Source organism: Crocinitomicaceae bacterium, assembly GCA_016708105.1.
Lineage (GTDB): Bacteria > Bacteroidota > Bacteroidia > Flavobacteriales_D > Crocinitomicaceae > JADJGJ01.
On sequence record JADJGJ010000001.1, the window covers coordinates 115,343 to 230,685 of the forward strand.

At 37.7% G+C, this 115,343-nt stretch carries 94 protein-coding genes (2 of these 94 running past the window's edge); 53 read left to right on the forward strand and 41 right to left on the reverse strand.

Translation table 11 applies throughout. From position 1 onward, the window contains the following. Positions 1-1,271, forward strand: partial view of a TonB-dependent receptor gene (locus IPH66_00435; GenBank protein MBK7127818.1) — the 3' portion only. The gene continues 994 nt to the left of window position 1, outside the view; only the last 1,271 of its 2,265 coding nucleotides appear in the window; its start codon lies beyond the left edge, outside the window; the stop codon is at positions 1,269-1,271. A gap of 1 nt (position 1,272) precedes the next feature. Continuing rightward, the gene (locus tag IPH66_00440; GenBank protein MBK7127819.1) at positions 1,273-1,482 is read left to right on the forward strand and encodes a hypothetical protein; all 210 of its coding nucleotides are present in this window, start codon (positions 1,273-1,275) and stop codon (positions 1,480-1,482) included. A 19-nt stretch (positions 1,483-1,501) separates the two neighbouring features. Here the strand turns inward: IPH66_00440 and purQ are convergent, their stop codons facing one another. Together purQ and IPH66_00450 are read right to left on the reverse strand one after the other, a co-directional pair. Further along, positions 1,502-2,191: a phosphoribosylformylglycinamidine synthase I gene (purQ, locus tag IPH66_00445; protein ID MBK7127820.1), complete on the reverse strand. Its 690-nt coding sequence runs from the start codon at positions 2,189-2,191 to the stop codon at positions 1,502-1,504. 155 nt (positions 2,192-2,346) lie between these two features. Then, a complete protein-coding gene (locus tag IPH66_00450) occupies positions 2,347-3,306 on the reverse strand; it encodes a hypothetical protein (protein MBK7127821.1) in 960 nt (319 codons plus the stop codon). Between the two features lie 56 nt (positions 3,307-3,362). On the opposite strand from IPH66_00450, the gene IPH66_00455 reads away from it, so the two are divergent. Continuing rightward, complete coding sequence (locus IPH66_00455) at positions 3,363-3,554, forward strand: hypothetical protein (protein ID MBK7127822.1); 192 nt, start codon at positions 3,363-3,365, stop codon at positions 3,552-3,554. A 52-nt stretch (positions 3,555-3,606) separates the two neighbouring features. Here the strand turns inward: IPH66_00455 and IPH66_00460 are convergent, their stop codons facing one another. Continuing rightward, positions 3,607-3,849 carry a hypothetical protein gene (locus IPH66_00460; protein MBK7127823.1) on the reverse strand — a complete coding sequence of 81 codons (243 nt, stop codon included), beginning with the start codon at positions 3,847-3,849 and terminating at the stop codon, positions 3,607-3,609. A gap of 112 nt (positions 3,850-3,961) precedes the next feature. Between IPH66_00460 and fbp the strand changes: the two genes are divergently transcribed. After that, the gene (gene fbp / locus IPH66_00465) at positions 3,962-4,960 is read left to right on the forward strand and encodes a class 1 fructose-bisphosphatase (protein MBK7127824.1); all 999 of its coding nucleotides are present in this window, start codon (positions 3,962-3,964) and stop codon (positions 4,958-4,960) included. Between the two features lie 100 nt (positions 4,961-5,060). Here the strand turns inward: fbp and IPH66_00470 are convergent, their stop codons facing one another. Both IPH66_00470 and IPH66_00475 read right to left on the reverse strand, forming a co-directional pair. Continuing rightward, positions 5,061-5,867, reverse strand: coding sequence for an outer membrane beta-barrel protein (locus tag IPH66_00470; protein ID MBK7127825.1), 807 nt, complete (start codon positions 5,865-5,867; stop codon positions 5,061-5,063). A 307-nt stretch (positions 5,868-6,174) separates the two neighbouring features. After that, entirely contained in the window at positions 6,175-7,491 is a 1,317-nt protein-coding gene (locus IPH66_00475) for a hypothetical protein (protein MBK7127826.1), read from the reverse strand. 152 nt (positions 7,492-7,643) lie between these two features. Here IPH66_00475 and IPH66_00480 point away from each other — a divergent pair, with 152 nt between their 5' ends. From IPH66_00480 to IPH66_00490, 3 genes are all read left to right on the forward strand, one after another. Continuing rightward, complete coding sequence (locus IPH66_00480) at positions 7,644-8,267, forward strand: hypothetical protein (GenBank protein ID MBK7127827.1); 624 nt, start codon at positions 7,644-7,646, stop codon at positions 8,265-8,267. A gap of 88 nt (positions 8,268-8,355) precedes the next feature. Then, positions 8,356-9,684, forward strand: a complete 1,329-nt coding sequence (locus IPH66_00485) for a hypothetical protein (GenBank protein ID MBK7127828.1) — start codon at positions 8,356-8,358, stop codon at positions 9,682-9,684. Positions 9,685-9,713: 29 nt separating this feature from the next. Beyond that, a complete protein-coding gene (locus IPH66_00490; GenBank protein ID MBK7127829.1) occupies positions 9,714-11,282 on the forward strand; it encodes a hypothetical protein in 1,569 nt (522 codons plus the stop codon). Between the two features lie 27 nt (positions 11,283-11,309). Here IPH66_00490 and can read toward each other — a convergent pair whose 3' ends face one another. Both can and IPH66_00500 read right to left on the reverse strand, forming a co-directional pair. After that, complete coding sequence (can, locus tag IPH66_00495; protein ID MBK7127830.1) at positions 11,310-11,966, reverse strand: carbonate dehydratase; 657 nt, start codon at positions 11,964-11,966, stop codon at positions 11,310-11,312. 194 nt (positions 11,967-12,160) lie between these two features. Continuing rightward, positions 12,161-13,195: an FAD-binding oxidoreductase gene (locus IPH66_00500; GenBank protein ID MBK7127831.1), complete on the reverse strand. Its 1,035-nt coding sequence runs from the start codon at positions 13,193-13,195 to the stop codon at positions 12,161-12,163. 66 nt (positions 13,196-13,261) lie between these two features. On the opposite strand from IPH66_00500, the gene IPH66_00505 reads away from it, so the two are divergent. The 9 genes from IPH66_00505 (at position 13,262) to IPH66_00545 (ending at position 24,341) form a co-directional block, all read left to right on the forward strand. Then, the gene (locus IPH66_00505) at positions 13,262-16,495 is read left to right on the forward strand and encodes a tetratricopeptide repeat protein (protein MBK7127832.1); all 3,234 of its coding nucleotides are present in this window, start codon (positions 13,262-13,264) and stop codon (positions 16,493-16,495) included. Next, a complete protein-coding gene (locus IPH66_00510; protein ID MBK7127833.1) occupies positions 16,485-18,200 on the forward strand; it encodes a TonB-dependent receptor in 1,716 nt (571 codons plus the stop codon). The genes IPH66_00505 and IPH66_00510 overlap by 11 nt, the downstream gene beginning before the upstream one ends. A 225-nt stretch (positions 18,201-18,425) precedes the next feature. Further along, positions 18,426-18,896 carry a hypothetical protein gene (locus tag IPH66_00515; protein MBK7127834.1) on the forward strand — a complete coding sequence of 157 codons (471 nt, stop codon included), beginning with the start codon at positions 18,426-18,428 and terminating at the stop codon, positions 18,894-18,896. A 297-nt stretch (positions 18,897-19,193) separates the two neighbouring features. Next, the gene (locus IPH66_00520) at positions 19,194-19,859 is read left to right on the forward strand and encodes a hypothetical protein (GenBank protein ID MBK7127835.1); all 666 of its coding nucleotides are present in this window, start codon (positions 19,194-19,196) and stop codon (positions 19,857-19,859) included. Between the two features lie 359 nt (positions 19,860-20,218). After that, on the forward strand, positions 20,219-20,593 hold the full coding sequence (locus tag IPH66_00525) for a type II toxin-antitoxin system RelE/ParE family toxin (protein MBK7127836.1): 375 nt from the start codon (positions 20,219-20,221) through the stop codon (positions 20,591-20,593). 5 nt (positions 20,594-20,598) lie between these two features. Continuing rightward, on the forward strand, positions 20,599-20,898 hold the full coding sequence (locus IPH66_00530) for a helix-turn-helix transcriptional regulator (protein MBK7127837.1): 300 nt from the start codon (positions 20,599-20,601) through the stop codon (positions 20,896-20,898). A gap of 303 nt (positions 20,899-21,201) precedes the next feature. After that, a complete protein-coding gene (locus IPH66_00535) occupies positions 21,202-21,624 on the forward strand; it encodes a hypothetical protein (GenBank protein ID MBK7127838.1) in 423 nt (140 codons plus the stop codon). A 519-nt stretch (positions 21,625-22,143) separates the two neighbouring features. Next, positions 22,144-23,382, forward strand: a complete 1,239-nt coding sequence (locus tag IPH66_00540; GenBank protein MBK7127839.1) for an imidazolonepropionase — start codon at positions 22,144-22,146, stop codon at positions 23,380-23,382. A gap of 50 nt (positions 23,383-23,432) precedes the next feature. Further along, positions 23,433-24,341 carry a TIGR01777 family protein gene (locus tag IPH66_00545; protein ID MBK7127840.1) on the forward strand — a complete coding sequence of 303 codons (909 nt, stop codon included), beginning with the start codon at positions 23,433-23,435 and terminating at the stop codon, positions 24,339-24,341. Between the two features lie 62 nt (positions 24,342-24,403). On the opposite strand, the gene rpmA is transcribed toward IPH66_00545, so the two are convergent. From rpmA to IPH66_00560, 3 genes are all read right to left on the reverse strand, one after another. Further along, positions 24,404-24,673 carry a 50S ribosomal protein L27 gene (gene rpmA / locus IPH66_00550; GenBank protein MBK7127841.1) on the reverse strand — a complete coding sequence of 90 codons (270 nt, stop codon included), beginning with the start codon at positions 24,671-24,673 and terminating at the stop codon, positions 24,404-24,406. A 12-nt stretch (positions 24,674-24,685) separates the two neighbouring features. Then, positions 24,686-25,000: a 50S ribosomal protein L21 gene (gene rplU, locus IPH66_00555; GenBank protein ID MBK7127842.1), complete on the reverse strand. Its 315-nt coding sequence runs from the start codon at positions 24,998-25,000 to the stop codon at positions 24,686-24,688. A 69-nt stretch (positions 25,001-25,069) separates the two neighbouring features. Next, on the reverse strand, positions 25,070-25,972 hold the full coding sequence (locus tag IPH66_00560) for a DMT family transporter (GenBank protein ID MBK7127843.1): 903 nt from the start codon (positions 25,970-25,972) through the stop codon (positions 25,070-25,072). A gap of 137 nt (positions 25,973-26,109) precedes the next feature. Between IPH66_00560 and IPH66_00565 the strand changes: the two genes are divergently transcribed. The 12 genes from IPH66_00565 to IPH66_00620 all read left to right on the forward strand — a co-directional run bounded on the left by IPH66_00565 (position 26,110) and on the right by IPH66_00620 (position 41,511). Then, a complete protein-coding gene (locus IPH66_00565) occupies positions 26,110-26,985 on the forward strand; it encodes a RimK family alpha-L-glutamate ligase (protein MBK7127844.1) in 876 nt (291 codons plus the stop codon). After that, complete coding sequence (locus IPH66_00570; protein ID MBK7127845.1) at positions 26,982-27,917, forward strand: succinylglutamate desuccinylase/aspartoacylase family protein; 936 nt, start codon at positions 26,982-26,984, stop codon at positions 27,915-27,917. Before IPH66_00565 ends, IPH66_00570 begins: the two co-directional genes overlap by 4 nt. A gap of 33 nt (positions 27,918-27,950) precedes the next feature. After that, a complete protein-coding gene (locus tag IPH66_00575; GenBank protein MBK7127846.1) occupies positions 27,951-28,946 on the forward strand; it encodes an NAD-dependent epimerase/dehydratase family protein in 996 nt (331 codons plus the stop codon). A 349-nt stretch (positions 28,947-29,295) separates the two neighbouring features. After that, positions 29,296-30,198, forward strand: coding sequence for a gliding motility-associated ABC transporter ATP-binding subunit GldA (gldA, locus tag IPH66_00580; GenBank protein MBK7127847.1), 903 nt, complete (start codon positions 29,296-29,298; stop codon positions 30,196-30,198). A gap of 264 nt (positions 30,199-30,462) precedes the next feature. After that, on the forward strand, positions 30,463-31,245 hold the full coding sequence (locus tag IPH66_00585) for a PASTA domain-containing protein (protein ID MBK7127848.1): 783 nt from the start codon (positions 30,463-30,465) through the stop codon (positions 31,243-31,245). A gap of 15 nt (positions 31,246-31,260) precedes the next feature. Then, a complete protein-coding gene (locus IPH66_00590) occupies positions 31,261-33,519 on the forward strand; it encodes a T9SS type A sorting domain-containing protein (GenBank protein MBK7127849.1) in 2,259 nt (752 codons plus the stop codon). Continuing rightward, positions 33,519-34,580, forward strand: coding sequence for an RluA family pseudouridine synthase (locus IPH66_00595; protein MBK7127850.1), 1,062 nt, complete (start codon positions 33,519-33,521; stop codon positions 34,578-34,580). The genes IPH66_00590 and IPH66_00595 overlap by 1 nt, the downstream gene beginning before the upstream one ends. 95 nt (positions 34,581-34,675) lie before the next feature. Beyond that, positions 34,676-36,796 (forward strand): OmpA family protein, encoded by a 2,121-nt coding sequence (locus IPH66_00600; protein MBK7127851.1) that lies wholly within the window; start codon positions 34,676-34,678, stop codon positions 36,794-36,796. A gap of 69 nt (positions 36,797-36,865) precedes the next feature. Next, positions 36,866-38,035, forward strand: a complete 1,170-nt coding sequence (locus IPH66_00605; GenBank protein ID MBK7127852.1) for a phosphoribosylformylglycinamidine cyclo-ligase — start codon at positions 36,866-36,868, stop codon at positions 38,033-38,035. A gap of 10 nt (positions 38,036-38,045) precedes the next feature. Beyond that, the gene (prfA, locus tag IPH66_00610) at positions 38,046-39,128 is read left to right on the forward strand and encodes a peptide chain release factor 1 (protein ID MBK7127853.1); all 1,083 of its coding nucleotides are present in this window, start codon (positions 38,046-38,048) and stop codon (positions 39,126-39,128) included. 86 nt (positions 39,129-39,214) lie between these two features. After that, positions 39,215-40,021 (forward strand): orotidine-5'-phosphate decarboxylase, encoded by an 807-nt coding sequence (gene pyrF / locus IPH66_00615; protein MBK7127854.1) that lies wholly within the window; start codon positions 39,215-39,217, stop codon positions 40,019-40,021. 371 nt (positions 40,022-40,392) lie between these two features. After that, positions 40,393-41,511, forward strand: a complete 1,119-nt coding sequence (locus tag IPH66_00620) for an ATP-binding protein (GenBank protein MBK7127855.1) — start codon at positions 40,393-40,395, stop codon at positions 41,509-41,511. A gap of 51 nt (positions 41,512-41,562) precedes the next feature. Here the strand turns inward: IPH66_00620 and IPH66_00625 are convergent, their stop codons facing one another. Further along, complete coding sequence (locus IPH66_00625; protein ID MBK7127856.1) at positions 41,563-42,327, reverse strand: DUF1295 domain-containing protein; 765 nt, start codon at positions 42,325-42,327, stop codon at positions 41,563-41,565. A gap of 277 nt (positions 42,328-42,604) precedes the next feature. On the opposite strand from IPH66_00625, the gene IPH66_00630 reads away from it, so the two are divergent. The 14 genes from IPH66_00630 to IPH66_00695 all read left to right on the forward strand — a co-directional run bounded on the left by IPH66_00630 (position 42,605) and on the right by IPH66_00695 (position 53,723). Beyond that, complete coding sequence (locus tag IPH66_00630; protein MBK7127857.1) at positions 42,605-43,198, forward strand: TetR family transcriptional regulator; 594 nt, start codon at positions 42,605-42,607, stop codon at positions 43,196-43,198. 65 nt (positions 43,199-43,263) lie between these two features. Continuing rightward, the gene (locus tag IPH66_00635) at positions 43,264-43,617 is read left to right on the forward strand and encodes a hypothetical protein (protein MBK7127858.1); all 354 of its coding nucleotides are present in this window, start codon (positions 43,264-43,266) and stop codon (positions 43,615-43,617) included. A 2-nt stretch (positions 43,618-43,619) separates the two neighbouring features. Beyond that, positions 43,620-44,096: a hypothetical protein gene (locus IPH66_00640; GenBank protein ID MBK7127859.1), complete on the forward strand. Its 477-nt coding sequence runs from the start codon at positions 43,620-43,622 to the stop codon at positions 44,094-44,096. A gap of 5 nt (positions 44,097-44,101) precedes the next feature. Continuing rightward, positions 44,102-44,491, forward strand: a complete 390-nt coding sequence (locus IPH66_00645; GenBank protein ID MBK7127860.1) for a DUF302 domain-containing protein — start codon at positions 44,102-44,104, stop codon at positions 44,489-44,491. Positions 44,492-44,496: 5 nt separating this feature from the next. After that, a complete protein-coding gene (locus IPH66_00650; protein MBK7127861.1) occupies positions 44,497-44,928 on the forward strand; it encodes an OsmC family protein in 432 nt (143 codons plus the stop codon). Between the two features lie 29 nt (positions 44,929-44,957). Further along, positions 44,958-46,277, forward strand: a complete 1,320-nt coding sequence (locus IPH66_00655) for a TolC family protein (GenBank protein MBK7127862.1) — start codon at positions 44,958-44,960, stop codon at positions 46,275-46,277. A 3-nt stretch (positions 46,278-46,280) separates the two neighbouring features. Next, a complete protein-coding gene (locus tag IPH66_00660; GenBank protein ID MBK7127863.1) occupies positions 46,281-47,351 on the forward strand; it encodes an efflux RND transporter periplasmic adaptor subunit in 1,071 nt (356 codons plus the stop codon). A gap of 3 nt (positions 47,352-47,354) precedes the next feature. Further along, the gene (locus tag IPH66_00665; protein MBK7127864.1) at positions 47,355-50,465 is read left to right on the forward strand and encodes an efflux RND transporter permease subunit; all 3,111 of its coding nucleotides are present in this window, start codon (positions 47,355-47,357) and stop codon (positions 50,463-50,465) included. Positions 50,466-50,550: 85 nt separating this feature from the next. Beyond that, complete coding sequence (locus IPH66_00670; GenBank protein ID MBK7127865.1) at positions 50,551-50,919, forward strand: hypothetical protein; 369 nt, start codon at positions 50,551-50,553, stop codon at positions 50,917-50,919. A 184-nt stretch (positions 50,920-51,103) separates the two neighbouring features. Further along, the gene (locus IPH66_00675; protein ID MBK7127866.1) at positions 51,104-51,484 is read left to right on the forward strand and encodes a cytochrome c; all 381 of its coding nucleotides are present in this window, start codon (positions 51,104-51,106) and stop codon (positions 51,482-51,484) included. Between the two features lie 8 nt (positions 51,485-51,492). Beyond that, positions 51,493-52,413: a hypothetical protein gene (locus tag IPH66_00680; GenBank protein MBK7127867.1), complete on the forward strand. Its 921-nt coding sequence runs from the start codon at positions 51,493-51,495 to the stop codon at positions 52,411-52,413. Then, positions 52,410-52,862: a hypothetical protein gene (locus tag IPH66_00685; GenBank protein MBK7127868.1), complete on the forward strand. Its 453-nt coding sequence runs from the start codon at positions 52,410-52,412 to the stop codon at positions 52,860-52,862. The genes IPH66_00680 and IPH66_00685 overlap by 4 nt, the downstream gene beginning before the upstream one ends. Before the next feature lie 5 nt (positions 52,863-52,867). Beyond that, positions 52,868-53,272, forward strand: a complete 405-nt coding sequence (locus IPH66_00690) for a c-type cytochrome (protein ID MBK7127869.1) — start codon at positions 52,868-52,870, stop codon at positions 53,270-53,272. Positions 53,273-53,297: 25 nt separating this feature from the next. After that, positions 53,298-53,723: a hypothetical protein gene (locus IPH66_00695; protein MBK7127870.1), complete on the forward strand. Its 426-nt coding sequence runs from the start codon at positions 53,298-53,300 to the stop codon at positions 53,721-53,723. Between the two features lie 95 nt (positions 53,724-53,818). Here IPH66_00695 and IPH66_00700 read toward each other — a convergent pair whose 3' ends face one another. From IPH66_00700 to IPH66_00735, 8 genes are all read right to left on the reverse strand, one after another. Then, on the reverse strand, positions 53,819-54,220 hold the full coding sequence (locus tag IPH66_00700; protein MBK7127871.1) for a hypothetical protein: 402 nt from the start codon (positions 54,218-54,220) through the stop codon (positions 53,819-53,821). Between the two features lie 80 nt (positions 54,221-54,300). Beyond that, positions 54,301-54,642 (reverse strand): DUF86 domain-containing protein, encoded by a 342-nt coding sequence (locus tag IPH66_00705; GenBank protein MBK7127872.1) that lies wholly within the window; start codon positions 54,640-54,642, stop codon positions 54,301-54,303. Continuing rightward, positions 54,632-54,943 carry a nucleotidyltransferase domain-containing protein gene (locus tag IPH66_00710; protein ID MBK7127873.1) on the reverse strand — a complete coding sequence of 104 codons (312 nt, stop codon included), beginning with the start codon at positions 54,941-54,943 and terminating at the stop codon, positions 54,632-54,634. The genes IPH66_00705 and IPH66_00710 overlap by 11 nt, the downstream gene beginning before the upstream one ends. A 143-nt stretch (positions 54,944-55,086) precedes the next feature. Further along, positions 55,087-57,144 carry a S9 family peptidase gene (locus IPH66_00715; protein MBK7127874.1) on the reverse strand — a complete coding sequence of 686 codons (2,058 nt, stop codon included), beginning with the start codon at positions 57,142-57,144 and terminating at the stop codon, positions 55,087-55,089. Between the two features lie 151 nt (positions 57,145-57,295). Beyond that, a complete protein-coding gene (locus IPH66_00720; protein ID MBK7127875.1) occupies positions 57,296-58,510 on the reverse strand; it encodes an ABC transporter permease in 1,215 nt (404 codons plus the stop codon). Continuing rightward, a complete protein-coding gene (gene rbfA / locus IPH66_00725; GenBank protein ID MBK7127876.1) occupies positions 58,507-58,848 on the reverse strand; it encodes a 30S ribosome-binding factor RbfA in 342 nt (113 codons plus the stop codon). Before rbfA ends, IPH66_00720 begins: the two co-directional genes overlap by 4 nt. A 290-nt stretch (positions 58,849-59,138) precedes the next feature. Further along, positions 59,139-59,549, reverse strand: a complete 411-nt coding sequence (locus tag IPH66_00730; GenBank protein ID MBK7127877.1) for a hypothetical protein — start codon at positions 59,547-59,549, stop codon at positions 59,139-59,141. Between the two features lie 52 nt (positions 59,550-59,601). Next, entirely contained in the window at positions 59,602-60,378 is a 777-nt protein-coding gene (locus IPH66_00735) for a hypothetical protein (GenBank protein MBK7127878.1), read from the reverse strand. A gap of 209 nt (positions 60,379-60,587) precedes the next feature. On the opposite strand from IPH66_00735, the gene IPH66_00740 reads away from it, so the two are divergent. Both IPH66_00740 and IPH66_00745 read left to right on the forward strand, forming a co-directional pair. After that, positions 60,588-62,447 (forward strand): ABC transporter ATP-binding protein, encoded by a 1,860-nt coding sequence (locus tag IPH66_00740; protein MBK7127879.1) that lies wholly within the window; start codon positions 60,588-60,590, stop codon positions 62,445-62,447. Between the two features lie 336 nt (positions 62,448-62,783). Then, the gene (locus IPH66_00745; GenBank protein ID MBK7127880.1) at positions 62,784-71,840 is read left to right on the forward strand and encodes a hypothetical protein; all 9,057 of its coding nucleotides are present in this window, start codon (positions 62,784-62,786) and stop codon (positions 71,838-71,840) included. Between the two features lie 66 nt (positions 71,841-71,906). On the opposite strand, the gene IPH66_00750 is transcribed toward IPH66_00745, so the two are convergent. Genes IPH66_00750 through IPH66_00765 form a run of 4 tightly spaced genes read right to left on the reverse strand, consistent with a single transcriptional unit; the run spans position 71,907 to position 75,128 of the window. After that, positions 71,907-72,527: a DUF1684 domain-containing protein gene (locus tag IPH66_00750; GenBank protein ID MBK7127881.1), complete on the reverse strand. Its 621-nt coding sequence runs from the start codon at positions 72,525-72,527 to the stop codon at positions 71,907-71,909. Between the two features lie 45 nt (positions 72,528-72,572). Further along, entirely contained in the window at positions 72,573-73,604 is a 1,032-nt protein-coding gene (locus IPH66_00755; protein ID MBK7127882.1) for a hypothetical protein, read from the reverse strand. An 11-nt stretch (positions 73,605-73,615) separates the two neighbouring features. Beyond that, positions 73,616-74,377, reverse strand: coding sequence for an ATP-binding cassette domain-containing protein (locus IPH66_00760; GenBank protein ID MBK7127883.1), 762 nt, complete (start codon positions 74,375-74,377; stop codon positions 73,616-73,618). Between the two features lie 4 nt (positions 74,378-74,381). After that, positions 74,382-75,128, reverse strand: coding sequence for an ABC transporter permease (locus IPH66_00765; protein ID MBK7127884.1), 747 nt, complete (start codon positions 75,126-75,128; stop codon positions 74,382-74,384). 901 nt (positions 75,129-76,029) lie between these two features. Here IPH66_00765 and IPH66_00770 point away from each other — a divergent pair. From IPH66_00770 to IPH66_00785, 4 genes are all read left to right on the forward strand, one after another. Continuing rightward, complete coding sequence (locus IPH66_00770; GenBank protein MBK7127885.1) at positions 76,030-76,479, forward strand: four helix bundle protein; 450 nt, start codon at positions 76,030-76,032, stop codon at positions 76,477-76,479. A 756-nt stretch (positions 76,480-77,235) separates the two neighbouring features. Continuing rightward, complete coding sequence (locus IPH66_00775) at positions 77,236-77,475, forward strand: CopG family transcriptional regulator (GenBank protein MBK7127886.1); 240 nt, start codon at positions 77,236-77,238, stop codon at positions 77,473-77,475. Between the two features lie 629 nt (positions 77,476-78,104). Continuing rightward, complete coding sequence (locus tag IPH66_00780) at positions 78,105-78,842, forward strand: Fic family protein (protein ID MBK7127887.1); 738 nt, start codon at positions 78,105-78,107, stop codon at positions 78,840-78,842. A 157-nt stretch (positions 78,843-78,999) separates the two neighbouring features. After that, positions 79,000-79,791: a DUF2797 domain-containing protein gene (locus IPH66_00785; protein ID MBK7127888.1), complete on the forward strand. Its 792-nt coding sequence runs from the start codon at positions 79,000-79,002 to the stop codon at positions 79,789-79,791. Positions 79,792-79,832: 41 nt separating this feature from the next. On the opposite strand, the gene IPH66_00790 is transcribed toward IPH66_00785, so the two are convergent. Together IPH66_00790 and IPH66_00795 are read right to left on the reverse strand one after the other, a co-directional pair. After that, positions 79,833-80,957, reverse strand: a complete 1,125-nt coding sequence (locus tag IPH66_00790) for an ankyrin repeat domain-containing protein (GenBank protein MBK7127889.1) — start codon at positions 80,955-80,957, stop codon at positions 79,833-79,835. Between the two features lie 197 nt (positions 80,958-81,154). Beyond that, positions 81,155-83,737 carry an adenosylcobalamin-dependent ribonucleoside-diphosphate reductase gene (locus IPH66_00795; protein ID MBK7127890.1) on the reverse strand — a complete coding sequence of 861 codons (2,583 nt, stop codon included), beginning with the start codon at positions 83,735-83,737 and terminating at the stop codon, positions 81,155-81,157. A gap of 478 nt (positions 83,738-84,215) precedes the next feature. Here IPH66_00795 and IPH66_00800 point away from each other — a divergent pair, with 478 nt between their 5' ends. Continuing rightward, on the forward strand, positions 84,216-85,169 hold the full coding sequence (locus IPH66_00800; GenBank protein ID MBK7127891.1) for a hypothetical protein: 954 nt from the start codon (positions 84,216-84,218) through the stop codon (positions 85,167-85,169). Positions 85,170-85,265: 96 nt separating this feature from the next. Here the strand turns inward: IPH66_00800 and IPH66_00805 are convergent, their stop codons facing one another. The 8 genes from IPH66_00805 to IPH66_00840 all read right to left on the reverse strand — a co-directional run bounded on the left by IPH66_00805 (position 85,266) and on the right by IPH66_00840 (position 97,383). Continuing rightward, positions 85,266-86,417, reverse strand: coding sequence for a hypothetical protein (locus tag IPH66_00805; protein ID MBK7127892.1), 1,152 nt, complete (start codon positions 86,415-86,417; stop codon positions 85,266-85,268). A gap of 166 nt (positions 86,418-86,583) precedes the next feature. Next, complete coding sequence (locus IPH66_00810) at positions 86,584-90,069, reverse strand: caspase family protein (protein ID MBK7127893.1); 3,486 nt, start codon at positions 90,067-90,069, stop codon at positions 86,584-86,586. A 217-nt stretch (positions 90,070-90,286) separates the two neighbouring features. After that, entirely contained in the window at positions 90,287-91,924 is a 1,638-nt protein-coding gene (locus IPH66_00815) for a hypothetical protein (GenBank protein ID MBK7127894.1), read from the reverse strand. Continuing rightward, positions 91,921-93,351 (reverse strand): FAD-dependent oxidoreductase, encoded by a 1,431-nt coding sequence (locus tag IPH66_00820; protein MBK7127895.1) that lies wholly within the window; start codon positions 93,349-93,351, stop codon positions 91,921-91,923. Before IPH66_00820 ends, IPH66_00815 begins: the two co-directional genes overlap by 4 nt. Positions 93,352-93,356: 5 nt before the next feature. Next, a complete protein-coding gene (locus IPH66_00825) occupies positions 93,357-94,013 on the reverse strand; it encodes a CoA transferase subunit B (GenBank protein MBK7127896.1) in 657 nt (218 codons plus the stop codon). A 1-nt stretch (position 94,014) separates the two neighbouring features. Next, positions 94,015-94,266: a hypothetical protein gene (locus IPH66_00830; protein ID MBK7127897.1), complete on the reverse strand. Its 252-nt coding sequence runs from the start codon at positions 94,264-94,266 to the stop codon at positions 94,015-94,017. A gap of 6 nt (positions 94,267-94,272) precedes the next feature. After that, positions 94,273-94,968: a CoA transferase subunit A gene (locus IPH66_00835; GenBank protein ID MBK7127898.1), complete on the reverse strand. Its 696-nt coding sequence runs from the start codon at positions 94,966-94,968 to the stop codon at positions 94,273-94,275. Positions 94,969-94,986: 18 nt separating this feature from the next. Continuing rightward, entirely contained in the window at positions 94,987-97,383 is a 2,397-nt protein-coding gene (locus tag IPH66_00840) for a transglycosylase domain-containing protein (GenBank protein ID MBK7127899.1), read from the reverse strand. A gap of 155 nt (positions 97,384-97,538) precedes the next feature. Here IPH66_00840 and IPH66_00845 point away from each other — a divergent pair, with 155 nt between their 5' ends. Next, a complete protein-coding gene (locus tag IPH66_00845) occupies positions 97,539-100,547 on the forward strand; it encodes a CotH kinase family protein (GenBank protein MBK7127900.1) in 3,009 nt (1,002 codons plus the stop codon). Here the strand turns inward: IPH66_00845 and IPH66_00850 are convergent, their stop codons facing one another. Both IPH66_00850 and IPH66_00855 read right to left on the reverse strand, forming a co-directional pair. Then, on the reverse strand, positions 100,548-101,297 hold the full coding sequence (locus tag IPH66_00850) for a uroporphyrinogen-III synthase (protein ID MBK7127901.1): 750 nt from the start codon (positions 101,295-101,297) through the stop codon (positions 100,548-100,550). A 32-nt stretch (positions 101,298-101,329) separates the two neighbouring features. Beyond that, on the reverse strand, positions 101,330-102,007 hold the full coding sequence (locus IPH66_00855; protein MBK7127902.1) for a DUF4271 domain-containing protein: 678 nt from the start codon (positions 102,005-102,007) through the stop codon (positions 101,330-101,332). 116 nt (positions 102,008-102,123) lie between these two features. Between IPH66_00855 and IPH66_00860 the strand changes: the two genes are divergently transcribed. Together IPH66_00860 and IPH66_00865 are read left to right on the forward strand one after the other, a co-directional pair. Continuing rightward, positions 102,124-103,311 (forward strand): acyl-CoA dehydrogenase family protein, encoded by a 1,188-nt coding sequence (locus IPH66_00860; protein MBK7127903.1) that lies wholly within the window; start codon positions 102,124-102,126, stop codon positions 103,309-103,311. A gap of 102 nt (positions 103,312-103,413) precedes the next feature. After that, a complete protein-coding gene (locus IPH66_00865) occupies positions 103,414-105,861 on the forward strand; it encodes a carbohydrate binding family 9 domain-containing protein (GenBank protein ID MBK7127904.1) in 2,448 nt (815 codons plus the stop codon). A gap of 4 nt (positions 105,862-105,865) precedes the next feature. On the opposite strand, the gene IPH66_00870 is transcribed toward IPH66_00865, so the two are convergent. The 6 genes from IPH66_00870 to IPH66_00895 all read right to left on the reverse strand — a co-directional run bounded on the left by IPH66_00870 (position 105,866) and on the right by IPH66_00895 (position 114,907). Continuing rightward, a complete protein-coding gene (locus tag IPH66_00870; protein ID MBK7127905.1) occupies positions 105,866-107,305 on the reverse strand; it encodes a glycosyltransferase family 39 protein in 1,440 nt (479 codons plus the stop codon). Positions 107,306-107,397: 92 nt separating this feature from the next. Beyond that, on the reverse strand, positions 107,398-108,258 hold the full coding sequence (locus tag IPH66_00875) for a hypothetical protein (GenBank protein ID MBK7127906.1): 861 nt from the start codon (positions 108,256-108,258) through the stop codon (positions 107,398-107,400). Between the two features lie 119 nt (positions 108,259-108,377). Continuing rightward, positions 108,378-109,088: a glycosyltransferase family 2 protein gene (locus IPH66_00880; protein ID MBK7127907.1), complete on the reverse strand. Its 711-nt coding sequence runs from the start codon at positions 109,086-109,088 to the stop codon at positions 108,378-108,380. Between the two features lie 20 nt (positions 109,089-109,108). After that, positions 109,109-110,017 carry a HAMP domain-containing histidine kinase gene (locus IPH66_00885; protein ID MBK7127908.1) on the reverse strand — a complete coding sequence of 303 codons (909 nt, stop codon included), beginning with the start codon at positions 110,015-110,017 and terminating at the stop codon, positions 109,109-109,111. 102 nt (positions 110,018-110,119) lie between these two features. Continuing rightward, positions 110,120-111,604, reverse strand: a complete 1,485-nt coding sequence (locus IPH66_00890) for a T9SS type A sorting domain-containing protein (GenBank protein ID MBK7127909.1) — start codon at positions 111,602-111,604, stop codon at positions 110,120-110,122. A 60-nt stretch (positions 111,605-111,664) separates the two neighbouring features. Continuing rightward, complete coding sequence (locus IPH66_00895) at positions 111,665-114,907, reverse strand: gliding motility-associated C-terminal domain-containing protein (protein MBK7127910.1); 3,243 nt, start codon at positions 114,905-114,907, stop codon at positions 111,665-111,667. Positions 114,908-115,018: 111 nt separating this feature from the next. Here IPH66_00895 and IPH66_00900 point away from each other — a divergent pair, with 111 nt between their 5' ends. Beyond that, positions 115,019-115,343, forward strand: the 5' portion of a protein-coding gene (locus tag IPH66_00900) for an arsenate reductase (glutaredoxin) (GenBank protein MBK7127911.1). The gene runs 20 nt beyond the window's last position; the window shows 325 of its 345 coding nt (coding positions 1-325); its start codon is at positions 115,019-115,021; its stop codon lies beyond the right edge, outside the window.

The window sequence follows — 115,343 nt, forward strand, 5'->3', positions numbered from 1 at the left end:
ATGCTGAACTTTTCTACAGCACTGAACCGGCCTGGCTAAAAACGCTGCCACACCAGTTTATTACCAATCATTTTATATCGGCAGAAAATAAATTCTATTTTGAAAATAGCACGCTTGAAATTTTGTTGGGATATACCATGAATCATCTGCGAGAGTTTGAAGAAAAATATACTATTCCCGGAATGGATTTGCGATTAACCAATAGTGTAGGTACTATCAAATGGAAAAAAGAATTAGGTAAAAAATTTGAATTTATTCTTGGCGGTCAAGGCATGTATCAAATCAATCACAACAACCCAAAAGCTGAAGAGACGCTGATTCCGGATAATACCAGTTTTGATGCAGGACTTTTCAGCTTGCTTTTATTTGAGCACAAAAATCTGACTTTTCAAGGCGGTTTGCGATTTGATTTGCGTAACGTTGAAACGAAAGAACCGTTCAATGGTTTTGACGCATTTAACAAACAATATCAAAGTTTTAATTACTCAGCCGGTCTTGCTTATCAAGCTGATTCATTAAGTTTCAGAGTAAACGTTTCCAGCGGTTATCGTGCGCCGCACACATCAGAACTATTGGCTAACGGCATACATCATGGGACATTCAGGTACACCATTGGAGACCCGGATCTTAAAACCGAATATGCAACACAAATTGATTTTTCAATAGGCGCACATTATGATCATCTTGAAATTATTTTTAATCCATTTTTTAATCAGATAAACAACTATATTTTTCTATCACCTCAAGATACCCTGATTGAAAATTTTCCGGTTTATCAATACAGTCAAAGTGAGAAAGCACAATTATTTGGCGGAGATTTTTCTCTGCACCTGCATCCGCATTTTGCACATTGGTTACATATTCAGTCATCTTTCTCATATATCTATGCGCAGCAACAAAATGAAACACCATTGCCCCTGATACCGCAAAACAGAATCAATACACAATTGAAATTTGAATTACACAGTCATCAGAAATTTTCACTTGCTGATATTGTTGTACAACACTATTTTTATTTTGCACAGAACAGAGTAACCACTTTTGAAACGCCCACTTCAGCGTATCATCTGATAAACCTTGGATTAAATTTTAAATGGATAACAAAACATCAACCCGTATTATTTCAGGTTGGTGTGAAAAATCTTTTGAATACTGATTATGTTGATCATTTGTCAAGACTCAAAAATATTGGGCTCAGCATGCCGGGTATCAATTTTTATCTTGGCATAAAATACAATTTTGAAAAACGACTCACTACTAAAAACAAATAATATGAAAACACGAAAATATTTTACCATCATTGCATTGGTTTCAGTAATCGTATTGTTTAGTGCATGCAATAAATGTCATGAATGTCATTATGATAAAGCCGGTGCAGAAGTTGAACTAGGGGAATATTGTAATGAAAATTTAGAAGAAGTTGAAGCAAATGGTTACACTGACTCAACCGGCACTTATGAAGTGCATTGCCATGAGCATTGAGAATGAAATAGCGAGAAAATTATTTCAAATTCGCCAGAATAGATTCAAAAATCAATTTACCATCTGTATTTGATAAATTTTCATCAGCTGCACGTTCAGGGTGCGGCATCATGCCAAACACATTTTTTGTTTTATTGGTAATGCCGGCAATATTGTCTAACGCACCGTTTGGATTTGATTCATCGGTTATATTTCCTTGTTCATCACAATATTTGAAAAGAATCTGATCATTATCGTACATTGATTTGAGTAAATCATCAGGTGCATAAAATTTACCTTCACCGTGCGCAATAGGAATTTTAAATGCCTTATTGTGATCAAGACTTTTAGTTATTGCCGCAGATTTAGAAATTGGTTTCAGAAAAACATTTTTGCAAATGAATTTGCGAGAGTTATTATGCATGAGTGCACCCTCAAGCAAAGGCGTTTCACACAAAATCTGGAAACCATTACAAACACCCATCACGTAACCGCCGCGCTGACCATGTGCAATTACCTCTTGCATGATTGGAGAAAAACGCGCAATAGCACCGGATCTCAAATAGTCACCATACGAAAAACCGCCCGGCAATACAATAAAATCACATCCTTTTAAATCCTGATCTTTATGCCACAAACGTTCAACCTTTTGTCCGAGCAAAGTACCCAGCGCATAAACCATGTCTTCATCACAATTTGAACCGGGAAAAGTAACTACGCCAAATTTCATTTCTTTGAGATTTTGATATGCAAAGTTAGTCAATAACCAAGAATGAGCGCAGTAAATTTCTGAACACTCAAGGTTCATTTATCAAAGACTCTTATGATCGAATGAATTCTTGTCGTTGGAGTGTCTTGTTCATGATTAAAAAACACCTTAGATGTTCACCCAAAATATATCATCAATAAACCGGCAATCAGCCATAAAATGGTGAGCATATCCATCATAAATCCAAATCGTGTATTGAGCAGGTAAACTGACAAAACAAACGAAGCAGGTAAATAAAATGAACAGTCAAACCGATTGAACATCAACCAAGACACGATAGACGAAATCAGCGAAAGCAAAAGAATATAAAGTACTATTTGAGATGTTTTTTTGAAGCTCACTACCTGCGAACGCATGACGCCAATAAACCCAAGTGAGCCAATGAGTAACAACAACAGGGCAAAACCGTAGGCAATTTGTTCAAACAAGGAAGGATTAAATTCAGATTCTATGAGCTTGAAGCTTGCTGTTTGAATGCTCCAGAAACCGGTTACAGCAAAGTGAATACAGACATGATAAAAAGATGGCAGTGCAATTCCTAGCAAAGCAATGAGCCATTCACGCCATGAAAAAGGACGAATAATTCCCAGGGTAATCCACGGAACGATGACCCACAAAGCCAACAGCGGATTAAATATCAAGCCAATACCAATCAATAAACCACTTGCAAAAGTTTGAGCCTTGGCTGAATCTTGCCGTTTAATCTGAAACAGAAAAGCCAAAGCCCCAATCAAAGCCAAATGCGCAAGCAAGGCCGGTGAAAATGTGAGGGTATTAAAAGAAATCAAACCACATACATAAATGAAACCGGGCAAAAAAGTATCTCGGGTAAAAAAACTGTTCCGGTTAAATACATTGTTGATTTGGTGCGCGTTGACTGAAATTAAAAGTACAGTTAAGGAATAATTAAACCAGGTTATTCCTTGAATATCCTGCATTAATTCCATTTGCCAGTTGAAAAAACAAACCGGTTCATCCGGTACATTCCATAGCATACCCGCGCATGCCAAGGCAATAATCACAGGAAGTGAGAATATTGCAACGGGCGTTTTGGATTTATATAAATTTACCGGCACGGAGTAAAATTAGTGCAAATAATTATTACATTTGCTCATCACTATTATATACTGTTATGAGTTTCGCAGATTTTTTCTACGCCCTTGGAGATGGTTTTTACTGGTTGTTTGAAACCACCCTTGAGCCAACCGGTGAACTATTTTGGAAAGTAGTTATGTTTGGCGGTTTTGGTGGATTCCTTTACTGGATGTACAGACAAGCGAAGTACAATAAAATGGCGAAAAACAATCCAAACCAGATTAAATAATTTATCCTTGATATCCGATTAAAGAAACCGCTCTGAAATTCAGGCGGTTTTTTTATGCACTCTTCTTTTCAGTTTTACTGAATAATTTTTTGAAAAAAGCGATGATGGGTTTTCTGAATACAATAAAAACGATGATGTACGGAATGGCCATCATGTAAAGAATGCCGGCGTTAATACCGGTTGCACCTTCTTCTTCTACCTCTTCTTCTGCTATGGCTTTGCACATGCTGCACTGTGATTTGAGATCTTCAATATAAAAGATGAAGATCAGGCACGTGAAAAAAATGCGCTTCAAATTTGTCATGTTGCAAATTTAGTAAATCCTGCCGGTGTTCTAAAAACACGAGCCGAATAGTTCACCTTTCAGTAAAACCCACTATTTTTGGAGCTAATCTAGCAAAATCACTATGGAGAATGTAAAAACCCTTGGAGAATTTATTATTGAGCAACAATCAGATTTTTCAGGTTCAACCGGAGAATTTTCAAGTCTGCTCAGTGCTATCCGACTTGCATCCAAAGTAGTAAATCAACAAGTGAATAAGGCGGGTTTGATGTCTCACATACTGGGTTCAGCCGGTGATATGAATGTGCAAGGTGAAGAGCAACAGAAGTTAGATGTGTTTGCCAACAACCAAATGATTAAGGCACTTACTCACCGTAAAGTAGTGTGCGGAATTGCTTCAGAAGAAAATGATGAATACATTCCAATCAACAATGACGGGCGTTATGTTATTGCCATGGATCCGCTTGATGGTTCATCTAATATTGATGTCAATGTATCCATTGGTACTATTTTCAGTATCTATCATCGCATTACTCCGGTTGGACATCAAGTGCGCGCTGAAGATTTTTTACAAACGGGTCGCAAACAAGTTTGTGCAGGTTATGTGATCTATGGCTCATCAACCATGCTGGTTTATACAACAGGTAATGGCGTGAATGGGTTTACGTATGATCCCGGAATTGGTGTATATTTTTTATCGCACCCCAATATGAAAATGCCTGAACAGGGAAAAATTTATTCTATCAATGAAGGAAATCTCAACCGCTGCAGTGCAGGTGTGAAACAATACGTTGAATATTGCAAACATATTGACCCTGCAAGCAAACGCCCTTACACCGGAAGATACATTGGTTCTTTGGTAGCTGATGTACACCGCAATTTATTGAAAGGTGGAATTTATATGTACCCTTCAACTACTGATGCACCGGCAGGTAAACTGAGGTTGTTGTATGAATGCAATCCGCTGGCATTTATCATTGAACAAGCCGGAGGAAAAGCAAGTGACGGACACCGCAACATCATGGATATTGAACCCACCGGTTTACATCAGCGCACTCCTTATTTTGCCGGTTCAAAAAATATGGTGGAGAAGGTGGAGGAATTGATTAAGCAAGAAAAATAGCCCATTTGAAATTTCCGAGAATAAATTCGGATGCGTAAATTCTTTCCTTCTATTGATTTTTATAATTTGGGATTATCTCTATAAAATCATAATAATATAATTACCTGCGTTCTGATTTATCCCAAAGTTTTATTGATACTCCAACATTGAAATTAAAACTTCTCACTTTGATTAATTCTGGTTGCCTCACAGCAACATCGCCTCCATGTATTCGCCCATAATTTGTCATTACACCAAGTTCTGAGTTTAAATAAAATCTATTATACAACGGAATGATGATACCGGTATTACACAACCAACCCAATTCATTTCTCACTAAAGAACTTTTATTGCCCGTATCCTGATTGAAATAGATCTGTGTGTATGTTTGTTCAGTATTCCAACCATTGCTATAAGTAACATATCTTTCAGTAACTCCGTCAAAATTTCCCTTGAACACTTTTCCATAATATAATCCGCAATTCAAATACCATTCCCACTTACCAATAGGCACGTGAAATTCGTACAACAATTTAGTATAAAGACCGTGAAGTTCAATTTCTGTTGTACTTAATTCACGCACTGAACTATAAGAAGAATAATACTCCTCATTAAATGTCGCAGTTCGATAGATATAATCACAACCCAAAACAAAATCAAAATGCTTGGTAAATCGGGTTCGAATAAAACATTGTGCATTGAATCCATAATCAGATTTTGAAGAAAATGAATAATATGGTTTGTAAGGCTCTCCAAAAAGATTAATATTAATTAAATGCCACTCTTTTTTTTCTTTCTCAAAAAAATCACTCTCAAGATAACCCGCACTAAAACCAATCTGAACCTGCGCAATTGACCAGTTCCAATTACAAACTAGCATCAAAGGCAAGAGCCATGTAAAAATATAATTTCTTGAAATTTCTCTCATTTCTTTATAGTTTAAATTTCATACCGAATGTAAAGAGATCTATTTATAGAAATTTATTGATTTCCGCAGGGTTCTAATATTTTATTGATTTCCGCAAATTGCGTAGTTACGTACTTTCAGAAGATGCCGCTATTCAAAATACACAAGATTCTCAAACTAAAACTTTGAGAAACGTATTAAGCAAGAAAAATAAAAAGGGAGCAGCGCCTTCTGCTCCCTCAAGGGTGTGATATTGGTTCTCAATCCATTTCCATGGCGTATCTCACTATTGCATGAGAATTTCAACGTTGTGTTCATCCATTTATCACTACCTGAATTCTGTCACCTTGTTTTTATAAATAATAAACGTGCGTGTACCGATACTAAACTTGTCTCCATTTTTTTTCAAGTGTAAATTGTCAAAGCTTTTTTGCATGGTGTGAATTTTATTTTTTGAATCTCTTGCCAGATTTAGATAGGTGGTGTTGATACCTAATGAGGCGCCGCACATGACAAATTCAATTGGAACTGTAATATTTTTCAGCAAACTGGTATCACGAGGCACCGCAAAATTATCGCAGATTAAAATTACCTTGGTGATGCTGTCATATTTCTCTATTCCATTTAAAACAGCTTCAAAATTATTTTCAGGAGTATCACCACCACCTCCTGCAGACATGCATGTTTCCATTGTTCTGAATAAAGTCAAAATATCATTGGTTTTAGCTGAATATACGCCTCCGGTTGAACCAATTTTTTTGCTTTCGTCACTCATCTCATTTCCATCATTAAAAAAAACGTAATGCTCTTTTTTTGTTGTATTCATTCGCAGGGTGTGCCACAAAACTAATTGAGAGTAATATGGATACATGCTTCCGGTCAAATCAGTAACAATTAATGTGTTTTTATCCATTTTGATTCGTCTCAACATTTCAATAACTGACAAATCACTAAGCGCATTATACGCTGTAAAAACACCTGCTCCAACTTTTGTAAGTACGTATCGCGCATTATAGTATTTTTTATCACGACCAATTGAATCATAATCCCATTGCACAATAACATTATCCACGGAAAGTTCTTTTGTGTAGGTTGCTTTTTGTTGTGATGTGATATTTCCAACCGTCAGGGTATCCACAATTTTTGGCTTTGTTAGCGAAATAGATTCAGTTGTTGCGTTTACCGTTCTATCAGCAATGGTTGAAATTAATCCTGAAAAAGATGTTGAAGATCTACCTAAAACTACCTCCATTGATTCATCAAAATAAACAATGAACCCATGAAATAATTTTGTGGCTTCTTCTTCAGTAGTTGCCGAGGTCTGATAGAAAACATTGCATTCACCTACTTGTGTTTTATCTATACCGGTGAAATCAAATAATCTATTCCATCTTTTTTCATCTAATGATTTTTGGTAAGAATCAATTTTAGTGCTGAAAGAACTTGCAACATAGTCAATCCGATAGACTTGCCCAATGGTAATTCCCGGTTTGGTTTTGGTGATGCTGTCAGAATCAAAACTCATGGGAATGTTGAGTGTTTTGAATGTGCCTCTTTCTTTCTGGTAGGTGTCAATAAATCTTGTTGTCTGAGCGCTTGCAATTCCTGCGAGCATGATCAGGAGTATAAGTGAATATGGTTTCATAACAAATAGTTGAGGTGTTTACTAGTTGAATGAATGAGAAATGAGAAAGTAACAAAAGAATTTTATTTTTAATTCTTATTTTGGGTAAAAATTTATCTATGCGTGTGTTTAATAAGTCTAACCTGTTACGCTCGTTGGGGCTAACTGTTCTGATGATTATTTTGTTTTCAATAATTCGTCCCGCCACGTTTGATGGCTTGTTTTTCATCTTTGTTGAAACTTTGGTTTTATGCTCTATTGTTTTTGTGATGAGTTTTATAGCTAAAGATTTTTTAGATGGAATGATGCAAGTACTTGTGAGTATTTTTGTTATTCCGATAATGCTTTTTTTTGTCGCATGCGGCTTTTTTTTGGTACTGTTAATATTTAGTGGTGGACCTGAATATGCTGCTCAATCAGGACAACCTTTACTCAGCTTATCATGGTCTTTGATAGATGATCCTGCCGTGGCAACGTCGGGCATTATTTCTTACCTGGGTTCTGATTTGATTTGGATAATTGTTTTGCTAGTTTTCTATTATGTTGCGTCCATTTTCTGGTTGAAGTTTTCTCAGAAAAAAACCGTGCTTGATTTATGGTTCTCAATGAAAAAACAATTCATGCTGCAATCAATCACCCTGCTGCTTGCCGCTTTATTTGCCAGCGTTATCTTGAGTGCAGGTATTGGTTATTTTGATCAACATCCCTGGTTTGCATATTTGATCATTATCGTCTTCAGATTAATGATTGAGTTCTGGAAATTTTATATGGAAAAACCAGAGGTAAAGCAGAATTAAATTAAATCATTCAGGATTAAATCAGTTGAAAAATTGTAAATTCACTCCACCATTTGCGGATTGGACAATGATGTAAATGATACTGCACATGAAATATTGGATCAATTTCTCTTTCGCTGTCTTGTTAGCTTTTACCGGACTTTCACAAACTCAAAACGCGATATTTCCAAACAAGCAAATTCGCTTCAATTTTTCTGAGGATGGGAAAGAATATGCCCGCCTCACGTTCCTGAATCAAACATGGATCAGATACACTGATGCGAATCCGGGAACAACGGTGAACGGCTATTCTCAACGCCATATTTTTGACATTGGATTAAGGCGGACCAGAATTGTATTATCCGGGAAAGTATCACCACGTAGTTTTTTCTATGTGCAGTTTGGCATGAATAATTTCACCTACAACACAAAACATTTTTCAGGATTTTTTATTCATGATGCGCTTTGTGAATTCGTCCTGTATCAAACAAAATTATCCATTGGTGCAGGCTTGTGTGGATGGAATGGCCTATCACGTTTCTCAAGTCAGGCAGCAGGAATGATATTAGCACTGGATATTCCACTTTATCAACTGGCTACCATTGAAACAGACGACTATTTTGCACGCAGATTAAGTCTATATGCAAAGGGCAAGTTGGGTAAACTGGATTATCGTTTGGTTGTTTCAAAACCTGCTGCAATAGTAAATGCAACGGCGACAGTTAATCCCTTGTCTCAGGTTTCTGACTTCTCTCCATTGCCGGCAAAATTGCAAACGCATGGCTACTTCATGTATCAGTTTTTTGATCAAGAAGATAATACGGTACCGTATACCGCAGGCACTTATCATGGTAACAAAAAAATATTCAATTTGGGTGCGGGATTTTTTTATCAACCAAAAGCAATGTGGCATCTTGGCGCAGCAAGTGACACACTTTTTAGTGATCTTATCTTGCTGGCTGCTGATGTTTTTATGGAGATACCTTTGCATGAAGAAAAGAAAAACACCATCTCATTTTATGGTGCATTTAGCCGTTATGATTTTGGACAGAATTACGTGCGCAACGCGGGCATCATGAATCCTGCGAATGGAGTGTTGGCGGCCAATTCATCGTTCAACGGTGCAGGTAACGCATATCCAACCTTTGGTACTGGTAACACCATTTATCTTTTACTTGGATACATGATGAAAAAGAATCTTATAGGCAGTGGCACGCTGCAATATTTTGTCGCCAGTCAGATTTCTGATTTTGACCGATTTTCTGATCTAATTGTCATGTATGAATTTGGCGTGAATTGGCTCATAACCGGTGGACATCAGTCAAAGGTTTCAGCCAATTTGCAAATGCGCCCGGTCATTAATAACTACGGTATTGGTTTTGAAACCTATTCGCATCACCGCGCCATGGTTCAATTGCAATATCAAATATCATTGTAATAATTGATTATTTTTGATTTTTCTTGCTCATGAAAATCACGCAATACTTCACAAAAAATTGGGAACATAAACTGTTCTTTATTGCAGTGGTTGCATTTGCATGTCATTTTTTTAAATACGTATATTTTGTCACCGGTGATGGCCCGGCACACATCTATAATTCACAGTTGCTGACTGATTTAGTGTTTGCTTCTCATGGTGAATTGAACCAATATTATCACCTCAATAATATTCCCGTTCCCAACTGGACAGGTCATTTTATTTTGAGTTTGCTCGGTCTAATTTTTCAAGCTGCATGGGCTGAAAAAATATTTCTCTTCCTCTATTTTATTGGATTACTTTTTTCCTTCCGCTATTTTGTTCGCGCTTTCAATCCAAATGCCGGCATCATTACTTTACTCATTCTGCCATTTGGTATGAGTGTTTTTTTATATTCAGGATTTTACAATTTTTCCATTGCATTTGTTTTCATGTTGTTTGCCTTGGGATATTTTTTAAGATTCAATAAAAAAATTACTGTTAAAAATTGGCTGGTTCTTGCACTGCTCTTGCTCTTAGTGTATTTTTCTCATCTTGCTGTATTGATGGCATGTTTGCTTTTTATGGCAGTTTTTCATTGCAGGAATTTAATACTTGATATTATCATCAATAAACAAGCTGCAGTGATACCTTGGTTGAAAAGATCCTTTGCTTTGTGTTTGACTATTCTACCGGTAATGATTTTGGTTTATTGGTATTCACGCATTCATATTCCGGGTGAACTATACACGTATCTGCCTTTTGAAAATTTGGTTAATATGCTTTTGAATGGAGAACATTTGGTGGGGCATGGCGCAGGTGAGCACCCGGCTACGCGTATCAATGTTTTGCTGTGGGTCTTACTTGCATTGATTGGAGTAATTTTTCAGATCTTATTTTTTTTCAGAGACAAAAAAAAATCTCCCGGTTTGATTCTCCTATTTTTAGCATTGATCAGCTTGATATTTTATTTTATTCTGCCTGATAATGATCATCGCGGCGGATATATATCTGTGCGTGTATTGTATTTGTTTTATTTATTGTTGGTGGCATGGATTTGTACGCTACCGCTATCATGGAAGTTTGCCTTGCCGGCCGTGATAACCACCGCTATTTTATTAATTATTCAGTTAGATATACGCGGTGAAGGACAAAGAGCGCTGAGCAAATGGGCACAACGCTTGGTTGAAGCTTGTGATAAAATTGAGCCAAGTTCAACTGTCTTGCCAATTAATACATCAAATCACTGGCAGGCGAGACATTTATATGGTTATGGTTGTTTTGACAAGGAGGTAATTTTCTTGGCAAATTATGAAACGTCACACGTGTATTTTCCTGTGCGTACGATAGAAAATTCACCTCTGCCTGTGATACGAGCCAATGATCCAAGCTATGCCTGTTCTCATTTTTTCAGTCAACTCAACAACACAACATCTTTACCGGATTATGTGCTTATCTATGGATTTTTTGAAAACCCCATCAACCAAAGCTGCGGAAATTGCAATACAGATAGTTTATTGAATGAATACACCCTAATCTCTGAAGATGACTTTTACCGACTTCTGAAATTTGAAGAGTAAACACCTGACATCCGGAAAGGTTAAGAATTATTTATTTTTTTTTTTGCGCAACGGTTTGTATTGGTAAATATCATCCAGTTTTTTACTGTTGTTTACAGATACTTTCAAATCTTTGATACGACCATTTTCTAGACTGTACACCCACCCGTGTATGTAGGGATATTCACCTTGATGCCATTCTTCTTGAATGAATGAGACTTTAGAAAGATTGTGCACTTGTTCAATCACATTCAGTTCAACATAACGGTCAAATCTTTTTTTCTCATCTTTGATTGAATCTAACTCTTCTTCATGTAAACGATACACGTCTTTTATATGCATGAGCCAGTTGTCAATGAAACCAAAATGCTCATTACCCATAGCAGCGGCAACACCTCCGCAACCATAGTGTCCGCATACAATAATGTGTTTTACTTTTAGAATTTTTACTGCATAATTCACCACGCTCAGCAAATTTGCATCAGTGTGAATTACCATGTTGGCAATGTTGCGCTGCACAAAAATAGCACCGGGCAAAGTATTGGTAATATCACTAGCAGGCACGCGGCTGTCAGAACATCCAATCCATAAAAAATCGGGAGACTGGGCCTGAGCAAGTTTTTTAAAAAATCCCGGCTTTCTTTTATTGGTTGCCTCAACCCATTTTACATTTCCTTCCAGTAATTTTTTTATTAATTCACTCATGGCTTATCGCTTTGTCTCAAAGATAGTACTCAAATTTTAATTTTGACTCGTCAATATGTATACCATCATATCAACGTACACTTCTACTAAAATTTATTTTATTCGTTTAATCTAATTCCATGCTCTAGATGCCAAAGGGATAATATTTTACTCAAGTGAATAGTGAACCAATCAATAATCCCGAAGGGATGACATTATATCAGCCGTTTAGAGAATCTTGAAACATTCACATCATCATCCGGCTGATGACCATGAACTAAAAATTCAGCTAATTGATTCGCATAATATGGTGCCAGTAAAACACCTTTTGTTCCAAGTCCGTTGAAGAGAAAACAATTCTTTTGCCTTGGATGTTGACCAATCACCGGACGTCGGTCAGCAATGGTGGGTCTGATGCCTGCTTCATGATTTATTAAGCGATACGAGCTTGAGATGAGATTTTCCAATTGATTGAGCAATTCTTTTTTCCCTTCAGTTGTTGGAGTAGGTGCTTGTAATTCCCAATTATACGTTGAACCAACTTTGAATTGTTGACGACCTATTGGCAAAATAAAAATGTTTTTTGAAATGATATCCTCTGTTATCAAGTCAGGAATTTCAAGGGTGAGAATATCGCCATGCGCCGGTTTCATGGGAATTTTTTTGAAATACGGATTAGTTGTCACCAAACTGCCTTCACAAAAAATAAATTCAATTTCAGGAGATTTTTCCACTTCATCGTAGTTGAAAAGAGTCTGTTCAAATTGGATATTTTCAGCAGATAATATACTTTTTACACTGCTTAAGAAATTGGCAGTATTTAAATTCCCGGGAGTTTTTACAAGCCCCGCACTATAAGGCAGTGCAATGCCTTTTATGATATTTTTTTCTGTGAAGTCTATATAATTTTCAAAAGCTTTTTCCTGCATTTTCATTCCCCAATTATTTTGTTCTTCAATACTTGAAAAGGGGTGAATAATATTTTTTTTACTGAGGAGAGAATTACCCGATAGATATTCAATTTCATGATAAAATTGAATGGCAGCCGGCAGCGTTGAATCTACATTCCATGTTTTTGTGAGGCGTTTAAAAACTATGGGATTGATTAGTCCGGCTGCAACTCGGGTGCCGAAATTATTATCTGAATCTATGACAGAGAACGAAACCTTACGCTTGAATAATGCCATCGCGAGACATGCTCCGGCAAGTCCCCAGCCAATGATTTGATAGTGTTTTTTGGAATTTACCATGGAATTCGGATACAAAAGAATAAAAATTATTCCAGCTGGTGTTCAGTTCTATTAAAAGCGATAAAGATGAATATAATTGTCCGAAGAAAAATTTCTTGTACCAATTCTAACATTGCTGCGTTTATAACTTTCAAAAACCACACTCAATACCCCTTCTCATCCGGCGTACTTTTACAGGTTGATACATTGCAGGCATACTACCTGAAATTATTGACGCAATTGATTTGCAGGATGAAACAAATTGGATTGATACTGCTTTTATTCTTTTCTGTGCAAAGTTTATTTGCGCAGCAATCTGAGCGTTATACGGGTGATTACACACGTTTTCACACAGCTGAAGATTTGTACGAGAAACAAAAATATTCTGCAGCGCAGCAAGAATTTAATTTGTTCATGACTGAACTCGGTGATGCAAACGATCCCTTTTTCATCAAGGCAAAATATTATCACGCTTTGTGTGCGCTTTACCTTTTTCATGCTGATGCTGAAAAACTTTTGCTCGGCTTCTTGGCTGAATATCCTGAAAGTATTTACCGAATGGACATTTATTTTGAATTAGGTAAACACTATTATAGAAAGCGAGATTACAAAAAAACAATCACCTGGCTTTCAAAAGTTGATCCTTACGAATTGAAAGATGAACAAAAAGGTGAGTATTATTTTAAATTGGGGTATGCTAATTTTCAAGAAGAGGATTACAAGGCTGCTCGCAACGCATTCTATGAGATCATCAATGCAGATACGGAATATTACGGTCCGGCTTTGTATTATTATTCTCACATTGCCTATACTGAAAAAAGTTATCAAACCGCACTTGAAGGATTTCTGAAATTGGAACATGAACCTTCATTCGTTGAAACAGTGCCGTATTATATTGCGCAAATATATTACCTGCAGGGTAGATTTGATGAGTTGATTGCTTATGCCCCTTCTATTCTTGATTCGGTTGATACTAAAAATTCTATCGTGATTGAGCAGTTGGTTGGTGATGCATTTTATCAGCAAGGGAAGTATGATGAAGCAGTCCCGTTTCTTGAAAGCTATAACCGTAAAAGTGCAACAACCCGTGATGATGATTACCAGTTAGGTTACGCCTATTTCAAAAGTGATGATTACATCAACGCAGTAAAAATGTTTGATAAAGTTGCAAAAACAAAAGATGAACTTGGACAAATTTCACTCTACCATATTGGCGAGTGTTATCTGAAACTAGACAATCTCTATTACGCGCGTAATGCTTTTGAACTTGCGTCTACCATGCCGTTTGATGCTCAGGTTGAAGAAGATGCTCTTTACAATTATGCCGTGCTCTGTTATAAATTAGATTTTAATCCATTCAATGATGCGGTAGAGGCGTTTAATCTTTATCTCACAAGATATCCAAAATCAACCCGTAATCAAGACATTCATGAATACCTGGTGAATATTTACACCACCATGAAAAACTATCCGGCTGCATTAGCTTCGTTAGACAAAATTGAAAATAAAGATTTCAAATTGAAAGTTGCATACCAGATCATGGCATATAATTACGGGGTTGAACTTTTTCAAAATAATGAACTAGATAAGTCAGTAGAGTATTTTAAGCTGACAAAAAAATTTCCTTTAGATCCGCGGCTGAATGCATTGAGTTTGTATTGGATTGCCGAAGTGTATTATCGCAAAAAAGATTTTCCAAAAGCCATTGCGGCGTATCGTCAATTTGTTGAAGAGCCCGGTGCTTATGGTCTTGAGCAGCACAATGATGCGTATTACAATATTGGATATTGCTACTACAACCAGAGTGATTATTTTAATGCCGCTACTGCGTTCAGAACGTTTACACAAAGCACTACTGAAACTGCTAAAGACAAAATTGCTGACGCCTATCTAAGAATTGGCGATTGTTATTTTATTCAAAAACCGGCTGATGATAATAACGCAATTTTGTTCTACCAAAAGGCCATTGATGTGGGTGCAGGTCAAGTTGATTATGCTAAATATCAGATTGGATTATCGTATGGATTTCTTTCAAAATATCCTGAAAAAATTTCTATCATGATGGATATTGTGAACAATCATAGGGGTTCAGTTTTCATTGTTCCTGCCTTGTATGAGGTGGCTGAAACGTATCGTATTACCGAAGATCATTTTAATGCCAAGCGATATTATAATCAGTTGTTGTCAGATTATCCAACACATAACTATGCCGTAGATGCGATGTTTCAATTAGGTGTAATTCATCATACCAATAAAGAATTTCAAACTGCTGAAACTTATTACTTGCGTGTTGTGAATGAGTATCCAAATTCAACCAGATACAAAGAAGCGCTTGAAAGATTAGGTGATTTATATTCTGCCATGGGGCAACCTGAAAAATATTTTGCCTTGTTGAATGATCACAATATTCAATTAGATGAAGCAGAGCAAGACGAAAAATATTTCCTTTCTGCTATGCGACAGTTTGAAGATTCATCTTATAGTGCTGCAATCACCGGGTTTGAAAATTATCTGAAAACCTTTGCTCGTCCACAAAAAGAGCTGGAGGCAAATTACTATTTGGGAACATCATATTACCGTACCGGCAACAAAGATGCTGCTGTGGCTGCATATAAAAAAGTACTGGATAAACCAACATCACTCTATACTGAATCTGCCGCATTAGTTGTTTCTAAACATGAGTATGATTTGAAAAATTATGATGCCGCACTTGATGCGTATAAAAAATTAGAAATCTCTGCAAGCTATGCACAAAACAGGTTGACGGCAAAAATTGGTTTGATGCGTTGTTATACTTTTCGCAATGAATTGGATTTTGCTAAACCTTATGCGCAGGATATTATCAGAGATTCACTCAGCTTAGACAATGTAAAAATTGAAGCAAATTATGTGATTGGTAAAGCAGAATTTGAAGATGGAAATTTTGATGGCGCACTGGATTATTTGCTCTATGTTTCTTTCAATAGTACTGCGGCTATTGGAGCAGAATCACATTTTCTGATCGCGTATATTTATCACTTGCAGCAAGATTACAGCAGCTCAGAAACGGAAGTGAGAGCCATTGTAAAAAAACGCTCATCGTATAGTTACTGGGTTGCAAAAGCACTTATTCTTCAAGCAAAAAATTCTATGGCAATTGAAGATTATGTGCAAGCTGAATACACCATCAATTCGGTTTTGGATAATTATAAAAATCAAAACGATGGTATTCTTGAAGAAGCGCGAGCTGTGAAAGAAGAATTAATGAATCGCAAAAATCAGCAAAAAAGTATTCAGATTGAAGATGGTGGAACTATAGAAATAGGAGGTGATGATGATTAGAACTTCAGTAGCTATATGGTTTGCTTTTGTTTGCTCAGTCAATTTATTTGCACAAGAGGATCCACAAATATGGACTAACATTACCGTGGGTGAACGCGTCATTACACCGGCGTATCGCATTGCTGAAAACCCTGTGGTGTTTGACACCGTTATTGCTAATCAGGTGACACAGTATCCTTTGTTATCACGTCACATGAAAACTGATATCATGGTGACTCCAATTGAACCTGCAAAAATTAAACTGGTTGAAAAGTTAGATAAATTGTATCCCGGATATGTGCGCTTGGGCATTGGTAGTTATGCCAGTCCGCTGGGTGAATTTTATTACAATTCTATGCGTAATAGAAAAGTGAATTACGGCATTGCACTGAAACACAATTCTTCTTTTGGCAATATAAAAGATTATGCGCCATCAGGTTTTGATCAAACAAGTGGTAAAGTATTTGGCGATTTTTTTTCAACCAATTTCCGCTTTCAGCCTGAGTTTAATTATCTCAATCATGGGTATCATTATTATGGTATTTCTGATACAGCAAATTTGATTGGAAAAGATTCACTCACCAACCGAGTGCAAGGTATTGGCGGTAGTTTCCGCTTTTCAAATTATACTAGTAAAGACAGTGCACATCTCATTTATTCAATTTATACACAGTATAATTATTTTCATGAATTTCAAAATGACCAAGACAGTTTAGGTCTCAACGGAAAAAATCATAGTTATAGTATTGGAACAGATATGCGTTATCGTTTCAAGAAAAATATTTTTGCTGTTCATTTTGATATCAATTACAATCAATATGATTATCGTTTTGCTGATACGGCTTTCTTGCCTGGTTATTCTGAACATGAACAAATCAATTGGTTGATTCATTTGCGTCCGGTAATCTCAACGTATGGAAATAAATGGAAAGTAACTTACGGAGTTGATTTGAGTCTTGACACGCCATCTGATACAGTATTTAAAGTAGTGCCGGTGGTTGAAGCCAAATACAGTTTGTTCAATGACATGTTTATTCCTTATGTTGGAATTGATGGTGGTGTAAAACAAAATTCGTTCAAAACACTCAACCGTGAAAATGAATTTATACTCAACAATGTGAAATTATACAATACAAAAACCATGAATTTCTATGGTGGAATTAAAGGGACCTTGTCAAAAACAGTTTCGTTTAATGCCCGTGTATCCTATAAAATGATTGATAATTTACCACTTTTTGTGAATGATACCGTGTTGAGTGATGGATACAAATTCAGAGTAATTTACAATGATATCAATGTGTTTACGATTGACGGATCTCTGTCATATCAAAATGGTGAAAAACTGAAAATTGATTTGATGGGAGAATACAATCAATACAAAAGCACAATAGTTGGTGATTTGTATAAATACGCTTGGCATTTACCAACCTACGTGTTCACGCTGAGAGGGAATTACAATTTGTATGATAAAATTTATGTAAAAGCTGATTTTGTTCTGAAGGGTGGTCGCAGAAGCCCTTTTGGTTTATATGATGCTGACGCTGCCTCTGCTGATGTTGATCTAGGAATTATTGCTGATGCCAATTTACATGTTGAATACCGTTACAGCCGCCGCCTTTCAGCATTTCTGCAATTCAATAATCTGGCTGCGCAACGCTATCAACGCTGGTATGGGTATCCTGTACAAGGCTTTCAAGTTATGGGCGGAATTACCTTTGGTTTCTAAATTTAGTTTGGGATAAAATCGAATTGAGTCAGTTGTTGCATGCGCTGCCAAACATTCAAGTGAATAAAAAAAAAGATTGGTCAGAATTGTACAAAAACAAAACATATCAATAGAGATGTGATATGGGTTAACGTGCATAACATTGCAAAAGATAAAATGAATAAGTTTGGTTTTTTGGGAAAGATTGATATATTTATTGATGGGTTATAACCCATTTTGACGGACATGAGATTATACTGCATATTGTTTTTCATACTTTTAATTGCGGTCAGTTGTAACCAAAATTCTTCTGATACCGCGGAATTTGTTGATGCATCATCTTCTATGTTGGATGACTCTGCTAATATTCTACCAGAATTTGACGAAATTGAACTCATCAAATTATTTCACGAAACGGAAAGAAACGGAACGAAAGAACCGCATTACCAACATTCAGGTGAAGACCGATTTCAAATTTCCAACAGCACCTTTGATGAACTTTTGATAGAATATGATCAGACCAATCTCCAAATACAAGGGGACAGTTTAGCTTCGTTTATAATTAAAAGTACCAGTATCCTTGAACCAGAACAAAGGATCGTTTATGATTTTGGTGCACAGCCCGGAAATTATGGTGATTTAAAGATCACTGGAGCGTCCTATAGCAGACTACAATTTTATGAGCGCTGGTACTATGAAGAAATTGGCTTCGATTAAACAGGTTATAACAGCAACTAAAACCTAAATGCGCTTGCAGGTTTTCTAATTGTGGTGGCTTTACTCTCTTCCGCCAACCAAAAAATTTTTAACGCAAGACGGATTAAAAATTTGTTGGCTCGGCTTGTCAGTTAACATCAAGTTCAGTATCTTCGATCACCAGCGACGCAACTGATTTTAACCTGTCTCCGTTAGCGTTGATATACAAAAAATAGACAAGTAACTTCGAATAATAATTCATCATCATAATGCGCTGTTTTAACTATCATTTATCATCAGAGAGACTTAGATTTAAATATGATACGTTTTATAATTCCATTGGTATTTTTATCGAGTCAAGTTTATGGACAAGACTTAATTTATGATACGATATTCGCAGAACAAATTTCATCAAAAGATGAGCGCTATGAAAATTCTATAGAATTATATAAGAAAAGTGAAACTTGGAGAATCTGGACTTTTCCAATGGAGAACAAATATGATTCGGTTATCACCACAATCAAAGAATGGCCTTACAAAATTCAGAACATCAACGATTTTGATTTAAATACTTCTTGGACTAAATTACAAACTGACTCAATAAAAAAAATACAATTTGAGTTCAAATTTGATTCCGGAAAAAGATTTTATTCAAGTGCATACCAATTTTTCGGACAAATAAATCTGTTTAACGGAAATCTTCAATCCATTACTGAATGGGAGAAACACGGACGAATTAAGACTTTAAGGATCATCTACAACGAAATTATTATATGCTATGTAATACTGATTGACACATGGCAATTCCAATTTTTTAGTATCGAAAAATACTTTAAGAATAGATACTTAGGAAAATATTTAACTGCCGAATATGAAATAAAGACAGGGGACAAAATAACCTTTGAAGTGGTAGATTATTATCCAGGAACGGTATTTAAAGACATTTCAATCTCCGAATTTCAAATTGAAGGGGCAAAGAACTGAAATTAAACCAACGATTACACCACACGCTATGTAAATCCTTAAGCCCTAACCTCAGCGCTCACCTTGGATTGAATATGTCAAAAATCTAATTTTTTATGCTGTTAATTGTTAGAAAATTGTGTTGGCATTTTGAGCAGTAGTAGGTATTAAACTGATCCAAAGCAAAACATATCAATAGAGAGGTGATATGGGTTAACGTGCATAACCTTGCAAAAGATAAAATGAATAAGTTTAGTTTTTTGGGAAAGATTGATATATTTATTGATGGCTAGCTGTGACTGCAAAAGCATTTAAAGCGACCAAATTTTTCGTAAAACAGAGTTGTACAATCGGACAACTTTGCTTATCTTTGTATCGTTATGAGTGAGATTAAACTTAGGAAAGTAGAATTGTACAAGAATTACTTTTCGGACTTTTATGCATCACAAAAGCAGAAAGTAAAGGACAAAATCATATGGACCTTCAGAATAATTGAAACTCAAAAACAAATTCCGACCGACTATTTTAAACACATGGAAGGTACGGATGGACTTTATGAAATCAGAGTTAAGCAAGGAAGTGACATTTATCGGATTTTTTGTTTTTTCGATGACGGAAAATTAATTGTGCTTGCAAATGGTTTTCAGAAAAAATCGCAAAAAACACCGAAGTCCGAAATTGAACGCGCATTAAAAATTAAGAAAGAGTATGAGCAAGAAATGCGAGGCATTCACGAATTCAAAAAAATTAAATAAAAGCTATGAGTAAAAGTAATTTAAAAACACTTGACCAATTTGTTGAAGAACAATATGGCAAGAAAGGAACTCCCAAACGTGATAAGCTTGAGAAAGGTTATGAAGCGTTCAAACTTGGCTTTCTAATTCAGCAGGCTCGACTTGAAAAAGGAATGACTCAGGAAGAACTTGCCGAAAAGTGCGGAACTAACAAAGGTTATATTTCAAAAATTGAAAACAATATTAAGGAAGTGCGCATTTCGACTCTTCAGAAAATAGTTGAACTCGGACTTGGTGGACATCTTCAGCTTTCCATCAAACTATAACAACAAGAATACAAAACCACAGCTAACACAGGCTGCTATGTAAAGCCTTAAGCCCTAACCTCAGCGCTCACCTTGGATTGAATATGTCAAAAATCTAATTTTTGATGCTTTTAATTGTAGGAAAATTGTGTTGGCATTTTGAGCAGTAGTAGGTATTAAACTGATCCAAAGCAAAACATTCAATAGAGATGTGATATTGGTTCATGTGCATAACCTTGCAGAAGATAAAATGAATAAGTTTAGTTTTTTGGGAAAGATTAATATATTTATTGATGGGTTAGCAACAATTTTAAGCGACAAACTTTGAACAAAGACGAACTACAAAAAATCATTGACCAACTCGAATCAAGCAATTCGAAGGAAGACGCTTATTTTGGGATATTTGACTTCGGCCATGAATCTGGCGAGAGTTTTGTAAAAGCTAATAAAGAAGGACTAGAACTTTTTGCCACTGAGTTGCTCAAAGCTTCACGGGACGCAGATGAAATAGTCGCCGACGAGAAAAAGAAGATCATTAACGTTGAATATAATGCCGCATGGATCGACGGTGACACTTTGATTCAATATGTTCAACCATCGATTGAAAAACGTGTCAATGCAAAATTCGAACCGCCGAAACAGACTTGGTTAGGAAGGATCGCCGGAGCTGGTTGTTTAGCGTTAATCCTTATCGCTGTCGCAGCTTTTGCAATAGGACTATTTACTATGTTCTCATGGCTGAATTGAACTCGACTAAACAGTGGCTAACACCACATGCTATGTAAATCCTTAAGCCCTAACCTCAGTGCTCACCTTGGATTGAATATGTCAAAAATCTAATTTTTTATGCTGTTAATTGTTGGAAAATTGTGTTGGCATTCTGTGCCGGAATTTTTCACAACCGTACATTATAATTCGAGAAATATTCTTACTCGACACTTTTAAGGTTGAGCCAAACGGGTTGCAAGTTTGATCGTCGTGTAGGCGCAGGTCGCGCCCTGCGCCTACGTCATGAATTTTCATTTGCAACCCTCATGCGTACCATCAATATTCTATTGTATAATTTTAAGAAATTTTTCAGCACGATTTTTTTTGCCAAAAGCCAAATCATTTTTATAAAATCTCAAATAATCATCGCTTAAAACTCATTTAATTGATTAATTTTAATTAGGCGGTTGGGGTTGAATGGGGTTTTTGAACGGACTACCGTTATGAGCACCTTCCAAAAAACGCATCAAATAACCAAAACCGAAAAAATATAAACGCATGAAAAATATCCTAATAAAAAATATAAAAGGTCTTGCCGGTATTCTTGAAGGAAATACTTCGGCACTAAGAGGTGATGCACTGGGTCAACTGAATGTTTTGGAAAATGCCTATCTGGCCGTTGATAATGGTCTCATTGCTGATTATGGAAAAATGGAAGATCTTGCCGGTTTAGCAAATTGGAATAATATTGAAGTGATTGATGCCGACGGAAAATTTGTTCTTCCCGCTTTTTGTGATTCGCATACGCATCTCGTTTTTGCTGCTACACGTGAAAGTGAATTTGTTGACCGCATCAACGGGTTAACCTATGAAGAAATTGGAAAAAAGGGAGGTGGAATTTTGAATTCTGCACGCAAACTTGCTCAGATGTCCGAAGATGAATTAATTCAATCTGCGCTGAAGAGACTTGACTTGATCAAAAGTTTTGGCACCGGTGCAGTAGAGATTAAAAGCGGATATGGATTATCAGTTGAAGCTGAATTGAAAATGTTGCGGGTGATTCGTGAATTGAAAAAAGTTTCTGAGCTCACCATCAAGTCAACTTTCCTTGGTGCGCATGCTTTTCCGCAAGAGTATAAACAGAATCAGCAAGCGTATGTTGATCTGATTGTAAATGAAATGCTGCCACAAATTCAAAAAGAAAATCTTGCGGATTATATAGATGTATTTTGTGAGCGAAATTATTTCACGCCTGAACAACTTGATCAAATTCTTACTGAAGGCGGTAAAGCGGGTCTTCGCCCAAAAATTCACGTGAATCAATTTTCTGTATTGGGAGGTGTAGAAATTGGCGTGAAACATGGAGCTGTTTCGGTTGATCATTTAGAAGAGTTAGATGAGCATGATATCATAGCTTTGGACGCTTCAAACACTATTGCAACGGCTCTTCCGGGTTGTTCATTCTTTTTGGGTATTCCATATTCTCCGGTGAGAAAAATGCTCAACAATAATTTAGCTATTGCGCTGGCAAGTGATTTTAATCCGGGCTCAACTCCAAGTGGGAACATGCAGTTCATTCATTCTTTAGCTTGCATTCAAATGAAATTGACTCCGGCTGAGGCATTCAACGCAACTACCATTAATGGTGCGTATGCGATGGATATTGCCGATCAATTGGGTTCAATTACCTTGGGTAAAAAAGCAAATATCATCATCACCAAAGAAATTCCATCGCTTGATTATCTTCCATATGCTTATGGTGAAAATAAAGTGGAGCGAACAATTTTATTTCGCTGATGTTACTAGTTGACACCACCTCATGGTGTGATTAGAAATGTATTCGCATTATGCATTCATCAGAAACTGTCTTAATATCTGGCGCAAGTGGGTTGATTGGAAGATTTCTTTCCAGATCACTAAAGGATAAAGGATATCAAGTTATTCAATTGGTAAGAAATAAATCTGCGCAATCAAGTTTTGACCAAATCACCTATCACGAATTGAATGGTGACGAAAAGAAAAATCTACTGCGCGTTGATCATATCATTCATCTGGCAGGTGCAAGTATTGGAGAAGGTAGATGGACAAAAAAGCGGAAAAGAGAACTGCGTGACAGCAGAATTGAAACTGCAAAATTCTTATTTGAAAAATTTTCAGACCAAGATTTGAAAACATGGATTACTGCATCTGGGGTCGCATGGTATGGCAATGAAACATCTGAAAAAGTATTCAAAGAAGATGATGCTGCTGGAGATGATTTTTTAGCCGGGTTGACGGTTGAGTGGGAAAAAGCGGCAAATGTATTTTCAACAAAAAATGTGCGCGTTGCAGCGGTTCGAACCGGAGTGGTATTGGCCCCACAAGCTGAGGTATTAAAAAAAATGCTGACACCGTTTAAATGGAATTTTGGTGCAGTGCTTGGTAAAGGCACACAATTTTTTCCATGGATTCATATAGAAGATTTGTGCAATGTGTACTTAACCTTACTTGAAAATAAATCGCTTTCCGGTTCTTTTAACGCCGTGGCTCCACAATTTATTTCCAATGCTCAACTTACTAAAGACATTGCCTTGGTATTAAAAAAGAAAGTATGGTTGCCTGCTGTTCCCGGATGGATACTGAAATTAATTTTGGGTGAGATGAGTTCACTTGTATTAACAGGCAATAAAATTTCATCGGATAAAATACAAAAAACGGGTTATGTTTTCAAACACACAGATTTCAAAGCGGCTTTGAGAACTTGTGTTGGAGATTGATAAAAAAAATCCCCCGTTCTGAAAACGGAGGATTTCCTGAATTTTGTATTAATTAATCAGGCTTAGTTTTTCTCTTCAGTAAAAGGAAGAACAGAAACAAATGAACGGTTATTTCTTTTCTTTCTGAATTCTACAATACCATCAATCAAAGCGAAAAGGGTATGGTCTTTACCAATCCCTACATTATCACCTGGGTGATGTTGTGTTCCACGTTGGCGAACAATGATGTTGCCAGCTATAGCGGCCTGGCCGCCGAATATTTTTACTCCGAGTCTCTTTGATTCAGACTCACGTCCGTTGGCTGAACTACCGACCCCTTTCTTATGTGCCATGGCTTAAAATTTTTATGATGCTTGAATATCTGTAATCTTAATTTCAGTGAACGATTGTCTGTGTCCGTTCAATTTTTCATGTCCTTTTCTGCGTTTTTTGTGATAAACAAGGACTCTGTCTCCTTTAACGTGTCTTAACACTGAAGCAGAGACTTTTGCTCCATTGATAGCCGGGGCGCCAACATTTACTTTTCCGTCGTTATCAGTTAAAAGCACGGTAGAGAAATCAACTTTATCTCCTTCTTTTGCATCTAACCGATGTACGAAAATCTGCTGGTCTTTTGCAACTTTAAATTGCTGGCCCGCTATTTCTACAATTGCGTACATACCAAATTTGTTTTTTAATTAGGGACGGCAAAGATAATAAGATTTTCTTACAAAATCACAGCGCGCCAATTATTTGGCAAATTTTCGGGGACCGTTATTTAACAGCCATACTCCGGAGATTATCAGTAAAATCCATAGAATATTGACGAATTTGAAGTCATCTCCATCAAGTAAACCAAATAAAATAGCCACAACCGGCATCAGATAAGTAACCCCTGATGCAAAGATGGGATTTGAAATAGAAACCATTTTATTAAACAGAAACACCGCTATTGCAGTGCCTACAACAGATAGAATAGAAAGGAAACCAAATGCTTTGATGCCGTCAGGATGTGATATTACTGGGCTAAACGCGTCAAACCAGAAAGCTGCAATAAGAGCCGGCCAAAGAATAATGAAAAACGCCAGCGAGGTTATTGTCATGGGTGCCAAATGCTGTAATTTGAATTTAATGGTGGTCAAACTTGTAGCATACATCAAGGTTGCAAGTAGTATCAGCAAAGCATATCCAACTTGGCTGAATTCAAAACGGATTTGCGCATGCAAAATCAGGTAAAGCCCTGTAGCGCCTAAAATTAAACCTGCATATTGATATTTGGTTGGATTGGATTTGTAGAAAATGATTCCTATTAGCACAACAAAAAATGAGGTACCCATATTCAACATACCTGCCAGTGAACTGTCAATGACGGTTTCTGCAACGGTAAACAAAGTTGCGGGTAAAAGATTTCCGCAAACCCCTACAACAGCTAAATAAATAAAATCTTTACGGGTAAGAAATGAAAAGTTTTTAATAGCAAAAGGAAGCATGAGTGTGCCCGCCAGCACAATACGCAAAGCCCCAACCTGATATGGATCAAGCACCATCTCATCAGAAACCGGGTACATGCTGCGTTTCATGAGAATAAAAGAAGATCCCCAAACAAGGGCAAGAAGGATCAATATGAGCCAGGCCCTGTTGTCAGTTTTCATAGCTTGGCACAAAGATAGTCAACCTTGATTCGATCTCTGTAAAATAATTATTAGCAATAACCTTCTGAAAACCTATGTATCGTTCTGGTATTCCACTCAAGTCTTTTTTTCTACATTTATGACCAAGTAACCTCATCATGCTCATTTACATTTTATCCCGCGGGCCAAAACTGTACAGTACGTTACGTATTTATAAGGCCGCTGTTGCAAAAGGACACACCGTTCGCATCATTGATCACATGGAGTGTGATCTGCTCATTGAAAAAGGACAATGCAAAATTGTTTACAATGAAGAAATTCTCCCCAAACCTGATTTTATTATTCCTCGCATTGGCAGCTCTGTTACCTTTTACGGTTCAACTGTGGTAAGGCATTTTGAACAAATGGGTGTACAAACGCTGAATGATTCTATTGCCATTCTCAATTCAAGAGATAAGTTTAGAAGTTTACAATTTTTGGCTGCAAATGATATTCAGATTCCAACTACCTATTTCTCTAACGATTTGTTTTATGCAAAAAAAATAGTGCAAAGCAAATTGGGTTATCCTTTCATCATCAAAGTACTTGAGGGTACTCAAGGTTTAGGTGTTTATAAAGTGAAAGACGAAGCTGCCGCAACAGAAACACTCAGTCATTTCATGGAGAAAAAAAGTAAAATTATTTTGCAAGAATATATTGAAGAATTCAGTGGAAAAGATTTGCGCGTTTTTGTAGTTGGAAGCAAAATAGTTGCCACCATGATGCGCATTGCAGGTGGAGACGATTTCAGATCTAATCTGCATCGCGGCGGACGCGGTGAAAAAGTGGAGCTTACTCCCGGTGAAAAAGAAATGGCAATTAAATCAGTAAAAGCTCTCAATCTTCAGGTTGCAGGCGTTGATATTCTGCGCAGTAAAAAAGGACCAATGGTGATTGAAGTGAATTCATCTCCGGGTCTTGAAGGAATTGAGCGTGTATCTGAAATAAAAATTGCAGAAGAAATCATTGATCTTTTAGAGCGTTTAAAAAAATGATAATTAATAACTACGAAGTATTACCCGGAAAAAATGCAACCCTTCGAATTCCTGTTGCCAGCCTGCCTTCAGGTAATACCGTAAATTTATTTGCCCATGTTTATCGCAGTAAAAAACCAGGTCCCACCATGTTGGTTATCGGCGGTATTCATGGTGATGAAATCAATGGAATTGAAATAGTAAGGCGCGCAGTAAAAAATGGCATGTTTAAAAAATTGCGCAAAGGTTCTGTCATTGCTATTCCACTTTTGAATATTTACGGATTCATTAATTTCTCCCGTGGTTTTCCAGATGGTAAAGATGTGAACCGAAGTTTTCCGGGAAGCAAAAAAGGTTCGCTGGCTTCTCGTATTGCTTACACCTTGACCCATGATATTTTACCTTTGTGTGATTTCGGTTTGGATTTTCATACTGGCGGTGCAAGCGTGTATAATTTTCCGCAAGCAAGGGCGTATCGTGATGATGAAGAAAGCATGAAACTTGCGCATGAATTTAACATGCCGCTCATTGTAAAAACCGGTCTCATTACCAATTCATTCAGAAAAGCTGCCCACGCCAAAGGCATTCCCATTGTTGTTTTTGAGGGTGGTGAATCTCTACGCATGGATGAATTTTCAATCAATGAAGGTTTGCGCGGAATTGTATGCGTATTGGCGCACCGTGGAATGATAAAATCTGAACCGCCTCCTATAGAAACTACCGTTTTTGAAACTACTACCTGGCTGCGTGCACACAGGTCTGGAGTATTTATCCACTATAAAGTTTCTGGTGAAACGGTGAAAAAAGGGGAGGTGTTAGGAATAATTACTGATCCATACGGCGGACCTGAAACTAAGGTACGGGCGCGTAAAAAAGGAATTATTTTCGGACATAATAATAAACCGGTAGTGAATCAAGGTGATGCATTGTTTCATATCGGCTATGCCAAATAAGTTAGTTTACTTGATTTTAATACACATAAAAATATGCGCGTTGGAGTAACAGGTGCAAGTGGTCATTTGGGAAATGTGGTTTGCAGAAAATTACTTGAGAAAGGATATACCGTGCGGGTACTTCACCGCAATGATTGCAGACCGTTTGATGACTTGAATGTTGAAAAATTTCCAGGTGATGTGTTAGATGTAAATGCCGTAGACGCCTTTGTGAAAGATTGTGATTACATTATTCATTCCGCTGCTATTATTAGTATTCACGGTGATCCAACCGGTATTGTGCATAAAACAAATACTGAAGGACCGAAAAATATTGCAGAGGCTTGCGTTAAGCATAAAGTCAAACGCCTTATTCACGTAAGTAGTACGCATGCTGTGATGGAATTACCTTTTGAAACTCCGTTTGATGAAACCAGACCCTATAAACAAAAAGGATCTTTTGCATACGACTTTTCTAAATCAACGGGAGAACAATTAATACTAGAGTATTTCAAGTCAGGTAAGTTGAGTGGTTTTGTTGTTAGACCAAGTTCTGTAATCGGGCCATTTGATTTTCGTCCATCTGAAATAGGCAAAGCGTTACTGGATTTTTACCATCAGAAGATTCCTGTTCTACCTCCGGGTGGGTATAATTTTATTGACGTTAGAGATATTTCTGAAACCATTGCATCATCTATAGACATAGGCAGAGATGGAGAAATTTATCTACTCTCAGGCGAATATTATTCCATGAAAAATTTTGCTAAAGTGGTACAAGAAGCGAGTGGAAAAAAAACGCCGCGTAGGGTGATGCCTTTTTGGTTTCTCAAAATGTTATTGCCTTTTGTGAAATGGTATGGAAAAATCAAGAAAGCAAATCCTGTTTTCACTATTGAAGCAATTACTGCACTGAAACTTGGACATCCGAACATGCGGAATGATAAAGCAAAACGGGAATTGAATCATACGTGCCGGCCGTTGGTTGAGACGATTAGGGATTTTTATTTGTCCTCTCTCCTCATTCCTCTCTCCGAGGGAGAGAGGAAGTAGCGAGACTAGGAGGATTGCGGAGACGGTTTAGTTATTTTATTCATCAGTGTTGCACACTGATGTTTTGTTGTCTTTAGTTGATAAGCGTTGCATGCTGATGTTTTGTTTGGTTTTCTTTCAGCGTTGGCACGCTGTGGGTTGATGACACTTCATTTCAGCGTTCGTTTGCTGGTTTTTGTTGCATGTTTCTTTCAGATTTGGCTGCTGAAGTTTTGGTGAACGATATCTTCATTGATCTCTGACCACTATAATATTCAACATTTTTCTCTTAACTAAATTACTGAGCAGTGTATCCTTTTGCCTAAAAAACGTTTACCTTCGTAACAAGCACTGAGTTTAGTTTTTTTCCATGTCTATAGAAGTAAAAAATGTTTTCAAGTATTATGGCAAACAAGCCGCATTGAATGATGTATCATTTAAAATAAACAGTGGTGAAATTATTGGTTTTCTTGGTCCAAATGGAGCGGGTAAATCAACGATGATGAAAATTATCACCTGCTTTATTCCTAAAACTTCAGGTGAAGTGAAAGTGTGTGGTATTGATGTGGATGAAGACAGTATTGAAGTGCGTAGACATGTTGGTTATTTGCCAGAGCACAATCCATTGTATCTTGATATGTACGTGAAAGAATATCTTGATTTCACTGCGGGTATCTACAAACTAAAAAACAAATCTCAACGCGTAAAAGACATGATAGCGTTGGTTGGTTTAGAGAAAGAACAAAACAAAAAAATTGGTGCTCTTTCAAAAGGATACAGGCAGCGGGTTGGTCTGGCGCAAGCCATCATTCATGACCCGGACGTGCTTATTTTAGATGAACCTACAAGCGGACTTGATCCAAATCAATTGGTAGATATAAGACAAGTGATTACCCATATTGGTAAAACAAAAACGGTGATGCTTTCAACTCATATCATGCAAGAGGTAGAGGCAATTTGTGATAGGGTAATTATTATCAAAGACGGAAAAATTGTTGCTGATGACACCACAGGACACATCCAGCATAAGGATGAAAAAAACCTGACCATTTTTGTAGAGTTTGAACAGGCAACAACTAAATCACAATTGAAACAAATTGATCAAGTGCGCAACATCAAACATCTTGAAAATAACCAGTGGCTTTTTGAGGCAAACAGTGATGTTCGTGCTGATATTGCCCGGTTTGCACAAAAGAACAATCTCCTCATACTCACCATGCGCATTGAAGAAAAAAGTATGGAAGATGTTTTCAAAGAATTGACAAGAGGATAAAAAAAAGGAGCTCTGGTTAAGACTCCTTTTCTGATTATTTTTTATTTCCCTTTTGGTACATGTTTATCTGTGAATTTTGCTGAACTATTATTCCAGTTGTCAAGGTGTTTATTATGGGGCAACTAATTGTAACAGGATTTTCATCCAAATTCCTAGTTTAATGCTGCGGATAATAAATACTCAGAAAGCATACTTGCAAACCATTTCCTCAATAGCACATATTGTGTATCTTTGGCGACGATTGCTTTTTTACAATAATAAAACATGAAGGCATTTTTCAAATTTTTCATCAGCAAAAGATACCTCAAACATATCTTGTTTATTATCGGGGTATGGATTCTTGTAGTTCTGCTGGAATCATGGTACTTGAAATGGACAACTGATTTTGGTGAACAAGTGAAAGTACCTTCGTTTTATAAAGTGCACGTAGATGATTTGGATGCATTAATAGCGGGCACTGATATCAGCTATGAAATAAAAGATTCAGTCTACATGGATGAATGGCCAAAAGGAACCATTTGCTGGCAATATCCGCGCCCAACCGATTCAACGGGCATGTATGTAAAATCTGGCCGCACCGTACAGCTTTCGGTTGTTCCTAATTCACCCAAAATGTTAACCATGCCTAAAGTGGTTGATATGTCTAAGCGCATGGCTGAAACTACATTGGGATCTATGGGTTTCAGAACTACCATCACCTATAAGCCTGCCCCCGAAGGAAAAGATTTTGTGTTGGCGCAGTTGTTTGATGGTAAACCAATCAAGGAAGGGACAAGAATTCCAAAGGGTAGTCGTATTGAATTGGTCGTTGCAAAAGGTAACACCGGTGAAACAACTCCGCTACCTAATTTAGTTGGCCTCACAATAATTGAAGCGCAGGAACGTTTAAAGACCCTGACGCTGATTCTTGCACCCATGTGTGAATCCTGCGCAACAGAAGCTGATTATTCTCGCGCCATCATTTCTAACCAAAGTCCTGCCGGCGGTGAAGGTATCAGTGTTGCAGCCGGTAGTACCATCACGGTATGGGCAACCATTGGCGGATAATTTTGTATTGAAGTCATGAAAGCTACGCTCTCTTTATTGTCTGTTTTTGTTTCAACCGTGTTGCTGGCGCAGCCCGAAACGGAAATAATGACACCCTTACTCGGCAATCCGCATATTGTAAAAAAAACGAATCAACAAAAAGCGAGTACAGCCATTGACAGCACTTTTATCTATGCAATTGACACGCTTGATTTACCTGTTTGGGATGATTTTTCTATCAATAAATTTGTACCCTACAACGCAAATTATTCTGATGGAAATGTGACCTCTCAATGGTATTACCGTCTGATGGATAATACCAATACAATTCCGCAAAACCCGTCCTTAATTTTTTGTGATTCATCTCACGCGCGCATTGATACTGTCTCAGTTGTGGTGGGAATTCCGACTGTAACGTCGGATTATTTTATTCCAAATCAGGTTTGGGTAAATAATTTAGATGTTTACCCAGTTAGCGGTCAGTTGAGAACACTGTATCAAGAATGTTACGTGCTCATTGATTCCATCATTGACGGGGTGCCTGACCCTGACCAGGATACTATTTTCTACACGGCATCACCTGATTTTGTGCAAGATTCTGCAAATGTATTTTTTGTAGATTATACTGATCCAAACACTATTTGGGTTGATGACTATGCCTACCATAATTATCGTTATGCCGTTACGCCATGGTCATTAGGTGTTGCAACATTAGATGGGGTTGATGAAAATGGCTGGCCTTATGATTGGGGCAATACCAGCGCACATGAAGAAGCTGATGTGTTGACTTCACGTCCCATAAATCTAGCCGGAAAAACGAATGTGTATCTCACATTTATTTATCAAGCTGAGGGCTGGGGTGATGCGCCTGAAGCAATTGACTCTTTGTTGCTTGATTGGTGGTTGCCTGATTCTAATGCGTGGTTTCCAAGCCAATGGTATGCTGTTGGAGGTGGAACTACAGATATTTGGGATACCGCACATTGGGCAATTCCTTCAGCAGCATTGGACGATGGATTCCGTTTCAGATTCAGAAATTACGCCTCAACTTCAGGTATGTTAGATCATTGGCATATTGATTATGTAAATTTAAAAGACAATGATTTGATTACGGTATCTAATTTTTCAGATCTTGCAGTATCAGAACCAATCAATTCCATCCTTGATACCTATACCGCTGTTCCATGGGATCATTTTAAAAATGCAAACGCAGCTGACAAAATGCTAGGCACGTTGAAATTGCGCGTGTACAATAGTGACCTCACGCCAACAAATTTTGCAAATGGAGGTATGGAAGTTGCCTACATGGGTGTGCTGCAAGGTGGCAGCCCTTATGTGTTGGCAAATCCGGCTATCACCAGTGAGTGGACAGGAAACTGGGAACTTGGCTTGAATAAATATCCATATCCACTGGCAAGTAATTATACCATTAATCAGAGTGTAACCACTGATCCGCAAGCTGAGTTTCATGTAAAAATTAATATTGATGCTGCCGTAAGTGGTTCAAATGTGTATGATGTGAATGATACCACTTATCACGTACAAGATTTTAGAAACTATTATGCTTATGATGATGGTTCAGCTGAAGCGGCTTACGGAATAACAGGTAGTCACTCATTGCTTGCCATAAAGTACACGGCGTATGAAGAAGATTCACTTGCCGGTGTATTGATGTATTGGGTACCTAGTGTAGATAATCACTCAGACAAAATTTTTCTGATCACCATTTGGGATGATAATGGAGGGCAACCGGGCAATATCATTTATCAAGATGACTATTTTAACACCAATAGTCCTGAATATAGCGGAGGCATAAATGCGTTCAGATACTATACTTTTATGGATGGTCAAAAAGTGGCTGTGCCAGAAACTTTTTACATTGGTTGGGAGCAGGTTGAATCAGCAAGTTTGAACATTGGTTTAGATAGAAACATCAGCAATGGAGATAAAATTTTCCGCAATGTTACAGGTACCTGGCAAACATCTTCATTTCAATCATCTGTAATGATCAGACCGGTTTACAGTACCTCCATGAACTATACGTTGAGTGTTGAAGATGAAGCTGAGATATCACAAACAAGTATTTATCCAAATCCTGCGAAAGATGTGGTGTATATAAATACTACGGAAACTGAATACCAAGTTTCAGTGTACGATATGACAGGTCGGTTGGTGTATTCTTCAACCAATGAATCTACCATAGATATCTCAAATTTGAATACCGGAATTTTCATTGTGGATGTAAGGTCAGCAAATGGTGTATCTTTGTACACTGGTAAACTGATCAAAGAATAATGAATCCTGATGATGAGTCTGAAATAGACGACACTTTTACTTCTTCCACTGAGGGAGATGAGCTTTTTGAGCACTTTCGTTTTATAGTGGATCCTGGTCAGGACTCTATTCGCATTGATAAATTCTTGATGGATCGTGTACCCAATGTATCACGCACCAGAATTCAGGATTTAGCCCATGCAGACAATCTTATTGTCAACGGAAAACCGGTTAAACCCAATTACAAAGTCAGGGCAAAAGATGAAATCTCTATCGTGTTGCCTTTTCCGGTGCGTGAGCTGGAATTGATTCCTGAAAATATTCCCATTAATATTGTGTATGAAGATGATGACCTAGTTGTCGTGAATAAACCTTCAGACATGGTGGTGCATCCCGGTTACGGCAATTACACCGGTACTTTGTTGAATGGATTGCTTTATCATTTTGAAAATTTGCCAAAAAAAGCAGATGATTATTATGGCAGACCGGGCCTAGTGCATCGTATTGATAAAAATACTACAGGCTTGCTGGTGATAGCTAAAACAGAAATTGCGCTGACTCATTTGGCAAAACAATTTTATGATCGCACCTCTGACCGCCGTTATTATGCGTTGGTTTGGGGTGACGTACAAGATGAAACCGGTACCATTGAAGGAAATATAGGACGATCACAAAAAAATCGTAAAGTATTTTGCGTTTATGAAGACGGATCTCACGGAAAACCTGCTGTTACACATTATAAAGTAGTTGAGCGTTTCAGATACGTCACCTTAGTTGAATGTAAATTAGAAACCGGCAGAACACATCAAATCAGAGTGCATTTTCAGCATATTGGTCATCCATTATTTCATGATCCTGAATACGGCGGAGATAAAATTATTAAGGGAACCACGTTTACAAAATACAAACAGTTTATTGATAATGCGTTTAAATTGATTCCGGGTCAAGCATTACATGCTAAAACATTGGGATTTAAGCATCCACGCACGGGTCAATGGATGGATTTTAATTCTGAACTGCCTGAAAACTTTCAAAAACTGCTTGAAAAATGGCGTACATATAGCCAGAATGTGCCTGACTAAACAGTTTCAAATTCTCTGAAAATATGTGAATAATTAAAAATATTTGTTATTTTCGCCTCTTATAAAAAACGCTTATCTAAAACTAAAACTATTTTATGAAGTCAATTAAGTTCTTAGTTACATTAGTTGCTTTGCTGAGTTTAAGTACCGCTGCATTGTCTCAAGCTGAGACAAGGAACTACGCCAAAGAGGCTGAACAATTGTGGCAAGCAGGAGCCTACGCCGAGGCTGCTGACGCATACAAGAAAGCCTCAGAAAAGGTGGATCCTAAGAACGACAAGGCCAGAATGAAAAAAGCATACTTTGCTTATATGTCTGCAACCTGTTATAAGCTTCTTCATGATTTTGCTGCAGCCGAGCAGCAGTATGAAAAAGCAATCTTGCTTAAATATTATGAAGTAGAACCAAAAGTGTACTTCTATCTTGCCGAGATGGAAATGGCACAATGCAAACATGATGAGGCAAAAGAAAATTATCTGAAATATGATAAACTGGCGCCTGGCGATCCTATTACCAAAGTACGCATTGAGTCTTGTGAAAAATATAAAGAGACTACTGAAAAATCTGCCACAAAACACCAGATGTCAAATGTGACCAAATTAAATACGGCTGAATTTGATTATGCGCCTATTATTGGTCCGCGTGGAACTGAGATGTACTTTTCTTCTTCTCGTGCAGGTTCATCAGGTGAAATGATTGATCCAATTACCGGACAAAATTATATGGATATTTGGGTAACTCCAATTGACAAAAAAAATAACTGGGGTCAGCCACAACCGCTACCTGCACCGGTAAATACAACAGACAATGAAGGAACAGCCTGCTTTGACAGCCGTGGTAAAATAATGTACTTCACTCGTTGTCCATCTGCTGAAAAAATGCGTTTGGGTTGTGATATTTACATGGTTGAGAAAAAAGGAGATGACTGGGATGAACCGGTACTCATTAAATTAAAAGATCACGATTCAACTCACGTGGGTCACCCATGTATTACGGCTGATGGAAAATCACTCATCTTTTCTTCAAATATGGCCGGTGGTTATGGTGGATTAGATCTTTGGATCACCACCTATGACAAACGTTCTGAATCATGGTCATTGCCTGTAAACTTAGGCCCTGAAGTAAATACACCGGGCAATGATTGTTTCCCAACCTGGGGACCAAACGGTGAATTATTCTACGCCTCTGACGGAATGGTTGGACTTGGTGGTTTAGATATCTACAAAGCTGCCCGAGTTGGAGAAGAAAACAAATGGGAAAATCCAACAAACCTTGGTTATCCAATGAACTCTTGCCGTGATGACTATCATATCATCTATACTGAGTCAGGAAAAATTGAACGCGGATTTATTTCATCAAACCGCAATGGTTCTAAAGGTGAAAACTCACAAGATATCTGGGATTTTTATTTGCCTCCAATTTTAGTTGATTTGGATATCATCGTTTCTGATCAAGAAAGTGGTGAGCCAATTATTGGTGCTAAAGTAACAATCATTGGTTCTGACGGATCAAACTATGTTATGACTACAGATGCCAACGGTAGAATCTCAATGTCTGTTAAAACTGACGGAACAAGATATATTGAACCAGGTGCTACTTGGACCATTGAAGTTGATGGTGTATTGAAACAATATCTGGGAACAAAAGATGCGTTTACTACTGTGGGGGTTGAAACAAATACCCGTGTTATTCGTGACTTGAAGGTGCTTGGTATTAAAAAACCAATTCGTTTGCCTGAGGTGCGTTATGACTTAGGTAGTGCTGAATTGCAGGTGAATGATTCAGTGAATTCAAAAGACTCATTGAACTACTTGTATAATTTGATGGTTGAATATCCTAACATCATAGTTGAGTTAGGTTCGCACACTGACAGCCGTGGTAATGATAAAGCAAATCAAGATCTTTCACAACGCCGTGCTCAATCTTGTATCAATTATCTGGTAAATGAAAGAGGATTGCCTGCTGAACGTTTTGTGCCAAAAGGATATGGTGAAACTACACCATTCACCTTAGTTGAAGTAAAAGCGCCTGGTGATACAACACGTACCTTGCTTACAGAAAAATACATCAACACCTATAAAACCAATAAACCGATGTTTGAGAAATTGCATCAATACAATCGTCGTACTGAGTGTAAAATTTTAAGTTTTGACTATGTTCCAAAACCCGGAGAAGGAGTAAAACCTGAAGACGGAACCGGAACAGGAGGAAATTAGATAATTGAATGTATATCAGAAAGCATCGGAGCCAAAGGGGTTCCGGTGCTTTTTTTATTTGAAAAAACAATGGCAGATAACCGCTATGATGCGCGGGGCGTTTCAGCTGGAAAAGAAGACGTTCACAATGCGATTAAACATGTTGACAAGGGATTATTCCCTCGTGCGTTTTGTAAAATTGTACCTGACTATTTAACCGGAGATGAAAATTATTGTCTGGTAATGCATGCAGATGGAGCAGGCACAAAATCATCACTGGCATATTTGTACTACAAAGAAACCGGAGACATTTCTGTATGGAAGGGCATTGCGCAAGATGCACTCATCATGAATATTGACGATTTACTTTGTGTTGGTGCTATTGATCATATTCTACTATCATCTACCATTGGGCGGAACAAAAATTTGGTTGATGGGACTGTTATCAGTGCAATTATCAATGGTACTGAAGAGTTGATTTCTGAATTACAAAAACATGGAATTACCATTCATTCAACCGGAGGAGAAACAGCAGACGTTGGTGATTTAGTGAGAACTATTATCGTGGATTCTACTGTTGTTGCTCGCATGAAGCGCAGTGATGTAATTTCAAATCATACCATTTCAGCCGGTGATGTAATAGTTGGGCTTGCATCTGACGGACAAGCAACGTATGAAACAACATACAATGGCGGTATGGGTAGCAATGGATTAACATCTGCACGGCATGATGTTTTTGAAAAATATCTTGCAGCAAAATATCCTGAAAGTTTTGATTCAGCTGTGCCGCAAAATTTAATTTATTCAGGTTCAAAAAAACTGACAGATAAAGTTGAAGGCGTTCCGCTTGATGCAGGTAAATTGGTATTGTCACCCACACGCACGTATGCACCGGTCATTAAAGCAATTTTGAATAAATACCGTGCAAATATTCATGGCATGGTGCATTGTAGCGGAGGTGCACAAACAAAGGTTTTACATTTCATAGAAAATCTGCACGTGATAAAAGATCAACTCTTTGATGTGCCCCCTTTATTTAAACTCATACAATCAGAATCAAAAACAGATTGGAAGGAGATGTATAAAGTATTTAATATGGGACACAGGATGGAAATATATCTGCCTGAAAAATTTGCAGCTGATATTATTTCTATTTCAGAATCTTTTGGAATACCGGCAAAAATTGTTGGACGCTGTGAAGCATATCACGGAAAAAAATTGACGATCAAATCAAATAAAGGAATTTTTGAATACGAATAAGCATTGACGCATGAGCGATTTATTAAAAAAATTAGAAGCAATCAATATACGGTTTGAAGAGGTTGGGGTTAAAATTACTGACCCCTCTATCATCAATGATATGGACCGTTATGTGAAACTAAATAAGGAGTATAAAGATTTGCAAGCCATTGTTGAGGTGTATAAAGAATACAAAAAAGTAGTCGGCAATATTGATTCATCAAAACAAGTGCTGGATTCAGATGAAGATGCAGAATTGAAAGAGATGGCAAAAATGGAGCTGGATGAATTAGTTCCAAGAAAAGAACAATTGGAAGAAGAAATTAAAGTACTGTTGATTCCAAAAGATCCGGAAGATGATAAAAACGTGATACTTGAAATTCGTGCCGGAACAGGTGGAGATGAAGCCAGTATTTTTGCCGGAGATTTGTACCGTATGTACACGCGATATTTTGAAAACAAAGGATGGAAAGTTGAATCCATGAGTGTGACTGACGGAACCGTAGGAGGATATAAAGAAGTAATTGTAAAAGTTTCAGGTGATGAGGTGTATGGCACATTGAAATATGAAGCGGGTGTTCACCGCGTGCAACGTGTACCTGAAACCGAAACACAAGGACGAGTGCATACATCAGCCGCAACAGTTGCTGTGTTGCCTGAGGTGGAAGAAGTGGATGTAAACCTTAACCCGGCTGATATTGATTTTCATACTTCCAGATCAGGTGGTGCCGGTGGACAGAACGTGAACAAAGTGGAAACCAAAGTACAATTAACACATAAACCAACGGGCATAGTGGTGGTTTGTCAAGTGGAAAGATCTCAGCTAAAAAACAGGGAGCTTGCCATGAAAATGCTTTATTCAAAATTGTATGATCTTGAATTGAATAAACGTAACGGTGATATTGCCAGCAAACGAAAAACAATGGTATCAACCGGAGACCGATCTGCAAAAATTAGAACGTACAATTATCCGCAAGGGCGCATCACCGATCATCGGATTGGCATGACGATGTATAACCTTCCGGTATTTATGAATGGTGATATTCAAGAGATGTTGGATGCTTTGAAGATGGCTGAAAATGCAGAAAAAATGAAAGAAGGCGAGACAGTGTAATTAGCCGCAGTTTTTGAAGCACTGCTTGGCATGAATAATAAACTGCATCACTTATTTTTAAAATTTAACGGCAAAAATTAATCAACATGACAAGACAAGAATTGGTCAACCAAATCAGATCTAAAAAATCTTTTCTTTGTGTGGGATTAGATACGGACATGACTAAAATTCCAAAATTTTTGCTGGAGTTTGATGATCCAATGTTTGAATTCAATAAACGAATCATTGATGCTACTCATGATTTTTGTGTTGCGTACAAACCCAATATTGCTTTTTACGAATGCCACGGTAGCAAAGGCTGGGATAGCTTAAAAAAAACCATGGATTATATTCCGAAAAATATTTTCACCATTGCTGATGCCAAACGCGGTGATATTGGAAATACATCAACCTATTACGCTAAAACATTTTTTGAATACCTGAATTTTGATTCTGTAACTGTTGCGCCATACATGGGAGTTGACAGCGTGACCCCTTTTTTGGAGTTTGAGGATAAATGGGTTATTCTGCTTGCACTTACTTCTAACACCGGTGCGCTTGATTTTCAATTTACAGAAGATGCAAACGGAGAAAAATTATTTGAAAAAGTGATTCGCGTTTCGCAGACATGGAAAAATGCCGAACGTTTGATGTATGTGGTAGGTGCAACACGCGGTGAAGACATTTCACAAGTAAGAGCTGCGGCTCCGCATGCATTTTTTCTTGTACCGGGTGTTGGTGCACAAGGTGGTTCGTTAGCTGAAGTTGTAAAATACGGAATGACAAATGAAACTGGACTCCTTGTAAATTCTTCACGCGCTATTTTATATGCTGATCAATCTGAAAATTTTGCTGAAGCGGCCAAAGCAGAAGCAGAAAAAGTTCAGCGAGAGATGGCGGCGATGATAGGGTGAGAGAATTTTTGTTGTAGAAAGGTATAGGGATCTCGCGCAGGATGTGGGCGCCAGTGCGGTAGGTTAGAAGATAGTGCAACATAATTTTTAGTTCCCGGCACGCCTCAGTTGTATAGTTATTTTCAGACTTTAGTATTCATTCTCGCATTTTACGTATTTGGAGATTGCTATTGAATTTCATGTTCCTGTGTCCAAATGGACTCTATCAGATTCATTTGATTGGCGTGCAGACAGCCATTAGTATTAGAAAAACAGACAATCGGACAATTAATTGTCACCTCGTATTATATATCCAAAAGTGAATAAATTCAAAAAAAAGCATAACCAGACGTGAATATAATCAATAAAAGACATATATTTGAAAGAAAAACATGTATCCAAGATATTTGAAAGAGACTATTTTGAAAAGAATAAATTCCGGCAAAGCTATTGTATTAATTGGCCCAAGACAAGTCGGAAAAACAACCTTAATCAAGGAGATTCTTGGCACAGAAAATTATCTGTTTTTGGATGGCGATGACCCAAAAACAAGAACCATTCTCAACCAACCAAATACCCAGGAGATCAAACAATTGTTAGGGAGAAATACATTTATTTTCATTGATGAGGCACAGCGAATTGAAGGAATTGGATTAACAATGAAAATCATTACGGATCAATTTAAAAACGTGCAATTATTTATTAGTGGATCTTCTTCTTTTGATTTAGCAAATAAAATTAACGAGCCTTTGACAGGCAGAAAATGGGAGTATAGATTATTTCCAATATCATGGGAAGAGTATGAGAATCATCATGGATACCTGCACGGAGAAAAGCAATTGGAATCTAGATTGCTTTACGGACTTTACCCGGATGTTTTAAATAACCCGGGAGATGAAGTGAGTATTTTGAGAAACCTTGTAAATAGTTACTTATACCGAGATATTTTAGCACAATCAGAATTAAGAAAACCGGAAATTTTGGACAAACTGTTACAAGCATTGGCCTTGCAGGTTGGAAACGAGGTGAATTATTCTGAACTGGGGCAGTTAGTATCAGTTGATCGGAATACCATTGAGAGATACATAGAAATATTAGAAAAGGGATTCGTGATTTTTAAGCTAAGTAGTTTTAGTAAAAATGTCCGCAATGAAATAAAGAAAAACAAAAAAATATACTTTTATGACAACGGCATAAGAAATATGATAATTGGAAATTTTGATCCACTTAACCTTCGAACTGATAAAGGTGCTTTATGGGAAAATTTTTTGATTTCAGAAAGAGTAAAGCAGAATGAATACAAGGAGAGTTTGGCGAGAAAGTACTTTTGGAGAACCAAACAACAACAGGAAGTTGATTTTGTTGAAGATATCGGGGGGAGAATCTTTGGCTATGAATTTAAATGGTCTGAGACGAAAGTAAAAAAATTACCAAAAACATTCACTGAAACCTATCAATCAGAAAATAAAATAATCACTCGAAAAAATTTCAGAGAATTTGTAATAGGCTGAACATTAAGGGTCTTGCAAACCCTTATGGAGTGCACACTACACTGTGAATAATCAAAACAAAAACGGAAAAACCGCTTTTCTCTCTTTGGGGTAATCTGAAAATTTGCTGTGATACCAGTCGTGATGATTTTTTGCACGAGGCACTAAGTTGGCGAAAGTCCACACCATAAAGGTAAGTGCGGGTAAGTTCCATGCCATGAGGGCAAAGCCACCCCATTCTACTAATTCACCAAACAGGTTGGGTGATGATACGTAGTCAAATAAAAATCCGCGCGGAATTTTATAACCGGTTTCGCCGGGTTTGCGCAGTCCAATTAAAATAGTATCGGATATCCAGTTGATAGAAAGGCCGGCAATAAAAAGAAATGCACCAAAAATGAAAGTTGGTGATGAGATCCAATCTGCTTGATAACTTGCCGGATCAGCCAACTCTGCAAGGAAATATCCGTTCAATCCGGCGTTCATTAGATTAAATAAAACAGCATTCAGCATAATGATCAATGGCATTTTCTTATCTGTTTTGTGAATGCGCAACGGATAAATCAAGGTGCGGTTGGCGTAATGAAAAATCCAAAGGCAAAATAAAATCCACGCATACGAATGCAGCGAATAAGTTCCGAAAACCAAAAAGTAGAACATAATTCCCAGTGAAGGTAATTCCATCAAAAACCAAGCAAGCTTGTTGTCAACCATAGGACCCCATTTAGTGGTAGTATGTCTTCCAAATGGAGCGGTAATAAAAAACATGGTGATGTGAACAGCAATGGCAATGCCCAGCCAGATATAACAAATGAGGTTCAGCGTGTAAAGACTCATGGAGATTTTTTTTGCAATATTAGGTATTTCATCTAAATTCAAATTATCCGTTCTGAATAAACAGGCAACTGAGTTTGGACGATGGCTTTAAAATAGTTGAATTCCAGCATGGGCTCAGGTAGCGACCAGAGCCTATGTGTTTCATTGACACCATTGTGCCTTTTGTTACCAATAATCTGATGTTTTGTTGAGAAATTTGTAAATGAATTGCTGAGCGAACAGAAATGCAGTACCTTTGTAAGTGAATACTCACAAACAAGTTTTAAAAATTTAAACTATGGCTGAGAATAAATTTTCTGACCGACAAATTGAAATCATGCAGGCCGCTACGGTTCGTATTCATAAACACGGTATACAAGAACTGACTACAAAAAATCTAGCTGCCGATCTGCATCTTTCAGAGGCTGCGTTGTATAGGCATTTCAAAAGCAAAAATGACATTCTATTAGGTCTCTTGAATTATTTTATAGCAGACATGGAAGACAGAGTGGAATTAATAGTGGATGATGAGAGACATACCTACGCTCAAAAATTGAAAAATTTATTCGATTCGCAACTGAAGAGTTTTGTGCAAAATCCCGCCATAGTCAGCGTAATTTTTGCAGAAGGGATTTTTCAGAACAATAAGATACTGAGTGCGCGTGTATCGTACATGATGCAAACCATGCAAAAAACGATTGGCGTCTTGGTGAAAGAAGGTCAGAAGAATGGTACGCTACGCAAGTTACCGGGCGAATCTGCAACAACTACCATCATCATGGGAAGTATGAGAATGACCGTATTGAAATGGAAACTATCAGGTCATAAATCCAACTTAGTGAAAGACGGTAAAACGGTGTTGAACGGAATTTTAAAATTGCTTGAAAAATGAAAAATCTAAAGAACTTTATCCGATATTTTTTAATTCTGGTTTTACTGGCATTTGGTGGTTTGTCAATATTCCTAACCTCATCGGTAATTTTTGATTGGTTTGATATCAGGTCACGCGAAGGGAATTATGTTTTGTTTATTGTTTATACTAATTTGATTTGTGGTTTACTTTATCTTGCGGCTGCCTTTGCACTTTGGCGTAATTCGCACTTAGCAACAGTGATTCTCACAATCAGTACTATTCTGCTATTACTGGGATTGGGAGGTTTGTTTTTACATATCAATTCAGGTGGAATTTATGAGCAAAAAACGGTGGGTGCAATGTTCTTCCGTACGGCTATAACTGCACTTTTTCTTCTCATCAGCTATTTTGTTTTAAAAAATAAATCAAGAAAAATCAATAATCAATTATCTAATTAACTATGAAAAAACTATTCATGCATCCCTTATTTTTTGTTGGCGGTCTTTTACTTGTGGGAAGTGCATTTATACTGCCGGATAAGAACTCAACCCCATTTCAGCCAAATGTACAAGCAATTGATACGACTCAAGATATCATGACTATGATTGACACGCGTTGTTTTGTTTGTCATAATCCTGATATGAAAGCAGAAAACAGGCTTGCGCCGCCTATGTTTATGGTGAGAAATCACTATTATAATGATACTATTTCAAGAGAAAACTTTATACAGCAAATGACTGCGTTTGCTATGAAACCTGATCTTGAAAAATCAGTGATGCCGGGTGCTGTGAGAAATTTTGGATTGATGCCTCAATCAAGTTTTGATGAAAATGAAGTCCGCTTAATAGCAGGATATATTTATGATACTGATTTGCAATCTGACGCCTGGTTCAAATCATGGAAAAAATTCAAAAAGGCGCAACTAAAATCAAAATAACTTATATGGAATACTATAATTCAAAACGAATTGCGAAAACTGATTTCGCAACATTGCGCACTCAAGTTGAGGCAGCATTAAAGACTGAAGGTTTCGGTGTACTAACTGAAATTGATATTCAAGCCACCATGAAAAAGAAACTGGATAAAGATTATTTGCCGCATGTTATTTTGGGCGCATGTAATCCTGTCTATGCTGATAAGGTGTTGAGTATTGATCCGCACATCAGTACCTTATTGCCGTGTAACGTCACTATCAGACAACTTGAAAATGGTGAGATGGAAGTGTGTACCATCAATGCTGATGCTGCTATGAGTAGTATTGGAAATGATGCTATCGCAATTCACGCCGCTGAAATTCAAGAAAAATTAATGCGAGTATTAAATCAAATTTAACGAGTATGGAAAAACATATTTATCATCTGAATCTTTCTTGGCAAGAGGGCAGGGTAGGACAAATCAGTTCACCCGAATTGCCTGAAAAAATTACTGTGGCAACTCCACCAGAATTTGAGAAGGGCGTAGCCGGTATTTGGTCACCTGAACATCTATTTACAGCATCAGTGCAAAGTTGTTTCATGACTACTTTTCTAGCGGTTGCAGAATATTCAAAATTAGATTTCAAAGAATTCTCTTGCAGGGCAGAAGGCATACTTGAAAAGGTAGATGGAAAATATCTGATGACTGAAGTAATCTTATATCCACGTTTGGTCATTACTTCTGAAGACAAGAAAGAAAAAGCACAACGCATTCTTGAAAAATCAGAAGCAGCGTGCCTGATTTCTAATTCAATAAAAACAAAAGTATCATTGAAAACTGATGTGGTTGTTTAACAACCGCATCAGTTCAAATTTTTTTAACTATGAAGTTAGTGAACACTCACATACTAATATTGTTTTTCCTGAATTCATTTTCCGGATTTTCACAGCAGGATATTTGGTCATTGGATCGCTGTCTTGATAGTGCACGCGTGAATAATCTTAAACTGCGCATAGCCGAAAATCAACAGACCATAATCAGTGAAAAGCATGACGAGGCAGTATCCGGTTTGTACCCTAAAATTGCTATTGCAGGAGATTATCGTTATTATACAAATCTGCCATATCAACTACTGCCACTTTCTGTTTTTGGCGGACCGGATGGTGTTTACAAAGAAACTCAGTTCGGTGTTCCGCATGTGATAAATGCAAATGTTCAGTTTAACATGAACTTGTATAATCCACAAACTTACGGGGCAATTGATGTCACAAACACCATGGAGGAAATTGCCGCAGTTCAATATCAGCGAACTGAAGAGCAGTTGTTCTTTGAAATTTCCAACCTCTTTTATAATGCGGTAATTATTCAATACCAAATCCGTTTCATAGATTCAAATTTGGTAAACGCCGGACAGCTCTTAAATATTGTGACCTTGCTGCATGAGCAAAAAATGGTAAAGACAACGGATGCCGATAAAATTAAACTGCAAGTTGCACAGCTGGAACTGAATAAACAAAATGCAGCATCTAAGCAAACACAAATTCACAATCAGTTGAAATTTATGATGGGAATTTCTGACCAAATTCAGTTAGTTGCTGATACCACGTTGAATTTGTTTCAACCTGAACCAATAGTGTTGAATGAAACCAATGATTTAAAATTGAACCGACTATCAGGTGAAGTGCTTCAAACGGAATTACAAACTATTCGCAGAACGAGAATTCCTATGGTGTCACTTTACGGAGTGTATGGTACCACTGGTTATGGATATACCGGAGATCCTCAGTCATTTCTTGATTTTTATCCCGTGGGTTATGCCGGTGTGCAATTAGTTTATCCGCTGTTTAACGGTTTTGCCATCAATCAAAAAATTGATCAGAAAGAACTTGAAATTCAAAATAATCAGTATCAGCAGGAATTAATATATAAGCAAACAAGCATGCAAGTTGACAACGCCATTTTGCAGAGAAGCATAGCGTACAATATGGTTCAATCTGCGCAAACTCAAATTCAACTTGGTGAAGAAATTTACAAACAAATAAAATTGCAATTCGAGCAAGAAACAGCAAGCCTTACTGAGGTATTACTGGCTGATCTTGCAGTGCGTGAATCACAGCAAATATGGATTAATGCAATTGTAGATTATTTCAAAGCAGATCTGGAGCTAAAAAAAGTATCCGGCAATTTTAATATTAAAGAATAGATTATGAAAACAAAACAATCAATCATTAAAAAATTGGTTTACGCTTTCATCGGAGTATTGCTGATTGCAATTACCGTGATTCAATTATTGCGCAATAAAGAGGTGTCGCAAGACAAGGTGTATGTCTATGATCGTACAAAGGCTGTTTCGGTTGAAGTGGATACTTTAATGAAAACTTCAATACAAGCTGAGCGTTCCTATTCAGGTACATTTGAGCCCTGGCGAGAAACAAAAATCAATGCTGAGTTACAGGGAAATATTGTACAAATATTTTCTGAAACCGGCGCTTTGGTAAAAAAAGGATCTCCCTTAATTCAGCTTGATAATAGTTTATTAAAACTACAGTTGGAGTCATCTGAAATTCAAATCAGCGGATTAGAAAATGATATGGCGCGCTACACTATTTTGACACAAGGTGATGCAATACAAGGAGTACAATTGGAGAAAACAGAATTGGCATTGAAAACAGCAAGAGTGCAAAAAGAAATACTTGAAACTCAAATTGCCAAAACAACCATTCGTGCGCCATTTGATGGAATTGTTACTGCAAAACTTACTGAAGTAGGATCATTCGCAGCACCTGGTGTTCCTCTGATTCAACTCACCGATTTGAATAAAGTGCGCTTCACCATTGTAATTCCTGAATCTGATTTAGCAAATTTTATTTTGAATGAAACATATCAAATTCATGCAGAAGTTTTTCCTGAAAGAACATTTGAAGGTAAAGTGATTCTGATTGGCAGTAAAGCAAATCCGGGAAACAGTTATCCGGTTCAATTTGAAATATCGAACACTAAAAATCTTGATATCAAGGCCGGAATGACAGGTGACGTGAGTATGAGTAATGATATGAACGGTGAAGGCTTTCTTATTCCAAATGAAGCGTTGATTGGCAATTCTAATGACTATTCTGTTTATATTATTAAAAATGGAAAAGCCGTTTTAACCAAAGTGGTTACTAATGGCAGAGTGAAGAATAATACCATTGTTACCGGTGGAGTTTCAGAAGGTGATATTGTGGTGACACGGGGTATTATTAATCTATTTGATGGTGCAGCAGTTGAAATAAATTAGGTTATGAATCTGACAGATATTTCTATAAAAAGACCCTCACTGATCATTGTAATGTTCAGTGTATTCACATTACTTGGTGTGATAGGATTCATGAATCTGAGCTATGAATTAATGCCGGATTTTAATCAGCCGGTTGTTGTGATCCGGACTATTTATCCGGGTGCTGAACCTGAAGAAGTAGAAAGTTCAGTTTCAAAAAAAATTGAAGATGCTTTATCTAATCTTGAAGGAGTTGATTTTGTCGTTACTAAATCAATGCCCAATGCTTCAGTAATTATTGTCAACCTGAAATACGGAACAGATTTGGATAAAACCATGCAGGATGCGCAGCGCTTTATTGATAATATCAGAAAAGATTTACCTGCAGATATTCAAAGTCCGGTGATGAGCAAAGTTTCACCCAATGATTTGCCCATGATGTCAGTGAGTGTAACAAGTAATTTGAATGGCACTGATTTTTATCAGCAGTTAAAAGAAGATATTCTTCCGCAAATTCAGCAGATAAAAGGTGTTGCAGAGATCACCGTATTAGGGGCAGAAGAACGTGAGATTCAGGTTTTGGTTGATCAGGATAAACTGAGATATTACAAGGTGAGTATGCAGCTGGTGGTTGAGGCAATTAACCGCTCAGGGTTGGATATTCCGGCTGGAAAAGTTGAGTCTGATTATACAAGTAATTCTGTTCGGTATATTGGTAAATTTTCATCCATAGAAGATATTCAGAACGTGATGATCTCTATGCCTGTTGCGGGTAGTCCGGTATATGTAAAAGATGTTGCTGTTGTTGAAGATCATGTTGCTGATCAAACTTCTTACAGTCGGTACAATGGTCAGGCAGGAATTGGATTACTCATCAAAAAGCAAGGTGATGCAAATGCTGTAGATGTTTCATCTGCAATTCGTGATAAATTTAAAGAGATTGAATCTCAAAATGCGTCATCTGATTTACAATTTATAATTGCCGATGATAGCACAGATAATACCATAGCTGCAGTAAATTCTGTTGTTGAAGATTTGATTCTTGCCGTTATTCTGGTATCTGTTGTGATGTTGCTTTTTTTGAGAAGCTTCAGAAATTCACTCATTGTATTAATTGCAATTCCAACATCGCTCATTACTGCTTTTGCGGTGATGTGGTTTCTTGGTTATACCTTGAACTTGATGACCTTGTTGGCCATGTCGCTCATCATTGGAATTCTGGTGGATGATGCAACGGTTGTGCTTGAAAATATTCAACGACACCTGGATATGGGTAAAGAAAAACGTACAGCCGCAATGGACGGCAGAATGGAGATTGGTTTTTCTGCTTTGTCTATCACGCTGGTTGATGTGGTAGTTTTTTTACCCATTTTATTTCTTCAGGTTTTTGTAGCTGATATGCTTAAGCAATTTTCAGTTGTTGTAATTACTTCTACCATGACAAGTTTGTTAGTCGGCTTCACATTAACGCCTTGGCTAGCATCACGAATTGGGAAAAAAGAAGATCTGAGACCAACAAATTTCTTCAACAAGTTTTTACTTTGGTTTGAGCGTCAGTTAGAAAAATTCACAAACGGTTATGGTAATGTTTTGAAGTGGACACTCAATCACAAATTGATTTTTGGGGGCATCCTTGTTTTTCTTTTTGTCATTACCGGTCTGATCATGAAGCAAGGCATTATTGGTAAAGAATTAATTTCCACCGGTGATCAGGGAAAATTCAGATTGAGTCTTGAATACGATAAATCAATTTCGCTGGATGAGAATTTATTCACATCAACTCAAGTAGAAAATTATCTCAATGATCAACCTGAAATACAAAGCGTATTCAGCAATATTGGCGGTCCCGGCACAGGTATTGGAAATTTGGGAGTGGGCGCCGCAAATAAAACCGAATTTACCATTCAATTGATATCTGCTGAAGAGAGAAACCATCAGGCTACGGAAGAATATATGCAAATATTGAGAGAAAATATGCAACATCAATTTCCGGGTATAAATTTTTCAATGGCAAGTCTTGGTTTGATTCCACGATCAGCACCTATTGAGTTAACACTTAGCGGACCTGATGAAGAAGAGTTAAGGCTGACAGCACAAAATTTAAAAACAGCTATTGAAAATATTCCGGGATCAGATAATGTACAACTTTCTGTTGAAGAGGGAAATCCTGAATACCGTGTGGTACCTGATAAAGATAGAATGCAGCGATTTGGTTTAAACAGTGCGTATACCGGTTTGAATTTACGCACAGCGTTAACAGGTAATGATCAGGCAACGCTGACAGAAAATGGTGATGAATATCCGGTGCGTATTTGGTATAGTCAATTTGATCGCAGCAATCCTGATGACATTGAAAATATTACTGTCATTAATCCAATGGGTATTCCGGTTGAGTTGAGACAATTTGCAGATGTTGTACAAGAAAATTCCCCTTCAATGCTTGAGAGAAAAGACAGACAACCGGCTGTAACACTAACATCGGATGCGCTGGGTCGTCCTTCAGGTTCTGTTGCAGATGAGGTGATTGCCTACATCAATGAAAATCCTTTACCGCAAGGTGTGAGTATGACATGGGGTAGTGATATCAAAAGACAACAGGATAGTTTTGGAGCTTTAGGTTCTGTTTTGGCTATTTCATTTCTGCTGATTTATTTAATTATGGTGGCGCTTTATGATAGTTTTATTTACCCTTTTGTCGTTCTGTTTTCTATTCCTGTTGCAGTGATTGGTGCTTTTCTTGCACTCAATCTAACTATGAATCATCTCAGTCTGTTTGCTCTTTTAGGTTTAATTATGTTAATGGGATTGGTAGTGAAAAATGCTATATTAATTGTTGACTTCACCAATCAACTCAAAGCCGGAGGAATGCATTACAAAGAAGCATTAATAGTTGCCGGTAAAGGCCGAATGAGACCCATCTTGATGACAACACTTTCTATGGTGATTGGTATGTTGCCAATTGCCATGGCCAGAGGAACAGCGGCAGAATGGAAAAATGGCTTGGCATGGGTGATCATCGGCGGTTTGATGTCTTCATTGATATTAACTGTTTTTCTGGTGCCTGTGGTATATTATCTTGTTGATAGCGTGAAAGAAAAGTTTTCACGTACTTCTCAAATTCAACCGGCCGCTTAAAATATTTTTTTAATGGACCAACTTTTCAGGCGTATGACCTATCTCATTTTTAAAGCAGATGTTGTTCTGTAATTTTGTATTTGAAGTGAAAAAAATATTCAGCATATTGATCTTATCCAGCATCTTGATTTCTACCGGAAGTCAGTCGCTGATATTTTTTCATTACCTGCTTAATAAGGCTGAAATCACTGAGAAATACTGCGTGAATAAAAACAAGCCTGAAAAAAAATGTCACGGTCAATGTCATCTCAACAAACAGATGAAGCAGGTTGAAGAGCAAGAACAAATTCCCGTGAATCCATTAAAAGAAAAAGCTGAATTGCAACTTTTTGCACAAGATTATAAGGACTTAAGTTTTGATAATTATCTTGTTTTTGAAAACCAATTTTACGGTTATCAGGCAATTCTTTCTGACAGACATCTTCCGTCTGTTGATCATCCTCCTCTAGGTTAATTTGCTTTTTTTCTCTTGAATTATTTTGAGTGCTCGTTGAGCGCACAAGTGGCTGTGTGAACATCTATGATTTGCATTTTCGCTTGCCTGAATTCATTTCCTGAGAATGTGTGCGCTTTGATGTTATCTGAAATCAGATTCAAAGTGTGATCAATTTTTTTCTTCAATAACAAATTTAAATTGTATGATGTATTTGTGGATGCTGCTGTCCTGGCACGTTTTAACGGTCGGTGATCAGGAGCCTTGGGTTGCACCTGAGACTGCAGCCGAGGTAAAAAATCCGGTAGAAGCCGGAACTAAATCTTTACAAACCGGAAAAAAAATCTATACCAGTTTTTGCTGGTCATGTCATGGAACCACCGGCTTGGGTGATGGCCCTGCTGCGGCGGGTATGGATCCAAAACCTGTGGCGTTCAATACGTCTGAATTTCAGAATCAAACCGATGGAGCAATTTTCTGGAAAATTTCTGAAGGACGCGGAAACATGGCTTCATACAAATCAATGCTGTCATCAACTGAACGATGGAGTGTTGTCAATTATTTACGCACACTTAAAACAGAATAGGAGAGAATATGAAAAAACACATTTATACTTTACGAATCCTTGTTGTCATGATGATAATTTTTCTGAATGGAAACATTGTCGCTCAAGAGGATTCAGAGAAAGAATTTGCTGAACAAGTTTTTGGAAGTTCACAACTCATCAATTCACAAACTGCTGTTATTCCTGCAGCAGGAACATGGCGTTTTGGTATTCAGCATCGCTTTGGAAAAATTGGCTTAGATTCATCTATCACGCAACAATTTCTGGGTTTGGATTTACCTTCAGTGATTCGCTTTTCTTTTGGCTGGACATTGGGTGATCGTCTTGCGCTGGATATTGGTCGCACCAATCATTTAAAAACGTATGATCTGGAATTGAAATATCTCATTGCAAGACAAACAACTAATTTCAGAATGCCTTTCAATATTGCTTTTTATTTCAATGCAGCGTATCGTACTGAAAGGTTTCCTGCTGTTCCGGCTAATGCCTATTTTGAAGATGATACAACGGTGTTTGTGTACAAACCGTCACATCGGTTGTCGTACAATTCACAATTAATTTTTTCATCAAAAATCACAGATAAATTTTCAGTTCAGTTGAGTCCTATTTTTATTTATGAAAATCTGGCTGATCCTTATACTGATAATTTCACTTTGGTATTATCTGCCGGTGCACGGTATAAACTAGGTTTCTCATCAGCCATTGTTGCTGAGTATGCTTATGTATTCAATAATAGAGGGGAAGCAAAATTTTATGATCCATTTTCTTTAGGTGTTGAATTTGGTACAGTAGGGCATAGTTTTCAAATTTTTATTAGCAATGCTCCACGTATTCTGGAATCTCACATTTACACAATAAGCTCTGTAAATATTGCAGCAGGTGAATTTCTGATTGGGTTCAATTTGAAAAGATCTTTCTGGAATAAAAAATCTTCTCAATCAAGTTTATGAAAAAATTTCAGCTAAAAATTACTAGTCTATTTGCAATTGCAGTGATGTTTTTTTCATGCGCAAAAGATGAGGGGCCATTTGTAAAATTTATTCCACCGGTGAATGACACGGTACCGGATGTGCAAGATTCTATTCCCGCACCAACCGAGTATAGTTATACCATCAGTTTTTGGACAGATGTTAAACCCATTTTTACCGGCAATTGTGTGATGATGTGTCACAATATGGAACATCCAAAATTAGATCTTCGTCCTCCGGTGGCGTATGATCAATTATTAACTAACGGAAGCAGCGCACCCTATGTAATGCCTATGGCGCCGGCAACATCTAATCTTTATTTACATCTCACCGGAGAATATGAATTAATGCCGCAAGGCGGACCCAAACTTTCTCAAGGAAAAATTGACACCATCTATACCTGGATTGCGCAAGGTGCGCTTGATAATTAATGTTTATGAAAAAAGTAATCTACTTTCAAATAATCGTGCTGATGAGTATTTCTTTACTCACGCAATCATGTAATAAAGATGAAGGACCATTTTATCCTGATATGGATAATAGCATTGATACTATTGATCTAAGTTATGCAAATGATATCCAACCAATTTTCAATACCTATTGCACCGCTTGTCATAATGCATCACACGCAAAATTGAATTTGTTGTCATGCTGTTCGTATGAACAACTTTGGGATGAAGGTTTTAGTGCGCCATATATTGATACGGTGAGTATTGAAACAGGGAATCTGTATAAGCACATCACAGGCTCATTGTCAGCCATGCCGCCATCAGGCTTAATGCCCGAATATGAAATCAATAAAATATATCAATGGATTGCTCAGGGAGCAGAAAATAATTAGGAAATAAAATTAAAATAAATTGAATATGAACTCAACAAAAAAAATCTACTACGGTACTATCATGTTTATCGCATCAATATTTATTGTTACAAGTTGCGCAAAAGAAAAACCTGAAGATCCGGTTGAACCGGTTGCCGATACAACGGATCCCGTGATTACCTACCTAACAACAATTGAATCTTTATATGGCACTAGTCAAAAAGTGATCATTGATTTCAAAGTAAATGATGAGACAAAATTGAAGTCAGTTGAATTGACCGTGAAGAATACCACCATAGATTCAATTTATTTACATAGAATGGATATGAACGATGCCAAAGAATTTTTTGTAAAAGATTCTATTGTCACTAATCTGACAACCACCATGGCCAATTTCACAGTTGCAATTGAAGCCATAGATTCAGCCGGGAATATTGCCTCATCGAGCAAAGGTTTTCACGTGATGGACTAATTAAGCTCTATGATTAAATTTTAAAACCTGTTTTTTAGAAGTTCTCAGGTTTTTAAAACCGGGTGTCGGGAGTGGCATCCGGTTTTTTGTTTTTATCAATCTAATTTTGCCTGTTTCTGCTCAAGCATTTTCTTAAATTTCAGCAGTGCTTTTCCATCAACAAGAATTTTGCTGTAGTGCAATTTTCTATCAAAATCATTTGCATGCACCATGATGTTGCCATGTTCAAATTTTATATCGTCTGCTGAGTTGAATTTTGCTCTTCGCCGCGGCATACCAAATTGATTGTTCACCCATATTTCATTTTCTGTAACCACGATATAAGGTAAAAAATACATAGGTAAACTGAGCACCAGCAATGCAATCACAATGAACCAGGTTTCACCCGTAGTTTTGTATCCTTTTTGCTCAGCCAAATAGGCAAGTACACCAATCAGAACAGCCAGCGCAACGGGCAGTGAAACGATGAGTTTATTGTATCCGATTTTTATTGACATGAATTAAATGTTGAATGAATTGTTGCCTCAATTTGTTTAGAAATAAACTATAAAAATAATTCTTTGTTCCCAGTTATTTATTATCCATTCTTGCGGATTAATTTAATTTCATTTGAAAGTATGGGAATGTCTTTTTGAATAATTGACAAAATGAGTTCACAATCAACCGAATCATATGCGTGTGCTATGATATTTCGTATACCAATAATTTTCTTGGCAAAAGTGATTTGAATAGATGGCTTATAGGAAAATAATTTTCGTAAAGCTTCACCAATTATTTCCAAATCTCTCTCAACGGCGCGTTGAAGAACGATATCCTTTTGAAAAATAGAGAAATCATTAGATGAAGTTGTCTTGATTGATTCAATCTCTTGAATAACAGATTCGATATTCAGGATATATTTCAGTATTTCAGGCCGCATACAAGTCAATTTTTGACTTATAAATCTCTTCCTTCAGCACTGGGTTTTTTAGAGTTTTTACATTGAGAAGATCAATTTGTCGGCCGGTTATTTTTTCCAAATGTTCCTTTAGTGAGAAGTAATTATCTGCGTAGTCGATTAGAGGTATTTCTTCTGAAAATTCAACTAAAAAATCGACATCACTACTGTCATGCATAGAATTTTTTGCGGCAGAGCCAAAAAGAGAAACTGATTTAACACCATGTTTTCGACAAAGTGAAATAATTTCTACTAAATTATTTGAAATAAAAGGCGCCAACATATTTCAAAGATATTGAATTTTTGTCAAAAATCACGGCTTAGGTTGGTTATAAGCCTTTGCATGACAACAATATCTGCAAAAGTGCGAGGCCTGAAAGTGTTCTTCAAAATCAACCTATAACCAATCAAATGCGTTGATGGGGTCTATTTCAAGTGCTTATCTAACCACGCATAAAATTCACGATGCCAAATGATGGCATTTTGCGGTTGCAATACAAAGTGATTTTCATCCGGAAACAAAATGAGTTTACTTTCAATGCCTTTGAGTTGCAATGCCTGAAAGGCTTCAAGGCCTTGGTTAAGCGGAACACGAAAGTCTTGCTCACCATGAAAAATTAGCATAGGCGTGTTCCAGTTTTCTACTTTGCGGTGAGGTGAATTGTCAATATATTCTTGTGTCAATTTCACATTATAATATTCACCACCAATATCACTGTTTGCAAAAAATAATTCTTCAGTTGTACCATACCAACTTTCTAAATTGAATAATCCGCAGTGAGATATAAAACACTTGAAACGGTTTTCATGCACGCCTGCAAGATAGTAAACTGAGTAACCTCCATAACTTGCACCAACGGCACCAATTTTATCTGCATTGATATAGGGTTCTTTTTTCATTTCATCTACCGCTGCCAAATAATCTTCAATAGGTTGTCCTCCCCAGTCTTCACGTATGGCGTCGTTCCACTCTTGTCCAAATCCCGGCAAGCCTCTCCGGTTTGGTGCAATGACAATATAACCATGTGCAGCCATTAACTGAAAATTCCAACGGTATGAAAAAAATTGTGACACCGCACTTTGTGGTCCACCCTGGCAATAAAGTAATGCCGGATATTTTTTTGTTTTATCAAAATCTGGCGGATAAATAATCCACACCAATTCTTTTTTTCCATCGGTGGTGGTTATCCATCTTTTTTCTATAGGTCCGGTTTTTATCTTGTCATAAATTTCTTTGTTCACATCGGTAATGGCTGTTTGTTCACCTTTTTTCAATGATACTTTGTAAATATCCAATGGATGATTCATGTTTTGTCTTCCGCCAATTAAATAATCACCGGCAAATGAAATTGAGGTATAGTCATGATCTCCGGTGGTAAGTTGTTTTGATTGTTTTGATTTCATATCATATTCAAATAACTGAAATGTTGCTTCAGTTACTGATTTGAAATACATTTTATCTCCCTTAGGTGACCAGCAAAAAGCACTCACTGTTAAATCAAAACCGGCAGTTAAATTGGTAATTTGTTTAGTAGTTAAATCATATACTACAATATCATTTTTATCAGCTTCATAACCATCTGTTTTCATGCTCAGCCAAGCAATTTTAGAGCCGTCGGCAGCGTAGGCAGGGTCAACATCATAGCCTTTCATGCCTTCTGATAAATTAGTGGTAGTTTTTGCTGCAATGTCATAGGCGTAAATGTCAGAGTTGGTACTGGTAGCAAATTCTTTTCCTGAAAATTTTTTGCACACATACAAAATAGTTTTGTTGTCAGGTGAAATAGTAAAATGTTCAATTCCGCCCATAGGTTTTAGCGGACAATCAAAAATTTCACCGCTCATTATATCGGTCCCTTCTGCCTGAACTTTACCATCTACTAAGGGTGAAAAAAACACATGTGATCTTATGCCGTCCTCCCACTCACTCCAATGGCGGTACATCAAATCTTCATAAATACGCACGTTTGATTCAGGCATGTCCGTATGTATTTCTGCACCCGTGTATTTTTCTGTTTTTACATCTTTTGAATACACCAGCAAGGTTTGATCTGCTGATAATTTATAACCGCTTATTCCGTCAGCAATGAATGAAACTTGTTGTGTTATCTTGCCATCTGTACTAATTGAAAAAATATTCATTCCCTGTTCAGCTTTTGCAATATAGAAAATTGATTTGCCGTCTTTAGCCCAGGTAATATTGTACTCAGTGCCTTTTGTAGTTGTAAGTTGACTAATGATTCCACCCGCAACGGGTACCAAATAAATATTGCTTTCTGATGAATTTTCTGCCACGTTATATTCGCGCAAGGTAAACGCCACGGTAGAGTAATCAGGTGAAACAGCAATCTCACCTATGCGTTTTAATTTCCACAGCAAGTCTTCCGTTAGTCTGTCTTGTGGCAATCGGTTTGATGTACTTTGCGCAAATGTTGTCCCTGCTAAAAGGGTTAATGTAAATAGCAAAAATTTTCTCGCGTTCATGGGGTTTATAGTTTTAATGCTTGTTCGTTTTGATAAAATTAAGCAATATTACATTACCTGATTATTTTTGTTTCATTGAAAACAACTGGTTGTCATCTGCTATAGTATTTTCACAAGAATTACCGTATCTCTACAGTAGGCAATGGCCCTATCATTCCACCACCTGCCTAATCAAAAATTTGCTTGGTAAATAAGATACCAATGCACCCAGCACGCAGGTAATGCTCAAAATTAAAATCAAATCAGTCAGTTCAAAATAAACCGGAAAAATTTCTTGCAATTCTTCATCCAACATAACAAAGCCAAATGTTTGTTGTAAAAAACAAATACCATAACCAAGTCCTAGCCCCAGTGCCAGCCCAAAAAAGTTTATCAATAATCCTTCATAAAAAAATATGCGCACTAACTGAATTTTTGTAGCGCCCATGGCCCTTATGGTTTGTAAATTATTTCTCTTCTCAAGCACCAGCATTGTGATGGATGAAACCAAAGTAAACGTTACCATAAAAAATATAAAAGTCAAAAACAAAACAATCAACCATTTTTCCATCTGGCTGGTTTGGTAAATCAATTGGTTTTGTTCAAAATGCGTACGCACTTTAAATCCTTTACCTAGTAAGGCTGACAGTTCTAATTTTTTTGACTCCAGGTCAGTTCCCTCTTCAAACTGCATTTCAATTGCGCTAATTTCATTATTAAAGTTTAGCACCTCTTCAGCAAAAGCCAGCGGAACCACCAGCACACTTTCATCAACACGGTTATTAAACGCAAATGCACCGGCAATTGAAATTTTTGATGTCGTAAATCCATCAATACTTCCGGTTTTTATTTTTTCATTTTTGTTAGGTACATAAATGGTAATTACATCATACGGTATATCTTGTTGAGTAATGTAACCGGCTAAATTTATCAAAGCGCCAACACCAATTATGCCCAATTCTCCAAATTCATCTTCCAACAAAGCTTCCCCATCTTGCAAGTGATCTTCCATTTCACTCATTGCAATAAAAGGCGGTTCAACACCTTTCATCAAGCCAATAATAAATTGCTCTTCATTTTTAAGAATCACAATTTCTTCAATCACCTCTGTGCTGTTAACTAAACCATCCACTTCATAAATTGTAGGCGGAACGTAATCACGGCTAAAGCTTTTTGTTTTGACTGATTCAATGCGTATATCCTGCTCATACGCACTGTTAATCTCCATCACAAAATGTTCAAGTCCGTTAAAGGCTGACAGCACTATAACTAGTGCCATAGTTGAAATAGCAATGCCCACCACTGATATGGTTGAAATAATATTAATGGCATTGTGCGTTTTCTTTGAAAACAGGTAACGTTTGGCTATGAAAAATGAGGCGTTCATTTTCCCTTCAACAGTTTGTCTATTTTTTCTGAATAATCCAGTGAGTCATCTATCTCAAATGCAAATTCCGGAATTTTTCGCAGCGTTTTCCCCAGGCGTTTTCCCATCTCATACCTTATTTGAGGTTTGTGGTGGTTAATATTATCAAACACCACTTTTCGGTCAGGCACACCAAAAATGCTTAAAAAAACTTTTGCAAATGACAAGTCAGGCGCAACTCTCACGGCAGTGGCAGTAACCATTGCACCCTTGCACACCGTGCGTGACTCTTCTCTGAAATAGGTGCTGAATTCTTGTTGAATAAGCGCCTCAAATTTCTGCTGTCTAATTGAACCCATGGTGCAAAAGTACGTATTCTGCGCCGTAGTTCAATCAGCTTAATGTCACACCCATTGGTTAACCAAAAATCAAACTTTCAGCTCGCTTTTGAATCAGGTCATTTGTGTGATATAAAAAATTTTCAGGCTGCCCGGGCGCGCTTTCCGCTCTTAGTTGCGCATTTGCTTTTCTGTTCAGCTGTATTTGTTGAAGTAGCTTCCCTTGGTCGCTCATCAACAAATCGCTTCACAAAAAAATCAAACACGCAAGCTATCCGCTGCAATCGCTGGCAGGGGTTGAGTATTCCGCATTAAAAAAGTTCTCCATTATAAACATTCAATGGAATTTCCATATCAAGTAATTCAATTGAATATTCTCTTGCATCTTGAATTGGACGCATTATTTGCCCAAATGATTTTTTATCCTTTGTTATGTAGCCATCTATTCCCCTGTTGTATATTTGAGCAATCAGTTTGCAATCATCCTTGATAACATTTCGTTCTATATTGGCTACTTGTTTTTTGTTATCAATCAATATAGCGTGGAATTCACCTGCGGTTTTTCCATCAAAAAAATCGAACGGAATAATCTTAACAAATTCTATTGGCAAGTTGTTAGCATCGTCCTTAACTGAATATTCTGCAATAACAATCGTTGACAAGTACATATCAATTTTCTTTTCAAGAAAATACTTGAAATAATCCTTTGCATTTTGATGCAAAGGATCATTGTTTTTGAGCAGTCTTATACAGAATGATGTGTCAAGTAGAATACTATCCATTTGCACCTCCCCGTATTTGTTTCAACCACAAATCCACATTAGTTACAGGGTTCCATACAACTGAAGCTCGATTTATCAATAGATCTAATTTATGCTCGTTGTAGTTTGGATTATAAGTTATATAATCAATAAGTTTTAAATCAAACGGTTTTCCATCTTCAAGATTTTGCTTGCCTTTTGCTCGTACGCCATAAATTTTGAACAATCGCTTCTCTCCTTCTAATAGTTGTTGCTCTGTTGCACTGATAATTAATTTACCATATTCTTTAGTTAATAAGTGAAAATTAGGATTATTTCCGCCCTCTTCATTGATCTTACCGTACAAAATAAACTCAGTTTCAATATAGGTTGCTGCAACTCTAAAATATGAAGTCTCTTTATTGATGATTAAAATAGGTTCTGTAAATGATGAGCTTAAAAATGAAATTTCAAGATTGTTTTCAGCTGCTTTGCGTTGAAATTTGTCAATAATTTCTGCTCTTTTGTTGTCTAAAAAATCTACATTGCCCCTGTTTTTAATTTCTGCTGTAATACCGTTAAAAAGTAACACTGCTGAAATTGGAAGATAAAAAACATTTCTGGCTGATCCCTCCTCAAGCTTGTAAGAAATATGTGGTCGTTCAGCCTTTTCATTCCTTGTCGGATATAAAAAAGTTTCAACATCGTTAATTATTTCTTTAATTTCAGAAATATCAATATCGTTGGGCTTTAGTCGTTTCTTTCCAACTACACCTTCTATTTTAACTTCTATGAATCCCTGTTCTTCCACAACGTAAATTTACATAAATTAATCAAATCATGACATCCTCTTTTATCGCAATAGTGAATAGAAAGCTAACCGCTGCAATCGCTGGCAGGGTCTTTCGGGTAGGCGCAAGTAGGTCATCCAGTAGGCGCAGGTCGCGACCTGCGGCTACTGGAAAACTAAAATGTATATTCAATATGGAATAAGCTCAAAATTCAAATTAACTTTGGCTTGTGAAAGGTTTCTCGCAAATATTTAAACTGGCTTTTGCTTATCGCAGTCATGCCCTCATGGTTATCATGTTTAATTTTCTGTTTGCCATTTTTAATCTTTTATCACTTGTATTGTTTGTTCCTTTTCTTGAATTAATTTTTAAAGAAGATAGCGCTGATAAACTTGAAACTATTGTAAAACCAAATTGGGAAACGCGTGAAGGCTTCATTGAATATTTTAAAGATTATTTTGAATACCTGCAGGCTGACTTCATTGAGGTGCACGGTAAAGGCGGCGCACTTGCATTTATTTGCATGGCAGTGCTCATGGCGTTTTTTCTAAAAAACCTCACCCGTTACGGTGCCATTTGGTATCAGTCATACCTGCGCATGGCGGTTGTGCGTGATCTCAGAAAACAACTTTTTGGCAAAGCCATTCATCTACCCTTGTCTTATTATTCTGAAGAAAAAAAAGGGAACCTGCTTGCCCGTATGACGTCTGATTTGAATGAAATTGAAGTAGCCGTGGTATATGTGCTTGAAATGATATTCAGAGAGCCTATTTCAATAGCCATTGCATTAACCATTCTCTTTTATTGGAGTGCTGAACTCACCTTGTTTTCACTTATTCTTATGCCGGTGAGTGCATTTTTTATTTCACGTATTGGCAAAAGTTTAAAACGCACATCAGCCAAAGGTCAGGCTCAAATGGGACAAGTACTTTCTGTTATTGAAGAATCGCTCGGCGGTGTGCGTATCATAAAAGCATTCAACGCTGAAAAAACATCTGAAAAAAGATTAGAAAAAGAAAATAATCATCACCAAAATTTAATTACCCGCACCTTCAGAAAAAGAGATCTTGCATCACCATTGAATGAATTTTTAGGAGCATCTGTTTTAATAGCCATTGTCTATTATGGCGGTAAAATAATTCTTGAACAACACGGTGGTTCCACCGGTATGACAGGTGATGAATTTATTGCTTTTATCATCGTATTCTCTCAACTGCTGCGCCCGGTGAGCGGTATTGCAAGTGGCATGGCAGCATTGAGCAAAGGCTCAGCAAGTATTGATAGAATCAACCAAGTGCTTGATGTAACTGACACCATAAAAGATCCTGAAAAACCAATTTCAAAAAATTCATTTGAACATGAAATTTCATTTCAAGAGGTAAATTTCGCATATGCTGATGAGCCGGTTTTAAAAAACATATCATTTACATTACCTAAGGGAAAAACGCTTGCTTTGGTGGGTGAATCAGGCAGTGGTAAGTCAACCATTTCTGATCTCATACCACGTTTTTATGATGTGCAATCAGGCGCAGTGAAAATTGACGGAACTGATGTGCGCCAGATGCTGAAAAAAGATGTGCGCTCACTCATGAGTATGGTCACCCAAGAATCTATTTTGTTCAATGATAGCATCCGCAATAATATTGCCTTCGGTCGTCCTGACGCTAGTGATGAAGATATTATTGCTGCCGCTAAAGTTGCCAATGCGCATGAATTTATCACCGCTTTTGAAAACGGGTACAACACCCAGGTTGGTGACCGCGGCAATAAATTATCAGGCGGACAAAAACAACGCATTTGTATTGCGCGCGCCGTTTTAACCAATGCACCCATCATGATTTTAGATGAGGCTACTTCAGCGCTTGATACTGAATCTGAAAAATTGGTGCAGGCAGCCCTAGATCAACTAATGAAAAATCGCACTTCACTGGTTATTGCGCATCGTCTTAGCACTATCAAAAATGCTGATCATATCATCGTTCTTCGCAAAGGTGAAATTGTAGAACAAGGTACGCATGCACAACTTATTGCAGCAGGTGGTTATTACAAATCTCTCTGTGAAATCCAACAAGTTATTGATCATCAATAATTGGCAAGCCTATTATTATTTGTTTAAAATGCAGGTGCAAATCGTACCAAAGAAAATAATTATTCCTTTTAGGCTGTAAATTCATCATTGGGTATGGCGTTTTTAAATCAATACCTGCTATCTAAACTCAGGTTACTACAAGTTTTAGCAAAAAATTAACGATATCATTAAATGAATCCCTAATCTGAAAGCCAGAGTTCATGCCGTTTTTATAACTTTGGTACGAAAACTGCAATAAGCACCGCAGATAAATAACTACCCCGCATAGCCGAACCTCATCATTCATTGGTTTTTACCTCGTTCGTTATCCGGTGTACAACAAGAAATACAGATTTTATGAAAAGAATTTTTACGCTGATTGTACTGGCCTTCTTAACATCGTTCTCAACCTGGTCACAGAATTATGTGAATTATGATCGTGACTCACGCTGGTTTATGGGAATTAATGGTGGGGCAACTTTCCAAACCCAAACTGAAGTACCTATTCGTTATCGTGGCGGATACGGTTTCACCATTGGAAAATCCATTGGTATGCATCCCGGTAAAGTTTTCAGTTGGGATGTGCGCGCACGCTTTCTGCACGCCTTTGTTGCAGGGCAGAGTGTTGATCCATACAACCTTGATTCAACATCTTCTCAGGGCTTGTTTCACTATGGCACCACGCTGAATGAATATGAGGATTCTATTGGATATTTTATTCCAAATTTCAGAACCACATTAACGCGTTTTTCATTAGAGTTGGTATTAAACACTAATCGCTTGCGTGAACGCACGGGATGGAATTTATCGCTCTTTGGCGGAATTGGTGCAACGGGTTATCATGTAAAAACAGATTTGTATCAGAATGATTTTTTCTCAAATTCAATTTATGATTATAATACCGCTGGTTCATTTACGCAATCAAATTTGCATTCATTTCAAGACAATGATTTTGAAACTGATTTAATTGGTACTGACAGTGATTTTGAATGGGCATGGATGCCAAGTTTTGGATTTGGTATCTCGTATCAAATTGCACCTGCTGTTGCTTTTGGTTTTGAACATAAAATGACATGGACCCGCACTGATTGGTTTGACGGTATGCCTAATACAATGAACGGAATTCCATCACCAAAAAATGATGTTTACCATTATACTTCTTTAGGATTCAAATTTCACCTTTGGGGCGGAGACGGTTATGTATCAGACACCCATGTCGATAATTTTGATACCGATACTGATCACAATGACATTGTGCAACAACCCGCGCAAAAACCAATCATTGAAATTTATGATCCGGGTTCTAGCCCTTACACTACATCATGGAATCAATTTACTATTCGCGCCAGAGTGCACCATGTTGACGGCAAAGCAAATATTACATTCAAACAAAACGGAAATGTCAACAGTAATTTCAGTTATGATCCATACAGTGATGAATTTTACAGTGTAGTTGTTTTGAATCCTGGTCAGAATTTGTTTGAAATTTCTGCATGGAATGATGCGGGTTCTGATTATGAAACTACCATTATTATTTACCAATATGATGTTCCGGTTCAGGCACCGCCTATTGTAACAATTACTAATCCGCCATATTCACCATACAATACTTCTGATGCAGTATTCAATATGACATCCACGGTATTGAATGTTGACATGCAGTCACAAATTCAGGTTTATTTTAATGGTACTTATGTTCCTGGTTTTTCATTTAATTCTTCATCACACTTAGTGAGTGCAAGTTTAAATTTGATTGAAGGTTCAAATACTATAACGGTAACTGCAACCAATAACGCCGGTAGTGATAGTAAAACAGCTACCATCATTTATACAAAACCTGCTACCCTGCAGCCACCGGTTGTTACTTATGTTTTCCCGTCTGTTGATCCATATACACACAATTCAAGCAATATCAATGTGCTGGCAACAGTATTGAATGTTGCAGGTCAGTCTGATATTACGGTTACCGTGAATGGAGCAACAACCACTAATTTTTCATATAATATCACCACCAAAGAATTGCTGCTGAATACTGATTTATTGGAGGGTGCAAATTATGTAACCATTAAAGCCGTAAACACCGCGGGTATGGATATTGAATCAACAACCATTATCTATGCAAAACCTCAAGCACCTAAACCACCTATTGTTACTTTCCTTGATCCGGCGAGTGACCCAACTGTGGTGTATGTTTCAACTTACAACGTAATAGCAAAAGTTGAAAATGTATCAGGTGCATCAGACATTACATTGAAAATAAATGGAGTTGTGTCAACAGCATTCACCTACAGTACATCATCACAATTAATGACATTCACCACAGCATTGCAAGAGGGTGCAAACGTGATTGAAATTAAAGGGGTAAACACAGCAGGTATTGATATTGAATCTACCACTATTATATACAAGAAACTAATTACACAAGCGCCGCCGGTAGTTAACATTACGTATCCGGCAACTGATAACATGGTGTTCAATTCACCCTATGTTGATCTGGTTGCAAGTGTGTTAAATGTTGCATCTGCATCTGATATTGCAGTCATTGTAAATGGAAATTCAACCGGTGCTTTCTCTTTTAACACCTCTACAAAAATTTTGAATTTGCCTTTGATTCTGAATGAAGGCAGCAATACAATTCAAATTACCGGAACAAACACTGCGGGCACTGATACCGATACAAGAATTATTATTTACCAAAAACCGGTTCAACCTGCGCCGCCAACAGTTGTTTTTGTCAATCCTCCGGTGAGCCCTTACATGAGCACCATTCAGGCTTATACCGTAATGGCTAATACCACCAATATCACATCAAAATCTCAGATTGTTTTCAAAATGAATGGATCTGTTATTCCTGATGCATCTTATACACTCACTTCAACCTATCAGGTTATTTACAATGCATCTTTGCTAGACGGGAATAATATTTTTGAAATTTCTGTCACCAATGCAGATGGATATGATGAAGCACTTGCCCTTGTTACGTATGATGAACCTGCTATTCCGTGCGTTATTCCAACGGTTGGATATATTTCTCCGGTTCCGTATTCTACTGTGACCACTGCCGGTGTAACTATTGATGCACAAATAAATAATTACTCAACAGGCACCACAGTTGAACTTCTGGTGAATGGCGTTAGTCAGGGTTACATGACATACAACGCGGGTACATCTATTGCTTCAAAATCAACTACGTTAAATCCCGGTTCCAATTCAATTAAAGTTATTGTAACAAATAACTGCGGAACTAATATGGCAACCTTTACGTTGAATTATCAAGAGCCAAGTGCACCTTGTGATGATCCAACCGTAACAGCAAACGGACCATCATCTATCACAACTCAAAACAGCAACATCAGCGTTTCTGCAATCAGTACTGAAGTTGCAAGTTCATCTAATATTAGTGTTACTGTAAATGGTTCATCAGTGCCATTTACATTTGATGCCGGTACGGGATTAATTTCTATCACCAATGCAAATCTTGCAATTGGAAATAATACTATTTTGATTTCAGTTTCTAACACTTGCGGTAATGCGGTGTGTGTATTTAATATCGTGCGTGAAGTATGTAATGCACCGATTATTTCAAACGTTACTCCGACTAATTCAAGTTCAACAACTAACACTGCGGTGACATTTACAGCAACGGTAAATAATGCATCGGCGGCTGATATCATTTTAGTGTTTAATGGAGTTTCACAAAGTTTTGATTACAATGATGTGACCCAAATACTTACAGCGGTACTCAATTTAGAAGTAGGTACAAATGCAATTGCACTTTCAGCAAATACACCATGTGGTAATGCAAGTGAACAAATAACTGTAACTCGTATTATCCCGTGTGAGCCTATTACGTATAGTTTGGTAAATCCTGCTACATCGGCAATCACCGTAACTGATCAAACATATAACGGATTGATATTGCACGTTAACGGAACCATTAATGCTTCGCAAATAAATGCCACACTGAATGGGGCAAATGTCAGCTTCAATTTTGATGCAGTGTCAGGTAATATTAGCATTCCGGTATTGAACCTTGTAAACGGCATGAACAACTTGGTAATTAATTTAACCAATGATTGCAGTTCAACTTCAGCAAGCTATGCAATACAGTATAATGGATGTATAGCACCGTCAATCACCATCACAAGTATTGCAAACGGGGCAACTGTTAATTCAGCAGTGCTCCCTTTCACGGCGCAGGTATTGAATTCAAACGGGCAAGCCAACGTATCATTGCTTGTAAATGGTTCAAGTGTTGGCTTTGATTTTAATGAAGTGAATGGATCTTTATCATCTAACATTTCCTTGAATGAAGGTTCAAATACTATAACCATTCAAGTTAACGGATGTCAAAATGCAAGTGAAACTATCACGGTGAATTATGTGATACCATGTCAAAACATCGTGATCAATTTAGTTCAGCCATCTACTAATTCTCAGGTTGTAACTGAGGCGGCTTATGCTGTGATATTACAAGCACAACAAGTTGATAATGCCGGACAAATTTCAGTAACCATGAACGGAGTTGCTGTGCCATTTAGTTTTGATGCAGGTAGTGGAATGATTTCAATCAATGGATTAACTCTTGTGAATGGAAGCAACACAATTGTGGTGAACACAACCAATGCGTGCAGTGCCGAAACCACAACCTATACTATTCAATACAACGGTTGTGTGCCGCCGGTAATCTCATTAGGCAGCAATGCAACAGCGGTTACAACGCCGGTTTATTCATTTAATGCTTCTGTCACAAATATTACTTTACAATCAGACATCGTTGTGCTTGTGAATGGTGCACCGGTGCCTTTTATTTTCAATTCAACCAGCGGTGAAATAAATGCTGAGTGTACATTGAATGAAGGATCGAATACAATCAACATTCAGGCAAACGGTTGTCAAAACACCTCACAGACATTTAACGTAACATATACGATTCCATGCGTGCCAATTAGTTTTACTTTAGGTACTCCTGCTACTAATTCGGTTTCTGTTGCTGATGGAAATTACGCCATTGAACTGTATGCACAAAATGCAAACGCATCTAATATCACGGTAAGTCTCAACGGTGCCTCGGTTCCGTTTACATACTTGAATGATGTTATCAGCGTGAATGGTCTTGCGCTTAATCCGGGTAACAATACCGTGGTAGTGAATATGTCAAATTCATGCAGTAATGAAACAGTAACATATACCATTACTTATAACAATTGCAACACACCGGTAATTAATCTTTCATCTAACAGTGCAAATTCATCAAGCGCTTCATACAATTTTACGGCCCTTACTGAGCACGTTACCTCTGCGGGTCAATTACAACTTACCGTGAACGGAACCACAGTACCATTTAATTTTGCAGGTGGTCTTGTTACCGCAAATCTCACCCTGAATGAAGGCAACAACACGATTGTTCTTGCAGCAAATACTTGTGCAAGTGCAACGGAAACAATACAGGTTGTTTACACGGTTCCATGTTACCCTGTTACTTATAGTTTGCAAGCGCCTGCGCAGTTGAACACCTTGGTAAATGGTGCAACAACAGACATATCTTTAGGAGTAGCAAATGTGAATTCTTCTTCTGACATCGCAGCTTCATTGAATGGAAATAATGTTCCGTTTAATTATTCGTCAGGTGTCATTACTTTGTCTGGATTGAATTTGAATGCAGGTGCAAATACTTTGGTAATTACAATTTCAAATCAGTGCAGCTCTGAAACAATTACATATACCATTGAATCAGATCAGTGTGAAACGCCAATTGTAAACATCACTTCTACCAATACAACAGTGAATGACCCATTGTACGCGTTGTCTGCACAAGTATACAATATCAATAATGCAAGTGATATTCAGGTGTTGGTTAATGGCACATCGGTGAATTTTGATTTCAATGCCGGCAGTCATGTTCTTACAGTACAATTCAGTTTGCAAGTTGGATCTAATACTGTTGTTATACAAGTGAACGGTTGCGAATCAGTAAGCTCAAATCAAACTATTGTTTACAACATTCCATGTAATCCGATTTCTTACACGTTGGCAGCACCTAATTCAAATTCTGCAACAGTAACTAATGAATCATACCAGATCAGTTTGAATACATTGAACGTACCTGCAGAAAGTAATGTAACCGTGTTTTTAAATGGAAATGCTGTGCCATTCAATTTCAGTAGTAATCAAGTAAGCGTTGCAGGATTAATACTTCAACCAGGCTTGAATACGATTACTGTAAATCTGGTGAATGATTGCAGTTCTGAAACCATTACTTATCAAATTACCTATAATGCGCCGGCACCATGTCTTGCTCCGGTTATTAGTTTCAGTTCATCAAACACTGTTGACAATGAAACCTATTCACTTCAGGCAACAGTTACCAATATTGATAATCCATCTGATATTTCAGTGACATTAAATGGAGTGCCGGTTACATCAAGTTACAATACAACAAGTGATTTGTTAACGGCCAACATCAGTTTAACGGCCGGAGTGAATACTATTTCAGTTACGGCTAATGGATGTGAAGTTGCAAGCGGAGTATTTACGGTTACCTATACGCCGGCTCCACCGCCATGCAATCCGCCGGTAATTACATTCAATTCATCGGCAAATTCAACGGATGATAATTATACCCTCACCGCAAGTATCACAAACATTGATAATCCTGCGGCTATTTCAGTATTGTTGAACGGAAGCCCGGTAACGGCAACGTATAGTACCGGTACAGATGTATTAACAGCAAATCTTGTTTTGACTGACGGAAATAATACGATTCAAATTACTGCTAACGGATGTGAAGTTGTTAGCGGTTCGTTCACCGTGAACTATGATGCACCAGATTGCGGAACTAGAATTAATCCTGGAAATTCATCATGGGAATTCTGTCTTGTTACACCGGGTGCAACCTATACGCGCGATAATCTTGCTAATGATAATTATTTCACTTATTCAGGACCAGCAACAAGTTTATTCTGTAAACCAATTGCCGGTGGCGGAGATGCATTTGTGAATGGTCAGGTTTATCCAATCAGTGTTGGTCAATACTATTTGTTTACAGGAAATTTAACTGTGACTGTTGCAAATGATAATCCTGCTGCAATGGGTCATTGGGAAGTTTGTATTCAATCAGACACTGAACCGGTTTATGGTAATGGAGGAAATCGCCCAACAAGTCCATGCGAAGCGGCACCTTGTGATGCACCGGTGATTTCATTTACTTCATCAACAACTGCAACGGCTGAGAATTATAATTTAACTGCCTCTGTTTCTAATATTGATAATCCTTCAAATATTTCAGTTACCTTAAATGGTCAACCGGTTTCAGCATCTTATAATACCGGATCAGATCAATTGAGTGCAACACTTACACTTGCTTCAGGTAATAATACAATAGCCATTACAGCAAATGGATGCAGTAGTGCTTCAGGTAATCTGGTTGTCAATTACACTCCTGAGTCGGGTGACGACAATATTGACTTTGATATTCAAAACAACGGGGGAGTTACCGTGAATGAAACTGCTTGCGCTACGATCACTTGTCTTGGAGAATCAGTGGTATACAATAATTCACAGGAAGCGTATGTGAAGATACAATTCAGCCTCAACGGCGGATCAAGCTGGTATGGTTTTGCAAACGACAACAACATTGCCGGTGGTGAACAAGTATCCGTGAATACTCCTGCAGGATCAAATGTTGTGATTAAAGCAATTTGTACTAATGCTAATCAAAACTGGACAAATACGCTTGTTTCTAATTCAGGCAGTGAATGGGTGTATGTTTTGAAAAACGGAGACATTGCGCCAAGTTTTGATCCGGCACAAGGACAACAATCATTGGATGCTTTTTTAGCTGGATATATTAATAGTGATGGTGTAGTTACCATTGGACCAAATGATGTAATTTATTTATTTGAGTTGCGTCACGTTGGTGATGTTGGAGTAGATTATCAAGATGCGGTCATGTTAGTTACCTTCAGTGATGATCAAAATTGTCCTGCACCAATGAATCCAAAAAGTGCCGGCGGACAACAAACCGGAGAGGTATTTCAAAAACCAACATTTACAAATATTGCTCCTGCAAAAACTTCAATTGAAGTAACTAATCCACAATTTAATTTCAGATTAGGAATAAATAATGTAAATGCCGGAGAAGATATTACAGTAACGGTAAACGGAAGTGCGGCAAGCGGTTTCTCTTACAATTTATCAACCCGTGAGTTAAGTGGAACAATGAATTTAGTTCAAGGTGCTAACGTGGTTGCAGTTACTGCGGTGAATGGCAATCAAACATCAACAGCATCTTATACTATTAACTACACTGCATCAACAACCAACAATACCAATAATGTTGATGGCAGATCAACGCAACCTGTAATTAGTCCGATTGCACCTGCCGGGCAAACAGAAACAGTGAGCAGCAGCACGTATATGTTCAAAGCGAAAGTGACCAACGTTGTTTCAAAATCAGACATCAAATTGTATCTGAACGGATCAGCTGTAACCGGATTTACTTATAGCACATCAACAGGAGAAGTTACTGCAGTACTCACATTGAACTCAGGAGCAAACACTGTAAAACTTGATGCAGTCAATGCAGATAAATCTGCTAGTTCAACTTGGACAATTACCTACAGCAATGTGGTAAATCCAGGTCGTGATGGCAATCAAAACATAGACACCAATAATGATGGCGGAACGAATAATGGAACAGATGGAAATACCCGTCCGGTATATGAGCAACCGGTTATTGGCATGATTGCACCTGCATCAAGCAGCGAAACAGTGACAAGTTCAACCTATATGTTTAAAGCAAGCGTAAGCAATGTCAGTTCAAAATCTGATATCAAAATTACGTTTAACGGAACAAGTTTCACCGGTTTTACATACAGTAGTTCAAGTCAACAAATCACCGCAGTTTTGACATTGCGATCAGGAGCAAATACCGTAAAAGTAGATGTGGTTAACGGAGATAAAACTGCGTCTACTTCCTATACTATAACCTACACTGAAGTGAGCAATCCACAACGTGACGGAAATCAAAATAATGGTGGTGGAACGACAACAGATCCAAATAAAGGTGGAGGAACAACAACTGACCCAAACAAAGGTGGTGGAACGACAACAGATCCAAATAAAGGTGGAGGAACAACAACTGACCCAAACAAAGGTGGTGGAACGACAACAGATCCAAATAAAGGTGGAGGCACGACAACGGATCCAAACAAAGGTGGAGGCACAACGACAGATCCAAACAAAGGTGGTGGAACAACAACGGATCCAAACAAGGGTGGAGGAACGACAACAGATCCAAATAAGGGTGGTGGCACAACAACTGATCCAAACAAGGGTGGTGGCACAACAACTGATCCAAACCGAGGTGGAGGAGGAACAACTACCGGAGGTGGCAGAGGTGGGTTAGAATAACTAAGAACACAAAAATAATAAAGGCTCAGGAAAAAATTCTGAGCCTTTTTTTATGAATGAAACTTCTCAATGATTTGCAGTTTCCAGCGGAATTTTTGCGCCGGCTTTGATTTCAATTTTCAAGGTATTTTCTTTTGGGGGTATCGGACAAAAATAACCATCAGTATAAGCACAATAAGGATTGTACGCGTGGTTAAAATTGATGACAATAGAATCTGAATTCGGAATGAGAAGATCAATGTAGCGTCCGGCACCATACGTTTCATTTCCGTTTGTTGCATCGCGGAAAGGAATGAAGAGATGATTTTTATATTCTTCAATTTCTCTCAATGAAAGACTTTGGTATACATATAATGAACAAGGAGCATCATGTAAACTGAAACGAACGAGTGCATAGTGCACGTATTTTTTTTCAGTATCTGCAGAGGTTTTCATGATAATTGTATCTGTACTTTCAATGCGCTCAAAGTGCGCCGTTACCACATAGTTGATACTAAAATTGAAATGCTGATGGCCGGGAAATTTTTTCCGCATTTTTTTCGGCAATGGTGATAATTCTTTACTCTTGAAATGTGCATCTTGCTCTTGCCAAAAATGAAAAAACTCGTCGCGGTAAAACGACGAGTCTTTTTGAGAAAATGCTGCTTCGGTTAGCGGAATGAGAATAATCAGAAGGTAAAAGCGCATCAGATTAATTTTATATTCTTTATTCCGCCAAAATAAAATTCAATATTATTTAAGCACAAAATTGTTGGTACCAATCATGGCGCCTTCACAATAAATTTGGCAAGTATAATTTCCCTTATCAATAGTTTCAGTCAGTTTGTGGAAAATACACACATCAATTTGCTGATTTTGATAATTGACTACTTTTTTATCAGAGTATAGCAATGATTGATCACCTGATTTAAATGTGTTGTTATTGCTACTTGCAAGCACTGATCCACCCGGAGTGATGATACGCATATACACTGTTTTATCACCGGGTGTTGCAATGGTATTTTCACCTAAAGTAAAACAAGAACGGATATGAGTACAACCTGAAGCGCGGTCAGTTTCTTTATATGAACCTGAACTGCGCTCCTTAATCCCTTCGGTCAAGAAACTGAATGCAGAAAGTTTGGATCCTTTGTTTACTTTTTCTGTTAACTGTTCAGACTGCGTTTTGTAGTCATCACGTTCAGTAGTCACATTATTCAAGTCACTACGGGTATTGTCCAAATCAACAACCAAACCTTGATTCACTTGGTTGAGTGAGTCAATAGTTCTGATATAATCTTTCATGATATTGCGCAGCGTTTCTGTTTCTTTCTGTAGCATGTACACCTTACTCATGTAATGTTTTCGGTCTCCTTTTGCATCATCCAGTTCTTGAATGAGTGTTGCAATTTTATCTTTCTGCAACTGAATACTGTCAGACATTTGTTGATTTGAAATTTCCATGTCATTGTATTGAGACAACATGTTTTCCAAATTTTGTCTGAGATTTTCACCAATTGCCAGACCTTCGTCGTGCATCATTTCATTGAGTGCTTCCATTTCCGTGATTAGCTCCTGTTTCTCATTATCACACACGTTAAGTGATTTATTTTTTTCAGAAATTAGGTAGCCCATGTAACCGCCTGCAATTAATAAAAGCAGAATAATTACAATGTAGATTCCATCTCTTTTCTTTCCTCCTCCTTCAGTTCCTGCTGGATTAGAAGGTGTGTTACCTTTTAATGCAGAAGGGTCAATGAAGGTTTTTTTCTCTTCTTCGCTCATGGTTGTTTGTTTTAACTGTTAATTAACTTCTCTCTCAAGTTTTTCATGAAACTAGAGGCGTAAACAAAACTTACAACCTCCTCATTATTTGTTCTGATAATTTCTTTATTTGTTCCTTCCCAGTCTTTTCTTCCCTGATTGATGAAAATGATGTGATCACCAACTTCCATTACAGAGTTCATATCATGGGTAATTACAATAGTTGTCATTTTATACTCGTACGTTAATTCGCGAATCAGGTTATCAATCACGATAGACGTTTTAGGATCAAGACCAGAATTTGGTTCGTCGCAAAACAAGTATTTTGGATTCATGGAAATAGCGCGCGCAATGCCAATTCGCTTTTGCATTCCACCAGAACATTCAGCAGGTAGTAAATGATCTTTTCCAATAATATTTACACGAGTCAGACAAAACGATGCACGCTCACGCATTTCAGCTTCTGTCATATTCGTAAACATACGCAAAGGAAACATGACATTTTCAAGCACAGTAAGTGAATCAAACAGGGCACTGCCTTGGAACAGCATACCAATTTCTTTTCGGATTACGGTTCTTTCTCTTCGCTCCATGGCAGAAAAATCACGACCATCATAAAGCACTTGTCCAGAATCCACTTCGTGCAAACCAACAATGCATTTTGCCAATACAGATTTACCCTGACCAGAAGCACCAATGATGAGATTCATTCTGCCCGGCTCAAATTTGGCTGAGATATCATACAGTACCTGTGTACCGGCAAAAGTTTTATTTACGTTGATTACCTCTACCATGACGTCAGATCAGAATGAGTTGAGTTAGCACATAATTAGCAAGCAGAATTGCAACAGAAGATGCGACCACAGATTTTGTACTTGATCTTCCAACTTCAAGGGCACCTCCACGCGTGTAGTATCCGTAGTAACTTGGAATAGCAGTTAGAATAAAAGCAAAGACAACAGTTTTAGTCAGTGCGTAGTAGAGGCCATCAGAATCTATATCCCAAAATGCTTTTACTCCGTGTACATAAGTCTCAGTAGAGTATAATCCGCTTTGCACCCCGGCTACCCATCCTCCTATCAAACTCAGCACCATTGAAACAATGACAACGAATGGAAAAAAAATCATGGTAGCCAAAATTTTTGGAAGCATGAGAAAACCAATGGAGTTTACACCCATAATTTCAAGGGCATCAATTTGTTCGGTTACGCGCATGGTTCCAATTTCAGAAGCAATGTTAGATCCAACTTTACCGGCAATAATCAGAGAGATAATTGTTGGAGAAAATTCAAGTATAGTTGACTGACGCGTGATATAACCAATGGTATAAGAAGGCAACAAAGGAGAGCTCATGTTAGACGCAGTTTGCAGACTGATAACGGCCCCCATGAAAACAGAAAGAAATGCAACAAGAGGAATGGAGTTGATGACAATATAGTCTACTTCGTTAAAAAATCTTTTGCGAAAAACTTTCCACTTTTCAGGTCTGGAAAACACTGAACGTAGCATGATGAAAAATCGGCCGATATGTTCAAACAGATTCATTGCGCAGGCACGAAGTTAAGGAATATTTTTGGCTGGTTTGTTGGGAAGGGGGAATGGTTGGGGTTTTTTAGGGACATTTAACAAGGTGGTTGCGGTATGACTGTGGTTGCGGTAGGTCGGTGGTTTCGGTAGGTCGGTGTGTCGGTAGGTCGGTAGTTGCGGTATGACTGTGGTTGCGGTAGGTCGGTGGTTTCGGTATGACTGTGGTTTCGGTATGACTGTGGTTGCGGAATGACGGTGGTTTCGGTATGACTGTGGTTTCGGTAGGTCGGTGTGTCGGTAGGTCGGTGGTTGCGGTATGACTGTGGTTGCGGTATGACTGTGGTTTCGGTAGGTCGGTGTGTCGGTAGGTCGGTGGTTTCGGTATGACGGTGGTTTCGGTAGGTCGGTGGTTGCGGTATGACTGTGGTTGCGGTAGGTCGGTGTGTCGGTAGGTCGGTGGTTGCGGTATGACTTTGGTTTCGGTAGGTCGGTGTGTCGGTAGGTCGGTGGTTGCGGTATGACTTTGGTTTCGGTAGGTCGGTGTGTCGGTAGGTCGGTAGTTGCGGTATGACTGTGGTTGCGGTATGACTGTGGTTGCGGTATGACGGTGGTTTCGGTATGACGGTGGTTTCGGTAGGTCGGTGTGTCGGTAGGTCGGTGGTTGCGGTAGGTCGGTGTGTCGGTAGGTCGGTGGTTGCGGTATGACGGTGTTTGCGGTAGGTCGGTGTGTCGGTGTGTCGGTAGGTCGGTGGTTTCGGTAGGTCGGTGTGTCGGTAGGTCGGTAGGTCGGTGTGTCGGTAGGTCGGTGGTTGCGGTATGACGGTGGTTTTGGTATGGCTTTAGATTTTTTTTGAGGTGGGAGATTTTTTTGGAGATTGAAATACTAGTTTTGTGATTATCAAATAGAAAAACTTGTTTTATGGGGTATGTTACGAGTTATCGGGAGTTGGAGGTTTATAAGCATGCAAGACGTTTGGCGCAGGAGATTTTTGAGACTACAAAATCTTTTCCAACGGAAGAAAAATATTCATTAACTGATCAGGTGCGGAGATCGTCACGGTCAATTGGGGCGCAAATTGCTGAGTCGTGGGCCAAAAGAAAATATCCTAAACATTTTATTAGTAAACTGACAGATGCCGATGGTGAACAACATGAAACACAACATTGGATTGATACTGCCCTTGATTGTAAATACATCTCTGAACAAAAAGCTGTGTATCTGAAAAAGGAATATGATTTATTAGGAAAACGCCTAGGCGTGATGATGGAAAAATCTGCCGTCTTCTGCAAGAATAGCTCTACAGAAAAAAAACCTAATAAAATTGTAAGCAGAAAATTTGCCGGGGAGTTGGAGATGGTGGATAATTGAGTTTGGGTTTTTGGTAAACAACCAGTTCAATGAAATTACTAAACATCATTCTCATATTGTTTCTTTTAACTCTGTTTTCTCGGAATTCAAGATTAAGGTTATCAGGGTTTTGTAAGTAATTATAAGTTTCGTGTATTAAATAAATTCCGGCTCCCATTAGCGGGTCGGAACTAAAGGCAAAAATTAATTTTAGAAAACACTTTTATTAATCTCGATGGAAAAACAATTGTCATGTTTAAAATAACGGTGTCACAGAATCGTTAGTCAATCTGAAACCAACAGTATGAAAATCATTTGTATAATAATTCTTGCAGTCGGACTTGCTTCTTGCCAAAAGGGAAAACGAGTAACAAAGGTCTGTCCAGAATTTATCGGTCATTGGAAAAATTTTTCAGCAAACGGCGGAATGCACTCGATTACCATTTTGACCAACGGACGAGGCTGTATACGGCTTGAATGACTATTATCCTCAACATGACAACAGCGCAGTGAGCCCTTGGATTGTGCAAGATGACATACTCTATTTCGGACGTTTGGGAACAAAAAGAGCTTTTAACCCTACCGCAGGCATAAACTTACACAACATAGGGGATAATAATGTAATGTTGTGTTTTGTCTGTTCAAATTTCATTACCGCGCCACGCAAATTTCTGTTGTTAAATTGTGTTGCGTAGTCGTTAGTGCCATAATCACCCGAAAATCGGCTGAAATATGCAATTGCAATTGGTGTATATTTACACCAGAACATAAATCAATATGAGACGACAAAGTATATCACTTACCGAACCGAACGACGAGTGGTTAAAAAGTCAAATTGACAATAAAGAATATTCAAGCAAGAGTGAGCTTGTTAACGATTTAATCAGACAAGCTAGAAGTCAGCAAAGAGAAATTGATTGGATTAGATTGAAACTTGAGAAGGCGGAACGAAATGGTTTCACATCAGATTCTCGTGTCCAAATTTTAAAGCAATCAAAGGACTTGCTCAATGAGTAAATACAAACTGAGCAATACAGCGAAAGATGACCTGATAAGAATCCATCATTACGGAGTGAAAAAATTTGGCGTTAAACAAGCTGATAAATAAATTCCTTCTTTGAGACAACAGCTGTTGATTTTTACGAAAACGTTTGGGGGAGCCGGAAATTTGATGTGAATAAGGAGTATTTAAAAAAATTTGAAATACAAAATGTTGGCAAGCAAATACACAATGAGCTGTGGATTCCCGCAGAAGAACTTGAAGAGTTTAATAACAATATTGTAGGACAAATTGAAATAACAAAATCATTTTATCCTACTGATAAATGAAAAGTTCTTGGTGCATGTACGTATATTTAAAATCACCAAGACAAAATCAATTTCCGATTATAAATTGCTCCTCTCCAATATCTGTCTGATCAATGCAGGCTTATCACCTCAGCTTCGATAAATTTCACACCGCAATTTTCTACCTCAAATTCACTTCGTAAAATCTTCAAAAAAAATCTGCACTGAAATGATATAATTGATTAATTTTAATCAGGCAGGTTGGATTGGAGTGATCAGGTTAATTCAGTGCTATGACAAAAAATTGGAATAACCTATATAAATGACATGATTGAATGAGAATAACTGAAAGGAAATATTTGGACGCATACAGAGAGGCTAAAGGGATTGAGATTTCTAGCTTGATTAAGGGTTTCGATTTTTCGGAAAATCGCGGTGGATTCGAGTATCTTACTAAAGCATCAGCAGTTTATTCATCTAATATTGAGGGAAATAGTGTTGATTTAAATTCTTTTATGAATTATGAAATGAATAAAGACAAATTCAAATCAGTAAAGGAAATTGATGAAATAGAGAATTTGATAGAGGCGTATGAATATGCTCAAACTAATGTTCTGAATGAAAAAAATTTATTGAATTGCCATAAAATATTTTCTGATACTTTTCTGATAAAGAGCAAAAGGGGAAAGTATCGCGTTGAACCGGTGGGTGTGTTTGGCACGGCAGGATTGGTTTATTTGGCAGTTGAGCCAGAATTCGTGGAAAGAGAAATGAAATTATTATTTCAGGATTTGAACGAATTAATTTTATCAAACCTAAGTGATAGTGATGTCTTTTATTTCGCGTCTCTCCTTCATTTGAAATTTGCACATATACATCCGTTCAGAGATGGAAACGGTAGAGCAGCCAGATTAATTGAAAAGTGGTTTGTTGCTGAAAAATTGGGACGTGATTTTTGGAAAATACCTTCAGAAGAATATTATAAAAACAATCAGAAGCAGTATTATGAAAGAATTAATCTTGGCGTGAATTATTATCAACTAAACTATGATAAGTGCGTTGGATTTTTAGAAATGCTGCCCAATTGTCTAAAATAAATATTCTATGCTATAATTACGGTTTTTTGAACTATTTTTCAGATGTGTGTTGAACATTATATGTTGGCATAAAAAAGTAAATTCTAACTTTGAAATCACGCACGAGATTGTTTTATCTGATGCTACTCATCACGCTTGAAAAGAATTTGCCTAAGCTATGGAAATAGAATTTAAAAAATTAAAAACAAATCTGAATTCGCACGTTGCGTATTGGATGGAAATTGAAGGTGGGGAAATTGATTTGAATGCGCAGATTGGAAAAAAAATCAAATTAACTTTTACGGGGAAAACGCGTTGTCAAGCATGCAGAAGATTCGTTAAAAAATTATTCGCCCAGGGATTTTGTTATGATTGTTTTATGAAATCTCCTGAAGCAAGTCCGTGCATTATTAATCCTGAATTATGTGAAGGTCATTTGGGTAAAGGGCGTGACCCGGAATGGGAATTATCACATCATGTTCAACCTCACATTGTTTATCTTGCAGTGGCGTCTGCATTGAAAGTTGGAGTTACCAGGGTGTCGCAAATTCCTACGCGCTGGATTGATCAAGGTGCGTCTTATGCCATTAAACTTGCAGAAACACCGTACCGAAAAATTGCAGGAGATATTGAAGTAGCACTCAAACAATGTTTCACAGATAAAACAAGTTGGCAAGCCATGCTGAAAAATGAATTGGGTGATTTTGATTTGGTACATGAAAAATGGCAAATTGAAGGCATTCTTCCTGCTGATCTTGCTCAATACATGTCAGAAGATGATACCATCACAGAGATTCATTACCCGGTTTTGGAATTTCCAAATAAAGTAAACAGTTTGAGTTTTGATAAAACAAATTTGGTTGAAGGCGTTTTAACCGGAATAAAAGGACAATATTTATTATTTGATCAAGGCCGAGTGCTCAACGTGCGCAAGCATGATGGGTATTTTGTTGAGGTTGAATTTTCGTAGACTAAAATGCGCTACTTTGTCACGTGATAAGATATGTTCAATTAATACCAACTCACTGCATATTTTTCATCCATCTCTTCAACAAAATCTTTTCCAAATACTTTGATTGCTTTCTTTCTATAAAATTCATTAAAGCGAATGTATTCAGGATCTTCATTACCAACATTAACAAAATGGCAAAGATCAAGAATAGCTTCGTAGGTTATTTTATTTTCGTTGAGTATGGTGAGATATAAAATGTGTACGTCTGCAAAATCCATGATGGTTCCGTCAAAATACATGAAATCACTTGCAGCAATTTCTTCTTTCATGATGCTCACCATGTCTATAACAATTTTAGTATAATTATAATTTACGGCATAATTCAGCGGCCATTGATTATTTTCATTTGAGAATTGCAGATCATTTTTATTCAAACTGTCTTTGATTAGAGAATAAATTTCAAAATTTCCTCCGGTTGCAAGGGAATACCAGATTTGATCACTTGCAGGCGCTTTCAGGGAGTAAAGGTATTGGAAGGTCAACATATTAGAATCCATAATTGCGTAGTCAAGTGCATTTCTTCCATAATTGTCTTCGCCATCCAATGAAAAATCGTGTTCAATCAGATACTGAATAATAGGCAATGATCCACCTTCTACTGCGGCGTGCAATAAGTGCGCGCCATTATCATTGCGAATACTCAGGGAAGATTTATCTGCCAATTCAAAAAACCATTTTTCAGATGCGTAAGCGGCCGCAACAAAAAGCGCACTTGCATTTCTGCATGGTTCACACGTCACTTCCAAGTCAGGTTGTAAGGCGTATAGCTTAGTTGCAAAATTTTCATTCTTAGAAGAGATGGAAACAATAAAGGCTTGGCTAACGGCATCATCCCAAACACCTGCTTCAATCATTTCATTTTCATGTGAGAGATAAAATTCAGCAATGGCATGTTGATTTTTTGCAACAGCGTAAACCATGGGATGCATTTCAAAATATATCCATGCACTTTCTCCGGGCGATTGCATGAAAAATTCAATTCCCATGTAGGTTTCAAAATTTCCACCTTTCTCATACCAAGCTTGCAGTTTTTCTATGTTTCCTGTGCTGATCCATTTTTGAAAATCTTGGGCTTGTGTGCTCAGCGTAATAATACAAAGTAATGAGAAGAGAAAAAATTTCATGGTATATATGATTTAAGGTTGAGGTAAGATAGTTATTTGTTGCCTAATCAGGGCAGATTAAATTTCAGCGAATTTACAAAAAAATCATGGGCAGAAAATTTGTGGTTTTACTGAGAAAAAAAAATGGCGAGCAGATTTCACCACTCGCCATTTTTTTCATTTAGTATGATCAGCCCCTTGCTGAATTATCGTTTGATTTATCCGCACTTGCTGTGTCCGCAACTTTTGCAATTGAGGCAACCCTCTTCATAAACCAAGCCTTCAGCATCACCGCAACTTGGGCATGATTTATCAGTGGCTTTGGTTCCGTCCGGAATAAATTGTTTCAATGTTCTGAGTACGCCATTTTTCCATGTATTCATGTGGTCAGAGTAAAGATTCAAATCTTCAATCAATTCAACTACACTTAAAATAGGCATACCATGACGCAATACGCCAGAAATTAATTTTGCATAGTTCCAATATTCTTTATTGAATGATCTTGATAATCCTTCAATCGTTACGCGGAAACCATCTTTGTCCATGTATTGAAAATCATATCTTGATGCGCCGGACTCTTCACGATTTTTAATTACCCAACCATCTTTTACATAAGCAGGCAGATAAAAAGAATCTTCAGCTTTACCGGTAAAAATTTCATACGGACGACCATTGAGCAAACCAACTACGCCAATCCATTTTTCATTTTCATTATTGAAGCGTACCACTTTTGCCATGAGACGTTCAGGGCGCGATGGTGCCTTAGTTTCAACGATTTCATCTGAATCAAATTGCTCAGTTTTTTTAGTATCAACTAAAACACCTGAACGACTTCCTTCACGATATACCGTAATTCCTTTCAAGCCTTTTTTCCATGCTTCTAAATAAATATCACCTACTTCACGCAAGGTAACATCAGATGGCAGATTGATTGTACTGCTGATACTGTGAGTAACATATTTTTGTACTACAGCCTGAATTTCTATACGTTTAATCCAATCAATTTCGTTGGCAGTTGAACCGTAATACGGACTAGCTTCTTCATTTTTTTCACCGGAAATTTCCATCCAGTTTTTAAGTTTCGGATGGTATACAGTGAACTCTTCCCATTTATCACCCATGTCATCTACAAAACTCACTTGCGCATTAGGTGAATTAGGATTTACTTTTCTCCGGCGTGTATAACTGAGTAAAAACACCGGTTCAATGCCTGATGAGGTGCGAGCAAGCATACTGAGCGTGCCGGTTGGCGCAACAGTAGAAATGCTGATATTCCTTCTTCCGTGACGCATCATGCGTTGATACAATTCAGGAAATTCTTTTTCCATCATTTGAACAAACTCAGATTGAATTTCTACGTCCGGTTCAAAGTCAGCAAATTTTCCACGTTCAATTGCCATATCCACTGAACTGTCAAATTCAGCTTCTAATTTTTTAGCCATGATTTTGTCAATGGTTCCAATTGAAGTTTCAGAATCATATTTTAATCCAAGTGCTGCAAGTGTATCGCCCAATGCGGTAAAACCAAGTCCGGTGCGGCGGCCGCGTTTACCAAAATCATAAAGCAGTTGCCATGTTTGACGTTCAACATCCTTCACGTAATCAGGTTCAGGATCCGTATCAATTTTATTCATGATGCGTTCGATGGATTCCAATTCAAGATCCACTAAATCATCTTGCAGACGTTGTGCTTCGTAGGTATAGCGATAGAATTTATCAAAATTAAATTTAGCTTGTTTAGTAAACGGAGCCTCAACAAACGAGTATAAGTTCACGGCAATTAAACGACAACTGTCACCCCCTTGCATGGCAATTTCAGAACAAGGATTAGTTGACGCATTTTTAAATTCAGGATACATTGAAGAGGTGCTGTAATAATGTTGTCTATCCCAAAAAATTAATCCCGGTTCAGCGGTATTGTGAGCACATTGAATGATGGTGTCCCACAATTCACGGGCGCGCACGGTTTTTGTAATTTTAGGTTCAGCACTATCAATAGGCCAACGATGCGTGTACTCGGTATCTTCAGCAACGGCTTTCATGAATTCATCACTAAGACGCACAGAAATATTTGCGCCGGTTACTTTTTTGAGATCTTGTTTGATGGTGATGAAATTTTCTACATCAGGGTGAGCGATATCCATAGTGAGCATCAATGCACCTCTGCGTCCGTTTTGTGCAACTTCACGGGTTGTGTTGCTGAAGCGTTCCATAAAACTAACAGCACCACTTGTTGTGCCCGCAGCATTACTCACGCTCATTCCCGCAGGACGAAGAGTACTCAAGTCAACTCCAACACCGCAACGTCTTTTAAACAGTTGCGTGAGTTGCTGATCAGTGTACATTACTCCACCGTAGCTATCATGAATGTTTGGTAACACGACACAATTACTCAAACTGGCAATCATGTGCGGATTACCCAGAGCGCTCATCACACTGCCTTGTGGAATGATGTAGTTAAAATCTTTGAACAGTTGGTAGATATTTCCTTCCACCAAATCTTCACGTTGTTGACCGTATTCTGATCTTAGTTTTGCACTGCCGTTGAGATACATATTATGTCTGTACTTCTCTTCTATGCGCGCAAATTCTACTGCCATTCTGCGGTGCATGTCATCAGGAGTTTTTTCTAGTAACTCGCCTTTCTCATTCCGCATGGCATATTTATTTAGCCAGGTGGTTGCTGCCAAATCATCGTTCTCAAAATAGGCAAGACTAGCTTCTAATGCATCTTCATACTTAACCGGTTTCAAAACTTTGATTGACATGGGTGATTTTAGTTTTTTTTCAATGAATGCCATAATCTTAATTGCAATATTTTTTTGTGATCAATAAAATTTCTCTTTGCTTGTTCAAGTATATTTAATAAACTGATACCAGCTATTTTGTTTACAATTATTTCATGAACTACTGAACGAAAATTTTTGTTGGTAAAACTGATTTTCATTTTCGCATTGCCGAAATTTTGGCACATGCAGATAAGCTGACGTATGTTGAAAAAAAGTTTCTGAAAAAATTCCTGTCTCTGTTCAAATCACGTTGATAAAAATTTATCACGGAATCATAGAATGAGTGCATGGAATTTTTAAGGTGAGGTTATTTTTAACGGAGATGCGAAATAATGATGAATAAAATTTTGTTTGAATAAATTAAAAGGATTACCGACAATATTTAATTTAAAAGAGGTCAGAATGGATTCACTCTTAAAAAACCATGATACAACTCATGATGGGAACAACTGAATTATTTTACATTTGGAATCTCATTAATCTAATTCTTATGAAATATAAAATTACCATTGGCCTAACATTGATTTTAATCAGTTTTAAAGGGATGTCTCAATTTACAAAGTGGACACCCACGGATATTGCTGCGTTGAAAAAAAGTACGCTGTATGTAGTGATGTACGAAAATTCTGGAAATACCGCATTGGATTCTTTTTGTACGAGTTTGAAAAGTTCTATGGAAAGTGAATGGTATTTTTCAGAGTTTGAATTTATAAATTACAAAGAAGTAGGTTCTAAAATTCAGGATCCGAATAATTATTTTATCGATTATCTATTTGCGTTTCGAACATCAACAATTGAAGGTGGTGGAGTTGGATCTACTTCCACCATGACCTTGAGCTACCTTCAGATATTCAGAGGAGAAGAAGTAAATGAGAATACAATTTCGCAAATAAGTGATGGAGAAATTGCTTATTTTACTGGTAAAGATAATTTTCTGATGCCGCTTAGGGCATTGTCAGAATTTCATTTATACGAGCACGAAATGGGATTCAATCTTAGGATGATACAGGATTTTTTGAAACGAATTGAAAAGGGAGAAAACTTTTCACCGAAACACGCTGTTACTGCTCCAAGTCCATTGCAGGTTACTTTGCATGATGAGATTAACATGAATGAAAAGATTTTAATAATCCAGGACAAATTTATTCAGGACAGGGTAGATAAGAGTTTTATAGAATCAGTGTATCCTTTTCCGTTTGAGATTTTAACGTCAGATGAAATTAGCGAGAAAATCAAATCAGAAGATCCAACATATTGCCTACTCCGAAACAGCCGATGTGGCACATACAATCTCTCTATGATTGTACAATTAAGTGATGCTCGTACTATCGGTTTCTTTGAGAAACACAACTTCTGGATTTATTATTCTGGACCAAAAAAAAGCTGGTATGAAAAGGCGTTTAAAATTATGTTTAAGGACATTAGTAAAAGCTATGGCCTCTAGTTCGGTAAATAATTATTCTGGGGTATTCGTGCAGTGTGCTTTTATGGCTGATATCACAGTCATTTTAAAATATTTTTGTCGGACAATAATGGTTCTCTATAAAAAAAGAGATACAAAAGCAATCACTATCACCGAAGCTAACATCAGCACAACCGAAACCATTCCAATGGCAATTCCTTTTGCAATTTTTTGAGTTTTATTCTGCTTATCCGAATTATTCACTTTATCATATTCATCTTGCAGCGCATAATTTTGATAGAATCGTTGACCACTATGTGCATTGGTTATCCAAAACTGAACAAGGTCCATGTCAGAGAGTTCTACTTTTATTTGTTCCTGATCAGAGGGAGTTAATGTTTCTTTGGGAAAGAACACAATCATTTTTTCTTTTTCAACTTCATTCAGTTTCACAGGTACAGGTGTTCCGGTTAATGTTTCAGTGCCATAGTTATAACTTACATCAGTTAATTCATAAATCTGATTATTTGATTCAAAGTAGAAACGATAGCCCTGATAAACGCCTGTCATAATTCTGCGCTCATAGTTATTAGAGGTCAGAGCCTCGGTTTCGTTCACATTGATTTGATTAGCGTGTGTTGAATCACTTTCAACATATGGTTGTACAACATACTCATCCGGATCAAGTCCTGAATTATTTTGAGAAGGGAATTGATCTTTTCTATTTTGATTGCGGATAAATATATTTTCAACATCTACATTTATTCGCCAATAATCAACATGCTGAATGCGTGTATCTGCAATCACAATTTCGTATTCAGGAAAATCAATACATTCATTCAAAAAGATGACAGAAACAGAATCATAGCGTGCTTTATTTTTTGTACTCAATACCGGTATACCAACAAGTTCTGTTTCATAACTTGGATTTTTCAATACATATTTTCTTTTATTGCAGACTAGGTAAATAGTGTAAGAATTTTCAATGGCCAATTGAATTTTTTGCCGGTTGAAATTTGTTGTATCGGTTGATGTTAAAAATAGTGTGTCATGAAACGGGTTGTTATTTTTCTGTTGACAGAATGGTTGATCTTCTGAATCATTCATGTCAAGCTGGTATACTGTTTTTGTATCCGATTTGTTGTTTTGATTTGCGTCAGAACTTGATTGGTTAAATTTTAAGTCAAGATATTTTCTTTTACAAAAATCATCGTGTTTCAAACCGGCACATGCCTGGAGGATGGTGATCAGAAAAAAAATTCCTTTTAACCGGAAGATTAAATTTTTCATAGCTGTCGTTTATGATCCAAAAGTAGAGGATCAATAAACACTGCTAAAATTGATTTCCGCCGACAGAAAATTTATTTGTGCTATGCGCAAAATAAAGATTTGATTATCATCGTCTGACAAGGGTGAAATTCAATAAGAAAGCTTGATAATACTGATATATGTGTGCTTACCAAAATCTGAAATCAAGCTCCAAATTCTGCATACGGGTGTTTGGAATTTGTTTACCGTTTGATAGTGAAGTTACTTTTGAAACAACATATTCTTGTAATTCAAGTAGCATGATAGAACCGTCTCCGTTGAGGTCAGCCGTGCGACTTTGCAAACCATTGAGTAAGCAATACGTGAATAATCCGTTTCTCCACTCATCACTTTCCATGGCAAATTCGGCACCACCGGCACTTGAAATAACGGTTGAACCCGTACCGCGGCGCAGATCGTTAAATAATTCGCCAGCCAATCGGCTTGGTGTTGCTCCGGTTTCTTTAGTCATAACTGCGTCTCCCACTGAGCGGAACGAAACATCTTCATTGCTTTCTTGTTCTTCAGTTGTTTCAACGAAAAACACATCTTCTTTATCTACTTCACCACTATGACAAGTGTCCATGATCAGAATTTTTTTATTGGCTTTGATTCCGTCAAGTATCCCTTCTAATTTTTCATACGCCAATCCTTTCACCGATGGGTTTGAAAAATCCATGTCATAGGTTCCGAAATAGTAATCAAAATTATTATCCAACACGCCGTGACCTGCAACAAAAACCATAACTACATCATCCGGTTTGCTGGTGCTTAAAAAAGTTTTCAATGCCTCTACATTGGTTGATGTTACATCTTGATTCAGGAGCGATTTAGATTTAACACTGTTGTAAACTCCATTGGCATTTTCAGAAAGAAGTGTTACCAAATCTTGGGCATCTTTCACGGCATAATTCAAATTATACCGGCTGTCTTTGTATTCTGAGGTTCCAATAGTAATTAAATACAAATCACGTTTTGGCTGTTCGCCTGTTTTTTCAACATAAAAAGTTTGCATTAGACTTTCATAACCTGCGCTGTTACGTGATGCAATTTGGACCTTGTTCAATCCAAAAATCAAAGGCACTTCTTCTGTAATCGTGAGCGAAGATTTGCTTGTAATAGGTTTTCCTTTTTTACCATACACCGGCACGTTGTTTACCCACACGTTGTATGAAATCAGTCCTTTGTTGTCTGCCATTTGTAAGTTCACGGTCACGGTAGACTTATCTGTCACGGCAGGAATACCGGCTGTGTTTGTAATTTTAGTCGTTGGAATATCGGTGAGTGAAACGGTAGTGGTTGGCTGCAATCCTAATTTTTTAATGCGTTTTTGATAAGCCATTTCATATAATTCCATCAAAGCAGTATCCGTGCAATTCATTTTTTTCAGCACCAGATCAGGTCTATTAAACACGGCATCAAATTGCTCAAACGGATACGCCCGATTACCTATGCGAAAGGTCACTAATTCATATCCCTCTTTTGAAACTTTGTAAAAATTTTCATGCGTTTTCATGATGTAGTTATCTCCATCTGCAACCATCAGCAAATCTTCTTTACCGGTTGAAGGGTCAATAATCATGAACTGACCGCTGCGGAATGTTATTCCAATTTTTCCGCCGGGGCTCACTGAAATATGTGTGATTTGTTTATGATCAGCGCGCATACCTTTTACGGTTTCGCCGGTCATTAAATTTTCAAACCAAATGTGTTCATCCGCAATGGTAATGGCATAGTCACTAGGCTTATCAAGGGGTACAGAATGTCCGTCAATTTTCAATTTATCATTTTGTAATTCACCAAATTTTGAGGTGTCATATCGTTTAACGCCAAACATTGAGTTGACAATCATGTATTTTCCGTCACTTGAAAAATTCACAAACGCACCACGAGAATAACCAAGGTTATCAGGCAGAATATTTTCAAAAACCAATTGCCAGGTTTCAACTTCATATACATAGGTTTTGCTGGTATTAAAACAAACAGCTAAAAATTTTCCATCAGGAGAAAATGCCAAAGAGTTAGCTTCAAATACAAAGCGTAAATTTCCGGCAGTTGGTGCAGGGGTTGGTAATTTGTCAACGAATTCAAAAGTTTCAAGGCTGATAATTGAGATGGCAGTATCGCCAGAACCTAAAACGGCGCAATATTTTTCATCAGGTGAAGTGAGAATTTGGTTGATGTTCATCTGATATGACCAAAGCGGACATTTATATTCCGGCTTGCGATTTTTCATTTCATACAAGCGTATTTCATCTCCATTTAATTTGGTAATTAGAAAATTTCCTTTAGATGAAAATTTGACAATTTCACGATCACCAAAACTTCTTTTTACAACGGCTGTTCCCACTTCTTTGGTCGTGTTTTTAATTCCGCCGGTGATATCACCTACGATGTTTCCGTTGCGTATGCGATTAAATTTATCCAATGGATTTGCTGTGAGCGAACTTAGATTTTTTCTCCGTGGCGGAATTTCACGTTTTGGTTCTATTAATTGAAACGTACCAAATTTTTCAGCCAGATTAAAATCCCAGAAGGTGAGGGTGCGATCTTCACCCAAAGTCACCACTTCATTATTTACGGGATGAAAATCAAACGTGTAAATTGGATTTACCTGACCACCTAATGTTTTTAAATGCGTACCGCGATTCATGTCCCATACGCGTATTACATTATCATTGGTGCGTGATTTTTGTGATTGCGTGCGTCTGAAACCGGTGCTTGCCACCGTGCTTCCGTCAGGACTGATGGTTATAGCATTCACCACTTCTGATGATTCATTTTCATCGATGCGTCCTTTAAATTCAAAAATGAGATTGCCCATTAAATCCCAAACTTTGATTTCTTTATTTTGTGAAGCGGTAACAAATCTGTTTTTAGCAACATTGGCATCAAACGCAACCAAGGGAGTTGCTGATGCAGTGAAGTGTTTACTTTGAGTAAGATCATTGATGTCCCATAAATGCACTAAGCCGCCACCGCCGGTAGTGATCAGATTTTGTCCGTCGTTATAAAATTTTAATCCCTTTACGGCGGCTACGTGAATTTTCTCATTTTTTTCAATCACGTTTGTGCTGAGGTTGAAGAGAATTACTTTACCACCCGCAGTACCAGCAACTAAATGTTTTGCTGAAACATCAATGCGGGTAAACGGCATCTCATCTTTAAACAATACTTCAGGATGTTGAATGTCATTTAATTTCCATTTATATACTTTGCCTCCCATTCCGGCTGCATAAAATAAGTTTGGATCAGTGGGTGAATTCACAAAATCTGCCATGGGTTCTTTGATGTTGACAGAGTCAATTAATTTCCAGTTAACGATGTCCCATACCATGAGCATTTCATCTTTTGCTGAAGTGTACAAAACAGTACCGTCCATATTGAAACCAATGGCGGTGGTAGCTGCATTGTGTCCTTCCAGCTTGCCAATAATTTTACCTGACATCACATCCCAAACTTTTACTGAATTTTCTTTGGCTGAACCTGATGCTATCAAAGTTCCGTCAGGACTATACGTGATAAGCGTAATCACTCCCTGAATTTTTTCTTGCGTGATTACTTCAATTTCTTGTGCGTATCCGGCAGATGCTCCCAGGGTAATGAGGGTAATAAGTAGCAGTACTTGTTTCATGTTCTAGATTTTTTCTGAGTTGAACTATTTATTTTGATCAACGGAATGTGATACACTTCATATTGAATTTTGTTCAGCATTCTTACACAAAGATAATGCCTAATCTCTTGATTACAATAGTGCTTCCAATTAGTTTACAATATTATCAGGCTTATAGTCGGTTGTTGCATCTGCGTGATGCATAGGTCAATCCTTTTAGTTAAAGACCTATCTTGGGTTATTTTTGAAATAAACTACCACCTGATTCAGTGGGAATAAAATCAATTCTTCTGCAATAGAACATTTTCTTATCAGCAAAAATAAATTCCTGCATGTACTGTAATTTGTTTTCAGTGTGATGATAATATTGACCGGACTTGTTTTTATATGCCTTCATAAAATTTGGAATAGCACTTGTATCTCCAATGCTTTGTATGTTATGTTTGCACGCATACACTAGTTCAGGACTTGGATAAACATTCACAAAAACAGCGGTGTTAGTGTCTGCCATTTCATTGATTTTTTCGGCGGTTTCAATTCTGTTCCAGTCTACTTCATCAAGTGGAAAATCTTTGAAATACTTTTCTACACTTTCTGTTCCTGTATAATATCCCAGAAAAATGGTTGCCGCACCAATAGTCAACGTGACATAGTAATGAAGAGCACTCTGCATCATGACATAAAAAACAAGCACAAAGAGCATGATCAGAAAACCCGTTTTTAAAGTGGAAAAATCATGCAGCGTATTGAAGTTAAAAAAGATCAGATAGTGAAGGAAAATACTCATCGTGACAATTAGAATAATGGTGAATGACACGTTGAGATTAGCCATTTTTCTGCGGATTTTCCCAATGAGTAAGAGCACAAAAAAACCTATGCCGCTGCAAACAAAAAATATTTCAGGCATTTTATAGTGCACATTGACATCATGTTTTATCTTTTCATACGATGCAGGATTGCTTGTAGTAAATCCACCCGGGGTGTTTTGTTCCGTATCTCTTCCGCTGCGTTCATTGAATTTTAATAATGAATAGGTTTTATAATTCTCCCATCCGGCAATAGAACTAAATTGATACAAAGTAATAGTAAGAGCAAGAGTAGATGAAAAACCAATTACCATAAATGCTCTTAGAAAGCGGTATTCTTTTTTTCTAAAGAAGAGAATCAGAAAAACTATTCCGGTGATAAACGCCATAAATAAGCCAAGCCATTCTGTGTAAGTTGCTAGAAAAAAAACTGCACCAAAAAAACTCAGCATAATCCATTCACGCTGATAGGCTAATTTTAAAAAAAGAATAATTAAAAGCACGGCCAGCATAATAAAAATTTGCACCAGCATATCAGCAAAATACAAATTGCCATGCGCCCATAAATTTCCGCTTGAAAAAAGATAAAGAAATGCGCCAATAAAACCACCCATGGAAAACTCAGCCCATCGGTTGCCGGGACTCAAGGAAAAGCCTATAAAATAAATGAGCACTGCACAAATGAAGTGCAACATCAAATTTACTTTTCGGATAGAATCAGTATCCGGTTTACCAAAAATTTGCGTTGAATAATAAGCGAATAAAAAAGCAAATGGAGGATAAGAAATATAATACACATTTCCTTTGTCATCAACAACACCACCCAGCATTGATCTGTTGTTGTTACCGCTTCCGGCGTAAGTATACACAGGTGAATAGTGATAAGCCGATGGCCCGCCGTTCTCATACCAAATTTCACAGGTGATTAAGGTATGCGCAGTAATCCATTCGTGGTGTCTTGATAAGGGCACCTCATGATTTTCTTTGCGAATCAGTACCGTGATAATAAACAAGAGTACAATTAAAAGTACTGCAATCAAGTGGTACCGGTATGAATTAAACAGCTTCATGACTCCAGACTTAATCCGGCAGCTGTGATGGTAGATTTTTCTTGATATTCTTCATAGTCAGTATTGATTGACCAGAGATTGTTATTTTTTCCGTCAATGATATTTTCAGCTGCCAGCACTCCCATGAGAATACTATGATCTTGATTATTGTATTTGAATGCTCCGTATCGTCCAATGACTGAGAGATGATTAATACCGGACAAATAATTCTCAACTTTTTTCAACGGTTCTTTGTATCCTCTTTGATATACCGGGTAACAACGAGGCAATTTAACAACGTGTCCCGCTGTAATTTCCATGCCTTGTACAAGACCTGTTTTTTTCATTTCTGAACTTGCCAGCGTGATTAAATCCGCATCTGTTTTTGACCAAATGGCATCTTCATCATAACTCCAGTATTCCAGCACAACAATGGTTGATTTTTCTCCATTATTTATTTCAGGTACCCAATTGCTGAAATTGGTAACTCTGCCCATTTCAAGATCTGATGCATGCACATACAACCAATTATCAGGAAAAACTTTTTCACCATTAATTTTCAAATAAACTAAAATGGTATTTCTGAATTTTAATTGTGCATTTGCCTCAATAATTTCTTGTGGAACTTGATCTAGATTTTTAACCAGATGCGTGATCGGCATTGATGAAATAACATGATCATAGGCGAGATAAGATCCGTCTTGCAATTCAATGCCGGTGACAGTTTCTTGATCCTTCACAACGCGTTTAACAGGAGTTTGTAAAAAAACTTTCCCTCCATTTTGTTCAACAAAGTTCTTCATGCGATCATACACCATGCCTGTGCCACCAATTGGATAGGCAAATTGATCAACCAATGTTTTGTGCTTGTTTTTTTTTGATTTAAACAAGGCATTTTTCACCGCTTCAAACAGTGAAAGTTTTTTAATTCGCTGTGCAGCAAAATCCTCATCAAGATCTTGGCAAGATATTCCCCACAATTTTTCACTATACGTTTTAAAAAAAATGGAATAGAGTTTATGACCGAAACGTGCCGTTACCCATGTTTCAAATGAGCCATTCTGTTTAACCGGTGCAATACGCTGTCTGAAATAACTCAATACACAAAGAAATGCAGTTCCAATACCTAACTTAAAAAGTGCATCAAAAGGTTTGAGCGGATAATAATAAAATTTTTTCTTGTAATAGATGCGGGTAAGTCTGTCTACCATGCGGTAATCTTTACCAACTACTTCAAGCCAAACTTTATTTATTTTATTGTCATTTGAAAAAAAACGATGTGGCCCCAAATCAACTTTTTGGTTCCATAAATCAATAGTTTTTGATAAACCTCCAACTTGGTTAGATGCTTCGTAGACATCCACGGGATATCCTGCTTTTGCAAGCTGATACGCGGCTGTCATACCGGCAGGACCTGCTCCAATTACGGCAACTTTCTTTTTAGTCAAAGCAATTAAATTTTCATTTCAGGAACATTGGATGGAACAACTAAATCACCTTCAGTTGCTTTTTGAATTTCTTCTACACTAACGCCAGGAGCACGTTCAATAAGATGAAATTTATTGTCTTTAATTTCAAGCACAGCCAAATCAGTTACCACACGAGTAACGCATCCGACACCCGTTAACGGAAGACTGCATTTTTTCAGCAATTTAGATTCTCCTTTGGTATTGGTGTGCATCATGGCAACGATAATATTTTCTGCCGATGCAACCAAATCCATTGCTCCTCCCATACCTTTTACCATTTTACCCGGAATTTTCCAGTTGGCTATATCTCCATTCTGAGCTACTTCCATAGCCCCTAATACTGTGAGTTGTACGTGTTGCCCGCGAATCATGGCAAACGAGGTGGCAGAATCAAAAATGGACGCACCTTTTTTCAACGTGACTGTTTGCTTTCCGGCATTAATCATGTCGGCATCTTCTTCTCCTTCAAACGGAAAAGGCCCCATACCAAGTATTCCATTCTCTGATTGAAATTCCACTGCAATTCCCTCAGGAACATAGTTGGCAACCAGTGTAGGAATGCCAATTCCAAGATTTACATACCAACCATCACGCAATTCCTGCGCAATTCGTTTTGCAATTCCTACTTTATCTAAAGCCATATTAATCTTTGCGATTTTTCAATTTTGATTCAATGAACTCCATTGTTTCTTTTGCGCTTGTCTTGTACTCTGTTTTTTTTGCGCCTTCTTTGAGTGCATCTATAAACTGGTTGAGTTTATCTGTTGAGAATTCCCAATGCAGCAAAGCATCTTTCCAGTCACTTAAACTGCCTTCACTGTTCATGGCAGTGCGCAACATGCTCTCAAATAAATGCGCAGGCACATCAACTTTCAGACTTGTACTTTTTCCCATACTGAATTATTTTTTTCTTACTGTGCGTTGTTCAATTCGTTTTTCAAAAGAGTTTCCTTTAAAAATGCGTTGAACAAAAATGCCAGGGGTATGAATGTAATTTGGGTCAAGTTCTCCGGCGGGTACTAACTCTTCTACTTCTGCAATGGTTATTCTGCCGGCCATGGCCATCATGGGATTAAAATTACGGGCGGTTCCTTTGAAAATTAAATTTCCTTCCGTGTCACCTTTCCATGCTTTTACGATGGCAAAATCTGCTGTCAAAGCGGTTTCCAGAATGTGAGGTTTGCCGTTGAAAATTTTCACTTCTTTACCTTGAGCTACTTCGGTTCCATATCCTGCCGGGGTATAAAAAGCCGGAATGCCGGCACCGCCAGCACGACATCTTTCAGCCAACGAACCCTGCGGAATGAGATCGACTTCTAATTCACCACTCAACATCTGACGCTCAAATTCATCATTCTCACCCACGTAGGATGAGATCATTTTTTTTATTTGTTTAGTCTGTAATAAAAGACCTAATCCAAAATCATCTACACCGGCGTTGTTTGAAATGCAAGTTAGATTTTTTACTCCCATTTTTACCAATTGAGCAATGCTGTTTTCAGGAATACCACACAATCCAAAACCGCCCAGCATGAGCGTCATTCCATCCTGAATACCAGAGCAAGCTTCTTCGGCATTTTTTACTACTTTATTCATGTTAAAAAAGATTATTTTCTAAAGAGGTGAAACAACATTTTCTTCTTTAGTACAATTAAAAACTGAGTTGTCGTATTGTGCCGGCACATCAAAATCATCTTTTGAAATACCTAACGATTTATCACCATATACTTTTTGCATATAGTAACCGTAAATTGGCAAAGCCATGCGAGCACCCTGCCCCCAAGGATATGTAGCAAAGTGAACTTGTTTGTCATCAGCACCAACCCATACGCCGGTTACCAAATCAGGTGTGAGACCAATAAACCAACCATCGGCAGCGCTATTGGTTGTACCTGTTTTACCCGCAGTTGGTGCCGTAATGCCGCCCCATGGTGATGAACCGCGCAAACTACCTGAGGTACCATAACCTTGTCCGTTATAGGGATTATATGCAGAGGTAACTACTTTTTTCATCATCGTTACCATGGTGTAGGCAAGATGTTCAGGCATTGCTTCACGTATGTCATATTCCAGATCAATAATCACGTTTCCGTTTCTGTCTTCAACACGCATTATATAAATGGGCTTGATGTAAATTCCTTTGTTTGCCCAAGTGCTGTGTGCGCCAACCATGGTGTATAATGATAAATCCATTGGCCCTAAACACATGGCCGGTACAACTTCTTCAGGTTTTAATTCTATACCAACATTTTTTAATAATTTATTCATGGCCTGCGGACCGGCTGTAGGCCCCATTTTTTTCATCACGGCAACGGTGATATTATTTAATGATCCTGCCAAACCGCATTCAGCGGTGATGAGTTGTCCTGAATTTTTTGTTCCGGTTGCCGGGCACCATGCTTTAAATTTTGAGGCGCTTACGGGTACATCAATACAATAATCCATATCAATAAATGCTTCACAAGGCGTGATTGCACCTAAATAAATGGCGGCAGCATATACAAATGGTTTAATGGTAGAACCAACCTGACGGTGCGCTTGTTTTACGTGGTCATAGGTGAAGTGATTAAAATCAGGACCACCAACCCATGCCTTAACAAAGCCTGTTGTTGGATCCATAGACATTAAACCGGCTTGTAAAATTCCTTTATAATATCTGATAGAATCCATAGGAGTCATCACGGTATCAAAATCTCCGGTATAAGCAAACACGCGCATGGCAACCGGTGTATTGAACATTTTTTCAATTTGAGCTTCAGACAATCCTTCATCCAAGGCATTTTGATAACGCTCAGAATTGCGCATACCTTTTTGCATGATGGCATCAATTTGTTCATCAGTTACTTTTTCGTTGGCAACACTTGGACTAAAAGGTGAGCGCTCTTTATACCGTTTATTATTTTTATCAAACTCAGCTTGAAGCGTAGTTTCCATGTGTTCTTGCACGGCGTATTCAGCATACTCTTGCATGCGTGAATCAATGGTGGTATAAATTCTCAAACCATCACGATAAATGTCATAAGGCGATCCATCTGCTTTATGATATTTATAGGTACCGTCATCATTTTTTTCAGCAAAACGATTTTGTAATTCACCACGTAATACTTCTCTGAAATGCGGAGCAATACCTTCTTTGTGGTCAACAATCTGGTAATCTACTACAATAGGCAAGGCACAAAGAGAATCATATTGATTGCGATTAATTTTTACCGAAAGCGCTTCATTGCCATCCTCACTATTTTTCAACCATTGATATAGGACAGTATTTCTGCGCTGATAAGCACGGGTACTATCCAATTCATATTGATCTTTTCCCTCAGGGGTGTCATCATATTTTTTAAATTGAAATTTGAGTGGATTATACATGCCCGGATTTTTGCACATACCAACAAGCATGGCTGCCTCTTCCATTTTTAAACTATCAGGCGTGGTATTAAAATAAACTTGTGCTGCTGAAGATATACCCACGGCGTTATAGAGAAAATCAAAATTGTTAAGGTACATGGTGATGATTTCTTCTTTGGTATATTGTCTTTCAAGACGCACGGCCAGAATGTTTTCACCGAATTTCTGATCCAGTCGTTCCCATTTATCTCGTGCAATACCACCACGGGCTGTGTCTTCAAGTGTATACAATAATTTAGCAAGCTGTTGGGTAATAGTAGATGCACCACCACTTTCTGATCCGGTAGCGGCGCCTGAAATTGCGCGCCCAATTCCCCAGAAATCTACCCCGGCATGTTTGTAAAAACGCTCATCTTCAGTTGCAATGAGAGCTGATATAACAAAGGGAGAAATTTGATTGTAATCAATACTTTTTCTGTTCACGCTCCAAAAGCGTCCCATCTCAACACCGTCTGATGAATAGATGATAGACGCTTGTTTGTCCGGCGGATTTGCCAGCGCCTGAGAATCCGGAACGTGTCCATTGGCCTTCATCAACATGAATATGATAAGAAATAAAGGCGCAAAAGCCAGTACCCATGTGGTGATTATGATAATTTTTTTCATCCGAGGATTTAGTTCCCCCGCTGTGGTAGATTCTTTGCTCATGCCGTGGTTTCGATGGTGTAAATTTAGGAAAATATCAGAAATGGGTTTGTTTATGACTTAATCAAACTCTTACTGACTTATTATTATGCTTAGTTTAAGTAATTTTGTGCCCCATGTTACTATTATCTGCTGTAAGATACATTTTGCCTTTTTTCATGGTTTGCCTTTTATGGAGTTGTCATAGCAAGGTGAATAATGAAACAGACGCTGACCCGAAACGCTTTTTTTGCGGCGGTGAAAATTTAATCTATGAAGGGCGAGATCCTTTTTTTGATGATGGTTATGGAAAATTCGTTGGTGGAGGACTACAGGTTAAGGATACAGTTTTTGAAGGAGAGTATGCAATACGGTTAGATTCATTGAATCCATACGGGCTTCCTTTAACGCTAACTAATATACCTGAAGGAACCTATTTCACTACCAGTGTTTGGATAAAGGAAGAAAAAAGCAATGCTACAATCATAGCAGTTACAACCGGACGCACCAATTACACATTAAATACAACGGCTATTCATCAAACTGAAAAAAAAGACGGCTGGGTAAAATACGTGATGAATTTTGGAATTGAGGTTCCGGTAGATTCCATTAAATTTTTTCTTTTCTCAGGCGGACATCTTGCCTATTTTGACAATTTTGAAATTCTTCAATATAAGCAACGCCCACCATTACCAGATTCACTAAGTCAACAGGCTTTGAGGTTGTATATTCCTGATTCAGCTTACACCATTTTGAAAGAGTATAAACGAAAAGCATTGACTCAAATTACCATCACCGATGATTTAAAAAATTATGTCAACGGGTTTATTTTAGAAGACAACGATAGTATACCTATTGAAATAAGACTAAAAGGTGATTGGACAGATCATTTGGAAAATGGAAAAACATCTTACAGAATTAAAACAGATGAAGCCTATCGTGGATTAACCACCTTTTCAATACAACACCCGCAAACACGTAACTATATGCATGAGTGGTTTATGCATCGTTTGTTTGATATGGAAGGATTGTTGTCAACGCGCTATGAATTTGTACCGGTAGAAATAAATGGAGTAAACCAAGGAATTTATGCCTTAGAAGAACATTTTGATAAACAACTTTTAGAAAGCCGTCAAAAAAGAGAAGGACCAATTATTAAAATGGATGAAACCGGATTTTGGGCACTGCTTGCTACCGGCATGAAAGATAGTTTAGACGGAAGTTACCCATATTTTGAAGCTTCAAAAATTACCTGCTTTAAAGAGGGTAGAACAGAAAAATCAGAAGTATTGTCACAGCAATTTCAAAACGCAAGTGAACTGCTTTATTTGTACAAAAACAGATTCACCCACCCTGAACAATTACTTGATCTGAAACTTACCGCAAAGTATTATGCGATGATGGATTTGGGGAATATTAATCATGCGAGTGTTTGGCACAATGTGAGATTTTATTATAACCCGGTTACCACCAAATTAGAACTGATTGGGTTTGACATGATACCGGCAATACTCCCAATGAACGAGGTAATAGGTTACAACCGGCTTAAGCGACTGGATTATTTTAACTCACGTGAACATGCTGTAGATTTTTTGTTGTTCCAGAATGAAGAGTTCAATTTGTATTACATGAACTACATAAAGCAATTTAGTTCACCATATTATCTTGACAGTATTTTCAATTTCCTGAATAATGAAATGCAGACACAACAGGATATTTTGTCGCATGAATTTCCGAATTTCATTTTTGATAAAGAATTCTATTACGATAAAGCAGAACAAATTAGATTGCGCATTGACTCTATGGAGTTTGAATGGAACAATTTTATAGCTCACAGGGGCTCTTCTCCTTCATTGTTGACTACCTCACCTGAATATAATGAATTAGATTTTCCTTTTCTTGTTGAGGGCATTTCTCTCAATGCCTACCGAAAAGAAATAGACTCAACTCATTTTATATTGCAGCTTGAAAATTTTCATTTGTCAGATATGACATTGATAGGCTATTCAACCAAAGCAGGCAATGATACAATTTTTCCTTTTCATGAACAGATTATGCTCAAGCAATTTGATGGTAAACAAGCGGCTTATACAGAAATTATTTTGCCCAAAAAACCAAACAAAGTTCACTTCATGGTGAAGAATGTGCCCGGCATAACGTATACAACTAAAGTCTTTAACTGGGCGCGTCCAACAGGTAATCATCCGCGGATTGAATTAGAGAATAAATTTAAAACAACCTCATCTTTATACCATATAGTGGATGACACATTATTTATTCATAAAGGAAAACATGTGTTAGATGAATTGATTTTAATTCCATCAAACTATGTTGTGATAGTTGAGCCGGGAGCAGAAATTGATATGGTAAATTCTGCGGGCATCATTATAAATAATTCTGTATCCATTGGTTCATCAAAAGGTGAAGAGGTTACAATTTATTCATCAGATTCAAGTTCACAAGGCATCGTTATATTGCAAGCAGCTGATGTAAAAATTGAGAATACACAATTTAATTATCTGGGTAATCTGAATTATAAAGGTTGGATACTCACCGGTGCAATCAGTATCTATGAAGGGCATACTACAATGAGCAAAGTTGAGATTTCACACAATCAATGTGAAGATGCGCTGAATATTATTCGTGGAGATTTTGTTATTGATGAGCTTGATATTCATCACACACAAGCAGATGGCTTTGACGCAGATTTTTGTACAGGTTCTTTAACTAATTCAACGTTTGCCAAAACGGGGAATGATTGCATTGATTTTTCAGGATCAGAAATTCGTATTACAGATATTACAATCAACCATGCAGGTGATAAAGGCATCAGTTGTGGAGAATTATCCAGCTTGATTTTAGAAAACATCAGCATTGATGGTGCCCTCACGGCGGTGGCATCAAAAGATGGTTCAACCCTTAGCGGGAATAATATCACCGCAAAAAATTGTAAAACTGGATTGGCGCTTTACAGAAAAAAACCGGAATATCCGGCAGCTTGGATGAAACTCACAACATGCCAATATGAAAATATCACAACCAAAGCACTCATTGAACGCGGCGGATTACTTGAATACAACGGGGCACACTATTTTGGATACAACATCTTTGATATAGATGCAATGTACGCGCAATGGGAAAAGTGATCAATTATTTTTTCCTTCAGCTTTGATAAATTGTTCAATAGCCATAGTCATACTTGGTGCAGCCGGTTGAGGGGCATGCACATCCAAACGCAGGTTATGTTTTATCACCGCGTTGGCAGTAGTTGGACCAAAGGCTGCTATGCGAGTAGTATTTTGTTTGAACTTTGGAAAATTCTTGAACAAGGATTCTATTCCTGATGGGCTGAAAAAAACCAACATATCATATTTTACATCAGATAGATCAGACAAATCAGCTGCTACTGTTCTGTATAAAATTACTTTGGTAAAGCTGATGCCTGCACCGGTAAGAGTGGTTGGAATATCTTGTCTGAGAATATCAGAACAAGGCAAAAGAAAAGTTTCTCCTTTGTGTTTTTTCACAATTTCTGCTAATTCACCAATGGTAGATTTACCATAGAAAATTTTACGTTTGCGATAAACCACATATTTCTGCAAGTAAAAAGCAATTGCCTCAGAAAGGCAAAAATATTTGAGTGTTTCAGGAACCTTGTAGCGCACCTCTTCAGCAATACGAAAAAAGTGATCAACACCGGTTTTGCTTGTGAAAATAACACCAGTGAACTTTCCAATATCTACTTTTTGTTCTCTAAAATCTCGGGCAGATACGCCTTCAACTTGTATAAATGGTCTGAAATCAATTTTCAGATTATATTTTTCAGCTAAATCAAAATAGGGAGATTTTTCAGTTTCGGGTTTGGGCTGAGAAACCAGAATAGTCTTAACACTCATAGCACCCCTCGTAGTTAGTTTAATTCCTCTTTTTATCTGACTAATACCCGAATCAAGACGATTAACGGTATTAATTCAAGGGTGCAAAGATATAAAATAATATAGAATATAGGAACGCGTTGTTTGGCGGCACGCACAAATGACTGAAATTCACGTGTTAAAATTAATAATATCACCACTATAGCCAATATCTGATAAGTGATAAACTGAACATCTGCTTGCAAAAATTCAACTGAAGCCATTATCGGTGTCAGCATAAAAGTTGCAATTTGCCCGTAAACAAAGTGATTTAAGCGATGTTCTGAAACACCTTGTTGTACCTGAGAGATTACAGCCACAAAGCGCATGAATAAAAACTTAATCGTATTCATCAAAATCAAGGCGCCCAGCAATATGAATACAAAAGTTGGATTCTGAATTTTTATAAACACATAAAGCATTAATGCCAACGTAAATTGATAGGCTAACATCAGTAGGTAAGAAGCAAAAGAAGATAATTTCAAATCTTCAGACATGTTTTGATACAATTGACGGTTATAAAAACCGGTTCTGAACAACACCGGAATATAGCCCGGATGACGCATTTTCACATAAGCAAAGGCAACTAGATTAAAAAAAATCATAGACCAAAAAACCCAGTTGAAACTTTCTTTCAAGGGATTTTGTTGCCCAATAACAGAGGTGCCTTGCAGATATTCTATGAAATCCATCGGATGTAAAATTAGGATTTATGATAAATATCAGGCTGTTTAATCTGAAACAAAAACGAGCAGAGTCATGTTAAAATCCATACATTTGTCGCGCAAAATAAAAAAGAATCAATCTTATGGCCAGCGATCTATATACCCACCCTGATTATTATAACATGGATGATTTACTTTCTGAAGAGCACAAATTAGTGCGTGATTCAGTAAGAGCATGGGTAAAACAAAATGTATCTCCAATTATTGAAGATTATTATGAACGTGCTGAATTTCCAAAACATCTCATCAAAGGATTAGGTGAAATTGGTGCATTTGGACCTTATATTCCTGAAGAATATGGCGGACCGGGTTTGGATCAAATTGCGTATGGTGTGATTATGCAAGAGCTTGAGCGTTGTGATTCAGGTTTACGATCTACATCATCAGTACAATCTTCATTGGTTATGTATCCAATTTATAAATACGGGAATGAAGAGCAGCGCAAAAAATATCTTCCAAAATTAGCCAGTGGTGAATTCCTTGGTTGTTTTGGATTGACAGAACCTGATCACGGTTCAAACCCGGGTGGAATGATCACCAATTTTAAAGATGCCGGTGATCATGTGATTTTAAATGGTGCAAAAATGTGGATTTCAAATGCGCCTCTTTCTGATGTTGCCGTGGTATGGGCAAAAGACGAATCAGGGCGCATTCACGGTTTGATTGTAGAAAAAGGAATGGAGGGTTTTTCTGCTCCTGAAATGCATGGCAAATTATCATTGCGTGCATCAATCACCGGTGAGTTGATTTTTGACAATGTAAAAGTTCCTAAAGCAAATATTTTACCTAACAAATCAGGCTTGGGTGCTCCGCTTGGTTGTCTTGATTCTGCAAGATACGGAATAGCATGGGGTGCTCTTGGTGCAGCTATGGATTGCTATGATCAAGCATTGCGTTATTCAAAAGAGCGTATTCAATTTGGTGAACCGATTGCTGCTTTTCAGTTAACACAAAAAAAATTGGCTGAAATGATTACTGAAATTACCAAAGCGCAGTTACTTACTTTCCGCCTTGGTCAATTAAGAAATGAGGGGCGTGCAACTTCTGCTCAAATCTCAATGGCAAAACGAAACAATGTTGAAATTGCCTTGCGCATTGCTCGTGAAGCACGTCAAATTTTGGGCGCTATGGGTATCACCAATGAATTTTCAGTTATGCGTCACATGGCTAACCTTGAATCTGTGGTTACTTATGAAGGCACACATGATATTCACTTGTTGATTACCGGAATGGACATCACCGGAATTTCTTCTTTCAAAAGAGAGATTTAAATAAAACCACGCATGGATTAGAACAAGGGGAATTATCCTCCGGTTTTTCCTTTCACATAAATTATTTTGTCATCTGATTACCTTTCATGACCTTTGATTTGGATGGACCGGATTTTCACTTTAGGCTTGTTGTTTTTTTCTCTCATCAATTTTGGTGCTGACAGAAAAACTATTGAATCAGTCCGCACGCAGGAAAAAATTGTCATTGACGGAAACCTGAATGAAAGCTGCTGGAAAAATTCTTTTGTTGCCTCTGATTTTATTCAAAATGTACCTGTGGCAGGTGCTCCATCTTGTCGTAAAACGGATGTGATGGTGTCCTATGACAATCAAGCTATCTATGTTGCTGCCGTGATGTGGGATGAAAAAGACAGCATTACTAGCACGCTTTCTCAGCGTGATGATGTGGGTAATGCTGATTGGTTTGGTGTTATCTTTGATTCATACAATGCGGGTACACTTGGTTTTTCATTCATTGTTACAAGTGCCGGTGTGCAGGTTGATGAGCTGCATCAGGTTGATGATATTGATCCAAACTGGAATGCGGTGTGGCAAAGTGAAATCAGTATTCATGATGATAAATGGATTGCTGAATTGAAAATTCCTTTCTCTGCTTTGCGTTTTCCAAAATCAGAGAGTCAAACTTGGGGTATTAATTTTGCGCGCAACATCAGAAGAAATCGTGAGGAATCATATTGGAATTTTTATGACCCCAAAGGAATTAATCTTATTTCTCAGTTAGGTGTTTTGCATGGGATTAGTCAAATTGAAAGTCCGGTGCGGTTATCAGTTTCTCCTTATGTTTCAGGTTATATTGAGCATCACGGTGACAACGGAACAACATCTTACACAGCCAATGGCGGAATGGATTTGAAGTATGGTTTGAATGAATCATTCACGCTGGATGTAACGCTGATTCCGGATTTTGGTCAGGTACAATTTGATAATCAAGTTTTGAATTTATCACCATTTGAAGTGAAGTTTAATGAACGACGCCAGTTTTTTACTGAAGGTACTGAGCTATTTAATAAAGGAGATTTATTTTATTCAAGACGTATTGGAGGAACACCACTGAATTATTATGATGTCTATGGTGAAATTGACAGCAATGAAATAGTTTCTGCTAATCCGTCTGCTGCTCGGTTGTTCAATGCAACAAAGGTTTCTGGTCGCACTCAATCAGGTTTAGGTATTGGTGTATTTAATGCAATTACAGCGCCTTCTTTTGCAACTATTACTAATACACAAACAAATGAGGCAAGGGAAATTCAGACAGATCCTTTGACTAATTATAGCGTGATTGTATTTGATCAGAATCTGAAAAACAATTCAAGTGTTACAGTATTAAATACGAATGTCTGGAGATCAGGTAGTGCGTATGATGCAAACGTGACATCGGCTGCATATAATTTATACACCAAACAACAAAAATATCAAACGGTTGGTCAGTTTGTGTTGTCGCAAATTTATCATGAAGATTCTACTGATCTGGGACATCTAATCAATTTCGGATTTGGAAAATCAGCCGGGCAATTTACGTGGGGCACTTCTTATTTTGAAACCAGCAAATCCTATAACCCAAATGATCTTGGCTATTTTTTCTGGACCAATCAGCGAACCGTGAATGCGCAAGTGGGATACAGTATTTTTACTCCTTTTTGGAGACTGTATAATTTGTGGTCAAGTTTTTCAACTTCATATACACGGAATATTGATCCAAACGCATTTGCAAATCTTGAAGTAAATGCAGAAGTTGGTGGAACGTTTAAAAATTTTCTCACAGCCGGTTTTTGGCTTTTTAGTGAACCGGTTATCACGTATGATTTTTATGAACCTCGTGTTGATGGACGATTTAACGAGTATCCACAATCATTGGGTGCAGGCGGATTTATTTCATCAAATTACGGAAAACCATTTGCACTGGATATGCGATATGGGTATATTAAATTGAATGATCCGGGAAGATATATTTTAGAAATTACTACTAGTCCGCGTTTGCGTTTAAGCGATAAATTTTTTGTAGTGCTCACCAATTATCTTGGATATCTAGAGAATGAAGAAGGCGTTGCATTGGATAATAATTTTAATGTGCCTTTTGATGGTGATGATCCAATTTTTTCAATTCGTGACAGATTCATTACCGAAAATACCGCTGCGGCCACTTATATTTTTACCAACCGCATGGGTATTACATTCAGATTGCGGCACTACTGGTCGAAAGTAGAGTATGAATCGTTCTACAGATTAGATGATGAGGGAAAATTTCAACCTACCACTTACACCGGTTTATCTGCTGACAGCGTCTCACTGCACAACAATAGTTATAACGCATTTACAATTGACATGGCTTACCGATGGGTTTTTGCCCCAGGTAGTGAATTAAGTCTGGTCTGGAAAAATTCTATCTTCTCTTTCTCTGATCAAATTGATCAAAACTATTTCAGCAATGTGCAAAATCTTTTTGACTTCCCTGCCACTAACAGTATCTCGCTCAAAATACTTTTTTATCTTGATTTTTGGACAGTTAAGCAGCGATTCTCAAAAAAGTGATGGTTTATTTTATCTGCACATAAATTCCACCATTTAGTTGCTCAAGCGTGTCGTAATGGAATGATTGATGTAATATTGATAAGTATTCTTCCTGGTGCACAAATACTTTTTCCTGCGGTTCAAAATCAGCCGTTTTAGTGATTCTCACAATGGCACCATGTTCAGAAAATTTGTACTTGTAACAGAGCAAAGATCCTTGAAATCCGTGGTGAAAAATGGTGATGTTTTCATATTCACGTCGTTTTGATTTTTCATAGAGAAATATACTGGCTGCCTCTTCCATTCTGTCACCAGAAGATAATTTATTTGATTGGGCATTATAAAATTGTTGATGATATGGAATCAGAAAAATGAAGAACAAGGTAACGGCAACAAGCGGTAGTTTATATAATTGAAAAAGATGTATAAGTTGATAAATGGGTATTGCTGCAATGCAGGCAAGAAATGGATAAACCGGCATATCGTACCAAATCATTTTGGTGCTTGAAATTGAAATTTGCAAAATATAGAAACCACAAAATAATGCGGTCACATAAAATATCTTTCGTTCAATATCATCACCTAACTTGAACATTAAAATTAAACCTATAAAGAAGAAAACTGACCAATATGAAAATCGGGTGTAGAAAATATGTTCTAAAAAAAAGCGCCATCCTTCTTTTCCAATATTTTTCATTTCAATTAATCTGCCTGCATCATGTTGAAATGTCAGGTTGAGAAATCCCGGTTGAAAATGTTCTCTGATGATAAAAACCACCAGTAGAGAGCCTGTAACAAGCACGATTCCCACGTACAAATGCCATGTTTTAATTGCGATCAGAAATTGTTTTCGGTAAAGTATAATGGCAGCAACAAGTGGTAAAATGAACAGCATGGCGGCAAAACTTTTAGTCATGATGGCAAGAGAGAAAAAGACGCCGGCAAAAAGCACGTATTTATTTTTTAGCTCCATGAAAAATTTCAATACATTCAATACCATTGCCAACAGAAAAAAACTCAACAAAGCATCCGCGTCTCCGGTGCGCCCGGTGTGGTATGTAAGATATCCTGAACTTGTCATTAAAATCAAAACAGCTGTCCAGGCAAATAATTCATCTTTATACTTTTTCAGAAAACTGAACAAAACGAGGATTGAGAAAAAAACAGCGCATGCGCTTGGAAATCTGATTGACCATTCAGAAAAGCCAAATATTTTTATACACGCAACTTGCACCCAGGTAACCAACAGCGGTTTAGTATTTCTAAGATCTACTTCGTGATCAAAAGTTGGAACCATCATATTTCCGTTCTCTGACATTTCGTACGCGTTTACTGCAAACATAGCCTCATCCCATGGTCTGAACGCGAATGAACCTAAGCGCGCAAACACTACAAAATAGATCAGCGTAAACAGGATGGTAGTGCTGAGTACATTTTTCCATGTAAATATTTTATTGTTCTGCACCTGAATTATCCAATTTGATTGTGAATATGACTAACTAAATTACAATTAATTCTTGCATATAAACGCAAATTAATTGCACCTAGAATCGGTATTCACAAAACAGTAAACGATCCTGAGAGCAGTTGAACACCACTTGACACATTCACAACCTCATAAACATAAGTGCCTGATGAAAGTAAAAAAGTATTTGAACCCGCAGTCAAAACACTCTGCAATACAAGTATTCCATCAAGTGAATAAAATGAAATTTGCGCAGGGAGGTCAGTCAATAATTCAACAGATATTTCTCCGGTATAAGATGAATAATTAAACGTTACATCAAGGGTTGAATCAATATTTTCTGTAATCAAAAAAGACTGACACAGCGTGTCAACACAACCATTGGTATTAGTACCTGCCAGACATATTTCATGATATCCGGGAGATTCAATAATCACAGAAAATTCGTCTTGAATACTTGCAGAATTCCAAGTGGTGTTGTCAAAATTCCATGCGTACAAATAATCAGGCCAAGGGTCTGGCAGGTTATCACCAATGTTTGTTGAGGTGTTTGTGAATACTAATTCTGCTTGCGTGTATCCATTATCTGTTTCATAAACCGTGCTTGTTAGTAGCGTAAAATTGGCTTGAGGATTGACTGAGTCCAGTTTAACAACTTCTGAAATATCGCAACCAATACTATCCGTTGCTGTAATTTTATATTCTCCGATATTTAAACCGCCCCACGTAGTGTTATGACTTATTTGTCCGGTTTGTAAATTCATCCAGGTATATTCACAGGGCCCGTTGGGACTTGCTGCGAAGGCATATACTATTCCATGCCCATTTTGATTCACGTTTGTTCTGCAATGGGCAGGTACATATCCTAATTCAACAAAATGTAAACTATCACATTGCAAAAATGCGTTGAGGTGTAAAATGATTCCTACTAAAGTGGCAAGAGTGATCTTCATGATTTATGGGTTAAAATCATTTTCAAGACGTCTTTAACCTCACTAAAGTTGCAGGGTATGAAAAAAAAAAGGGGGGGGGGGATTAAAAGCAAAGAGTACTGAACACAGTTTCGTTTAGCTTATTTTCCAAATCCATATTTTATGATGCACCACATGGCTCTGAATCCATCTTTCCAACCTATTTTTTTCCCTTGTTCACCGGTTCTTGCTTTGTATGTGATGGGTACTTCAGCCCAACGTAATTTGCGATGTTTTGCTAATTTGGCGGTAATCTCAGGCTCAAAACCAAAGCGTTGCTCTACCAGTTTGAGTGATTTAAATACATCAGCGGGAACCAATTTATAACAGGTTTCCATGTCAGTAATTTTTATTCTGAATATCAGATTGGACAACCAAGTTAAAAATCCGTTGGCGCGGTTGCTGAGCCATGATCCGCCTTTCTGCTTGGTGTTTAAAAAACGTGAACCATATACTACATCTGCCTGATTGTTGTTTACTTTTTCAATCAATAAATTTATTTCGTGCGGATCAAGTTCTAGATCGGCGTCTTGAATGATGATGTAGTCACCGGTTGCATGTTTTATTCCGGTGTGAATTGCTCCACCTTTGCCTTTATTTATTTCATGCTTGCAAATAACAAAATTTGATGAAGATATCTCTTGAATGGTAGCTTGAATATGTTGATATGACGCATCACGTGAACAATCATCAATGACAATTATTTCTTTTTGAACTGAATTTATCAATTGTAATTGATGCATTACCTTGAGAACTTCTCCAATGGTTCCGGCTTCATTGTAACAAGGAATAATAATGGAGAGTTTGTTCATGCTGTGAAAGGCTCGTTGATTTATATGATCGGAAAAAATAATTTCACGGTAAGACCGCATGGCTTGTTATCATGCAATTCAATTCGCCCTTGATGCTGATGAACCAGAAATTTTGTAATAAACAAACCAAGCCCAGTACCTTTTGATTTGCGAGTCATTTCATTTTCTTCACGATAAAAGCGATCAAATACCATTTTCTTTTTTTCATCATGTATGCCAATTCCCTGATCTGAAATTTCAAGGATTATTTCTGATCCTGTTTTTTTTAAATTGATGCTGATTTCACTTCCTTGTGGTGAATATTTGGCGGCGTTTGAAAGCAGATTTGAAACAACACTTACCATGGCTTCATGGTCTGCCAGTATCTGATGAGGTTCTAGATTTTGTTTTATTTGATAATTTTTTAGAACTGATGTGCTCAGCACGCGCACAGTTGAATTGATTATTTCATCAAGAGGTTGCGCAGATTTATTGAGAAAATAATTGTTGTTGTCAATGCTTCGGGTAATGAGCAAATTGGAGACTAAACTTTCTAAGCGCTTTATTTCATTTAGACTTTGCGCGTAGATATCATCTCGCTTCTCTGCATCCAATTCTCTTTTTTGAAGTGTCTGTAAAAATAATGTAACTGATGCAATGGGTGTTTTTAATTCGTGTGAAATAGAGAGTAAAAAATTCTCTTGCAATTTATTTAGTTGGTGTTCCTTTTTATAGGCTCTTTTAATCATGTATGCACCTCCTAAAAGTATCAATACAAATACTGATCCTTCACCCACCAGCATCATCATTTTTTTCTGCTGCTGTGCAGGGTCAACATAAAGATCATTATAAAGCGAGGCAATTAAATATAGCCACCAACTGAATTGAACTACTACATAAATGAGTAGCAGGTAAAACAAAAACAGGGGATTGCGTACAGATTTTCTCACTGCACTAATTTACGCTAAAATCTGCGATCAGTGAATTGACGAATAAAATACCCATGTTTCTGCGTGGTTTTCTCATCAGAAAATTGGATTGGATTTGGTGCATCAATGTTTGATCACTAGTTTTTTGGTTACTGTTCCTGATGAAGTTGTCATCTTCACAAAATAGGTGCCGGTTGAAAGATGACTAACAGAGATAAATTCAGTTTGTTGATCTGCGTTGACAACAAGTACGGTTTCGCCCAAGATATTTATAATTTCAATTCTTCCACCTTGTTCTGCACCACTGATGGTAACCTGCGCATTAGCCGGATTAGGATAAATAGTTATCTCATTATTTTTTTCTTCCATTCCGGCATCTGTTGTGTTTACAGTATGCATTACAGAATCAACACTGCACTCATTGTAGGCGTACATCCAAACATCAAATGTTGCAACTGAAGGAAAAGTATGCGATGGATTATTTGTATCAGTTCCCCCTGAACCATCACCAAAATTCCACCACACAGAGTCGCTATTGCTTGACGTATTAACAAAGTCAGTGACTAACCCATCTACCGTAAAAGTAAATGACGGAACCGGAACATCCAATACAATAATCGGCTGACTTACATTAACTGCACAGTAGGGTGTATTGATGTCATGAATAAAAATGGTATCTGCTAATGCAATGGTAAATGTTCCGGGATTAGCATAGGTATGACAGGCATCTGTAATGTCAACATTTTGATAACCATCACCCCATAACCAGCGGATGTGCGTAGTGGCACTGCCTGATTGTGAATTGTACATGTGATTGCTAAAATTTCCTAATTGGTTATAATCAACACAACCTGCGTTTACCACATCAGGGCAAATAGTATCATCAACAACGGTGAAGGGCGTAAACAAATCGTATTTCACTAACGGAGACATCAAATAATCATAATCATACACTGATGGTAAAAAATCATTCGCGTTGGAATACCAACCATCCCATGCAGGGTAGGCAGGATTCTCATATAATGCATATGAAAGATATTCTCCGTTTCCTTCATTGATGGTGTAATCATTAGCAATAATTACCAATTCTTCATTTAAGGGAGTGTGCATGGCAATGATAAAATCATCTGTCATTACAACCGGCGAATCAAAATAACTTTTAACTGAAATGTTTGGCAATACTACCGTAAAGGCGGTGTGTTTAACGTACACGGTGTCTCGTGTAATTTCCGGTCCAACTGAATCAATTGCTGAAAGGTATGAGTGAAGTGAGGTAATCACCATCACTGAGTCAAGGGTAGAAGTTTCGTAAGCATAGAATTCAACTCCACTCACTTCTGTTGGTTGTGAAACGTGAAAACGCATGGCACGTCCGTTATAGTAATAATCATCTACAACATCTCCGGTGCGCATATACTCTTGTCCAATGCTTGTTGTTTTTTCTAGGCCGATATAATTATTGAAATATGCCCCGCATGAGTCTCCGGCTGATTTGGTTACATATCCCCAATCGGGTGTATTGGCATGTGTACTGGTCATTTGTTGCTCTCCCGGTTGGGCAAAACTGATTAATGATCCAAAAGAAATAAAGAGTAAAAAGTTTTTCATGCACGTGCGTGTTTGTTTATTCAAATATAACGAAGATAAAAGTATGGAGGTTGGTGTTACCTATTTAATAATGGTTACGTTTCCTTCTTGACTGATTTGATCACCCAACACAGTTTCACCACGCAGCATGTAGACAAAAGTTTGTGGTGCAAGTTCAGCACCGTTCATTTTACCATCCCAATAATCTTTTTGTTCAGTAGATTCAAAAACTAATTTGCCCCACCGATCATAAATCTGTATATAATAATTGAATAGTCGTGGACCGTTTACAACCAACAAATCGTTGTGTCCATCGCCATTTGGTGAAAAGATATTTGGAACAAAAACTTCCATATAACCGTTGATATCTACTAAAACACTATCACTGTTTTGACAACCAATTGGGTCAGTTACAATCACTACATAAACTGTAGCCTGATCAGGTACGTCGTAAATTTGAGAACAGTTTTCTGTGAGACATTCCATGGGTTCGGGTATCCATGAATAGGTAACGTCCGGATCTGATTCTGCCCACAATTCAACTTCACCACCAATTCCAATAAGTGTATCGTCACCGGCTAAAACATAGGGCACCTCATTAACAATAATTCGTATACTGTCAGTAGCAAAACCGCAAAGCGGATTAGTAGCAGTGACATAAAACACGGTAGTTGTATCAGGGAATAAATACACAGTTTCACCACTTTGACCATCACTCCATGTGATTGCATAACCGTTGTTTAATGCAGTTATTTGAATTGAATCACCAATGCAAATGCTCACACTTTCTGTTACACTTACCATAGGTGCAGGTTGCACTTCAATGGTTGTTGTTGTAGATGGTCCGGTGCAACCGTTTAATGTTTCAAAACAAATAAAATCACTCAAACCATTTGCCAAAGGTGGTGTGAACGTTGTACCTGAACCTACAGTAATGCCTAAAGAATTTTCCCAGGTAATATTTCCTCCTACGGTTGGGGTTGCAGTGAGAGCTGTTGGTGTTTCTCCTTCACAATACAAGATATCTCCTGTAACAGCTGGAGCATCCGGTGTTGGTTTTACCAAAATACTTATTGGCGTCGCAGGTCCTTCACAACCTGCTGCGGTTTCAGTGATGTATAAAGTAAATGTTCCAACAACCAAGGTTGGGTTATAACTGTTCAAGGTTGACAACACTGCAGTCAGACCTGCATCAGCATACCACGTAATGGTGCCACCTAATGACGGACTTGCGGTAATAGCACTTGGTAAATCTCCTTCACAATAGGTGGTAGTCCCTATCCAGGTTGGTGCAGTTGGAATTGGATTAACTGTAATAGTAACATTGTCTGCTGCACCAACACAATTCAAAATAGGTTCAGTTGTGGCTGCATAATACGTGACTGTACCAACGCCCTGAACCGGAGTATATGAAAGTCCTGTACCCAGTGGAGGCCCAACTAATCCTGCGTTATTATACCAGTTCACCGTGCCTGCGCCTCCTGAAAGTACGGTGAGTGCTGCAATAACATCTCCGTCGCAATAACTTGCACTGGCTGCAATATCTACATTGGGTGGGGTAATTACATTCAATGTTCCGGTTCCTGAAAATGTTCCGGGGCAGCCGCTGCCACTCACGCTGGTAATAGTATAGGTTCCATTAAGTGTTGCAGAAAAATTATAGATCATGGCTCCAATGCCTGTGATATTGTAAGGTCCGCCCGGCCCGCTAATGGTTACATCAAATGGAGGCGTACCGGTGAATGTAACAGGCAATGTTCCGCTTGTTCCGTTACACACTGTTGGGTTACCGCTGATTGTGGCTGTCACCGGAGGATAGGTTGATACGGTTACGGGTCCGGTGATTACACAACCAGTGCCTGGGTCGGTAACGGTAACGGTGAATGTTGTGGTTGATGGAATAGTTGCAGTAGGGTCAGCCAAGGTTGATCCACCTCCAAGATAAATTGCGTTGTCCCATGAATAAGTATATGCCGGTGGTGGCGCACCGCAACTCACCGTGAATGATTGTGATGAACCATCAACCCAGGTGCCAACACCAGGCGGAACATCTAATACAACGTTACCTCCAGCATCGTACAAAGTATAGGTACATTCACCTGGAAATGCTGCCCCACTGATAAAAATTTCTACCACATCATCATGATCAAAACAAATATTATGGGTTTCATAGTAAGCTCCCCCCATACCCGGGTATGCAGGGGCGTAAGTTCCAAATAATACTCCGTTCACATAAACTTCCAATTCATTTCCTTGCCATCCGTCATCCCATAAATCACCCAGCACTAAATCAAAACAACAGGTATTGCCAACATAAGGTGCAGCATTGGCATGCAATACGGTTGACGTGTTTGGACAAATGGTTATATCATCTGCAGTGGGGTTTACTTCAAATCCAACACCCACCGGAATGGTTACGGTATTCGTGCAGCCTGAATTATCTGTAATGGTCAATGATACATCATGGCTGCCGGCAGTCATAAAGGTAAATGACGGATTTTGTAGTGTAGATGTACCTAATCCGTCAAAATCCCATGCCCAGTTTGTAATGGTGTTTTGGGCTATAGACGCATCTGTAAAATTAATTACCTGTCCAGGGCATCCGGTGGCTGAAAAGGTGAAGTCGGGTTGAAGCCCAATACCTACTACCTGCTCGTTGTCAAATGCACTGGTTGATCCTGTCCATCCCCATAAAACATTTGGGTTGCCTGCAAAATCTGATCCAATAAAATCTCTGGTTTTTGTAAGTGAAGTTACACCATCAACTTTCACGGTGAGGGTTTGCATTGCGCCTGCTGTCCATATAATTTCAACTAGATGAAAATCACAATCTTCTACATTGGCTGAACTTGGCGAAATCAGCGTAGGAACAGTCCCCATCAAATTGAGTGGATTAGCGGGATTGTGATCAACACTTCCGCTTTTTTGTAACCCAATATGGTCACCTGGGATATCATAGTTGCTTGAACTTAAATTATCATCATAGGTGTCAAATTCTATCCCAATACAATTACCTGTCATGCCTTGAAAACCCATTCCCGAGCCTCCGGATCCAACGGCCCAAGGGCTAGATCTTAGCACAAAAACCAAGCCTGTTCCGCCAAAATTATCACATCCAAATTTTACATTGAACAGTAAACTGAAATTGGCACTTAAGTTAATGGTGGCGTTTTTGTAAAATGACCCGGTTTGGTTGGTGTTATCAGGTGTTACGGTCCATTGTCCGCAGGCTGTTTGAGAAGCGCTGCCTGTTGTTGAATATTGCGCCAAGGCACTAAATGATGAGTACAACAACAAACCAAATACAATAAATCTTAAAACCATAACTTACACAAGAAACGAAAAAACCAAGTGGTTTGTTGGCTAATACGCATAATAAATAATAAAAGTTGCTTTAATTTGTTACAATATTTCTCAACCTCAAACACGTTAATTATGCAAATGTTGCATCATCCTTACTGCACAAAAAGCTGCAACGCTTTTCAATATTTAGATGATCATGAAATTGTAGCTGAAGTAATTGACCTCACCTCGTTTAAGTTTGATCGTTCCTTCATAGAATCTCTGCTCAAAAAATTGAGTTGCAATGTAAATGATATTATTCGCACCAACGAACCGGTGTATGTTAAGCATTATGCAGGTAAAAATTTATCAACTGACGAGTTGATTGATGCATTGGTGCAGCACCCAATTCTGTTGCAGCGTCCCATATTTATTGAGGGTGACAAGGCTGTTATCGGTCGTCCGGCGAGCAAAGTTT

Coding starts and splice junctions, on each gene's coding strand:
- IPH66_00440 (MBK7127819.1), top strand. CDS start 1,273: ATGAAAACACGAAAATATTTTACCATCATTGCATTGGTTTCAGTAATC.
- purQ (MBK7127820.1), bottom strand. CDS start 2,191: ATGAAATTTGGCGTAGTTACTTTTCCCGGTTCAAATTGTGATGAAGAC.
- IPH66_00455 (MBK7127822.1), top strand. CDS start 3,363: ATGAGTTTCGCAGATTTTTTCTACGCCCTTGGAGATGGTTTTTACTGG.
- fbp (MBK7127824.1), top strand. CDS start 3,962: ATGGAGAATGTAAAAACCCTTGGAGAATTTATTATTGAGCAACAATCA.
- IPH66_00470 (MBK7127825.1), bottom strand. CDS start 5,867: ATGAGAGAAATTTCAAGAAATTATATTTTTACATGGCTCTTGCCTTTG.
- IPH66_00475 (MBK7127826.1), bottom strand. CDS start 7,491: ATGAAACCATATTCACTTATACTCCTGATCATGCTCGCAGGAATTGCA.
- IPH66_00480 (MBK7127827.1), top strand. CDS start 7,644: ATGATTATTTTGTTTTCAATAATTCGTCCCGCCACGTTTGATGGCTTG.
- IPH66_00485 (MBK7127828.1), top strand. CDS start 8,356: ATGAAATATTGGATCAATTTCTCTTTCGCTGTCTTGTTAGCTTTTACC.
- IPH66_00490 (MBK7127829.1), top strand. CDS start 9,714: ATGAAAATCACGCAATACTTCACAAAAAATTGGGAACATAAACTGTTC.
- can (MBK7127830.1), bottom strand. CDS start 11,966: ATGAGTGAATTAATAAAAAAATTACTGGAAGGAAATGTAAAATGGGTT.
- IPH66_00500 (MBK7127831.1), bottom strand. CDS start 13,195: ATGGTAAATTCCAAAAAACACTATCAAATCATTGGCTGGGGACTTGCC.
- IPH66_00505 (MBK7127832.1), top strand. CDS start 13,262: ATGAATATAATTGTCCGAAGAAAAATTTCTTGTACCAATTCTAACATT.
- IPH66_00510 (MBK7127833.1), top strand. CDS start 16,485: ATGATGATTAGAACTTCAGTAGCTATATGGTTTGCTTTTGTTTGCTCA.
- IPH66_00515 (MBK7127834.1), top strand. CDS start 18,426: ATGAGATTATACTGCATATTGTTTTTCATACTTTTAATTGCGGTCAGT.
- IPH66_00520 (MBK7127835.1), top strand. CDS start 19,194: ATGATACGTTTTATAATTCCATTGGTATTTTTATCGAGTCAAGTTTAT.
- IPH66_00525 (MBK7127836.1), top strand. CDS start 20,219: ATGAGTGAGATTAAACTTAGGAAAGTAGAATTGTACAAGAATTACTTT.
- IPH66_00530 (MBK7127837.1), top strand. CDS start 20,599: ATGAGTAAAAGTAATTTAAAAACACTTGACCAATTTGTTGAAGAACAA.
- IPH66_00540 (MBK7127839.1), top strand. CDS start 22,144: ATGAAAAATATCCTAATAAAAAATATAAAAGGTCTTGCCGGTATTCTT.
- IPH66_00545 (MBK7127840.1), top strand. CDS start 23,433: ATGCATTCATCAGAAACTGTCTTAATATCTGGCGCAAGTGGGTTGATT.
- rpmA (MBK7127841.1), bottom strand. CDS start 24,673: ATGGCACATAAGAAAGGGGTCGGTAGTTCAGCCAACGGACGTGAGTCT.
- rplU (MBK7127842.1), bottom strand. CDS start 25,000: ATGTACGCAATTGTAGAAATAGCGGGCCAGCAATTTAAAGTTGCAAAA.
- IPH66_00560 (MBK7127843.1), bottom strand. CDS start 25,972: ATGAAAACTGACAACAGGGCCTGGCTCATATTGATCCTTCTTGCCCTT.
- IPH66_00565 (MBK7127844.1), top strand. CDS start 26,110: ATGCTCATTTACATTTTATCCCGCGGGCCAAAACTGTACAGTACGTTA.
- IPH66_00570 (MBK7127845.1), top strand. CDS start 26,982: ATGATAATTAATAACTACGAAGTATTACCCGGAAAAAATGCAACCCTT.
- IPH66_00575 (MBK7127846.1), top strand. CDS start 27,951: ATGCGCGTTGGAGTAACAGGTGCAAGTGGTCATTTGGGAAATGTGGTT.
- gldA (MBK7127847.1), top strand. CDS start 29,296: ATGTCTATAGAAGTAAAAAATGTTTTCAAGTATTATGGCAAACAAGCC.
- IPH66_00585 (MBK7127848.1), top strand. CDS start 30,463: ATGAAGGCATTTTTCAAATTTTTCATCAGCAAAAGATACCTCAAACAT.
- IPH66_00590 (MBK7127849.1), top strand. CDS start 31,261: ATGAAAGCTACGCTCTCTTTATTGTCTGTTTTTGTTTCAACCGTGTTG.
- IPH66_00595 (MBK7127850.1), top strand. CDS start 33,519: ATGAATCCTGATGATGAGTCTGAAATAGACGACACTTTTACTTCTTCC.
- IPH66_00600 (MBK7127851.1), top strand. CDS start 34,676: ATGAAGTCAATTAAGTTCTTAGTTACATTAGTTGCTTTGCTGAGTTTA.
- IPH66_00605 (MBK7127852.1), top strand. CDS start 36,866: ATGGCAGATAACCGCTATGATGCGCGGGGCGTTTCAGCTGGAAAAGAA.
- prfA (MBK7127853.1), top strand. CDS start 38,046: ATGAGCGATTTATTAAAAAAATTAGAAGCAATCAATATACGGTTTGAA.
- pyrF (MBK7127854.1), top strand. CDS start 39,215: ATGACAAGACAAGAATTGGTCAACCAAATCAGATCTAAAAAATCTTTT.
- IPH66_00620 (MBK7127855.1), top strand. CDS start 40,393: ATGTATCCAAGATATTTGAAAGAGACTATTTTGAAAAGAATAAATTCC.
- IPH66_00625 (MBK7127856.1), bottom strand. CDS start 42,327: ATGAGTCTTTACACGCTGAACCTCATTTGTTATATCTGGCTGGGCATT.
- IPH66_00630 (MBK7127857.1), top strand. CDS start 42,605: ATGGCTGAGAATAAATTTTCTGACCGACAAATTGAAATCATGCAGGCC.
- IPH66_00640 (MBK7127859.1), top strand. CDS start 43,620: ATGAAAAAACTATTCATGCATCCCTTATTTTTTGTTGGCGGTCTTTTA.
- IPH66_00645 (MBK7127860.1), top strand. CDS start 44,102: ATGGAATACTATAATTCAAAACGAATTGCGAAAACTGATTTCGCAACA.
- IPH66_00650 (MBK7127861.1), top strand. CDS start 44,497: ATGGAAAAACATATTTATCATCTGAATCTTTCTTGGCAAGAGGGCAGG.
- IPH66_00655 (MBK7127862.1), top strand. CDS start 44,958: ATGAAGTTAGTGAACACTCACATACTAATATTGTTTTTCCTGAATTCA.
- IPH66_00660 (MBK7127863.1), top strand. CDS start 46,281: ATGAAAACAAAACAATCAATCATTAAAAAATTGGTTTACGCTTTCATC.
- IPH66_00665 (MBK7127864.1), top strand. CDS start 47,355: ATGAATCTGACAGATATTTCTATAAAAAGACCCTCACTGATCATTGTA.
- IPH66_00675 (MBK7127866.1), top strand. CDS start 51,104: ATGATGTATTTGTGGATGCTGCTGTCCTGGCACGTTTTAACGGTCGGT.
- IPH66_00680 (MBK7127867.1), top strand. CDS start 51,493: ATGAAAAAACACATTTATACTTTACGAATCCTTGTTGTCATGATGATA.
- IPH66_00685 (MBK7127868.1), top strand. CDS start 52,410: ATGAAAAAATTTCAGCTAAAAATTACTAGTCTATTTGCAATTGCAGTG.
- IPH66_00690 (MBK7127869.1), top strand. CDS start 52,868: ATGAAAAAAGTAATCTACTTTCAAATAATCGTGCTGATGAGTATTTCT.
- IPH66_00695 (MBK7127870.1), top strand. CDS start 53,298: ATGAACTCAACAAAAAAAATCTACTACGGTACTATCATGTTTATCGCA.
- IPH66_00700 (MBK7127871.1), bottom strand. CDS start 54,220: ATGTCAATAAAAATCGGATACAATAAACTCATCGTTTCACTGCCCGTT.
- IPH66_00705 (MBK7127872.1), bottom strand. CDS start 54,642: ATGCGGCCTGAAATACTGAAATATATCCTGAATATCGAATCTGTTATT.
- IPH66_00710 (MBK7127873.1), bottom strand. CDS start 54,943: ATGTTGGCGCCTTTTATTTCAAATAATTTAGTAGAAATTATTTCACTT.
- IPH66_00715 (MBK7127874.1), bottom strand. CDS start 57,144: ATGAACGCGAGAAAATTTTTGCTATTTACATTAACCCTTTTAGCAGGG.
- IPH66_00720 (MBK7127875.1), bottom strand. CDS start 58,510: ATGAACGCCTCATTTTTCATAGCCAAACGTTACCTGTTTTCAAAGAAA.
- rbfA (MBK7127876.1), bottom strand. CDS start 58,848: ATGGGTTCAATTAGACAGCAGAAATTTGAGGCGCTTATTCAACAAGAA.
- IPH66_00745 (MBK7127880.1), top strand. CDS start 62,784: ATGAAAAGAATTTTTACGCTGATTGTACTGGCCTTCTTAACATCGTTC.
- IPH66_00750 (MBK7127881.1), bottom strand. CDS start 72,527: ATGCGCTTTTACCTTCTGATTATTCTCATTCCGCTAACCGAAGCAGCA.
- IPH66_00755 (MBK7127882.1), bottom strand. CDS start 73,604: ATGAGCGAAGAAGAGAAAAAAACCTTCATTGACCCTTCTGCATTAAAA.
- IPH66_00760 (MBK7127883.1), bottom strand. CDS start 74,377: ATGGTAGAGGTAATCAACGTAAATAAAACTTTTGCCGGTACACAGGTA.
- IPH66_00765 (MBK7127884.1), bottom strand. CDS start 75,128: ATGAATCTGTTTGAACATATCGGCCGATTTTTCATCATGCTACGTTCA.
- IPH66_00770 (MBK7127885.1), top strand. CDS start 76,030: ATGGGGTATGTTACGAGTTATCGGGAGTTGGAGGTTTATAAGCATGCA.
- IPH66_00775 (MBK7127886.1), top strand. CDS start 77,236: ATGAGACGACAAAGTATATCACTTACCGAACCGAACGACGAGTGGTTA.
- IPH66_00785 (MBK7127888.1), top strand. CDS start 79,000: ATGGAAATAGAATTTAAAAAATTAAAAACAAATCTGAATTCGCACGTT.
- IPH66_00790 (MBK7127889.1), bottom strand. CDS start 80,957: ATGAAATTTTTTCTCTTCTCATTACTTTGTATTATTACGCTGAGCACA.
- IPH66_00795 (MBK7127890.1), bottom strand. CDS start 83,737: ATGGCATTCATTGAAAAAAAACTAAAATCACCCATGTCAATCAAAGTT.
- IPH66_00800 (MBK7127891.1), top strand. CDS start 84,216: ATGAAATATAAAATTACCATTGGCCTAACATTGATTTTAATCAGTTTT.
- IPH66_00805 (MBK7127892.1), bottom strand. CDS start 86,417: ATGAAAAATTTAATCTTCCGGTTAAAAGGAATTTTTTTTCTGATCACC.
- IPH66_00810 (MBK7127893.1), bottom strand. CDS start 90,069: ATGAAACAAGTACTGCTACTTATTACCCTCATTACCCTGGGAGCATCT.
- IPH66_00815 (MBK7127894.1), bottom strand. CDS start 91,924: ATGAAGCTGTTTAATTCATACCGGTACCACTTGATTGCAGTACTTTTA.
- IPH66_00825 (MBK7127896.1), bottom strand. CDS start 94,013: ATGGCTTTAGATAAAGTAGGAATTGCAAAACGAATTGCGCAGGAATTG.
- IPH66_00830 (MBK7127897.1), bottom strand. CDS start 94,266: ATGGGAAAAAGTACAAGTCTGAAAGTTGATGTGCCTGCGCATTTATTT.
- IPH66_00835 (MBK7127898.1), bottom strand. CDS start 94,968: ATGAATAAAGTAGTAAAAAATGCCGAAGAAGCTTGCTCTGGTATTCAG.
- IPH66_00840 (MBK7127899.1), bottom strand. CDS start 97,383: ATGAAAAAAATTATCATAATCACCACATGGGTACTGGCTTTTGCGCCT.
- IPH66_00845 (MBK7127900.1), top strand. CDS start 97,539: ATGTTACTATTATCTGCTGTAAGATACATTTTGCCTTTTTTCATGGTT.
- IPH66_00850 (MBK7127901.1), bottom strand. CDS start 101,297: ATGAGTGTTAAGACTATTCTGGTTTCTCAGCCCAAACCCGAAACTGAA.
- IPH66_00855 (MBK7127902.1), bottom strand. CDS start 102,007: ATGGATTTCATAGAATATCTGCAAGGCACCTCTGTTATTGGGCAACAA.
- IPH66_00860 (MBK7127903.1), top strand. CDS start 102,124: ATGGCCAGCGATCTATATACCCACCCTGATTATTATAACATGGATGAT.
- IPH66_00865 (MBK7127904.1), top strand. CDS start 103,414: ATGGACCGGATTTTCACTTTAGGCTTGTTGTTTTTTTCTCTCATCAAT.
- IPH66_00875 (MBK7127906.1), bottom strand. CDS start 108,258: ATGAAGATCACTCTTGCCACTTTAGTAGGAATCATTTTACACCTCAAC.
- IPH66_00880 (MBK7127907.1), bottom strand. CDS start 109,088: ATGAACAAACTCTCCATTATTATTCCTTGTTACAATGAAGCCGGAACC.
- IPH66_00890 (MBK7127909.1), bottom strand. CDS start 111,604: ATGAAAAACTTTTTACTCTTTATTTCTTTTGGATCATTAATCAGTTTT.
- IPH66_00895 (MBK7127910.1), bottom strand. CDS start 114,907: ATGGTTTTAAGATTTATTGTATTTGGTTTGTTGTTGTACTCATCATTT.